We start from the raw sequence: 115,343 nt of genomic DNA, 5'->3' as shown, positions 1-115,343 counted from the left end.
GTCCAGACTTGCCCAGATAAGAGAAATCACCCAACAGGGAATCCGTCGACATGTTGCAGCCGCAATGCATTTTCATGCCCAAGCACGGCGACTACCCGCAGATCATCGAAGTCTGGGAGGAGTCGGTCCGCGCTACCCATGATTTTCTTCCCGATTCCTATATCGAGATTCTCAAGCACCTGCTGCTGACCCAGTATCTGGATGCCGTCAGCCTGTTCTGCGTCCGCAGCCCGAATCAGAAAATCAGCGGTTTCGCCGGAGCCAGTCTGGGGAAGCTGGAAATGCTCTTTCTCGGCCCCGAATATCGCGGCCAGGGCCTGGGCAAGTTACTGCTGGACTATGCACTGGAAAACTTTGACGCCCGGGAACTGGACGTCAACGAACAGAACACCCAGGCCGTGGGGTTTTATCTCAAGCAGGGCTTCAAGGTGATCGGGCGCACCGAACAGGACGGCCTGGGCCAGCCCTTTCCGATCCTGCGCATGCGTCTGGAGGACGATGACGAATGAGCAAAACACACACCGTTGCAACGAGCATGCCCGCAAACCCCGATTGTTATCGTTGATTTCAATGAGTCAGCGATTAACCCGGCCCGCACAGGTACAATGTGCGCCCTCTTATCCAAGCAACGGCTTTTTTTCATGACAGACCCCATTCGCCTATCCAAACGCCTTATCGAACTGGTTGGCTGCTCGCGCCGCGAGGCCGAGCTGTATATCGAAGGCGGCTGGGTCACCGTGGATGGCCAGGTCATCGATGAGCCGCAATTCAAGGTCGACACGCAAATCGTCGAGCTGAACGCGCAAGCCCGGGCCGATGCGCCCGAGCCGGTCACCCTGATCCTGCACAAACCGGCGCAGTTGTCTCTGGACGACGCCTTGGGCTTGATCACGCCGGGTACCCTGTCGGAAGAACACAGTTTCGGCAAACGCCCACTGCGCGGACATTTCCTGCGCCTGGAATCGTCTTCGTCACTGCAGGACAACGCCAGCGGCCTGACGGTGTTCAGCCAGGACTGGAAAATCCTGCGCAAGCTCACCGACGACCGCAGCAAGATCGAACAGGAATACGTGGTCGAAGTTTCCGGGGACATGGTCGATCACGGCCTCAACCGCCTGAACCACGGCCTGACCTACAAGGGCAAGGAACTGCCTGCCGTCAAAGCCAGCTGGCAGAACGAAAATCGCCTGCGCTTTGCCATGAAAAACCCGCAGCCGGGGGTCATCGTGCAGCTGTGCACCGCTGTCGGCCTGAAAGTCGTGTGGATGCGCCGTATCCGCATTGGCGGGGTGTCCATGGGCAAGCTGCCGGAAGGCCAGTGGCGCTATATGACGGCCAAGGAAAAGTTCTAGGCCGCGCTCCCTCTCTTAATTTTCGCGGACGCGGCATTAGCTGCCGCCGCGTCACCCGTACTGATCAGGATTCAAGCACCATGATGAACAACGACGTATTGCGCAGCGTGCGCTACATGCTGGATATCAGCGATGGCAAAATAGCCGAGATCACCGCGCTCGGCGGCCTGGAAATCAGCAAGGCCGACGTGATCGCCTTTATGAAAAAGGACGAAGAGGAAGGCTATCAGGATTGCAGCGATGAGATCATGGCGCACTTCCTCGACGGCCTGGTGTTCTTCAAGCGCGGCAAGGACGAGAGCCGTCCGGCACAGCCCATCGAGTTGCCTATCACTAACAACATCGTCCTGAAAAAGCTGCGGGTCGCTTTCGAACTGAAAGAAGACGACATGCATGCCATCCTCAGTGCTGCGCAATTCCCGGTGTCCAAGCCGGAGCTGAGCGCACTGTTCCGCAAGGTCGGTCACAACAACTACCGCCCGTGCGGCGACCAGTTGCTGCGCAACTTCCTCAAGGGCCTGACCCTGCGCGTACGCGCCTGAGCCCGTCATGAGCTACAACGTCACGCCGGTGGGGTTCGTGCGCTCCTGCTTCAAGGAGAAGTTCGCCATCCCTCGCCAGCCCCAGCTGGCACCGGCAGCGCGGGGCGTGCTGGAACTCGTCGCGCCCTTCGATCAGGGCGAGGCCGTACAGGGCCTGGAGCAGGTCAGCCATGTCTGGCTGCTGTTCCTGTTTCATCAGGCCCTGGAAGACAAGCCGCGGCTCAAAGTGCGCCCGCCGCGTCTGGGCGGCAACCAGTCCATGGGCGTCTTTGCTACCCGGGCCACCCACAGGCCCAACGGCATCGGCCAGTCCGTGGTTCGGCTCGAAAAGGTCGAGCCAGGGCGTCTGTGGCTGTCCGGTATCGACCTGCTCGACGGCACGCCGGTGCTGGATATCAAGCCTTACGTGCCCTACGCCGATTGCATCGATAACGCCAGCAACCTGATGGCCAGTGCGCCGCCATCACTGATCCCGGTGCAGTGGGCAGATGAAGCACTGATCCAGGCCCGGGAGCACGGAGTGCGTCTGGCAGAACCGCTGGTGGAACTGATCGAACAATGCCTGGCCCAGGACCCGCGCCCGGCCTACCAGATACCGCCGCCTGAGCGTCGCTACGGCGCGCAGTTCTGGGATCTGGATGTGCGCTGGCATTACCCGCAGATCGGGCTGATACGGGTGCTGGAGGTTGTGCCAGCGGCACTTTGATCTCTGCCCATGGCACACCATCCATGCAGGAGCCGCCGAAGGCCGCGAATGGACATTATCTGACACAGCACTTTTCGCAGCCTTCGGCAGTTCCTGCAAAAGCGCATTTCAATTCAGACAACTGCTGTGTTGTTGAAAACAAAACACCCCGCTCTCGCGGGGTGTCGGGTGTCGCTGACCAATCGCCGAACCTTACTTCTCGACGAACGCACGCTCGATCAGGTAATCCCCCGGCTCGCGCATACGCGGCGACACGGTCAGGCCGAAGCTGTTGAGCACTTCGCTGGTCTCGTCGAGCATGCTCGGGCTGCCGCACAGCATGGCGCGGTCGTCCTGGGGGTTGATCGGCGGCAGGCCGATATCGGTGAACAGCTTGCCGCTGCGCATCAGATCGGTCAGGCGCCCCTGATTCTCGAAAGGCTCACGGGTCACAGTCGGGTAATAGATCAACTTTTCACGCAGTGCTTCGCCGAAGAACTCGTTCTGCGGCAGATGCTCAGTGATGAACTCGCGGTAGGCGACTTCGTTCACATAACGCACGCCATGGCAGAGGATCACTTTCTCGAAACGCTCGTAGGTTTCCGGATCCTGGATCACACTCATAAATGGTGCAAGGCCGGTACCGGTGCTGAGCAGGTACAGATGTTTGCCCGGCTTGAGATCGTCGAGAACCAGCGTACCCGTAGGCTTCTTGCTGATAATGATCTCGTCGCCTTCCTTGAGATGCTGCAGCTGCGAAGTCAGCGGGCCGTCCGGCACCTTGATGCTGAAGAATTCCAGATGCTCTTCCCAGTTCGGGCTGGCGATCGAGTAGGCACGCATGAGCGGGCGCCCGTTAGGCTGCTGCAGACCGATCATGACGAACTGACCGTTCTCGAAGCGCAGGCCTGGATCACGGGTGCACTTGAAACTGAAGAGGGTGTCGTTCCAGTGGTGGACGCTGAGGACACGCTCGTGGTTCATGTTGCTCATGTAAGTGGAGACTCCTGAAAATATCGCCTGCGCCTGATGTGAAAGCGCTATTGCGCGACATTCTAGTGGCAGACACAATATCTGTTAAATGGATTATCAAGATATAGGTTATCGGTTATATAGATATGCGATTTACTTTACGTCAGCTCCAGGTCTTCGTCGCCGTCGCCCAGCAGGAAAGCGTTTCCCGTGCTGCTGTGCAGCTGGCCCTTTCGCAATCGGCGGCCAGCACCTCCATTACCGAACTGGAGCGCCAATCCAGCTGCCAGTTGTTCGACCGCGCCGGCAAACGCCTGAGCCTCAACGCCACGGGGCGCCAGCTACTGCCCCAGGCCGTCGCCCTGCTCGACCAGGCCAAGGAAATCGAGGACCTGCTCAACGGCAAGTCCGGTTTTGGCTCCCTGGCGGTCGGCGCGACACTGACCATCGGCAATTACCTGGCCACACTGCTGATCGGCAGCTTCATGCAGCGCCACCCGGAAAGCCAGGTGAAACTGCATGTGCAGAACACTGCTCATATCGTGCAACAAGTGGCGCACTACGAAATTGACCTGGGTCTGATTGAGGGCGATTGCAGTCATCCCGACATCGAAGTGCAAACCTGGGTCGAAGACGAACTGGTGGTGTTCTGCGCCCCTCAGCACCCTTTGGCCAAACGCGGCCAGGCCAGCATGGACGAGTTGACCCGGGAGGCATGGATCCTGCGCGAACAAGGTTCCGGTACGCGCCTGACCTTTGATCAGGCCATGCGCCATCATCGCAATGCGCTGAACGTGCGCCTGGAACTGGAACACACGGAAGCGATCAAGCGCGCCGTCGAGTCAGGACTGGGTATCGGCTGCATCTCCCGCCTGGCCCTGCGCGATGCCTTCCGCCGTGGCAGCCTGGTCGCCGTGGAAACACCGGAACTGGACCTGGTGCGGCAGTTTTATTTCATCTGGCACAAGCAGAAATACCAGACCTCGGCCATCCGCGAGTTTCTCGAGCTGTGCCGCTCCTTCACTGAAGGTGTGCAGCGCAGTGATGAGATTGTGTTGCCGACGGTCTATTAGTGCGATTCGCGTTTTTGTGGGACCGGCTTTAGCCGGGAATTGCGCTTTCCCGGCTAAAGCCGGTCCCACAAAACCAGTCCCCCAGGCCGTTTCAGGTTCAGCCCAGCAGAATCAAAGCCCAGACCACGCCAATCATGCTCAGGGCCACGAATTGCGCGGCACTGCCCATGTCCTTGGCATTTTTGGACAGCGGGTGCAGGTCCAGGGAAATCCGGTCGATGGCCGCTTCCACGGCCGAGTTGAGCAGCTCAACGATCAGCGCCAGCAGGCACACTGCAATCAGGATCGCCCGCTCGCCACGACTGACGTGGAACACAAACGACAACGGGATCAGGATCACATTGAGCAACACCAGCTGGCGAAAGGCAGCTTCGCCCTTGAACGCGGCTTTCAGACCATCAACGGAATAACCTGCGGCATTGAGGATACGCTTCAGGCCGGTCTGGCCTTTGAAAGGAGACATAGATGGACGACTGCTTATAAAAAAGAAAGGAAAGCTAATTCAAAGTGAGTCAAAAAAGCGTGAAAGATCAGGAGTTTTGCCCGACTTACCCCGCAGAAATCGATTCCAATTGTTGCAGCAGTAGCGCTGCCTGAGTCCGGGTACGAACACCCAGCTTGCGGAAAATCGCCGTCACATGAGCCTTGATCGTAGCCTCCGAGACGCTCAGTTCGTATGCAATCTGCTTGTTCAACAGCCCTTCACAGACCATGGTCAGGACGCGAAACTGTTGCGGCGTCAGGCTGGCCAGCCCGGCACTCGCGGCCTTGGCGTCAGCCGAAACACTGACCGGCTCGTTGACCTGTGGCGGCCACCAGACATCGCCGTCCAACACGGTGCGTACGGCCTGTTGAATGGTTTCCAGGGAGCTGGACTTGGGAATAAAGCCGCTGGCACCGAATTCGCGGGAGCGCACGACAATGGACGCCTCTTCCTGCGCCGAGACCATGACCACGGGAATCTGCGGATATTGCCCGCGCAGCAACACCAGCCCGGAGAAGCCGTAGGCTCCCGGCATATTCAGATCCAGCAGCACCAGATCCCAGTCAGCCTTGGCAGTAAGATGGGTTTCCAGTTGGGCAATACTGTCTGCTTCAACCAGGCGTGCGCCAGGTCCGAGCCCGATGCTCAAGGCTTGATGCAGGGCACTGCGAAATAAAGGGTGGTCATCGGCTATCAGGATTTCATAGGTCATTTCTTTATCCTGTTTCTATAGGTGAGCATCGATCCGTTCGAACACTCATCAGGGCATCCGTGAATATCGGCAGTTCACTATGCGCCGTGGCCGCCAGCGCAGCGATCCCGACGACCAGCGCCTGAGCGGCGCCAAGCATGCCCAGCGAAGCGGGGGTGGTCAAGCAGCGAAACCTGAAGCCCGTTAGCGATAAGTCTTACAGACAAATGCAGTCGTGGCTCTAGGTACCATTATAGAGCCACTATCGAAGGAGTCGCCCACAGAAGCTTCTACAGAAAAGCCTTGAGCTGCGTATGAGCGGCGTCGTCCGGATCAATCGGATCCTGGAACTTTGCACCCAGGTAATGGGCGCTGAACACGTCCAGATAAGCGTCGAGCACACTGCCGGCCTGACCGTCGTCCGCCAGCTCCAGGCACAATGCCGCCACCTCTGCGGTACAGAAATGATCGTCGCGCCGTGAGCGACGCAAGCGATAGCGGGAAATCTGCTCCGGTTCCAGGCTCAGCACCGGGAAGCGCTCAAGGTAGGGGCTCTTGCGAAACATCTTGCGGGCTTCGGTCCAGGTCGCGTCCAGCAGGATAAACAGCGGGCGCTTGCCATCATCGCGGCGCACCTGGGTAACCACCCGCTCCTTGGTCACGAATTCGCCGGGGAAGACGATATAAGGTTGCCATTGCGGATCGTCGAGCAAGGCCAGCAGCGCTGGATCGACCTCAAGGCGAGACCAGCCAAAGGCGTAGGTGTCCTTGATCACATCGGCAATCAGCCAACCGGTATTGGTCGGTTTCAGTGGCTCGGTGTCGTACATCAGCAGGCACATGGCCGAATTTGCCTCGACACTGGGGCGCCAGGCACACAGGCAATAGCTGAAAATCACCCGACAATCCGGGCATCGAGGCGCACGCGAGCCGCGCGCGACGAAGGGTTTGGTGCTACGGGCCAGGCGCTCATCGCGCAGGCGGGAAACGGCATGGGTCATTACACACGACACCAGCGGCGGGAGAGCATGGACACAGCGAGAACTCGGCAGGATGAAAAGCCGTACAGTTTATCAGAGCCCGCCCCTGTGCCGCCTGTATAGACGCCAGGTCCTGTATACTTCGCCGCCATTGCCCACCGTGCCGACGGTGAACGCAAGCCCGGCTCACCGGTCCAACGGCCAGCCATCGACTCAGGCCCATCGAATCAGGAGATTTTAATGCTGCGCCTCATCGCACCGACCCTCGCCTTGCTGCTCGCCACCCCATTCTGCGCCCAGGCCGCCTCCAAACAGGACTACGAACTGAGCCAGATGCTGGAAAAAGTCGCGAAAGAAAGCAGCGTCGGCACTCCGCGCGCGATCAACGAAGACATTCTCGACCAGGGCTACACCGTCAATGGCAAAGAACTGGTCAACCACCTGAGCGTGCGCGAAAGCCAGGCACAGCAGATGCGTGCCAATCCGGACGCCGTGCGCTATCAGCTCGGCACCAGCGTTTGCCACAACACCGGTTTTCGCCAGCTGATGGACAAGGGCGCGATCCTCAAGTACTCATTCACAGAGTACAAGACCAATCGCGGCGTTATCGTGCAGACCTTCAAAGCCAGTGATTGCCAGGTGAAAAAGTAACAATCTGACATCACTCTCCCTGACTGCTTGCGCCTTTCATTTTGACGTAGGGTCTATACGAAAAGTCGGCGAGCGACGGCCAGGCAAGGCAAAAACAGGCGAGGAAGCGCAGTTTAGGGGCCTAAATGAGCATTCCGAGCCTGTTTTTAACGCCGCATGGCCAAGCGCAGCCACTTTTCGTATAGAGCCTAGGCCAGGGACACGGCAGAATCAGGGGACGATACTGCTCAAGGAGAGTTTGAATGCCGTACAAACCCAGTGATGTCTTGTCTCGCCATTTCCAGGACGAAGGTATCGATGTCATCACCAAGGTCGATGAGCTGTTGCGGCAGGTTTCGGCCGACAGCCCCAACCTGCCGTTATACCGCGACATGATGCTGACCGTCCTGCGCATGGCCCAGGACGATCGCAATCGCTGGAACGCCAAGATTACCCTGCAGACCCTGCGCGAACTGGACAACGCCTTTCGCGTGCTGGAGCGTTTCAAAGGGCGGCGCAAGGTCACGGTGTTCGGCTCGGCGCGTACGCCACAGGAACATCCGCTGTACGCCTTGGCCCGTGAGCTCGGTGGACAACTGGCAAGCGCCGAGCTGATGGTCATCACTGGTGGCGGCGGTGGCATCATGGCCGCGGCCCACGAAGGCGCGGGTCGCGAATACAGCCTGGGCTTCAATATCACCCTGCCTTTCGAACAGCACGCCAACGCTATCATCGACGGCAGCGAACACCTGCTGCCCTTCCACTTCTTCTTCACCCGCAAGCTGTTCTTCGTCAAGGAAGCCGATGCCCTGGTGCTCTGCCCTGGCGGCTTCGGCACTCTGGATGAAGCGCTGGAAGTTCTGACCCTGATCCAGACCGGTAAAAGCCCGTTGGTGCCGGTAGTGCTGCTTGATGTGCCGGGTGGCCGTTTCTGGCAAGGCGCCCTGGATTTTTTCCAGAGCCAACTGCAAGACAATCACTACATTCTGCCCGCCGACATGAAACTGATGCGTCTGGCTTACAGCAGCGAAGAGGCAGTCGAGGAGATCCACCGCTTTTACAGCAACTTTCACTCGACACGCTGGCTGAAGAATCAGTTCGTGATCCGCATGCATCACCCGCTCAATGACAATGCCCTGGCTCATATCCAAGAGGCATTCGCCGACCTGCGCCTGAGCGATGACTTTCATCAGCACGCCTATCAGGGCGAAGAGCACGACGAAGCACAGTTCAGCCACCTGAGCCGACTGGCCTTTGCCTTCAATGGTCGCAGTAACGGACGTCTGCGTGAACTGGTGGACTACATCAACCTGCCAGAGAACTGGGTCGAGGGTTCGCAGCAGACGCAGCCCGAAAGCCGCGAACCTCTTCTTAACGAGTAATAGCTAATCGTCCCCGCCCCGGCCGCTTAACAGGCGGCCGATCATCTCCATGGAAAAACCCCGATAACTCAGGAAGCGTCCTTGCCGGGCCCTTTCCTTCGCATCCACAGGTAATTGCCCGGCGAATTTACGCTGCCAGGTTTCCTGCATCTGCTCGCGCCAATCGATACCGCACTCGCGCAATGCCAATTCGATATCGGCACGCTGCAAGCCCCGCTGGCCCAATTCTTCACGAATACGCATAGGGCCATAGCCGGAACGGGCACGGTAGGAAACAAAACTTTCGAGGTAACGGGATTCAGACAGGAGTCCTTCTTCGGTCAGACGATCGAGGACTGGCGTGATGAGTTCGTCAGAGGCGCCGCGCTGACGCAATTTTCGCGTCAGCTCGACTCGACCGTGCTCGCGTCGCGCGAGCAGGTCCATGGCAGTACGCCGTACGGCGACAGGTGTATCGAGCACGGCGGACATATCGGCTATCAGAAGTCGGAGTCAGCTTCTACTTCAGCCACATCGTCAGCCACGACAGCGGCAGGACGCGAACCTTCGGCCTTGGTATCGACACCAGGGGTCAGCAACTTGTCGCGAATCTGCTTCTCGAGGGCAGCACCGATTTCCGGGTTATCCGCCAGGAACTTGGCCGAGTTGGCCTTGCCCTGACCGATTTTGCTGCCCTGGTAGCTGTACCAGGCACCGGACTTCTCGACGAAACCATGCAGAACGGCCAGGTCGATGATCTCGCCGTTGAGGTAGATACCCTTGCCGTACAGGATCTGGAATTCGGCCTGACGGAATGGCGGTGCCACCTTGTTCTTGACGATCTTGACGCGGGTCTCGCTGCCTACTACTTCGTCGCCTTCCTTCACCGCACCGGTACGACGGATATCCAGACGTACGGAAGCGTAGAACTTGAGGGCGTTACCACCGGTAGTGGTTTCCGGGCTACCGAACATCACACCGATCTTCATGCGAATCTGGTTGATGAAGATCACCAGGCAGTTGGCGTTCTTGATGTTACCGGTGATCTTGCGCAGCGCCTGGGACATCAGGCGAGCCTGCAGGCCCACGTGCATGTCACCCATCTCGCCTTCGATCTCGGCCTTTGGCACCAGGGCCGCCACGGAGTCGACAACGATCACGTCGATGGCGTTGGAGCGCACCAGCATGTCGGTGATTTCCAGGGCCTGCTCACCGGTATCCGGCTGGGAAACCAGCAGGTCGTCGACATTGACGCCCAGCTTGCCAGCGTACTCGGGATCCAGGGCGTGCTCGGCATCGACGAATGCACAAGTAGCACCCATTTTCTGTGCCTGGGCGATGACGGACAGGGTCAGTGTGGTTTTACCGGAAGATTCCGGACCGTAGATTTCCACGATCCGGCCTTTTGGCAGGCCGCCGATCCCCAGGGCGATGTCCAACCCGAGGGAGCCAGTGGAAATAGAAGGGATCGCCTGGCGGTCATGGTCACCCATGCGCATTACGGCACCTTTGCCGAATTGACGCTCGATCTGACCCAAGGCCGCAGCCAAGGCTTTCTTCTTGTTGTCGTCCATTGAAGTCCTCACGTAATCAAATTCATTGAAGGGCCGGAGCGGCCGCAATAACTGTATAAGTAGACAGTATTATTCCACAGCGTCGAGCGCGCGCCTACCCCTGAATCGGGATTTCTCCATTGGAGAGTTGTATCAGCCCCTCTAGCGCGGCCTTTACCGTTTGTCGGCGGACTTCGTCGCGATCACCGCTGAACTGATAACGCCGGGCAATGAGCTGCTCGCCCGCCCCCCAGCACACCCAGACCGTACCGACCGGTTTGTCCGCAGAGCCGCCATCGGGCCCGGCCACACCACTGACGGCCACGGCAAAATGGGCGCCGCTGTTGTGCTGCGCGCCCTCGACCATCGCCTCGACCACCTCCCGACTGACGGCACCGACGCGCCCGAACAGTTCATGGGGCACCTGCAACTGCCGGGTCTTCTGGGCATTGGAATAAGTGACATAACCGGCCTCGAACCAGGCGGAGCTGCCGGGAATACGGGTAATCGCCTCGGCGATACCGCCACCGGTGCAGGACTCGGCGGTGCACACCTGATGCTGCAAGGCCTGCAAGCGCTTGCCGAGGGCAGCGGCAAGCTGAGTCAGTTCATCCACGATGTTCTCCTTTAATAGGCAGAGACTGTTACAAGGATGACGGCCACCCAAGGTGACCGCCAGCTGACGCAAAACTACTTCTCGTCGGTTGGTGTGTCCTGTGTTTTCGTGTCCCTGGTTTTCGGACAGGGCTTCCTGATCGTCACGACAGTGGTTTCCCTGGGTCTGCTCCTGGCCTCTTCAATTGTAATGAAACGGCCGTTGACGGAATCCCTTCCTCGTTTGTTTACCTTGGCCATAAAAGCTCCTTTTTTAATGGCTGACTCGACAATGAACAGCAGTCCAGAGTCTATACAGACACGCAACCAATTGAGCGCCGGTGAAAACTCCCGTCATGAAAAAGCCACTGCACAACCGGACCTGCGTGGGCCAGGCGTGCATGGTAATCTTGCGCCCATCGCAATCGGACCGCCGGGGCTCATCCTGTCGATGGAGTCGCATGGCCTGTCCGAAAAATTTGCCCCTCCTTTCTAACGAAAACTCATAAGCCTCTGATGAATAAAGCTATTTCTGATCTTTCGTCGCACACTCCCATGATGCAGCAATACTGGCGGCTGAAGAATCAGCATCCTGATCAGTTGATGTTCTATCGCATGGGCGACTTCTATGAAATCTTCTACGAAGACGCGAAGAAAGCCGCCAAGTTGCTGGATATCACTCTGACCGCGCGTGGCCAGTCCGCCGGGCAGAGCATCCCCATGTGCGGCATTCCCTACCACGCTGCCGAAGGCTACCTGGCCAAGCTGGTCAAGCTCGGCGAGTCGGTAGTGATCTGCGAGCAGATCGGCGACCCCGCAACCAGCAAGGGCCCGGTGGAGCGCCAGGTAGTGCGGATCATCACGCCCGGCACCGTCAGCGATGAGGCCCTGCTCGATGAACGTCGCGACAATCTGATCGCTGCTGTGCTGGGGGACGAGCGCCTGTTCGGCCTTGCGGTCCTCGACATTAACAGCGGACATTTCAGCGTCCAGGAAATCAAGGGCTGGGAGAACCTGCTGGCCGAGCTGGAACGGACCAACCCGGTCGAGCTGCTGATTCCCGATGACTGGCCTCAGGGGCTGCCCGCCGAAAAGCGTCGCGGCTCACGACGTCGTGCGCCCTGGGACTTCGAGCGCGATTCGGCCCTTAAAAGTCTGTGCCAGCAATTCGCAACTCAGGACCTCAAAGGCTTCGGTTGCGAAAACCTGACACTGGCCATTGGTGCAGCCGGCTGCCTGCTGGGTTACGCCAAGGAAACCCAGCGTACCGCCCTGCCGCACCTGCGCAGCCTGCGCCATGAGCGCATGGACGATACCGTGGTGCTCGATGGTGCCAGCCGTCGCAATCTGGAACTGGACACCAACCTGGCCGGTGGACGCGACAACACCTTGCAGTCGGTGATGGATCGTTGCCAGACCGCCATGGGCACTCGTCTGCTGACCCGCTGGCTGAACCGTCCGTTGCGCGACTTGAGCGTTCTGCTGGCGCGGCAGAGCTCAATCCGCTGCCTGCTGGAAAGCTATCGATTTGAAAAGCTGCAACCGCAACTCAAGGAAATCGGCGATATCGAGCGCATCCTTGCCCGGATCGGACTGCGCAATGCCCGGCCCCGTGACCTGGCGCGCCTGCGCGATGCCTTGGGCGCCCTGCCCGAGCTGCAAGTGGGCATGACCGAACTGGACGCTCCGCATCTGCAACAACTGGCGACCACCACCAGCACCTATCCGGAATTGGCGGACCTGCTGCAACGCGCGATCATCGACAACCCGCCTGCGGTGATTCGCGACGGTGGCGTGTTGAAAACCGGCTACGACGCCGAACTGGACGATCTGCAATCGCTGAGCGAAAACGCCGGGCAGTTTCTGATCGACCTGGAAACCCGGGAAAAGGCCCGTACCGGCCTGGCCAATCTGAAAGTCGGCTACAACCGCATCCATGGCTACTTCATCGAGCTGCCGAGCAAACAGGCCGAACAGGCGCCGGCCGATTACATCCGCCGCCAGACACTCAAGGGCGCCGAACGCTTCATTACTCCGGAACTGAAGGCGTTCGAAGACAAGGCGCTGTCTGCCAAAAGCCGCGCCCTGGCTCGGGAAAAGATGCTTTACGAAGCATTGCTCGAAGACCTGATCGGCCATCTGGCGCCCTTGCAGGACACTGCGGCTGCTCTGGCCGAGCTGGATGTGCTGGCCAACCTGGCCGAGCGAGCCCTGAACCTGGATCTCAATTGCCCACGCTTCGTCGACGAACCCTGCATGCGCATCGAGCAAGGCCGTCATCCGGTGGTCGAACAGGTCCTGACCACACCTTTCGTGGCCAATGACCTGGCCCTGGACGACAGCACCCGCATGCTGGTGATCACAGGTCCTAACATGGGCGGTAAATCCACCTACATGCGTCAGACCGCCTTGATCGTGCTGCTTGCCCATATCGGCAGCTTTGTTCCCGCCGCCAGTTGCGAGCTATCCCTGGTGGATCGCATTTTTACCCGTATCGGCTCCAGTGACGATCTGGCGGGCGGGCGTTCGACCTTCATGGTGGAAATGAGCGAAACCGCCAATATCCTGCACAACGCCACGGACAAGAGCCTGGTACTGATGGACGAAGTAGGCCGCGGCACCAGTACCTTCGACGGTTTGTCCCTGGCCTGGGCTGCGGCGGAATGTCTCGCCCAGTTGCGTGCCTACACCCTGTTCGCGACTCACTATTTCGAGCTGACGGTCTTGCCGGAAAGCGAGCCTCTGGTGGCTAACGTTCATCTCAATGCCACCGAGCACAATGAACGTATTGTTTTCCTGCACCGGGTACTGCCGGGGCCGGCCAGTCAGAGTTATGGCCTGGCCGTGGCCCAACTGGCCGGGGTTCCGGCCCGGGTCATCGGTCGGGCGAAGGAGCATCTACTGCGCCTGGAAACCACCAGCCTGCCCCACGAGCAGCCGAAGGCCAAGCCAGGAAAGCCGGCGATTCCGCAACAGAGCGACCTGTTCGCCAGCCTGCCGCACCCGGTGCTAGAGGACCTGGGCAAGGTCAAACTCGACGACCTCACGCCGCGTCAGGCACTAGAGTTGTTGTACACATTGCAAACACGCCTGTGACGCAAGCGGTTACAAGCTGTTAGAATCCCGCGCGGTTTGGGAAGCTGGCAGCTTTTAGCCTGGCTGAACAGATGATCCGAGCCGCGTGATGATCGGGCGAACCAAGGGTCCGGCGTGATAGCGCCGGCCAAAAGCCTGTTTTTCATACGGTACGGGGACTCCCGAATCTAGCAGCCCCATCCGTAGGGGCCTTGCTGCCGCCGCCTGAGGAGAGAATTAGAAATGACCTTCGTCGTCACCGACAACTGCATCAAGTGCAAGTACACCGACTGCGTAGAAGTCTGTCCGGTGGACTGCTTTTACGAAGGCCCGAACTTCCTGGTGATTCACCCGGACGAGTGCATCGATTGTGCGCTCTGCGAGCCTGAATGCCCTGCCAATGCGATTTTCTCCGAAGATGAGATACCTGCGGGCATGGAGAACTTCATCGAGCTCAACGCAGAGCTGGCTGATATCTGGCCGAACATCACCGAAAAGAAAGACATGCTGCCCGACGCGGCCGAATGGGATGGCAAGCCAGGCAAGATTGCCGACCTGGAACGCTGATTCGCATCGCCATGAAAAAAGGCCCGAAAACGGGCCTTTTTTGTATTCGGGAGATCCTCTGCAAGCGATCTCCCGAACGAGAGAAGGGGCGGAGTGAACCGCCCACATTTTTTCCTTAGTCCCTTTAATCCTTTTTCATCGTCCTGATGAATCGCATCCTGCGATGTCCTTGACTGTCTTCCTTGACGGCCTGTGTCTGTCCCTCGACACAGTTCTGATATTAGTGGTTTCTCAGCCGAGAGCAACTATCCAGACGGCTAAAAACCATACCTTATGTAACGCACATATCATTTTATAATTCTTTTAAATCAATGAGTTAAAATTAATGTACATGCCAGGGTCGCATTAAACCCAGAGCCATCGATCAAAAAACTTACAACTTCCGTAAGCAAAAGCTGACATGGATCATCCAGACCTTCTTAAACAAGACATCGTATTAACATCATCATATGCAGTTAACATTTTTATATGACAGAAATACAAAAACACCTCAGGCGAGGTGTTTTGTATACGTCTACAAACTACAAGGAATGAGCGCTTCTACTGGAAAAGCGATTCACTCGACAAGCCATTCTTCTCGAGAATCTCACGCAGACGCTTGAGGCCCTCGACCTGGATCTGCCGAACCCGTTCGCGAGTCAGGCCGATTTCCAGCCCGACGTCTTCCAGCGTGCTGCTTTCGTGCCCGCGCAGGCCGAAGCGGCGTACGACCACCTCGCGCTGCTTGTCGGTAAGCTCGGAAAGCCACTGGTCGATGCTCTGGGACAGATCATCGTCCTGCAGCAGCTCACAGGGGTCCGTAGGCCGGTCGTCGGTCAGGGTATCGAGCAGGGTCTTGTCCGAGTCCGGCCCAAGGGAGACATCCACCGAGGATACCCGCTCATTGAGGCCCAGCATGCGCTTGACCTCGCAAACCGGTTTCTCGAGCAGGTTGGCGATTTCTTCAGGGGAAGGCTCGTGGTCGAGTTTCTGCGTCAGCTCCCGAGCAGCACGCAGATAGACATTGAGCTCTTTGACCACATGAATCGGCAGACGAATGGTACGGGTCTGATTCATGATGGCGCGTTCGATGGTCTGGCGAATCCACCAGGTGGCATAGGTCGAGAAACGGAACCCACGCTCGGGGTCGAATTTCTCGACAGCCCGGATCAGGCCCAGGTTGCCCTCTTCGATCAGGTCAAGCAATGACAACCCACGATTGACATAGCGTCTGGCGATTTTCACCACCAACCGCAGATTGCTTTCAATCATGCGCTTGCGTCCGGCCGGATCACCACTTTGCGACAACCGCGCAAAATGTACTTCTTCTTCCGGGGAGAGCAAAGGAGAGAAACCGATTTCATTGAGATACAGCTGGGTCGCATCAAGCGCCCGGGTGTAGTCAATATACTTGTGTTGCTTGAGTGCGGTGGAGTTTTTGGTCTTGGACCGAGCCGAGGAGGCAGGTTTCTGCTTTTCCTTCGGTGCAGCTTCCAGAGTGATGCCGGCCTCCATAAGGAGAACCTCATCATCTATGTCAAACTCCGGCGCTTCGTTGATGAGAGCCATTTTTTAGTCCTTTGGTGAGTTCGACCTCAAGCTCCAGCATCGCCTGATTTCCGTGGCAATGCGTGAGCCTGTCCCTCTACGCAAGGAACAGGCTGGCAACAATCAACGACGTGGCAAGAATTGCAGCGGATCGACTGGCTTACCCTGACGGCGAATCTCAAAATGCAACTTCACCCGGTCAGTTCCAGTTGAACCCATCTCGGCAATTGTCTGCCCTGCCTTGACCTGTTGCCCCTCCCGTACCAACAGCCTACGGTTATGACCGTAAGCACTGACGTAGGTATCGCTGTGTTTGATGATTACCAATTCGCCGTAGCCCCGCAAGCCACTCCCGGCGTAAACAACCGAACCATCAGACGCAGCTAAAACAGGCTGTCCCAAATCCCCGGCGATATCAATTCCTTTATTCAAACTACCGTTTGAAGAAAATTTGCCGATCAAAACACCCGCCGAAGGCCAGGTCCAACCGCCCGGGGAACGCCCGCCATCGTCGGCCGGCGCGCCGCCGGAAGGTGGTATTACCACTGGAACGACACCGATCGGCTTGGAGATAACCGTGGTCTTGAGCGAACCCGAAGGGCTGGTGGTCGTGCTGGTGGTCGTGCCCGAACGAGGCGGCACAGTCGGCGTGCCGACAACCGCTACAGGCGTTGACGCGGACGGCTTGCTCGAAACGCCGTCGAAGCGAATCGTGCGTCCCGGATGAATGGTATAGGGCTCCGGAATCTGGTTGCGTGCAGCCAGCGCCTTGTAGTCCCAGCCGTAGCGAAAGGCGATGGAGAACAGGGTATCGCCACGCTTGACCACGTATTGCCCGGTGGTGACCGCAGGACGCTGAGGTGCCGCCGAGCTGCCATTGCGATCGACCACGCGAACGCCGCCGGACGGACTGCTGGAACAGCCTACCAACAGGATACTGAGGGCAATGCCAATCATCAGCCGCTGAAAACTTATTGAAGACATACGCTGCCGAATGACTGTGCGACTCACCCGCCACTCCCTTTACCGGTGACTGAATTTGAAAGGTGCCTATTGTGCCGTATTAACGGCAGGCAGTTATTGCTAAACGATGTCAAAATCCGCGCGCCGCACTGAATAAGCACCTGCCGGGTTCCTGTACCAGAGAAAGACAGGAGATAGACCCGCAGTGCCCGACAGAATTCAGCGGCGGTGCAAAAGCTCAGGCCAGGGGGCCATTGAGCAACGGTACGAAGCGAACAGCACCCAGTACATGTCGGGAAAAACCGTTTTCTTCACGAATGATCAGCATCAGTTGCTGAACCTCGCCGGAGCCAACCGGTATGACCAGTCGCCCACCCGGTGCCAGTTGATCGAGCAGGGCCTGCGGCACATCCGTGGCCACTGCCGTGACGATGATGCCGTTGTAAGGTGCCAGCGCCGGCCAGCCTTCCCAGCCGTCGCCCCAGCGAAAGACCACATTGCGCAGGTTGAGCTCGACCAGACGCTCTTTGGCGCGATCCTGCAGAACCTTGATCCGCTCCACCGAAAAAACCCGCTCGACCAGCTGTGCCAGCACCGCCGTCTGGTAGCCCGAACCGGTGCCGATTTCCAGTACCTTGTCCAACGGACCCGCCGCCAGCAGCAGCTCGCTCATGCGCGCCACCATGTAGGGCTGGGAAATGGTCTGGTTATGGCCGATCGGCAGCGCCGTATCTTCGTACGCCCTATGCGCCAGGGCCTCGTCGACGAACAGATGGCGCGGCGTCTTGCGAATCACCTCGAGTACCTGGGCGTTGGACAGCCCTTCCTCGTACAGGCGCTGGATCAAACGCTCACGGGTGCGCTGCGAGGTCATGCCGATCCCGCGTCTTAACAGATCATCTTGCTCGCGTGACATCAACTCAGCCCCTCCAGCCAACGGTTCAGGCTGCTGAAGCCTCCCTGATAAGTGCGGTCAAGCTGCAAGGGCGTAATCGAAACAAAGCCCTGCATGACTGCGTGAAAATCCGTGCCTGCCCCGCCGTCTTCGGCATCTCCGGCTGCGGCGATCCAGTAACCGGCACGGCCACGGGGATCGACCACCTTGACCGGAGCCGCCGCACGAGCGCGATGGCCCAGACGAGTCAGCTGTATGCCGCGCACGTGCTCGAGCGCAAGATTGGGAATATTGACGTTCAATACTGTGCGCGGCGGCAGGTCCAACTGTTCATGGGCCTCGACCAGCAGACGGGCATAGTGCGCCGCAGTCGCCAGGTTGTCCGGTTGACGCGACAGAAACGAAAAGGCAAATGACGGCCGCTCCAGGAAACGCCCTTCCAGCGCCGCGCCAACGGTACCGGAATACAGCACGTCGTCGCCCAGGTTGGCGCCCAGGTTGATACCCGAAACCACCATGTCCGGCGCCTGCTCCAGCAGGCCGTTGAGGCCCAGGTGCACACAGTCGGTGGGCGAACCATTGACGCTGATATAACCATTGGCCAGCCAATGCGGGTGCAATGGCCGGTCGAGGGTCAACGAGCTGCTGGCGCCGCTTCGGTCCTGATCAGGTGCGACAATCACGCACTCACAGTAATCCGCCAACGCCGAATGCAGCGCAGCAAGACCGGGGGCCATTACCCCATCATCATTTGAAATCAGAATACGCATGGGCTGTCCGTCTGCCCAACCGGCACCAGATCGACGAGTTCACGCACCAGTACGGTGGCGAAGCATCCGGCCGGAAGGACGAATTCCAGTTGCAGAATGTCAGACTCGGGATAATGCCACGTCAACCGGCCAATGGGCAGCCGCAGGATGCGACGTTCGTGTTCCATTCCCGCCCTGATCAGCCAATCACAAAGCACCGACTCACGCAGGGCAACGCTGTTTTCCAGCTCGGCGGTGAGGCCTTGGGCTGGCGAAGGGCCTTTACCCCACTGCGGCCCGGTCGGATGCAGGTCGAGAATGGCCAGGCGCGGGTCGCTGCATTCAGCGTCACCGGCCGGAAAAAAACTACGACTGTCGGTAAATGCCAGCAGATCGCCGACCTGGGCGCGCTGCCAGCTGCCATCGGCAACCCGTGCGGCCAGCACCTGATTGAAGATATAGCTGCGCGCAGTGGACAGCAGCCGCGAACGCACATTGCGCTGCTCTGGCAAGGCCTGGCGGGCCGCGTAATCACGGGCTTCACCGAGATTGCCACCCTCATGCCCGAAGCGCTGGGCACCGAAGTAATTGGGGATACCTTGCGCAGCGATGGCCTGCAGACGCAGATCCAGAGCAGCCGTATCGGCTTGCAGGCCGGTCAGGCGCAGGGTAAAGCCGTTGGCGGCATGGGCGCCGCGCTGCAACTTGCGCTTGTGCCGACCACTCTTGAGGATCTTCAGCGTGTCGTTTTCTGCGCTGCTCATGTCCGGGTCGGCCTTGCCAGGCAACTGGATGCTGAACCACTGGCGGGTCAGTGCCTGACGATCCTTCAGACCGGCATAGCTGACCGTGCGCAGTTGCACACCGGCAGCACGGGCGAGACGCCGGGCGGCTTCTTCGGTATTCAGGCCGCGCTTCTCGACCCATAGCCAGAGGTGCTCACCGTCGCCGGAAAGCGGGATATCCAGCACTTCGTCGACTTGAAAGTCTTCGGCCGTGGCCTTGAGCACGGCGCTGCCCAGGGCTTCACCATAGGCACGCGGGCCCAGCAGTTCGAGTTCAGTCATGGGCGCAGCAACAGGGCAACAGCGTGCACGGCAATGCCTTCTTCGCGGCCGGTAAAGCCGAGCTTTTCCGTGGTGGTGGCTTTTACGTTCACTTGATCGAGCTCAACTTGAAGATCCGCGGCAATCAATGCGCGCATCGAATCGATATGCGGGGCCATTTTCGGCGCCTGGGCGACGATGGTGGTGTCAACATTGCCGACCTTCCAGCCCTTGGCATGGATCAGGCCCAGCACATGGCGCAGCAGGACGCGGCTGTCGGCGCCCTTGAATTGCGGATCGGTATCGGGGAAATGCTTGCCGATATCACCCAGAGCAGCGGCGCCGAGCAAGGCATCACTCAAGGCATGCAACAGCACATCGCCATCGGAATGGGCCAGCAACCCGAACCTGTGTGCAATGCGCACGCCACCCAGGGTAATGAAGTCGCCCTCGGCGAAACGGTGCACATCGTAGCCATGGCCAATACGCATAAAAAAACGCCCTGAAAAAAGTCAGGGCGTGATTCTACCTACTTATTAGGCTTTCAAGGCGAGTGCGTGATGCCGTAGATGATCTTCCATGAAACTGGCGATGAAGAAGTAGCTGTGGTCGTAACCCGGCTGCATTCTCAACGTCAGTGGATGCGCTGCGGCTTTCGCCGCCTGGACCAGCGCTTCAGGCTTGAGCTGATTGGCCAGGAAGTCGTCACGATCGCCCTGATCGACGAGGATCGGCAGTTTTTCCGTCGCTTCGCTGATCAGCACACTGGCATCCCACTCGCGCCAGCGGGCCCGGTCTTCACCCAGGTAACGGGAGAAAGCCTTCTGCCCCCATGGGCAATCCATCGGATTGCTGATCGGCGAAAAAGCCGACACCGACTTGTAACGACCCGGATTACGCAAGGCGCAGACCAGTGCTCCGTGACCGCCCATGGAGTGACCGCTGACACCGCGCACCTCGGACGCCGGAAAATGCGCCTCGACCAGGGCAGGCAGCTCACTGACGACATAGTCGTGCATGCGGTAATGCTTGGCCCAGGGCTGTGCCGTAGCGTTCAGGTAGAAACCGGCACCGAGACCGAAATCCCAGGCGTTGTCCGGGTCACCCGGCACATCAGGTCCGCGCGGACTGGTGTCGGGAGCAACGATGATGATCCCCAGTTCCGCAGCGATGCGTTGTACGCCGGCCTTCTGCATGAAGTTCTCGTCAGTGCAGGTCAGGCCCGACAGCCAATACAGCACCGGCAGCTTCTCGCCCTGCTCTGCCTGCGGCGGCAGATAGACGGCAAATACCATGTCGCAGCCGAGCACGTCGGAGCGATGCTTGTAGCGTTTCTGCCAGCCGCCGAAGCTTTTCTGACAGGAAAGATTTTCCAAAGACATGGGTCGTGGACTCCCAGCTTCGAGCTACGAGCTACGAGCGGCAAGCAGGGTCGTGTGCAGACCCGCGCGCCGCTCGAAGCTCATGGCTCGCAGCTGCTTCTTAGAAATGGATGACGGAGCGAATGCTTTTGCCTTCGTGCATCAGGTCGAATGCCTTGTTGATATCTTCCAGACCCATGGTGTGGGTGATGAAGGTATCCAGGGGTATCTCGCCCTTCTGGGCTTTTTCGACATAGCTAGGCAGTTCGGTACGGCCACGCACGCCGCCGAATGCCGAACCGCGCCAGACGCGACCGGTCACCAGCTGGAATGGACGGGTAGCGATTTCCTGACCCGACGGCGCCACGCCGATGATGACCGACTCGCCCCAGCCTTTATGGCAGCACTCAAGCGCAGCACGCATCAGATTGACGTTGCCGATGCATTCGAAGCTGTAATCCACGCCGCCATCGGTCAATTCGACGATCACGTCCTGGATCGGCTTGTCGTGTTCTTTTGGATTGATGAAATCGGTCGCACCCAACTCACGGGCCACGTCGAATTTCGCCGGGTTGATGTCAATGGCAATGATGCGCGAAGCCTTGGCCATTTTCGCGCCGATGATTGCCGCCAGACCGATGCCGCCCAGGCCGAAGATGGCAACGGTAGCGCCCTCTTCGACTTTGGCGGTGTTGAGCACGGCACCGATACCGGTCGTGACGCCGCAACCGAGCAGGCAGACTTTTTCCAGCGGCGCTTCCTGAGGAATCTTGGCCAGGGAAATTTCCGGCACCACGGTGTACTCGGAGAAGGTCGAGCAGCCCATGTAGTGATACACCGGCTGACCGTTGTAGCTGAAACGGGTGGTACCGTCCGGCATCAGGCCCTTGCCCTGGGTCGCACGGACTTTCTGGCACAGGTTGGTCTTGCCGGACAGGCAGAATTTGCATTCGCGACATTCGGCGGTGTACAGCGGGATGACGTGATCGCCTACTGCCAGGGAGGTGACGCCTTCGCCGATCGCTTCAACGATGCCGCCGCCTTCGTGACCGAGGATGCACGGGAACACGCCTTCGGAGTCGGCACCGGACAGGGTGTAGGCATCGGTATGGCAGACGCCGGAAGCAACGGTGCGAATCAACACCTCACCGGCCTTTGGCGCTTCAACGTCGACTTCGACGATCTGCAGCGGTTGGTTAGGGGCAAAGGCAACAGCAGCGCGTGACTTGATCATCCAGCTTCTCCAGCGAAGTAAAAACAAGGCCTGGAGTGTAAAGCAGTGCCGATTGGTGAATAATCCAGGCAAAAGCAAAACATTATTGCTGCACAGGGATAATCAATGTACACCAATCGCTGGGAAGGTCTGGACGAGTTCGTCGCCGTGGCCGAGTGCGGTCAGTTCACCGCTGCAGCGGAGCGGCTGGGCGTGTCGTCGTCCCACATCAGTCGGCAGATAGTCCGCCTGGAAGAACGCCTGCAGACCCGTCTGCTCTACCGCAGTACCCGGCGCGTCACCCTGACCGAAGCCGGGCAGACCTTCCTGCACCATTGCCAACGCTTGCAGGATGGCCGCGAAGAAGCGCTGCGCGCGGTCGGCGACCTGAACAGCGAGCCCAAGGGGCTGCTGCGCATGACCTGTGCGGTGGCCTATGGTGAACGCTTCATCACCCCATTGGTGACCCGTTTCATGGGCGATTACCCGCAGTTACGCGTGGATATCGAATTGAGCAACCGTACCCTGGACCTGGTGCACGAAGGGCTGGACCTGGCCATTCGCCTTGGCCGCCTGCAGGACTCACGACTGGTGGCCACGCGCCTGGCGCCAAGGCGCATGTACCTCTGTGCATCGCCCTCCTATCTGGAGCGATATGGTCGGCCCCACAGTCTGTCGGAACTCAATCGACATAACTGCCTGATTGGCGGCAGCGACACCTGGTTGCTGCAACACAATGGCCGGGAGTTTTCCCAGCGGATCCAGGGCAACTGGCGCTGCAACAGTGGCCAGGCAGTGCTGGATGCGGCGCTGCAAGGGGTCGGCCTGTGTCAGTTGCCGGATTATTACGTGCTGGAGCATTTGAACAGCGGCGCGCTGATATCCCTGCTCGAAGCCCACCAGCCGCCAAATACCGCGGTCTGGGCGTTGTATCCGCAGCAACGGCATCTATCGCCCAAGGTGCGCAAGCTGGTGGATTATCTTAAGGAAGGGTTGGCGCTGCGGGATGAGTATCGGGTATGACAGCAAACTCAGACCTGTAGGAGCTGCCGAAGGCTGCGAGAGGTTTTACCTGACACACCGACTTCGCAGCCTTCGGCAGCTCCTACAAGCCCTTATTCCAGATCGAGGATTGTTTTTACGCCGAACTCATTTCGCCGCAAACGCAACCACTCAAGATCCTCAGGCCGGGTCACCTTGATATTATCCGAGCGACCTTCGATCAGCCGCGGCGCCTGCCCGGCCCACTCCATGGCCGAGGCTTCGTCGGTAATACTCACATTCGACACCAGACCGTCGGCCAATGCCCGATGCAGGGCGCCGAGGCGGAACATCTGTGGCGTGTAGGCCTGCCAGATCAGGCTGCGATCAACGGTTTCGCTGACCCGCCCCTCGCTGTCGGCCCGCTTGAGGGTGTCACGGGCGGGCACGGCCAGCAGGCCACCCACCGGATCGTTGGCCAGTTCGCTCAGCAGATTGTCCAGGTCGCTGCGGGACAGATTGGGCCGCGCGGCGTCGTGCACCAGTACCCAGTCATTATCGCCAGCGCCCTGGGCATGCAGATGCAACAAGGCGTTGAGCACCGAGTCGGCGCGCTCCCTGCCACCGTCGACACGCTGGATGCGTGAGTCCAGGGCGCATGGCAGGGTCGGCCAGTAAGGATCATCGGGTGCGAGGCTGATCACCATGCCCTTGAGGCGAGGATGATCGAGAAAACACAGCAGGCTGTGTTCCAGAATAGTCAGACTGCCCAGTTGCAGATACTGCTTGGGCCGGTCGGCCGCCATGCGAGCACCAATGCCCGCGGCGGGAATCACTGCCCAGAAGGCCGGAAGGGAATCGTTCACGTCATTGCGCCAGCTGATAGAGGGTTTCGCCATCCTTGACCATGCCCAATTCATGGCGGGCACGTTCTTCGACGGTTTCCAGACCTTTTTTCAGTTCCAGCACTTCGGCGTCGAGAACACGATTGCGCTCCAGCAGGCCTTCATTCTCGGCATGCTGATCAGCAATCTGTTGAGTCAGGCTGGCCACTTGCGCAAGGCTCCCGTTACCGACCCAAAGGCGATACTGCAAGCCGGCGAGGAGCAGAAGCAAGACAAGGAACAACCAGTTCGGACTGCGCATTGAATATCGGGACCCAGTAAAGACAGCAAGCATTCGAACAAACCACTGAGGGCATTGAGCCTGGCACGGGCCAGGCTCAATCACCGCGAACGGCAGAATCAGGCGAAATTATCGACTGTTCCTACAACGAACGCTGTCTTTTTACCATCTCCGACTCAGCCACGGAACTCGTCGCGACCACGATAGATAGCTTTAGCACCCAATTGCTCTTCGATACGCAGCAGTTGGTTGTACTTGGCAATACGGTCGGAACGGCTCAGGGAACCGGTCTTGATCTGACCGGCGGACGTGCCCACGGCCAGATCGGCAATGGTCGAATCCTCGGTTTCACCGGAACGGTGCGAGATCACGGCAGTGTAACCCGCAGCCTTGGCCATCTGGATGGCTTCGAGCGTCTCGGACAGGGTGCCGATCTGGTTGAACTTGATCAGGATCGAGTTACCGATTTTCTTGTCGATGCCTTCTTTGAGAATCTTGGTGTTGGTGACGAACAGGTCGTCGCCCACCAGTTGGATCTTGTCGCCGATCTTGTCGGTGAGGATTTTCCAGCCCGCCCAGTCGGACTCGTCCAGACCATCTTCGATGGAGATGATCGGGTGCTTGCTGACCAGATCGGCCAGGTAGTCGGCGAAACCGGCGGAGTCGTACTCGCCTTCTTCGCTGAGCACGTACTTGCCGTTCTTGTAGAACTCGCTCGCGGCGCAGTCCAGGGCCAGGGTCACGTCGGTGCCCAGCTTGTAACCGGCGTTGGCAACGGCTTCGGCGATGGCGTCCAGCGCGTCGGCGTTGGAGTTCAGGTTCGGTGCGAAACCACCTTCGTCACCGACGGCAGTGTTCAGGCCACGGCCTTTAAGCACGGCTTTGAGGTGGTGGAAAATCTCGGTGCCCCAGCGCAGACCTTCGGAAAAGGTCTTGGCGCCGACCGGCTGGATCATGAATTCCTGGATATCGATGTTGTTATCGGCGTGCTCGCCACCGTTGATGATGTTCATCATCGGGACCGGCATCGAGTAGACGCCAGGGGTGCCGTTGAGGTTGGCGATGTGCGCGTACAACGGCAGGTCCTGGTCCTGAGCAGCAGCCTTGGCAGCGGCCAGGGACACGGCGAGGATGGCGTTGGCGCCCAGGCTGGCTTTGTTTTCGGTGCCGTCGAGGGCGATCATGGCACGGTCCAGCGCCTGCTGGTCGACCGGATCCTTGCCCAGCAACAGGTCACGGATAGGACCGTTGATATTGGCGACTGCCTTCAGTACGCCCTTGCCCATGTAACGGCTCTTGTCGCCATCACGCAGCTCCAGCGCTTCGCGCGAGCCGGTGGAGGCACCGGACGGCGCACAGGCGCTGCCGATGATACCGTTGTCGAGGAGCACATCTGCTTCCACGGTGGGATTGCCACGGGAGTCGAGAACTTCACGACCTTTGATGTCGACGATTTTTGCCATTGTTGTAAGCACTCCAAGATTGACGAAAACGACGCAGCAGAAAAAACCTTTATCGCCTCAGGCACGGAACAGCTGGCAGGCCTGAAACAAAAGCCTCTCCCGGCGCCCTGAGGACCGGGAGAGGACGGCAATGTAACGGAGAAACGCGGCTTATGCGGTTTCTACCGTCGGAAAACTTTTCACCAGTTCGTCCAGAGCCTTGAGCTGGGCCAGGAAGGGTTCCAGCTTGTCCAGACGCAAGGCGCAGGGGCCGTCGCATTTGGCATTGTCCGGATCCGGGTGGGCTTCGAGGAACAATCCGGCCAGGCTCTGGCTCATGCCCGCCTTCGCCAGGTCGGTGACCTGGGCGCGACGACCACCGGCAGAATCCGAGCGACCGCCCGGCATCTGCAGGGAGTGGGTCACGTCGAAGAACACCGGGTATTCGAACTGCTTCATGATGCCGAAGCCGAGCATGTCCACCACCAGGTTGTTGTAACCGAAGCTGGAACCACGCTCGCAGAGGATCAACTGGTCATTGCCCGCTTCTTCGCACTTGCTCAGGATGTGCTTCATCTCCTGGGGCGCGAGGAACTGGGCCTTCTTGATGTTGATCACCGCGTTGGTCCGGGCCATGGCCACCACCAGATCGGTCTGCCGCGACAGAAAGGCCGGCAACTGGATGATGTCGCAGACTTCGGCAACGACCGCCGCCTGCTCAGGCTCATGGACGTCAGTGATCAGCGGGACGTTGAAGGTCTTCTTGATCTCTTCGAAGATCCGCATGCCCTCTTCCAGGCCGGGGCCACGGTAGGAGTGCATCGACGAGCGATTGGCCTTGTCGAAACTGGCCTTGAACACGTACGGGATGCCGAGCTTCTCGGTGACCCGCACGTAGGCTTCACAGACCTGCATCGCCATGTCCCGCGATTCGAGCACGTTCATGCCGCCGAACAAGACCATGGGCTTGTCGTTGGCGATCTCGATCGAACCTACACGGATGATTTTCTGCGTCATGTCGTTGGGATTCCCGAATCAGCCGTTCTTCTGGTGTTGAGCAAGCGCCGCCTTGACGAAACCACTGAACAGCGGATGGCCGTCACGTGGTGTCGAGGTGAACTCCGGGTGGAACTGGCAGGCCACGAACCACGGATGGTCCGGCGACTCGACCACTTCGACCAGCGCGCCATCACCGGAGCGACCGGAGATTTTCAGACCGGCTTCGATCAGGCTGGGCAGCAGCTTGTTGTTCACTTCATAACGATGGCGGTGACGCTCGACGATCACGTCCTTGGTGTAGCAGTCGTGAACCAGCGAACCCGGCTCCAGCAGGCAATCCTGTGCGCCCAGGCGCATGGTGCCGCCCAGATCGGAGGATTCGGTACGGGTCTCGACGGCGCCGGTGGCATCTTCCCACTCGGTGATCAGACCGACGACCGGATGGCCGCTGTTGCGATCGAACTCGGTGGAGTTGGCGTCTTTCCAGCCCAGCACGTTACGGGCGAACTCGATAACCGCCACTTGCATGCCCAGGCAGATACCCAGGTAAGGCACCTTGTTTTCGCGAGCGAACTGCACCGCAGTGATCTTGCCTTCCACGCCGCGCAGGCCGAAACCACCCGGCACGAGGATCGCATCGACACCTTCGAGCAGGGCAGTGCCCTGGTTCTCGATGTCTTCGGAGTCGATATAGCGCAGGTTGACCTTGGTACGGTTGGTGATGCCGGCGTGACTCATCGCTTCGATCAGCGACTTGTAGGCGTCCAGCAGCTCCATGTACTTGCCGACCATGGCGATGGTGACTTCATGCTCAGGATTGAGCTTGGCGTCAACTACCGCTTCCCACTCGGACAGATCAGCGCTGCCGCATTGCAGGCCGAAACGCTCGACGACGAAATCATCCAGACCCTGGGAATGCAGGATGCCCGGGATCTTGTAGATGGTGTCGGCATCTTCCAGCGCGATCACCGCACGTTCTTCAACGTTGGTGAATTGAGCGATCTTGCGACGCGACGAAATGTCGATCGGATGATCGGAGCGGCAGACCAGCACGTCAGGCTGCAGGCCGATGGAGCGCAGCTCCTTGACCGAGTGCTGGGTTGGCTTGGTCTTGGTTTCGCCAGCGGTGGCGATGTAAGGCACCAGTGTCAGGTGCATCAGCATCGCGCGCTTGGCGCCGACTTCGAAGCGCAATTGACGAATGGCTTCGAGGAACGGTTGCGATTCGATATCACCCACCGTACCGCCGATCTCGACCAGAGCGACATCGGCATCGCCTGCGCCCTTGATGATCCGGCGTTTGATTTCGTCGGTGATGTGTGGAATGACCTGGATGGTCGCGCCCAGATAATCACCACGGCGCTCTTTGCGCAGGACGTGTTCGTACACACGGCCGGTGGTGAAGTTGTTGTTCTGGGTCATGGTGGTGCGGATGAACCGCTCGTAGTGGCCCAGGTCCAGGTCGGTTTCGGCGCCGTCGTGGGTGACGAACACTTCACCGTGCTGGAAGGGGCTCATGGTGCCCGGGTCCACGTTGATATAGGGGTCCAGCTTGAGCATGGTGACCTTAAGTCCCCGCGCCTCCAGGATGGCCGCCAATGAAGCCGAGGCAATGCCTTTCCCCAATGAAGAAACAACACCGCCCGTGACGAAGATGTAGCGCGTCATGAAAAACCCTAGAAGTCTGCGTTAAAGCGGTCAGAGCCGCCGGGGAAAGCGAAGGAAGGCCGAAGCCCCCGATAACCGGTACAACTCACAGTGCACTCCCGAAATTGCTGCGTTGAACCTGACAGGCCGATGAAAGCCGTCGATGCGCGCCACATTTTTAGAATCGCCGAGTAAAGCTGGCTGGAAATCGGCAACTGCTGTCGATCCAAAAGAATCCACAGAAGCTGTATCAAGAAGGGAGCGTAGTCTACCGGAAAGGCGCTTTCAGCTCAAACCTTGATCGTTCGTCGGCGGCTGCCAATGAAAACTCCATGCGCCGAGGGCTCTGCCATCGAGTCCGGGCAGGTTCGCCACGGCGATCAAGCGCTCGCCTTCATACAGCAGCGGCAAACGGTCGCGGACGAACAACGGTATGCCCTGTTCGTTGAGCAAGCGCTTGAGATCCCGGTGCCCGCGAGTCGGCAGAGCCATGATTTCACCGCCCTGGCGATAGCGCACCTGCAGCGCCGCAGCGGGCTGGTCACCTTCGATAAAGACCTGGCCGTTACCCGGCAGCATCAGGGCAGTCTGTTGATCTGGCCACTGCAGAGATCCAGCCACTGGCCGCAGCCAGGCACCAGATAGCCACCACAATCGCCCACCGACACGATGCAGCTCACCATCGCCCAGACGCCATACCGGCCTGCCCTCCTGCCCTGCATCGCGCAGGCTTAGCCAGCCGGCCCAATGTTCGCTGTCTGGCATTTGCGTCAGGGGCCGCAGCCAATGACGCAGGAGATTGCGCTGGCGCCGATCAGACAAATCGACCAACGGTTGCATGGCCAGGGAAGGCAGAGGCAACCAGGGCCAGGAAGATTCGCTGCGGGCACGGTCGATATCCAGCTCGGCCAGTTCGTCGAGCAGTTCCTGCGCCTCACTCAGATGCGCAGCAGCCCGGGCCATGCTCGCACTCGCCTGGGGCCAGCGGCCAGTGATGGCGGGCATGACCTGATGACGCAGGTAATTGCGCGCATAGTGGGGGTCGGCATTGCTGGGGTCGTCGATCCAGCTCAACTGGTACCGCCCGGCATAGGCGAGCAACTCGGCCCGGGAAATATCCAGCAAAGGTCGCACCAGGCTGCCCAGGCCCAACGGGCGATGGATCGGCATTGCCGCCAGTCCGCGAACACCCGCGCCGCGCAGCAGGCGAAACAACAGGGTTTCGGCCTGATCGTCACGATGCTGGGCCGTCAGCAGCACCTCGCCAGACGCCAACAGGGACCGGAACGCCCCGTAGCGAGCCTCCCGCGCCGCCCGTTCCACACTCGCTCCGGGCTGCACCTGTACACGAATGATCTGCAAGGGCACGCCCAGAGCATCACAGACCGTCTGACAATGTCCCGGCCAGGCATCAGCCGCCGCTTGCAGGCCATGATGGATATGCACGGCTTTGATCGGGATTTCGCATTGGGTTTTGAGCAAGTGCAGCAGGACGGTGGAATCGAGGCCACCGGAGAAGGCGATGTAGAGCGTCGAAGCGCTTTGCCAGGGAGTCAGTGCATTGAGCAGGCGCAATGCCAAAGGATCAGGTTGCTTGCCCATGACATACCTGCATGCGTGGAAGATGCTTTTGTGGGACCGGCTTCAGCCGGGAAGACAACGGAGCAGACGATAGAAATCTATCGATTGCGCCTGCGCATTCCCGGTTAAAGCCGATCCCACATCAGATCACCTACAGATCAGAGACCGTAGCTCATCAGCCGCTCATAGCGACGGGCCAGCAGCGCGTCGTTGTCGAACTTCTTGAGCATGGCCAACTGGCTGATCAGTTCCTGGCGAATGGTCGCCGAGGCCAGTACCGGGTCACGGTGAGCGCCGCCGACCGGCTCGCCGATCACCTTGTCAACGATGCCCAGGCCTTTCAGGCGATCAGCGGTGATGCCCATGGCTTCGGCAGCATCCGGAGCCTTCTCTGCGGTTTTCCACAGGATCGAGGCGCACCCTTCCGGCGAGATCACCGCGTAGGTGGAATATTGCAGCATGTTCAGCTGGTCACAGACGCCGATGGCCAATGCGCCTCCGGAACCACCCTCACCGATAACGGTGGCGATGATCGGGGTTTTCAGGCGGGCCATGACGCGCAGGTTCCAGGCAATCGCTTCACTCTGGTTGCGCTCTTCGGCGTCGATCCCCGGGTAAGCACCCGGGGTGTCGATGAAGGTCAGGATCGGCATCTTGAAGCGCTCGGCCATTTCCATCAGGCGGCAGGCCTTGCGATAGCCTTCAGGACGCGGCATGCCGAAGTTGCGACGCACTTTCTCGCGGACTTCACGGCCTTTCTGATGGCCGATCACCATGACTGGCTGGTCGTCCAGACGGGCAACGCCGCCGACAATTGCCGCGTCATCGGAGAAGTGACGGTCACCGTGCAGTTCGTCGAACTCGGTGAAGATGTGTTCGATGTAGTCCAGGGTGTAAGGGCGACGCGGATGACGCGCCATGCGCGCGATCTGCCAACTGGTCAGGTTGCCGAAAATGCTTTCGGTGAGCGTATTGCTCTTCTCTTGCAGACGAGAGATTTCATCGCTGATGTTCAGCGAGTTGTCATTACCAACCAGGCGCAGCTCTTCGATCTTGGCTTGCAGGTCAGCGATCGGCTGTTCGAAATCCAGAAAATTCGGGTTCATAGGCATCCGTCTTGGGTCGACGGCCAGGCGGCCGACCGGTTGATCCGTAAGCGCCTTACCTTAAGGAAAAGGCGCATTCAGGTCGAGATTAAAAAATTCAGGGCTGAGGATAAGCGTTCAGCGATACTGGAGGAAGACGTTCTCACGTCCAAACTGGTCACGCAGTGCCTGAATCAGGCTATCTGCGGGATCAATTCGCCACTGTTCACCGAATTGCAGCAACGCTCGGGCATCCGGCCCCGTGTAATCAAGGGTGATCGGGCAAGCGCCGCGATGGCTCTTGCACAAGTCACCCAGCCAGCGCAGGCGATCACCTTTCAAGGCCTCGGCACGCACCGTCAGGCGCAGGCTTTCGGCCAGATTGGTACGGGCATCCTCGATGCTCATCACCCGCTTGGCGCGCAGACGCAGGCCGCCGGAGAAGTCATCGTTACTGACTTCGCCTTCGACCACCACCATGGCGTCGGTCTGCAGCAGCGAGCTGGCAGTATGGAAAGCCTCGGCAAACAATGACGCCTCGATCCTTCCGGAGCGGTCGTCGAGGGTGATGAACCCCATCTTGTCGCCCTTTTTGTTCTTCATCACGCGCAGGGCAATGATCAGGCCCGCCACGGTCTGGGTATCCCGGGCCGGCTTGAGGTCGATGATGCGCTGGCGGGCGAAACGACGAATCTCGCCTTCGTATTCGTCGATGGGGTGACCGGTCAGGTACAGCCCCAGGGTTTCTTTCTCACCGCGCAGACGATCCTTGAGACTGATCTCCCGGGCCTTGCGGTGGTTGGCGTAGACATCAGCATCTTCTTCGACGAACAGGCCGCCAAACAGGTCAGCGTGACCGCTGTCATGGCTACGGGCGGTCTGCTCGGCAGCCTGAATGGCTTCTTCAAGGGCGGCCAGCAGCACACCGCGATTGCGGTCGATATTAGCCTGATAAGCTTTGGGCTCGGTTTCGAAGTACGGCCCCAGCACGTCCAGGGCGCCACTACGGATCAGGCCGTCGAGGGTGCGCTTGTTGACGCGCTTGAGGTCGACACGGGCGCAGAAGTCGAACAGGTCCTTGAACGGCCCGGCCTGACGCGCCTCGCTGATGGCTTCGACCGGGCTCTCGCCTACGCCCTTGATCGCGCCGAGGCCGTAGATGATGCGACCGTCTTCGCTCACCGTGAATTTGAATTCCGAGGCGTTGACGTCCGGCGCGTCGAGACGCAGCTTCATGGTGCGCACTTCCTCGATCAAGGTCACGACCTTGTCGGTGTTGTGCATATCCGCCGAAAGTACCGCCGCCATGAACGGCGCCGGGTAGTGGGTCTTCAACCACGCGGTCTGGTAGGAAACCAGGCCATAGGCAGCCGAGTGCGACTTGTTGAAGCCGTAACCGGCGAATTTCTCTACCAGGTCAAAGATGTTACCTGCCAGATCGGCGTCGATATTATTGGTCGCGCAACCTTCGATGAAACCGCCGCGCTGCTTGGCCATTTCCTCGGGTTTCTTCTTACCCATGGCCCGGCGCAGCATGTCTGCACCGCCAAGGGTGTAACCCGCCATGACCTGGGCAATCTGCATCACCTGTTCCTGATACAGGATGATGCCGTAGGTCGGTGCCAGTACTGGCTTGAGGCCCTCGTACTGGTAATCGCTGTGCGGGTAGGCCAGTTCGGCGCGACCGTGCTTGCGGTTGATGAAGTCGTCCACCATGCCCGATTGCAGCGGACCGGGACGGAACAGCGCCACCAGTGCGATCAAGTCTTCCAGGCAGTCGGGCTTGAGCTTTTTGATCAGCTCCTTCATGCCCCGTGATTCAAGCTGGAATACCGCAGTGGTTTCAGCTTTCTGCAGCAACTGGTAGGTCGGCGCGTCATCCAGGGGGATGAAGGCGATATCCAGCGGCTCCTGATCGACCTTGGCGCGGTCACGGTTGATGGTCTTGAGCGCCCAGTCAATGATGGTCAGGGTGCGCAGGCCGAGGAAGTCGAACTTCACCAGGCCTGCCGCCTCGACGTCATCCTTGTCGAACTGGGTCACCAGGCCGTCACCGGCCTCGTCGCAATAGATCGGTGAGAAGTCGGTGAGCTTGGTCGGCGCAATGACCACACCGCCGGCGTGCTTGCCGACGTTACGCACCACGCCCTCGAGCTTGCGTGCCATCTCCCAGATTTCTGCCGCCTCTTCGTCGACCTTGAGAAAGTCGCGCAGGATCTCTTCCTGCTCGTAGGCCTTCTCCAGGGTCATGCCGACCTCGAAGGGAATCATTTTCGACAGACGGTCAGCCAGGCCATAGGACTTGCCCTGTACCCGCGCCACGTCCCGCACCACCGCCTTGGCCGCCATGGAACCGAAGGTGATGATCTGGCTGACCGCGTTACGCCCGTATTTCTCGGCCACGTAATCGATCACGCGGTCACGACCGTCCATGCAGAAGTCGACGTCGAAGTCGGGCATGGAAACCCGTTCCGGGTTCAGGAAGCGTTCGAACAGCAGGTCATATTCCAGCGGATCGAGGTCGGTGATCTTCTGCACATAGGCCACCAGCGACCCGGCACCCGACCCACGGCCAGGACCGACCGGTACGCCGTTGTTCTTGGCCCACTGGATAAAGTCCATCACGATCAGGAAGTAACCGGGAAAGCCCATCTGGATGATGATATCCAGCTCGAAATTCAACCGGTCGACGTAGACCTGGCGCTTGGCGTCGTAGTCCTCGGTGGTGTCCTTGGGCAACAGCACCGCCAGACGTTCCTCCAGACCGTCGAAGGACACCTTGCGGAAATACTCATCGATGGTCATGCCATCGGGAATCGGGAAGTTGGGCAGGAAGTGGGTGCCCAGCTTGACGTCGATATTGCAGCGCTTGGCGATTTCGACGGTATTTTCCAGCGCCTCGGGCAGGTCACTGAACAGCTCGGCCATTTCCTCGGCGCTCTTGAGGTACTGCTGGTCGCTGTAGTTGTGCGAGCGGCGCGGGTCGTCCAGGGCGCGGCCTTCACCGATGCAGACGCGGGTTTCGTGGGCCTCGAAATCTTCCTGCTTGATGAAGCGCACATCGTTTGTGGCCACCAGCGGCGCACCATGGCGATCGGCCAGAGCTACGGCCGCGTGCAGATGCTCTTCATCGTTGACACGGTTGGTCCGCTGGACTTCCACGTAGAAACGATCAGGAAAGACCGCCATCCATTCTTTGAGCAGCTGGTCGGCGTCGGCCGGATTGGAGCCCAGCAGGGCCATACCGATTTCGCCCTCCTTCGCCGCCGACAGCATGATCAGCCCTTCGTTGGCCTCGGCAACCCATTCGCGCTCGATAATGATCTGGCCGTTACGCTGGCCGTCGATAAAGCCACGGGAAATCAGCTCTGTCAGGTTGCGATAGCCTTGCGGGTTCATCACCAGCAGGCTGATACGCGAGAGGGTTTCCTGATCCTTGCCCAACAGCCACAGGTCGGCGCCACAGATCGGCTTGATCCCGGCGCCCATGGTGGCTTTGTAGAATTTGACCAGCGAACACATGTTGTTCTGATCGGTCACGGCCACCGCAGGCATATTCAGGCCTGTCAGGGCCTTGACCAGGGGCTTGACCCGGACCAGACCGTCGACCAGCGAGTATTCGGTGTGCAGGCGTAGATGAACGAAAGAAGCCGGCATGGTGATCCTATAGCGCTAGAACACAAAAAACGAAGGCAGGGATTGTACCGGGACGAACGGCTTGTGTGCTCGCGTCCGTCAGGTCAGCCCAGGAGCAAATCCGTAGCAAGCACCTGGCCCATGGATTCGCGCGCTTCATAGGCTGCGCGGACAGGGCCGAACGAACGCCGATGGAGGGGCGTCGGCCCCAGGCGCGCCAAGGCTTCCAGGTGCACTGGCGTCGGGTAACCCTTGTGCCCGCCAATGCCGTAGCCCGGATAAATCAGCTCGAAGGCTGCCATTTCCCGGTCGCGGCTGACTTTGGCCAGAATCGATGCCGCAGCAATCGCAGGCACCTTGCCATCACCCTGAATCACCGGGGCGCTGGGCACCGAGAGCTTGGGGCAGCGGTTGCCGTCGATCAGCGCCAGCTTCGGCGTAATGCTCAGGCCTTCCACGGCGCGTTGCATGGCCAGCATGGTTGCATGGAGGATATTCAGACGATCGATTTCCTCGACCTCGGCCCGGGCAATGCACCAGCACAGGGCCTTCTCCATGATCTCGTCGTAGAGCTTGTCGCGCTTGGCTTCGGTGAGCTTCTTCGAGTCGTTGAGACCGAGGATCGGCCGGTTCGGATCGAGGATCACCGCTGCCGTGACCACCGCGCCGCACAATGGGCCGCGACCGACCTCATCGACACCGGCTACAAGCTCTTCGACCAGACTGAAATCCAGGCCCATTTGCATTGATCGTGTACTCATAGTGAAGACGATTGGCCCAGCAGGCCCAGTACGGCATCAGCAGCCTGGTTTGAGGCATCACGACGCAGGGTGTGCTGCAACTCGGCAAAACCGTTGGTCTGCGCCCGGCCGTCATCGAGTAACGGCAGCAAAGTTTGCGCCAATGCATCAGGCGTGGCCGCGTCCTGCAATAACTCAGGAACCAGAAGGCGTTGGGCCAGCAGGTTGGGCAGGGAAACGTAAGGACTTTTGACCAGGCGCTTGAGAATCCAGTAGGTCAACGGCGCCAGGCGATAGGCAACGACCATCGGCCGCTTGTACAGCAGCGCTTCCAGGGTCGCAGTGCCCGAGGCGATCAGCACCGCATCGCAGGCCGCCAGGGCCACGTGGGAGCGGCCATCGAGCAACATCACCGGCAGATCCCGGCCTTGCAGCTGCTGTTCGATCTGCGCACGGCGGTGGTTATTGGCGCAGGGCAGAACAAAACGGATGCCGGGCCGCTGCGCCAGCATGCGCTGGGCGGCGTCGAAAAACAGCGTACCCAGGCGACCGACTTCACCACCGCGACTGCCCGGCATCAGCGCCACGACAGTCCCGTTGCCCAGGCCCAGCTCGGCACGGGCGGCCTCACGATCGGCCTCAAGGGGAATAGTGTCGGCCAATGGGTGACCGACAAAACGCACCGGCACGCCCTTCTCTTCGTAGAAACGTGCCTCGAACGGCAGCAGGGTCAGCATGAGATCGCAGCCTTCGCGAATCTTCAGCACCCGCTTCTGCCGCCAGGCCCAGACCGACGGGCTGACGTAGTGCACGGTCTTGATTCCGGCCTGACGCAGCTTGAGTTCGACGTTGAGAGTGAAATCGGGGGCATCGATGCCGATGAAGACATCCGGCTTTTCAGCTATCAGGGTCTCGATCAGCAGCTTGCGCCGACCCAGCAGCTCGCGCAGGCGGCCAAGCACCTCGACCAACCCCATGACAGACAGACGCTCCATGGGAAAATAAGAGGCCAGGCCTTCGGCTTCCATCAACGGACCGCCGACGCCAATAAATTCGATAGCAGGATGACGGGCCTTGAGCGCCCGCATCAGACCGGAACCGAGGATATCCCCCGACGCCTCACCGGCAACCAGGGCGACACGCAGTACGTTCGTCATGGTCAGCGGGTGATGCCGCGGGTCGAACACTGGATGGACTGGAGAAACACAGCGACTTCGGGGTACTGCGCAGCAGGTTCGGCAAGTTCGGCAATCGCCTGATCGACCGTAAGGCCCTGGCGATAGACCACTTTATAGGCTCGACGCAGTGCATGAATGGCTTCTTCGCTGAAACCACGGCGACGCATGCCTTCGAAGTTCATGCTACGCGCTTCCGCCGGGTTGCCGAATACGGTAACGAACGCCGGAACATCCTTGCCGATGGCCGTGCCCATGCCGGAAAAACTATGGGCGCCGATGTGGCAGAACTGGTGAACCAGGGTAAAACCGGAAAGAATCGCCCAATCATCGACGTGCACGTGGCCGGCCAGCGCGGTGTTGTTGACCAGGATGCAATGGTTGCCGATGACGCTGTCATGACCGATATGGGCATAGGCCATGATCAGATTGTGGTCACCCAGGGTGGTTTCAGCACGGTCCTGAATGGTGCCACGGTGGATGGTCACACCTTCGCGGATGATGTTGTGATCGCCGATCACCAGGCGCGTTGCTTCGCCCTTGTACTTGAGGTCCGGGGTATCTTCACCCACGGACGAAAACTGGTAGATACGGTTGTGCCTGCCAATTTTCGTCGGGCCACGAAGAATAACGTGCGGCCCGATGACCGTACCCTCGCCAATTTCCACATCGGCTCCGATGATCGACCACGGGCCGACCTCGACATCGTCAGCCAGGATGGCTGTCGGATCGATGATTGCGCGAGGGTCAATCAAACTCATAGTTTACGTTCCGCACAGATGATTTCTGCGGAGCATACAGGTTTGCCGTCGACCGAGGCCTGGCATTCGAACTTCCAGATCTGGCGCTTGCAGCTGATGAACCTGGCTTCCAGGATCAACTGGTCGCCCGGCGTTACAGGCTGGCGGAAGCGCAGCTTGTCGGAACCGACGAAGTAGTAAAGGGTGCCGTCAGCCGGTTTCACGTCCAGCATTTTGAAACCGAGAATACCGGCAGCCTGGGCCATCGCTTCGATGATCAGTACGCCCGGCATGATCGGGTGCTGAGGGAAGTGGCCGTTGAAGAAAGGCTCGTTGATGCTGACATTCTTGTAGGCACGAATGCTTTTGCTCTCGACATCCAGCTCCACCACGCGATCCACAAGCAGGAACGGGTAGCGATGAGGCAGGTATTCGCGAATTTCTGTGATGTCCATCATTTCGAGGGGAAGCCTGTAGTAAAGATTGGGAGTGCGCGACGCACGCGCAGCATTCCTCTGCATATCAAGGGCGCCGCTTATCGACTGATCGCACCTGATATGAAAAAAGTATCAGCCATCTGATGAAACCTGAGCGCCTGAGGTCACTGTCTCGACAATCTTTTCCAGTTTCTGCAGTCGTCGCGCTGTTTCATCAAGTTTACGGATGCGTGCAGCACTTTTACGCCACTCGGCCGCCGGTTGCATCGCCGTACCCGAGGAGTAAGACCCTGGTTCGGTAATCGAATGGGTGACCATGGTCATGCCGGTGATAAACACGTTGTCGCAGATCTCGATATGCCCGACCAGACCGACACCGCCTGCGAGCATGCAATGCTTGCCGATTTTGCTGCTGCCGGAGATACCGACACAGGCCGCCATGGCCGTGTGGTCACCAATCTGCACGTTGTGGGCAATCTGGATCTGGTTGTCGAGCTTCACGCCATTACCGATGCGGGTATCGGCCAGCGCGCCGCGGTCGATGGCGGTATTGACGCCAATTTCGACGTCATCGCCAATCAACACACCGCCGATCTGGGCGATTTTCTGCCAGACACCTTTCTCGTTGGCGAAACCGAAGCCCTCGCCGCCCAGCACCGCTCCGGACTGGATCACCACACGTTCACCGATGCGCACATCGTGGTAGAGGGTCACGCGCGGGGCCAACCAGCCACCGGCGCCGATTTCACAGCGGGCACCGATAAAGCAGTGGGCACCGATGGTCACCCCTGCGCCAATCCGGGCGCCGCTTTCGATCACGGCAAAGGCACCGATACTGGCTGCAGGATCAACCTGGGCATCCGCCGCGATCACCGCCGTCGGATGCACACCGGGTGCAGCCTTGGGCTTGGGATCGAACAGATGGGAAATCCGCGCATAGGCCAGATAGGGATCAGGCACAAGCAAAGCATCCCCGGCAAAACCTTCAGCATCGGCAGGCTTGAGCAAGACAGCTGCGGCATGGGTTTCGGCGAGGAATTTGCGGTACTGCGGATTGGCCAGGAAGCTGACCTGATCCGGGCCGGCCTCTTGCAGAGTCGCCAGCCCGGTGATGTCCCTGTCCGCCGCGCCACGGAGAGTGGCGCCGAGGAACTCGGCCAATTGGCCGAGCTTGATGGTTGCGCTCATGATTACTTCAGCTGGTTCATGCGCTCGATGACCTGGCGGGTCACGTCATACTGAGGCTTGACGTCGATCACCGCACCGCGCTCGAACACCAGGTCATAGGCGCCTTTCTTGATGACTTCTTCTACGGCCTGGTCCAGCTTCGGCTTGAGTTGCTTGAGCATTTCACGGTCAGCAACGGCTTTGGCTTCGTTCAGTTCCTTGGACTGGAACTGGAAGTCGCGGGCCTTTTGCTTGAATTCAAGCTCCAGGCGCTCACGCTCAGGCTGGGCCATCTTGTCGCCACCGGCAACCAGACGGTCCTGAATGCCCTTGGCGCTGCTTTCCAGGGTTTTCAGCTTGTTCAGTTGCGGGCCGAATTTTTTCTCGGCGTCCACGGCGTAGGCCTTGGCTGCGTCGGATTCAAGCAAAGCCATCTGGTAGTTCAGTACCGCGATTTTCATGTCGGCAAAAGCCGGGGTCGCTGCCAGAACAGTTGCCAGCAGTACCAATTGAGTCAACTTACGCACAATACAACTCCTACGGAATTCGTTGTCATTATCAGGTCAGACACTTAGAAGGTCTGGCCCAGGGAAAATTGGAACACTTGGGTTTCGGCTTCGTTGTCCGGCTTCTTCACCGGCATGGCCAGGGCGAAGCTCAACGGACCAAGCGCAGTGATCCAGGTCACACCTACACCCACGGAACTGGCCAGGCCGGAGAGGTCAACGTTGCTGCACTTGACCTTTTGGTTCTCTGCGGTAGTGGAGGACTTGCAGTTGCTGTCAAAGACGTTACCCACATCCCAGAACAACGAAGTGCGCAGGGAACGCTGATCCTTGATAAATGGCAGCGGGAACATGACTTCCACACCACCCTGCACCAGAACGTTGCCACCGAACGGCAGTGGATCCTGGTCCGGGTCAGCCAGAGTACCTGGCTTACCGCCATTAGCCGCGCCACGACTCGGCGTACTGCGCGGCCCCAGGGTGCTGTCCTTGAAACCACGAACCGAGTTGAAACCACCGGCATAGTAGTTTTCATAGAACGGCAGGCCCGAGGTGGAACCGTAACCGTCGCCATAACCCAACTCGGTATGCAGACGCAGGGTGTAGTCCGAGGTGATCGGATGGAAGTACTGGGCGCGGTAGTCGAGCTTGTAGAACGACAGGTCGCTGCCCGGAATCGTGGTTTCCAGCACCAGGCTCTGCGAGTGACCACGGGTCGGCAGGGTACCCTTGTTCAGGGTCGACTCGGACCAGCCGGCCGACGCCTTGAAGTTGGTGTACGAATTGCCTTCCTTGTCGACGAAATCGAAAATTTCGTCGACGGTGTAGGTACCGGTCTTGATCTGGTCGTGCTGCACGGTCAGGCCGAAGTTCAGGCGCGAGGTCTCGTTGATCGGGTAGCCCAGGCTGACACCGGCACCGTAGCTGTCGACCGCATAGCTCGCGACGTCAACGTCGAGGTCTTTATAGTCAGTGGTGCGATAGAAGGCGTTGTAGCCCAGGCTCACACCGTCCGGCGTGAAGTACGGGTCCACGTAGCTGAAGTTGTAACGACTCTGGTATTCGCTGCGGGTCAGGCCGATGCTGACCTTGTTACCGGTACCCAGGAAGTTGTTCTGGCTGATCGAACCACCAAGGATCAGGCCCGCGCTCTGGGCGAAACCGACGCTGGCAGTGATAGAACCGGACGCCTGCTCTTCAACCGCGTAGTTCACGTCAACCTGGTCGTCAGTACCCGGAACCGCCGGTGTTTCCACCTTCACTTCCTTGAAGAAGCCCAGGCGATCAAGACGGGTCTTGGACTGGTCGATCAGGTAGGTCGAAGCCCAGCCACCTTCCATCTGGCGCATTTCACGACGCAGCACGTCGTCCGCCGTCTTGGTGTTGCCACGGAAGTTGATGCGGTTGACATAGGCACGCTTGCCCGGATCGACACCGAAGGTGATATCGACCGTGTGGTCTTCGTCGTGCGGAGTCGGCACGCCGTTGACGTTGGCGAAGGTATAGCCTTCGTTACCCAGACGACGGGTGATCAGTTCCGAGGTGGTGGTCATCAGCTTGCGCGAGAACACCTGGCCCGGCTTGACCAGCAGCAGGGACTTGACCTGATCTTCCGGCACTTTCAGGTCACCGCTCAGGGCAACCGACTTGACGGTGTATTTCTCGCCTTCGTTGACGTTGACCGTGATGAACACGCTCTTCTTGTCCGGCGAAATCGAAACCTGGGTCGAGGCAATATCCATATTGATATAGCCGCGATCGAGGTAGTAGGAACGCAGACGTTCCAGGTCACCAGAGAGTTTTTCCCGGGCGTACTTGTCGTCGTTCTTGAAGAAGGAAAGCCAGTTGGTGGTCTTGAGCTCGAACAGACCGATCAGGTCTTCGTCCGGGAACACCGAGTTGCCCACCACGTTGATGTGCTGGATAGCGGCCACGGTGCCTTCGTTGATGTCGATCTTCAGGCCCACGCGGTTACGCGGCTGCGGTACGACTTCGGCTTTTACCTCGGCCGAATAACGACCTTGCGCCACGTACTGGCGTTGCAGTTCGTTACGTACGCCTTCGAGGGTCGCGCGCTGGAAGATCTCGCCTTCGGCGAGACCCGACGACTTCAGACCTTTCATCAGGTCTTCTGTGGAGATTGCCTTGTTACCGTCGATTTCAATGCTCGAAACCGAAGGTCGTTCGACCACGGTGATGACGAGAACATTGCCATCGCGGCCGAGCTGGATATCTTGAAAGAACCCGGTTTTAAACAGCGCACGAGTGGCCTCGACCAGACGACTATCATCCGCTTGCTCACCCACGTTCAGCGGCAATGCGCCAAAGACACTGCCGGCGGAAACCCGCTGGAGGCCATTGACCCGGATATCGGAGATAGTGAAGGACTCGGCGTGAACTTCAGCGATCATCAGTACGGCGAGAACCGCAGTTAGCAGCAGACGTTTCATGAAGTCCTTTCTTATTCCAACTGGCAATAAACAAACTGCCGCAAAATGCGGCAGGTTCGCAACACAGCGAAGCTTTATAGTCGGCCCAGATCGTTGACCAGTGCGAGCAACATCACGCCCACCACCAGACTGATACCAATCTGAACCCCCCAACCCTGTACTCTTTCCGAGAGCGGGCGACCACGCGCCCATTCAATCAGATAGAACAAAAGATGCCCCCCATCCAACACAGGAATGGGCAGCAGATTCAGAACCCCCAGGCTTATGCTCAGGTAAGCAAGGAAATTCAGGAAATCACCAATGCCTGACTGGGCCGAAGCGCCCGCCACTTTAGCAATGGTTATCGGTCCACTCAAGTTTTTTACCGAGAGCTCGCCGAACAACATTTTGCGCAATGAATCGAGGGTCAGCACACTCATGGTCCATGTGCGCCTGGCTCCCTCTGCCACGGCGGCCACAGGGCCATAACTGACCTCGCGAAGCATCTGCGGCGGCCAGTCAACCGGCTTGACGCCAGCGCCCATATAACCGGTTGCGGCCTTGCCCTCGCCGTGTACGGCCAGGGTCAGAGGCACATCGAACTGTGCACCGTCACGCTCGACTCGCAGCGTGACCTTGGTATTGGGACGCTGACGTACCCAATCGACAATCTGTTGCCACTCATCGACCCCATGGCCATCGAGCATCACCAGGCGATCACCGGCTTTCAGGCCGGCAGCCTGGGCCGGGCCTTGCGGATCGAGTTCGGCCAGCACCGGTGCCAGCGCCGGACGCCATGGGCGAATGCCCAGGGACTTGATCGGATCCGGCTCGTCAGCCCCCTTGAGCCAGTCATTCAACTGCAGGGTGTGGGGCGTAGCCACCGTCGAACCCTGATCCTGCGTCATGACCGCTATCGAACCGCTTTCACCGAGCCGCCTGACCAGTTGCAGATTCACCGCCGCCCAACCGCTGGTCGCTTCACCGTCGATCGAGACGATTTCCTGACCACTGCTCAACCCGGCCTGCTGGGCGATACTGCCCGGCTCGACCGCACCGATCACCGGACGCACCTGTTGGCTGCCCAGCATCGCCAGCACCCAGAAGAAGGCAATGGCAAGCAGGAAGTTGGCAACCGGCCCGGCGATCACGATGGCAATACGCTGATACACCGTCTTGCGGTTGAAGGTCTGGTCGAGCAGTTCGACAGGCACTTCGCCCTCGCGCTCGTCGAGCATCTTGACGTAGCCACCCAGAGGAATGGCCGCCACTACATATTCGGTGCCCTGGCGATCATGCCAGCGCACCAGCGGCGTACCGAAGCCGACAGAGAAACGCAACACCTTGACGCCACAACGCCGGGCCACCCAGAAGTGACCAAATTCGTGAAAGGTCACCAGCACACCCAAAGCCACCAGGGTGCCGACAATCATATAGAGCGCGCTCATCAACTTTCTCCGGGGCACTGATTCATGGGGGTCAGCAAGGTGGAAGGCAATGGAGGCTACCCTGCCCCCCCTGACCTTGCACAACAACCAGCCCAGTCACCGTCTGTTTACTTACCGCCCGTTACGACCAAGCCACTGCTCGGCCAGCACGCGCGCTTTTGAGTCCACTTCGAATACCGTCTCCAGCTCATCCAGTGCAATGACCGGCTGCCGATCCAGAACGTCCTCGATCATACTCGCGATCTCGAGATAACGGATGCGTCGATCGAGAAACGCTGCCACTGCCACTTCGTTTACCGCATTCAAAATCGCCGGAGCGCTGTTACCGGCCTCGGCGGCCTGACGGGCCAGACGCAGGCAGGGAAAACGCCGTTCGTCGGGAGCGTGAAAATCCAGCCGGGCAATGCCGAACAAATCCAGAGGCGCAACCCCCGAATCGATGCGCACCGGCCATGCCAGAGCGTTGGCGATTGGCGTACGCATGTCCGGGTTACCCAACTGGGCCAACACCGAACCATCGACATAATCGACCAGGGAATGAATCACGCTCTGCGGATGGATCACCACTTCGACCTGGGCCGGTCGCGCATCGAACAGCCAGCAGGCCTCGATCAGCTCCAGCCCCTTGTTCATCATGCTCGCCGAGTCCACGGATATCTTGCGTCCCATGGACCATACCGGATGGGCGCAGGCCTGCTCGGGCGTAACGTCATGCAATTCGGCCAGCGCTGTCTCACGAAACGGCCCGCCTGAAGCAGTCAGCAGGATTCGCCGAACACCCACGGCATTCAGGCCGCGGGAATAGTCAGCGGGCATGCACTGAAAGATTGCATTGTGCTCGCTGTCAATGGGCAGCAGTACTGCGCCATGCTGTCGCACGGCCTGCATGAACAGGCTGCCAGACATCACCAGCGACTCTTTATTGGCCAGCAACACCTTCTTGCCCGCCTCGACCGCCGCCAGCGTCGGCCGCAGCCCGGCCGCGCCGACAATGGCCGCCAGCACGGTATCGACCTGGGCATGCCGGGCGACTTCGCAAAGGCCTTCTTCACCGACCAGAACCCGTGTGTCCAGACCGGCAGCCACCAGATCATCCTGGAGCTTGCGCGCCACATCCTGGGTTGGCACCACGGCATAGCGCGGCACATGGCGCACACACAAGGCCAGCAGCTCTTTCAGGCGAGTGAAACCGGTGAGGGCAAAGACCTGATAGAGACTCGGGTGACGGGCAATGACATCCAGAGTGCTAAGGCCTACCGAACCAGTGGCCCCCAGAACGGTAATCTGCTGGGCACGACTCACAGAGCACCCCAGTTGGCAGCCCAGAGCAGTACGGCAAACACCGGAATGGCGGCCGTCAGGCTGTCGATGCGATCCAGCACACCGCCATGGCCCGGCAACAGATTACTGCTGTCCTTGATACCGGACTGACGCTTGAACATGCTTTCGGTCAGGTCGCCGACGACGGAAATAAACACCACCACCGCTGCACCCAGCAGGCCGAACAACAGCTCCGATGCCGACCAGTGGCGAAGCAGACCCACCACCAGGGTAATCATCAGGCTGGCGACCAGACCGCCATAAACACCTTCCCAGCTCTTGCCAGGACTGACCTTGGGCGCCAGCTTGCGCTTGCCAAAGGCCTTGCCGGAAAAGTAGGCACCGATGTCAGCACCCCAGACCAGCACCATGACAGCTAGGATCAGCCAGTTGCCCAGCGGCCACTGCTTGATCAAAACCAGCCCCTGCCAGGCCGGCAGGAGGATCAGCAGGCCGATCACCAGTTTGCTGGCAACACTGGCCCAGCGCTCACTGGAGGCCGGATAGGTCAATACCAGGTAGGTCGCCGCGACCCACCAGATCATCGCCCCCCCCAGCACCCATGGCGCCATCCCTGGCAGCAGGTTCAGCACAAACAGCAGCACCGCCACCAGTGCGGCATAGCCCAGGCGAGCCGGCTGAGCATTGAAACCGGCCAGACGTGCCCATTCCCAGGCACCCAGCGTGACTACCAGGCCGATAAACAAGGCAAAACCTGCGCCGGAGAGCAGGAAAAATCCACACAGCGCAATCGGCAGCAGAATAAGTGCCGTAATGATTCGTTGTTTCAGCATTAAGCCCGGGCTCCAGCTTCGACCTGCTCGCTCGTTTTACCGAAGCGGCGCTGACGCGAAGCGAAATCTGCCAGCGCGGCGCGCATGGCATCGTGTTTGAAGTCCGGCCAGAACAGGTCGGAGAAATACAGCTCGGCATAGGCCAGCTGCCATAGCAGGAAATTACTGATGCGGTGTTCCCCGCCCGTACGGATGCACAGATCCGGCAGCGGCAGATCGCCCGTCGCCAGACAGGTCTGCAGCAGTTCCGGGGAGATATCCTCAGGGCGCAAATGGCCCGCCTGAACTTCCCGGGCAAGTCGCTGGGCTGCCTGAGCAATATCCCACTGCCCACCATAATTGGCGGCGATTTGCAGGACAAAGCGGTTATTCCCCACTGTGGCCTGCTCCGCCTCACGCATCGCGGCCTGAAGCTCGGGGTGAAAACGCGAACGATCGCCAATGATGCGCAAGCTGATGTTGTTTTCATTCAGACGCCGTGTTTCACGGCGCAAGGCCGTGAAAAACAGCTCCATCAGCGCACCGACTTCTTCAGCCGGACGCTGCCAGTTCTCACTGGAGAAAGCGAACAAGGTCAGCACCTCGACCTTGGCCTCGGCACACACCTCGATGACCGCACGGACAGCGTCAACGCCCGCCTTGTGCCCGGCGACACCGGGCAGCAGGCGTTTTTTCGCCCAGCGGTTATTGCCATCCATGATGATCGCTACATGACGCGGCACTGATGTAAGTGCTGTCAGCTTTGTCTTTTCCATGAAAGCTTCCCGGCCCTTATACGGCCATCAGGTCCGCTTCTTTCACCTTGGTAGCCGCGTCGATATCTGCCTCAGCCTTGTCGGTCAGCTTCTGGATGTCGGCGGCTGCACGACGCTCTTCGTCTTCGCTGATTTCCTTGTCCTTGACCAGCTTCTTGATGTCGCCCAGTGCATCGCGGCGAATGTTGCGCACGGCAACACGGGCATCTTCAGCGGCACTGCGCGCCTGCTTGGTGAAGCCCTTGCGGGTTTCTTCAGTCAGGGCCGGCATGGAGATCAACAGCATCTCGCCGAGGTTGGTCGGGTTGAGGTTCAGGCCTGCGCTCTGGATCGCCTTGTCGACTGCGGCAAGCATGTTGCGCTCGAAAGCCACGACCTGCAGGGTCCGGGAGTCTTTCACGGTGACGTTGGCAACACCGCTCAAGGGCGTATCAGCGCCGTAGTAAGGCACCATCACGCTACCCAGAATGCTCGGGTGGGCCTTGCCGGTACGAATCTGACCAAATGCATGGTTCAGCGACTCGAGGGACTTCTGCATGCGCTCCTGAGCGTCTTTCTTGATTTCGTTGATCATTGTTGAGCTTCCTCGATCAGTGTTCCTTCAGCGCCACCATGCACGATATTCAGCAGGGCGCCGGGCTTGTTCATGTTGAAGACCCGCAGGGGCATATTATGGTCGCGGCACAGGCAGATAGCCGTGAGATCCATGACACCCAGTTTGCGATCCAGCACTTCATCGTAAGTCAGATGATCGAACTTCTCTGCATGAGGGTCTTTGAACGGGTCTGCGGTGTACACGCCATCGACCTTGGTTGCCTTGAGTACGACATCGGCGTCGATTTCAATGGCTCGCAGGCATGCTGCGGAGTCGGTGGTAAAGAACGGGTTACCGGTACCGGCGGCGAAAATCACCACCTCCTTGGAGTTGAGGTGACGCATGGCCTTGCGACGATCGTAGTGGTCGGTCACACCCACCATGGAAATCGCCGACATCACGATAGCCGAGATATTGGCACGCTCCAGCGCATCGCGCATCGCCAGGGCATTCATCACCGTAGCCAGCATACCCATGTGGTCACCGGTAACGCGATCCATACCAGCGGCACTCAGAGCGGCACCACGGAACAGGTTGCCACCGCCAATGACCAGGCCGACCTGGACGCCAATCCCCACCAACTGGCCGACTTCGAGCGCCATGCGATCCAGGACCTTGGGATCGATGCCGAACTCTTCAGACCCCATCAGGGCCTCGCCGCTAAGTTTGAGTAGAATGCGTTTATAGCGAGCCTGATGACCACTGCCCTGCTGAGCCATTGCGAATCTCTCCTGCGGCGTTTACTTGAAAAAAATCTTACAGGCTCTTTCAACCTGCGCTAACTCTAGCCTGACGCTGCTACAGCGTCACAAAGATGTCGCCTTGTAAGCTACATCTTCAGGGAAAACAAACACTTTTCCCTTTTGAAAAAGAGGCCGCGCGCGTGAGCGGGCAGCCTCTTCGGGTCGACAGTCGTAAAACCGTCTTACTGCTTGCTGGCAGCTACTTGAGCAGCGACTTCTTCAGCGAAGTTGTCAACTGGCTTCTCGATGCCTTCACCAACCTTGAAGTAGGTGAACGAAACGATTTCAGCGCCGGCTTTCTTGGCCAGATCACCAACCTTGATTTCAGGGTTCTTGACGAACGCCTGCTCAACCAGGCTCGCTTCGGCCAGGAACTTGGTGATGCGACCGCCCACCATTTTCTCGACGATTTCAGCAGGCTTGCCTTTGATCTTGTCTTCGTTCAACTGCAGGAAGACGCCTTTTTCGCGTTCGATGGCTTCGGCCGAAACTTCCGAAGGCAGCAGGAACTCAGGGTTGCTTGCCGCTACGTGCATCGCGATGTCTTTGGCCAGCTCAGCGTCACCGCCTTTGAGGACCACAACCACGCCGATCTTGTTACCGTGCAGGTAAGCATTGACCACATCGCCTTCGATGTTGGCCAGGCGACGGATGTTGACGTTTTCGCCGACCTTGGCAACCAGGGCGGTACGTGCGGACTCTTGCGCTTCGATCAGCGGAGCGACGTCGGTGACGTTGTCAGCGAAGGCTTTTTCCAGGCTGGCGGTCACGAAGTTCTTGAAATCGTCCTGCAGGGCCAGGAAGTCAGTCTGAGAGTTGACTTCGATGATGATGGCACGCTTGCCATCTTCGCTGACCTTGACGCCGATAGCGCCTTCAGCAGCAATGTTGCCTGCCTTCTTGGCGGCCTTGATTGCGCCCGAAGCACGCATGTCGTCGATGGCTTTTTCGATGTCGCCGCCGGCCTTGGTCAAGGCCTTTTTGCAATCCATCATGCCTTCGCCGGTACGCTCGCGCAGTTCTTTGACCAACGCTGCAGTAATCTCTGCCATTTTAAAATCCTCTTTGGATAGGTCTTAAACCATTCCACCCGCAATGCGGGCGTTCAAAATTCTTGAAAGCACAGGCTGACAGCCAAACATGACAACAGGGCCACGTTAACGTCAGCAACTGGTTTTCCAGGAGGCAAAAAGGGGGCCTAGCCCCCTTTTTGCGCACTGAGTAAGCGTCAGGCGCTAGCCTCTCAGCCTTCTACAGCAGCTGTTGGAGCTTCTTCGACGTAAACGTCGGTGCCGCCAGCAGTGTTGTTGCGACCACGGATAACAGCGTCAGCCATCGAACCCATGTACAGCTGGATAGCGCGGATTGCGTCATCGTTGCCCGGGATGATGTAGTCAACGCCTTCCGGGCTGCTGTTGGTGTCAACGACGCCAATGACCGGGATACCCAGTTTGTTGGCTTCGGTGATCGCGATGCGCTCGTGATCAACGTCGATGACGAACAGTGCGTCAGGCAGACCGCCCATGTCCTTGATACCACCCAGGCTACGATCCAGCTTTTCCAGATCGCGAGTACGCATCAGCGCCTCTTTCTTGGTCAGCTTGGCGAAAGTACCGTCTTCGGCCTGGATTTCCAGGTCGCGCAGGCGCTTGATCGAGGCACGGATGGTTTTGAAGTTGGTCAGCATGCCGCCCAACCAGCGGTGATCGACGTACGGCGAACCGCAACGTGCTGCTTCTTCAGCAACGATCTTGCCAGCGGAACGCTTGGTGCCGACGAACAGAATCTTGTTTTTGCCCTGAGCCAGGCGCTCAACGAAAGTCAGCGCTTCGTTGAACATAGGCAGGGTTTTTTCAAGGTTGATGATGTGGATCTTGTTACGCGCGCCGAAAATGTATTTACCCATTTTCGGGTTCCAGTAACGGGTTTGGTGACCGAAGTGCACACCGGCCTTCAGCATATCGCGCATGTTGACTTGGGACATGATAGTTCCTTGATAAGTCGGGTTAGGCCTCCACGTATCCCAATGACCAACCAGCGGCTCGAGCCGAAGGCACCCAGGTCATCGTGTCGACACGTGTGTGGGTTTGTGCTTTCACGGGCATACCCGGAAAGCGGCGCATTTTATACCACAAAAGGTTGGATAACGGAACACACAACGCAGACCTTGTGACCGCCAGATTACTCCTTATATAGAAGACACGATAATCACCCGTCGCCGACGGTCTGATAGAATCAGCGTTTTCCGTATTTGCCGCGTGCACGCCGCGCCCGAGAGAGTTTGTATGACCGTCACCCTCAAAACCCCTGAAGACATCGAAAAGATGCGTATCGCCGGTCGCCTGGCCGCCGATGTTCTGGAAATGATCGGTGCCTACGTCAAGCCTGGAGTCACCACCGACGAACTGGACCGCATCTGCCATGACTACATCGTCAACGAGCAGAAGGCCATTCCTGCGCCGCTGAACTACAAGGGCTTCCCCAAATCCATCTGCACCTCGATCAACCATGTGGTCTGCCACGGCATTCCCAACGAAAAGCCGCTTAAAGACGGCGACGTGCTGAACATCGACGTGACCGTCATCAAGGACGGCTATCACGGTGACACCAGCAAGATGTTCCACGTCGGCAAGGTCCCGGAGTGGGCCGAGCGCCTGTCGAAGATCACCCAGGAATGCATGTACAAGGGTATCGAGATGGTCCGTCCGGGCGCGCGCCTGGGGGATATCGGCGAAGTCATCCAGAAACACGCTGAAAAGAACGGCTTCTCGGTGGTCCGCGAATACTGCGGTCATGGCATCGGCAAGGTGTTCCACGAAGAGCCGCAAGTGCTGCACTACGGCAAGGCGGGTACCGGCATGGAACTGCAGGAAGGCATGACCTTCACCATCGAGCCGATGATCAACCAGGGCCGCGCCGAAACCCGCCTGCTGGGCGACGGCTGGACTGCGATCACCAAGGACCGCAAGCTGTCGGCCCAGTGGGAGCACACCATCCTCGTTACTGCCGACGGCTACGAGATTTTTACCCTGCGCAGCGACGACACCATTGCCCGCACCTCAGCGGCCTGATCGAGCGCAACGCCGGACGGCTGGCAGTCAACTGTCCGCCGCCCGCAACGCCGCCAGAGCGATATAAAGGAAAGCAGTTCCATGCCCCAGGTGGATCCCGATTTGTTCGACCGCGGCCAGTTCCAGGCTGAACTGGCCTTGAAAGCCAGCCCCATCGCGGCCTTCAAGAAAGCCATTCGCCATGCTCGCGACGTCCTTGATGAACGTTTCCGCTCGGGCCGTGAGATTCGGCGCCTGATCGAGGACCGCGCCTGGTTCGTCGATAACATCCTGCAACAGGCGTGGGACCAGTTCGACTGGAGTGAAGAAGCCGATATCGCCCTGCTCGCCGTGGGCGGCTACGGGCGCGGCGAATTGCACCCGTATTCCGATATCGACCTGCTGATCCTCCTCGACAGTGCCGATCACGAAGTCTTCCGCGATTCCATTGAGCGTTTTTTAACCCTGCTGTGGGACATCGGCCTGGAAGTCGGCCAGAGCGTACGCTCGGTCGACGAATGCGCCCAGGAAGGCCGGGCGGACCTCACCGTCATCACCAACCTCATGGAAAGCCGCACCATTGCCGGTCCCGAGCGCCTGCGCCAGCGCATGCTCGATGTCACCAGCACGGCGAACATGTGGCCGAGCAAGGAATTCTTCCTGGCCAAACGCGCCGAGCAGAAGACCCGCCACCACAAGTACAACGACACCGAGTACAACCTGGAGCCCAATGTAAAAGGCTCCCCCGGCGGCCTGCGCGATATTCAGACCATCCTCTGGGTAGCCCGTCGCCAGTACGGCACCCTGAATCTGCATGCCCTGGCCGGCCAGGGCTTTTTGCTTGAAAGCGAAAACAACCTGCTGGCCTCCTCCCAGGAATTCCTGTGGAAGGTGCGCTATGCGCTGCACATGCTTGCCGGACGCTCGGAAGACCGCCTGCTGTTCGACTACCAGAGCACCATCGCCGGGCTGCTGGGCTATCAGGACAGCGACGCCAAGCTGGCCATCGAACGCTTCATGCAGAAGTATTACCGCGTGGTGATGAGCATCGCCGAGCTCAGCGACCTGATCATCCAGCACTTCGAGGAAGTGATCCTGTCCGAGGACGGGAACGGCAATACCCAGCCGATCAACTCGCGCTTCCAGTTGCATGATGGCTATATCGAAGCGACCAACGTCAACGTGTTCAAGCGCACGCCATTTGCCATGATCGAGATCTTCGTACTCATGGCCCAGAACCCGGAAATCAAGGGTGTGCGTGCCGACACCATTCGCCTGCTGCGCGAACACCGCCACCTGATCAACGACGACTTCCGCAACGATATTCGCAATACCAGCCTGTTCATCGAGCTGTTCAAGTGCGAGATCGGCATTCACCGCAACCTGCGGCGGATGAACCGTTACGGCATCCTCGGCCTCTACCTGCCCGAGTTTGGCCATATCGTCGGGCAGATGCAGCACGACCTGTTCCATATCTATACCGTAGACGCCCACACCCTGAACCTGATCAAGCATCTGCGTAAGCTTCAGTACACCCAGGTGTCGGAGAAATTCCCGCTGGCCAGCAAAATCATGGCCCGACTGCCCAAGCCGGAGCTGATCTACCTCGCCGGGCTGTACCACGATATCGGCAAGGGCCGCGGCGGTGATCACTCGGAATTGGGCGCGGTGGACGCCGAAGCCTTCGGTATCCGCCATCACCTGCCGACCTGGGACACGCGCCTGATCGTCTGGCTGGTCAGCCATCACCTGGTGATGTCCACTACCGCCCAGCGCAAGGACTTGTCCGACCCGCAGGTGATCCATGATTTCGCCCAGTTCGTCGGCGACGAAACCCACCTGGATTACCTCTACGTGCTGACCGTCGCCGATATCAACGCGACCAACCCGACGCTGTGGAACTCCTGGCGCGCCAGCCTTCTGCGCCAACTCTATACCGAGACCAAGCGTGCTCTGCGCCGCGGCCTGGAAAACCCGGTCGATCGCGAAGAACAGATTCGCCGCACGCAGATCGCCGCCCTGGATATCCTCGTGCGCAACGGCACCGATCCGGACGATGTCGAGCAATTGTGGTCCGGCCTGGGCGACGACTACTTCCTGCGCCACACCGCCGGAGATGTCGCCTGGCACAGTGACGCGATCCTGCAGCAGCCCGTTGATGGCGGTCCCCTGGTGCTGATCAAGGAAACCACCCAGCGCGAATTCGAGGGCGCGACGCAGATCTTCATCTACGCCCCCGACCAGCACGACTTCTTCGCCGTGACCGTGGCGGCCATGGACCAGTTGAACCTGAACATCCATGACGCACGCATTATCACCTCCAGCAGCGCCTTTACCCTCGACACCTATATCGTTCTGGACAGCGATAACGGCTCGATCGGCAAGGACCCGGAGCGTATCGAACGGATCCGCAAAGGCCTGAGTGAAGCCCTGCACAACCCGGACGATTACCCGACGATCATCAAGCGCCGGGTGCCACGTCAACTCAAGCATTTCGCCTTCGCACCCCAGGTGACCATCCTCAACGATGCCCAGCGTCCGGTGACCATCCTCGAACTTTCGGCACCGGATCGCCCCGGCCTGCTGGCACGGATCGGCAAGATCTTCGTCGAGTTCGACCTGTCCCTGCAGAACGCCAAGATCGCCACTCTGGGTGAGCGCGTGGAAGACGTGTTCTTTATTACCGATGCCAACGGCCAGCCGTTGTCCGACCCGCAACTGTGCAGCCGCCTGCAGGACGCCATCGTTGAACAACTGAGTGTCAGCCAGGACCCCAGTGGCGAGATGCGCCTGAGTATTTGATTCGACTTGAGAGCGCCCCTTTACAAGGGCGCCGGCTATTGAGAACACACACCCATGAATGATGCCCTGCAAAACCTGCAACCCTACCCGTTCGAGAAACTGCGCGCCCTGCTCGGCAGCGTGACAGCCAATCCCGACAAGCGTCCGGTCGCCCTGTCGATTGGCGAACCCAAGCACCGCTCGCCGGATTTCGTCGCCAAGGCCCTGGCCGACAATCTCGATCAAATGGCGGTCTACCCGACCACGCTGGGCATTCCCGCCCTGCGCGAAGCTATCGCCAGCTGGTGTGAACGCCGTTTTGACGTGCCGACAGGCTGGATCGATCCGGCGCGCAACGTGCTGCCAGTGAACGGCACCCGGGAAGCACTGTTCGCCTTCACCCAGACCGTGGTCCAGCGCAGCGACGACGGTCTGGTAGTCAGCCCTAACCCGTTCTACCAGATCTACGAAGGTGCAGCCCTGCTCGCTGGCGCCAAGCCGCATTACCTGCCCTGCCTGGCCGAACACGGCTTTAATCCTGACTTCGATGCCGTTTCGCCGGATATCTGGAAGCGCTGCCAGATCCTTTTCCTGTGCTCGCCGGGCAACCCGACCGGGGCGCTGATTCCGCTGGAAACCCTGAAGAAGCTCATCGGCCTGGCCGACCAGTACGACTTCGTGATCGCCGCCGACGAGTGCTATAGCGAGCTGTACTTCGACGAAGACACTCCGCCGCCGGGCCTGTTGAGCGCCTGCGCCGCCCTCGGTCGCCAGGACTTCAAGCGCTGCGTGGTGTTCCACAGCCTGTCCAAGCGCTCCAACCTGCCGGGCCTGCGTTCGGGTTTCGTCGCCGGCGATGCCGAGATCCTCAAGGCCTTCCTGCTCTACCGCACCTACCACGGCTGTGCCATGCCGGTACAAACCCAGCTGGCCAGTATTGCGGCGTGGAACGATGAAGAGCACGTACGCGCCAACCGTACCCTGTACCGGGAAAAGTTCGACGCCGTATTGGATATACTCGCCCCGGTGATGGACGTGCAGCGCCCGGATGGCGGCTTCTACCTGTGGCCGAATGTCGGCACCGATGACGCCGCGTTCTGCCGCGACCTGTTCGTCGACCAGAATGTCACCGTGGTGCCGGGCTCCTATCTGTCACGGGAAGTCGACGGTTTCAACCCCGGCGCTGGCCGTGTGCGCATGGCACTGGTTGCGCCGCTGGCCGAATGCATCGAAGCGGCGGAAAGGATTCGCGATTTCGTCAGCAAGTAAGCGCGTGCCCTGCCGCAGCACGCAAGGTGCTGCGGCGCGGCGATAACTTTTGTATCAAGTCCGATACGAATCAGCCGATATCCCCTGAACTCATAAAAATCAGGGAAGGCCTTATGAATCCGCTTTCGAATCTACTCAACACTTTCACCTCAGCCTACAAAAGCGTCGATGCCGCCAGTCGCACCAGCGCCAGCAGCACCCAAACGGCCTCCACCGCAGCAACCGGGCAGGATGAGAAAACGCCGGGCGCCGACAGCCTGACGTTGTCCAGCACTGCGGTCGAACTAAGCCAGAAGACCTCCTACGCGGCGCCCTACTTTCCAACTCGCTCGAATATGAGCGCCAGCGCCCTGATGATGGCCGTGGCCAATCCAGGCCTGGTCTCAAGTTCCAAAGGCCTGTCATTCGCCGATGTCGCCACCGCTGCCCGCAAAAGCCTGGATGACAAATACGCGCAGATGAAAGCCAGCGGCAGTCCTTACGACGCCAAGAGCCCGGAAGGTCGCGACACCAACTCTCTGCTCGGCGACCTCGACCGCCGCTCGCTGTATGCGATCAGCAGCAACCAGGGTGGCCTGTTTACCAAGGACGAGCAGGACGCCGCCAGCAATGCCATGAGCCAGCAGATCTCCCTGGCCATCGGCATCTACAAAGGCCCAAGCAGCCAGGCTGGCAACTTTGTCGACCCGTACGCCGGCAATGACGCCGCTCGCCTGAATGCCGCGCTGAGCTTCCTCACAAGCGTCAGCCCGGAAGAGCGCAATTCGACGACCTGGCTGCAACAGCGCCTGGCCGTGGAGAATGGCATCGCCAGTATCAAAAATCCGACCGACGACAACAAAATCCCGCCGACCCTGTTCGAAGTGCTGGCCCAGACGAGCGACGAGCCAGGGGCTGAGGACGAAGATCCCACCCAGATCAAAGCAGGGATTGCCAACAACACAACGCCAGCGACGGCACCGACCATCAACCCGACGAAGACTTCGGCGAGCTGATTGGGATTAGCCTCCCCCGTTGGAGCGAGGCTTGCCCGCGAAAGCAGTTTTTCAGCCGCAATAATGTGCCAGAAGTACCAACCGGGTCGCGGGCAAGCCTCGCTCCAACGGAGCCGCCCTTTCGACTCCGACTGCCAGACCCTCTCTCCAAAATGCCCCGTCAGGCAGCCAACGGCTGTCCTGTGAGAGCAATGTCCACGCCCGGTGAGCCGATGGAGTTGGCATCGCCAACCTGAGCATAGGCGCCCAAAGTACCGGACTTCGCATAGGTGTAATGCGGATCACTGGAGGACGTCTGGTCCCACACCGCCGTATAACTGTCCTTCGAGCCGCCGAACGCCGTCCCGGTATGGCTGCCAGCCTTGAATGTGCCGCTGGTAATGGCCGAGGTAGCGATGGACGTGCCGTCCGCGTCAAACGCCGAAGCACCGTAGTTGAAGGCCGTGGCCACGTTACCGTTCTGGTCGTAGATCACCACACCATCGCCTTTGCCAAGGCCCGGTCCGTCAACGCTGATGACGTTGCTGGCATTGGTAAGGTTCCACGCCGACTTGAATGTGCTCAAGGCTGAATCCTTCACCGACGCAATGACCAGGGTCTTGCCGGCGGCGAGCTGCAGGTTGCTGCCCAGGGAAACACCCGAGACGAAGGTTTTGCCGTCAGAGTCGGTGAACTTCCAGTTGGACAGGTCAATGGTGGTGGTGCCGTAGTTATACAGCTCGACGAAGTCGCCACCGGTGGAGTTGGAGGCCACCTCACTGATCAGCAGGTTGTAGTGCGGCGCTTCTGTGGTCTTGAAGGTGATGTTCTGGCTGGCGATGGCGTTGTCGTAATGATCGGCTACGGCTTTGGCCTGCAGTTCCACAGTGTACTGGGTATTGGCGGCGAGCTTGGCCGTCGGGGTCAGAATGACCTTGTTGTAATCCACCTTCACGCCAGCGCTGGCGCTGTCGAAGGTCTGCACGACATTGCCGTTGCCATCCTTGAGCACGATCTTGCCGCTGCCCAGCGCCACGCCTTCGTCGAAAGTCAGGGTGATGCTGGCGGTGTTCTTCGAAACCCCGGTCGCCGCGTTGGCTGGCGTACTGCCGACCAGCTTGGGCGCGGTGGTGTCGGTCACCGGGTTGCCCACGGTGACCAGATTGCCTTTGAACTGCTGATCGGCAGCGTTGAGGTCTTTGGATGCCTTGGTCTGGCCAGCCCATACCGTGTCGCCATTGTCCTGCAGCAACAGGATCTGGGTCCCAGCCTTGATGCTGGTGGGCGAGGCAATGGATTCAAAGCTGCCGCCGGTGGCCTTGAGCAGGGTATCGAGGTTGTTATCCAGCTCGGTGGGTTGGTGGGCCTTGTCACCATCCCAGGTGAACAGACGAAAATCGTTCGGCACATCGGCGCTGGCGCCGCCCGAAGGACCGGCAATGATCAGGTAGCCACTGCCGTCAGTGGCCTTGTCGATGGAGCGAATACCGCGACCGCCCAGGTTCAGCTCGATGGCTTCAAAGTTCGGTGCCTTGGTGCTATCGGCCAGCACGTCCTTGTAATTGGTCACGGCGATGATCAAGGCTTTGTCGCGAACGACGTTGTCCATCTGCGGCGCACGAAAGCCCAGCCACAGAGCACCGTCGTTACTGGAGGTGGTCATGCCTTCGATGGAGAAACCATTGGTATTCTCCGGGGCAATGCCCGGGCCGGCTGACGTGGCAAAGCCGTAGTAGCCTGCTGCCTTACCGTTCGCGCCCGCAGCGTCCCAGGCCGTCAGCGCGGCCACCAGGCCGGTGTATTTGTCGGCAGTCACCGAGAAGGTCGGTTTGCCGTCGACGGCGGTGATTTTCAGGCTGGTAATCACTTCACGACCGGGGGCCTCTACACCTTTCTTGTCGTTACTGTGGGAGCCGGTCAGGTACAGGTTGTTGCCGACCAGAGCCATGGCTTCGAAGTCCATCTCACCGGTGAGCCCCAGTGCCGTGCCGTAGTCGAACTCGCTGATGGCCGCGCCACCGCTTTTGTCATAGACCCGCACCACGTTGGCTTCGTCATCGCCGACAATGATGTAGTTGCCCCAAGTGACCACGCCGGAAGCATCGGACGAACCGAAGGTGCTGCCGACCTTGGGTTTGAACGTGAACTCGGTGGGCTGCGGGGCTGGCGGATCGACCGGCGTCACCGGATTGACCGGCGTGGTGGGTGCTGTTGGCGCAGTCGCCGGGGCGCCGTTGGTGATCAGGTTAGTGGCCAGCTTATTGACCAGGTCCGTGGTGCTCTGGGCGCCTTTGGACTGCAGCGCGGTGTTGAGTTCGGTATTGCTGGGTGAACGGCCGACAATCGCCTGGTAGGTCAGGACGACCTGAGCCTTGTCACTGGTAATGCTCTGCCCTTCGGTCGATGTCGTGAAGGAAAACAGTATTTTCGAAACACTACCGCCATTGCTCAACTGCGCGGTCCAGTAACCCAGGCCCGCAGCATCCGGAGCCCGGCCCAGGGTGTTTTGATAGAGGGCAGACACCAACTGTGAGACCGAGCCGCCCGATACGCTGGCGAACTCGGTGGACTGGGCGAACGACTGGGTGACGTCGTCCAGTGAGGCGCCACTGCGCACCTGTTGGGTCCAGTACTGCAGACCCGCAGTGTCCGGGGTACGGCCGAAAGCGGCCTGATACAGCGCGATAATCGGCTGCACCATGGTCACCGACTCGGTTGAGGTCGTGAAACTGGTCACGACATCCGCGAGTTTTGCGCCACCGGATTCTACCTGCGCGGTCCAGTAGGCAAGACCGGCGGCATCGGGCTCACGACCGAGAATATTCTTGTAATAGGAAGTGATCGATTCGCTGGTAGTGGCCATGAAATCCGGGCTCTGTATCAAAATGGATACTCGACCCTAACAACGGATTTTGACGAAACGGTTTCAGGACTGAAGAAATGACTGACAGCGCGCCATACCCGTGAGAGCCGTCTTGGTGGCGATCGAGTGCGAAGCGCTCGCAATATCATCAGTGACTGATCCGGCGCTATCGCCAGCAAGCCGGTTCCTACGCAATATCATTGCAACTCAGGCAATTGAGTTACCTCGCCGAAAACCGCGCCTCGATCAGGTCCAGCTCACTCAATACCTGGCGCAAGGCATCATCGCCGATCTTGTGATGACGCCGTAGCGCATACAACTCCAGACGCTGCGCACGCAAAGCGGACACTCGCAGGCGACGCTCCAGCTGATCCATGCGCCAGGCCAGCGCCTGAGCTTCCGAGGTGTCATTGAACACCTCCAGTTGATGGCGATATTCCGACATGATCCGCGCCTTGACCTCCGTGGCCATCGCTGCCTGTGCCGCATCCATGACGCCATCGCCTGCGGCCGGCGCCTCGACTTCCAGTGCGCGAATGGCCGCTTCGGCTGTGCTTTTCCAGGCCTGCTGCACCTCTTGTCTGGTCACCTGATCGGGCGTCAGGGCTATGCCGCGCAGCAACAACGGCAAGGCCACGCATGCAGAGATCAGCGATAACAGAATCACCCCGGCAGCTATGAATACCATCATGTCCCGTACCGGGAACGCCACACCGGCCCCCATCAACATCGGCACCGACAACACTCCCGCCAGCGTCACCGTGCCGCGCACTCCGCCAACTGTCAGCAACCAACAGGCCCTGGCCGTCAATACGCCAGTGGCGCTGTCCCGGCCGAGCTTGTTATCGATCAGCACCCGCAGTCGCCAGAACATTTGTACCCAGACAAAGCGCAGGGCCAGCAGGACCAGGAAAATCGCCAGTACATCCAGGCAACGCCAGAGCAGCACCGGCCACAGGGTCGGCTGGTCATGCACCACGGCGCCGATAATGTCCGGCAGTTGCAGGCCCAAGAGCAGAAAGATCAGGCCATTGAAAGCGAACTCCAACAGCGCCCAGACGCTGCGATTGAGCAGACGGGTACTGGTCTGGCGCGGCAGCAGGTCAACCCAGCTCTGCATCATCCCTGCCGCCACAGCGCTAAGAATGCCCGAGGCCCCCAGGCGCTCGGCCAATACGTAGGCCGCGAAAGGCAACAGCAGCATGAACACGACATGGGCCGCCGGATCATCCCATCCGCGATCAATCATCCAGCTGCGCATACGGCCGAGCAGCCAGCTCAACGCCACGCCGATCGCCAGGCCGCCACAGGCCACCAGGACGAAAGTCAGGCTGGCGTCGGCCAGGGAAAACAACCCGGTCAGGGCTGCAGCGAGGGCAAACTTGAACGTCACCAGGCCCGAGGCATCGTTCATCAAGGCCTCGCCCTGCAACATATACATCAGAGGGCCCGGCATCCGGTCACGGGCAATGGCCGATACCGCCACAGCATCTGTGGGTGACAGCACCGCCGCCAGGGCAAAAGCCAGGGGCAATGAGATATCCGGCAACAACCAGTGAATGAAGTAGCCCGCGCTGACCACGGTGAACAGCACCAGGCCCACCGCCAGGGTCAGGATGGGTCCCCGGTAGCGCCACAATTCACGCTTGGGCATGCGCCAGCCGTCGGAGAACAGCAAAGGCGGAAGGAACAGGAACAGGAACAGCTCCGGGTCCAGGGCCACGTGCAACCCCAGGCTCGGCCAGGCCAGCAAAGCGCCGGCCCCGATCTGCACCAGTGGCAACGGGATGGGCAGCAACCGTCCGAGGGGTCTGGACACTGCGACCACGGTCAGCAGAATAAGGACGGTGTAGGCAGTTTGCATGCAGATATTCCTGACAGGCGCTGAACGCTGCGAATGACTGAGCCCCATCCTAGCCGCTCGGGCACGCGCTGTGCCTTACACCTAGGTATGAGCTCGACTGGATTGCGCGAGTTCCTGTCGGAGCCGGCTTGCTGGCGATGGCGTCAGATCAGTCACGATGCTATTACGAGCGCTTCGCACTCGATCGCCACCAAGGCGGCTCCTACAGGTCTTCATTCCGATACTGAAAAATAAACCCCTGTCGTACAGCATCCTGTCATCCCTCATGCTGTATAGAGCTTGCAGCCATTCACGGGCAGCCGCGATATCGAGACAGACCGGGCGCCGGATGCAATGGCATGGCATAATCCCCGGCTGTTTTTTTCGGATTCCATGGGGACATTCTGGCGATGGGCAATTCCACCAGTGGTCACGGCGCTATCAGCCTGTACGGCATCAAGGCCTGCGACACCATGAAAAAGGCCCGCACCTGGCTCGATGAAAAAGGTGTGAGTTACCAGTTCCACGACTACAAGGCGGTCGGTATCGATCGTGAGCACCTGACCCAATGGTGCAACGAACACGGCTGGCAAGTGGTGCTCAACCGCGCCGGCACGACCTTTCGCAAGCTCGACGATGCGCAGAAAGCCGATCTCGATCAGGCCAAGGCCATCGAGCTGATGCTTGCGCAGCCTTCGATGATCAAGCGCCCGGTGCTGGATCTCGGCGACAAGACCCTGATTGGCTTTAAACCTGAACTGTACGCAGCGGCCATCGCCTGATTGAGATGGCCTTTTAATCTAGAGGTATTTACATGTCCACTTCCCTGTTCAGCCTGGCCTTCGGCGTTGGCACTCAAAACCGTCAAGGCACCTGGCTGGAAGTTTTCTACGCCCAGCCCCTGCTCAACCCGTCTGCCGAACTGGTCGCTGCCATCGCGCCGATCCTGGGTTACACCGACGGCAACCAGGCCATCACGTTCACCACTGATGTGGCCTCGAAACTGGCCGACGCGGTCAAGTCCGTCGATGCCACTCAGGCTGCCCTGTTGACCCGTCTGGCCGAGAGCCACAAGCCGTTGGTCGCCACGCTGCTGGCCGAAGACGCCGCTCTGACCTCGACACCAGAGGCTTATCTGAAGCTGCACCTGCTGTCCCATCGCCTGGCCAAGCCGCACGGCCTGAGCCTGGCCGGGATCTTCCCGCTGCTGCCGAACGTTGCCTGGACCAGCCAGGGCGCCGTCGACCTCGGCGAACTGGCCGAGCGCCAACTGGAAGCGCGCCTCAAGGGCGAGCTGCTGGAAGTGTTCTCCGTCGACAAGTTCCCGAAAATGACCGATTACGTCGTGCCAAGCGGCGTGCGTATTGCTGACAGCGCTCGCGTGCGCCTGGGTGCCTACATCGGCGAAGGCACCACCGTGATGCACGAGGGCTTCGTCAACTTCAACGGCGGCACCGAAGGTCCGGGCATGATCGAAGGCCGCGTTTCTGCGGGCGTCTTCGTCGGCAAGGGTTCGGACCTGGGCGGCGGTTGCTCGACCATGGGTACCCTGTCCGGCGGCGGCAATATCGTGATCAAGGTCGGTGAAGGCTGCCTGATCGGCGCCAACGCCGGTATCGGCTTCCCGCTGGGCGATCGCAACACCGTCGAGTCCGGCCTGTACGTCACTGCCGGCACCAAAGTCGCCCTGCTGGACGACCAAGGCAAGCTGGTCAAGGTCGTCAAGGCACGGGAGCTGGCCAACCAGCCTGACCTGTTGTTCGTGCGCAACTCGCAGACCGGTGCGGTAGAGTGCAAGACCCGCAAGTCTGCGGTCGAGCTGAACGAAGCGCTGCACGCTCACAACTGATCGATGCTGCCTCCGGGTTCGGGCCCTCACGGTTCGAACCCGCTTCACCGGGTTATATCGATGACCATGTTCCTGCCCTCCCCCTGGCGTGCTGACTTTCCAGCCATCGCCGAACTGCAACGGCAAGGCCAGACCTATCTGGACAGTGCCGCGACTGCACAAAAACCCCAGGCCCTGATCGACGCTCTGACGCGCTACTACGTCAATGGCGCGGCCAACGTCCATCGCGCCCAGCACATGCCGGGCATGCTGGCGACCCAGGCCTTCGAAGACAGCCGCAGCCATGTCAGTCAATGGCTCAATGCCGGTGAATCCGGACAGATTATTTTTACCCATGGAGCCACCTCGGCCTTCAACCTGCTGGCCTATGGCCTGGAGCATGAGTTCGTGGCCGATGACGAGATCGTCGTCAGCGCCCTGGAGCACCACGCCAACCTGTTGCCCTGGCAGCAACTGGCGCAACGTCGCGGCCTCAAACTGGTGGTGTTGCCGCTGGACGCCAATGGCCTGATCGACCTGGCCGCCGCCAGCCAGTTGATCGGCCCGAAAACCCGCCTGCTCGCCGTCAGCCAGCTGTCCAACGTGCTTGGCACCTGGCAGCCGCTGCCCGCCCTGCTAAAACTGGCGCAAGCCCATAACGCCCTGACCTTGGTCGATGGCGCCCAGGGCGTGGTTCACGGTCGCCATGACGTGCAGGCACTGGGCTGCGACTTCTATGTATTTTCCAGCCACAAGCTCTACGGCCCCGATGGCGTCGGTGTGCTGTATGGCCGACATGACGCCCTGTCACGCCTGCGCCACTGGCAGTTTGGTGGCGAAATGGTCCTGACCACTGACTTCCATCAGGCCAGCTTCCGACCCGCGCCTTTGGGCTTTGAAGCCGGAACGCCGCCGATTGCCGGGGTGATAGGCCTCGGCGCCACCCTCGACTACCTGGGCGAACTGGATCAGGACGCCGTATTCGAGCATGAAGCCGCCCTGCATCAGTTGCTGCGCGATGGCCTGCGCGAACGCGAAGGTGTGCATCTGCTGGGCACACCGCAACTGGCCCTGGCAAGCTTTGTCGTCGATGGCGTACACAACGCCGATCTCGCCCATTTACTGACCGAACAGGGTATCGCCGTGCGCGCCGGGCATCATTGCGCCATGCCGTTGCTGCAAAGCCTCGATCTGCCCGGCGCGTTGCGCGTGTCTCTGGGGTTGTACAACGATTCAGAGGATATCCAGCACTTCTTTAACGGCCTCGATCAGGCCCTGGACGTGTTGCGATGAGCCTGCCGACGCAGGCCCGGGAGGCTCTGGATAGCTTCAGCCAACCGCAAGGCTGGGAGCAGCGCGCGCGCCTGCTGATGCAATGGGGCGAACGGCTGCCAGCCCTGAGTGATGAGGAAAAGAGCGACGAATATAGGGTGCATGGCTGCGAGAGCAAGGTCTGGCTGCTGGGCAGCGTCGAGGATGGTCACTGGCAGTTTCGTGCGGCCAGCGATGCGCGACTGATCCGCGGACTGGTGGCATTGCTGCTGGCACGGGTCAATGGCTTGTCCGCCGCCGAGTTGCAGCACATCGACCTGCCCGGCTGGTTCGAGCAACTGGGCCTGAGCCGCCAGCTCTCGCCCTCACGCAGCAACGGCCTCAATGCCGTGCTGCAACGCATGCGCGAGATGGCGCTTTTGTAGGAGCTGCCGAAGGCTGCGAAAGCGGTGCATCAGGGAGACCCATTCGCAGCCTGAGGCAGCTCCTACAGGGCAGCGCCGCGTCAGGGATTAAGCCTTGACCCGCTCCGAAGGCCGACGCGCACCCGCCACAATCTTGTCCACTGCCTTGGTCGCCGCCACCATGCCAAAGGTCGCGGTAACCATCATCACCGCGCCGAACCCACCGGCGCAGTCAAGCTTGACGCCATCGCCGACAAAACTTTTCTGCAGACAGATGCTGCCGTCCGGCTTGGGATAGCGCAGTTGTTCGGTGGAGAACACGCAGGGCACGCTGTAATGGCGATTGGGTGTGCGCGAGAAGTTATAGTCGCGGCGCAGGGTCGAGCGCACTTTCGAGGCCAGCGGGTCATTGTAGGTGCGGTTGAGATCGCAGACCTGGATCTGGGTCGGGTCGATCTGCCCGCCCGCGCCACCGGTGGTGATGATCTGAATCTTGCGCCGCTTGCACCAGGCGATCAGCGCGGCCTTGGCGTTGACGCTGTCAATGCAGTCAAGCACACAGTCGATCTCTGACGTGATGTAATCGGCCATGGTCTCGCGGGTGACAAAATCGGCCACGGCGTGCACCACCACATCCGGGTTGATCGCCCGCAGGCGTTCGGCCATCACTTCGACCTTGGGCCGACCTACGGTGCCTTCCAGCGCATGCAACTGGCGATTGCTGTTGCTGACACAGACATCGTCCATATCGAACAGGGAAATCTCGCCGACACCGGTGCGGGCCATGGCCTCGGCCGCCCACGAGCCGACGCCGCCAATACCGACCACAGCGACGTGGGCGGCGCGCAAACGCTCCAGGCCTTCAATGCCGTACAAACGGGCGATACCGGCAAAACGCGGATCTTCAGTGCTCATGGGCCTTACCTCAAAAAACCGGCGCGCAGTATAGAGCGCCTTTTGGCGCCGTTACACATGGTTTTGCTTTAAGATAGCCGCCTTTTCAAGCCTTGAATCCTGCCACCGGAGTCCTGTTCATGACGGCCCCAGCCGATCTCTCGCCTACCCTGCAGCTGGCCTGCGACCTGATTCGCCGTCCGTCGGTCACTCCACTGGATGCCGACTGTCAGGCCGTGATGATGAAGCGCCTGGGCGCTGTCGGCTTCAAGCTTGAGCCAATGCGTATCGAAGACGTGGACAACTTCTGGGCCACCCACGGCGAAGGCGACGGCCCGGTGCTGTGCTTTGCCGGACACACAGACGTGGTCCCGACCGGCCCGGTACAGGCCTGGCAGAACGACCCGTTCAATGCCCTGATCGACGAACACGGCATGCTCTGCGGCCGCGGCGCCGCTGATATGAAAGGCAGCCTGGCATCGATGATCATTGCAACTGAACGTTTCGTCAGCGAATACCCCAATCACCGGGGCAAGGTCGCCTACCTGATCACCAGCGACGAAGAAGGCCCGGCCCACCATGGCACCAAGGCTGTGGTCGAGCGTCTGGCGGCACGCAAGGAGCGTCTGGACTGGTGCATCGTCGGCGAACCGTCGAGCACTACCCTGGTCGGTGACGTGGTCAAGAACGGCCGTCGCGGTTCCCTCGGCGCAACCTTGACCGTTCGCGGCGTACAGGGTCATGTGGCCTACCCGCACCTGGCGAAGAACCCCATCCATCTGGTCGCACCGGCCCTGGCGGAACTTGCCGCCGAGCACTGGGACAACGGTAACGATTTCTTCCCGCCGACCAGCTTCCAGATTTCCAACCTCAACTCCGGTACCGGCGCGACCAACGTCATCCCGGGTGAGCTGACGGCGGTGTTCAACTTCCGCTTCTCCACCGAGTCCACCGTCGAAGGCCTGCAACAGCGCGTCGCCGCCATCCTCGACAAGCATGGCCTCGACTGGCACGTGGACTGGGCCCTGTCCGGCCTGCCGTTCCTCACCGAGCCGGGCGACCTGCTCGACGCCGTGTCGGCCAGCATCAAAGCCGTTACCGGCCGCGATACCCAGGCTTCCACCAGTGGCGGCACCTCCGATGGCCGTTTCATCGCCACCCTGGGCACCCAGGTCGTGGAACTGGGCCCGGTCAACGCCACCATTCACCAGGTCAACGAGCGCATCCTGGCCAGCGACCTCGACGTCCTGACCGAGATCTACTACCAGACCCTGGTCAAGTTGCTCGCCTGATGCTGACTTGCCCGATCTGCTCAGCGCCCCTGGCGAACGTCGATAACGGTGTGGTCTGCCCGGCCAACCACCGTTTCGACCGCGCCCGCCAGGGCTATCTGAACCTGCTGCCGGTGCAGCACAAGAACAGCCGCGACCCTGGCGACAACCAGGCCATGGTCGAAGCCCGCCGTGACTTCCTCAATGCCGGGCACTATGCCCCGGTGGCGCGGCGCCTGGCCGAACTGGCCGCGGAACGCAATCCGGCACGCTGGCTCGACATCGGTTGCGGCGAGGGTTACTACACCGCGCAGATCGCCGAAGCCCTGCCCCATGCCGACGGCTATGCCCTGGATATTTCCCGGGAAGCGGTCAAACGCGCCTGCAAGCGCAACCCGCAGCTGACCTGGTTGATTGCCAGCATGGCCCGGGTACCACTGCCCGACGCCAGCTGCCAGTTCCTCGCCAGCGTGTTCAGCCCCCTGGACTGGAACGAGGCCAAGCGCCTGCTCAGCCCCGGAGGCGGCCTGATGCGTGTCGGCCCGACCAACGATCACCTGATGGAACTGCGCCAGCGCCTGTACGACGAAGTCCGCGACTACGCTGATGACAAACACCTGGCCCTGGTACCTGAGGGCATGCAGCTGCAACACAGCGAAACCCTGCGCTACAGCCTGAAACTGATCGACGGCCAGTCCCGCGCCGATCTGCTGGCCATGACGCCACACGGCTGGCGGGCCAGCGCCGAGCGTCGCGCCCAGGTCATCGATCAGCCAGGACCGTTCAAGGTCACCGTATCCATGCGTTACGATTATTTCGTACTGCAATAGCATTCAATTGAGGCCCTTATGCGCCAGCCCGACATCGAGATTTACCTGAAAGACGCCGACGTTGATCACAAGGCTATTACCGCCTGGCTGACCGACGCCATTGGCCCGTGCAGCGACTGGGCACAGAAAGGCCAGACCTGGAAGTGCACGGCCGACGGTATCCCGGTGGTATGGATCCCCAAGGCGGTAGGCAAATGGAACAGCCTGTGCCTGGAAAGCGATCAGACCCCGTGGGACGACGACATCGCCTGCGCTCGCGCAGCCTTCGCCGCGCTGAACGTCGAAGTGCGTTGCGCGCCAGGCACCTGGGTCGAAGACGAGAGCGACGAAGCGGCCGACCGCTGGATCCGCATCAGTGCCGATGGTGAAGAAGAAATTACCTGGCATACCTCGTAATAAAGCTCTTCAAGGTAGGAGCGAATCTGTGGGAGCGAATTCATTCGCGAAAGCAGTTTGGAACACGACACAAATGCGTCGGCTGTGCTGGCCTCTTCGTGAATGAATTCGCTCCCACATTAGTCCTTACAAATGTTCGATCTGTGTAAGCCGAACTATCCACCAAAAATCCGGCCAAACCCTTGCCCGTCCCCTCCAATACAGCAGAAGCCGTATGACCCGATCCCCGTTTCGCCGTCTCGTGTTCGGCACCCTGCGCCGCCTGCTGTATCTGTGGGTGCGCTCGGAAACCATCAATCAGTCGTCCTTCACCCTCAATCTGGATCGCAGCCGGCCGGTGTTCTACGCCTTGCAGTCGCCATCCCTGAGTGATCTGGCGGTGATTGATACGGAATGTCGCAAGGCCGGTCTGCCTCGGCCGATCCTGCCGGTCTCGGTGGGCGGCATGATGGAGCCGGCGGCGTTCTTTTACCTGACCCCGGAGCCGGACTGGCTCGGCCGTCATGACAAGCGAGGCGCGCCGCCGACCCTGGAACGACTGGTTGGCGCGGTCAGCCAGAACCCTGGTGAAGACGCGCAGATCATTCCGGTCAGCGTGTTCTGGGGCCAGTCTCCGGATCGTGAGTCGAGCCCGTGGAAGCTGTTGTTCGCCGACAGTTGGGCGGTCACCGGACGCCTGCGCAAACTGGTCAGCATCCTGATCCTCGGGCGCAAGACCCGCGTACAGTTCTCCGCGCCGATCCACCTGCGTGAACTGGTCAATGAAAACAAGGGTCATGAACTGACCCTGCGCATGAGCCAGCGCCTGCTACGCGTGCATTTTCGCAATCTCAAGACCGCAGTGATCGGCCCCGACCTGTCGCACCGCCGCAACCTGGTCAAGGCGCTGGTGGACGAACCGCTGGTCAGGCAGGCCATCCTCGAAGAATCCGAGCGCGAAAAGATCCCCGAATCCAAGGCCCGGGAACAGGCCTTGCGCTATGGCAATGAAATCGCCTCTGACTACACCTACTCGGCGATCCGCTTTCTCGAAGTGGTACTGAGCTGGTTCTGGAACAAGATCTACGACGGCATCAAGGTCAGCCATATCGACGGTGTGAAGGACGTCGCGCCGGGCCACGAGATCATCTACGTGCCCTGCCACCGCAGCCATATCGATTATTTGCTGTTGTCCTACCTGCTGTTCCGCAACGGTCTGACGCCACCCCATATCGCTGCGGGCATCAACCTCAATATGCCAGTGATCGGCGGCCTGCTGCGCCGTGGCGGCGCGTTCTTCATGCGCCGCACTTTCAAGGGCAACCCGCTTTACACCGCCGTCTTCAACGAATACCTGCACACCCTGTTCACCAAGGGTTTCCCGGTGGAGTACTTCGTCGAAGGCGGTCGCTCGCGCACCGGGCGCATGCTGCAACCCAAGACCGGCATGCTCGCCATCACGATGCGCAGCTTCCTGCGCAACTCGCGTACGCCTATCGTTTTCGTGCCGGTGTATATCGGCTACGAGCGGGTTCTGGAAGGTCGCACCTACCTCGGTGAACTGCGCGGCGCGGCCAAGAAGAAAGAATCGATCTTCGATATCTTCAAGGTCATCGGTGCTCTCAAGCAGCGCTTTGGCCAGGTCTCGGTCAACTTCGGCGCGCCGATCAAACTGGCCGAGTTCCTCGATCACGAGCAACCGGACTGGCGCCAACAGGAGCTGGGCCCACAGTTCAAGCCAGCCTGGCTCAACGAAACCACCAATCGCCTCGGTGAGCGCGTCGCCCGGCACCTCAACGAAGCAGCGGCGGTCAACCCGGTCAACCTGGTGGCCCTGGCCCTGCTGTCGACCCAGCGCATGGCCCTGGACGATCAGGCCATGGAGCGGGTGCTGGAGTTGTACCTGACCCTGCTGCGCCGCGTGCCCTATTCGCCCCATACCACCTTGCCGGAAGGCGATGGCCGGGCACTGATCGAGCACGTCAAGGCCATGGACCTGGTGTCCGAACAGAAGGACGCCCTGGGCCGGATTCTGTATCTCGACGAACAGAACGCCGTGCTCATGACCTACTACCGCAACAATGTGTTGCATATCTTTGCCCTGCCCGCGCTGTTGGCGAGCTTCTTCCAGAGCTCTTCGCGCATGAGCCGTGAACAGCTGCTGCGCTACACCCGGGCGTTATATCCGTACCTGCAATCGGAGCTGTTTATCCGTTGGTCCCTGGAAGAGCTGGACGGGGTGGTCGATCAGTGGCTTGAAGCCTTTGTCGAACAAGGCCTGCTGCGCTTCGAGAACAACGTTTATCTGCGCCCGGCGCCGAGCTCTCGCGAGTTTGTGCTGCTGACGCTGCTGTCCCGGGCCATCGCCCAGACCCTGCAACGCTTCTACATGGCCATCGCCTTGCTGCTCAACAGCGGCAAGAACACCCTCAACGCCGAAGAACTGGAAGACCTGTGCACGATCATGGCTCAGCGCCTGTCGATCCTGCATGGCCTCAACGCGCCGGAATTCTTCGACAAGAGCCTGTTCCGCCACTTTATCCAGACCCTGCTCGACCTCGACGTATTGCGCCGGGACAGCAATGGCAAACTGGGTTATCACGAGCTGCTTGGCGAACTGGCCGAAGGGGCGGCCAAGCGCGTGTTGCCGGCAGAGATTCGTCTGTCGATTCGCCAGGTGGCACTGCATCGCAGCGAAGCAGCCACTGAAAGCCCGGAAAAGCCGGAGTAATGCGGGGGAACATGTAAGAGTTTTCTGAGAAAAAGTGTCGATTAGTGGACGAAGCTTTATTTAGCGCCATGAACATTTTGTACGCTGCTAATTTTTCGTTCGTGCCCGTTTCGGCACTTCTTTCAATAAGGAAATTGAAATGTCCAGCGAACAAGTGACCCGCCTTCAGGGCGAAGTTTATTACCTGCCACGAATCGCCTTACCCGATGGCTGCACCCTGACAGTCAGACTGAACGATGTCACCGTGCAGGACGCGGCATCGACGGTCATTGCCGTCAGCCAAACCGACGTAGCCCGACAAGTGCCGCTGCCTTTCGAACTTGGCTATAACGCCAGGCTGCTGCCCCAAGGCCGTGACTACGAACTGGAGGCCCGCATCGAGTTGCAAGGCCGCCTGCTGTGGATCAACGACAGAGTCCACTACGTGCAACTGACCGACGCTGATCAGACCGGCCTGAAAATTCAGGTCGTTCAAGTCAACGGCTGATCGAACCCGGGCGGCATATCCACTTGATGTGCCGCCCCTGCTCCCCTACCGCAAGCGCCCGCCCTGCAACTTGCCTAGACTATGTAACAGGACATCTCAGGTGCTGATCCGCGCGGGCAAATCCTATAAATTCCGGCCCCTCGCGCAAGCTCCCCGCCAGCGCAACCGAAATATGGATAGGCCCATGAAAAAACTTACCTTACTGCTGATAACCGCCCTGCTCAGTGCGTGCAGCTCATTGCAACCTTCCGGTCAGGCAACGCTCGACGGCGAAGTCTTCTACCTGCAACGCATGGCCCTGCCGGCGTCAGCCACTTTGAGCGTCAGCCTGCAGGACGTTTCCATGGCCGATGCTCCTGCTTTGGTCCTGGCCCAGCAAAGTGGCCCGGTCAAAGGCCAGGTGCCGTTGCCCTTTCATTTGCACTACGATCCGACGCAAATCCATCCCGGCCATCAGTACGCAATCAGCGCTCGAATCGAATCGGATGGCCAACTTCTATTCGTCACCACCGAACGGCATGGCGTACAGTTGAACGGCAAGGATCCACAGCCGCTGCGTATTCGCCTGAATCCGGCCCGCTGACGCCTGGATCTTCCGTGCAGAGCAGCGCCATCCTGTAATGACGCTGCCTCGAATTTTCAAGAAAGCTTTTAAAAAAGGATGCCCACATGTTCCGCTCCTCCCTTGGTTTCGCCGCCCTGTGCACCGGTCTGCTGCTGTCGGCCAATGCCTTTGCCCTGTCCCTCGGCGACCTGTCGCAGTCCGACGCCACCGGCGGCCTGAAAGACGCCCTCAGCCAGGGCGCGCAGATTGCGGTCAAACAACTGGGCGTGCCCGGCGGTTTCAGTAACAACAAGGATGTGCGCATCGAGCTTCCCGGCAACCTCGGCAAGGCCGCCAAGAAAATGAAACAGTTCGGCATGGGTGAGCAGGTCGATCAACTGGAAACCAGCATGAACCAGGCTGCCGAAGCGGCAGTGCCACAGGCTCAGGCCCTGCTGGTCGATGCCGTGAAGAAAATGAGCGTGTCCGACGCCAAGGGCATCCTGGCCGGTGGCAAGGATTCGGCCACCCAGTACCTGGACAAGACCAGCCGCGAACAGATCCGCGCCAAGTTTCTGCCTATCGTCAAGCAAGCCACCGACAAGGTCGGAGTCGCCCAAAAGTACAACGCCTTCGCCAGCCAGGCCGCCTCGTTCGGCGTGATCGACAGCAAGTCGGCCAATGTCGAAAGCTACGTGACCGAACAGGCGCTCAATGGCCTGTTTGAAATGATCGCCAAACAGGAAGAAAGCATCCGCGCCAACCCGGCCGCTGCCGCCACCAGTCTGGCGAAGAAGGTGTTTGGGGCGTTGTAACGTCGGATTGAAATGCATTCTTGATGTGGGACCGGCTTTAGTCGGGAAAGCGCCTTCCTGGCTAAAGCCGGTCCCACAGAATGTTGTTAATTCAGGTAGTCATGTACCACCCGCTGCTGTTTTGAGCACATCAAATGAGACGATTCCGAAGGACCGCTCTCTATCCTTTGAGTGAAACTTCCTAAACAATCTTTCCCCGCTTGTGCCGGTCAAATTCAGGAATTAGCCTGCGTTCCGCCGCTGAAAATCAGTGGCCGGGTGTGGAAACCTGTCTCTTACCAAGCGTATAAGCGTCACAAAATTACTTGCCAATGAGCAGTAAATTATGGCGGCTATGTTCGGGCAGACTTCGGTCTGGCCGGGGTGCTTGTGACTCGGTTTTCCACCCCGTTCATAGCTGCCACCCTCTCGCCGCGTGGAAACGGCAAGAGAATGGCTCCAAGCCATACACAAGAGTTTTAACCATGAAAAAGCTCGTCCCCGATCCACCCCACACCTTTGAAGAACTCCTGACTCGCCTGTTCGACCTGCTGCGATGCGCGGCTGCGGTGATCTATGAAGCGGGCGACCAACACACGGGTTCCGATCGCAATCTGGCATTTGCCGGGCTGTACCTGATCGATATGGCCAAGGCCCTGGCCGATGAGTTGCTGAACCTGATCAGCGAGCATCGCTCAACCTGACCGAAATCTGTGACCCAAATTGTGGGACCGGCTTTAGCCGGTCCCATAGTTTTCAACCAACCGCACACTCGCTTATTTCTTCACCCTGAACCACGCCGCGTACAGCGCCGGCAGAAACAACAGCGTCAGCGCCGTCGCGACGATCAGCCCGCCCATGATCGCCACCGCCATCGGCCCGTAGAACACGCTGCGCGACAGCGGAATCATGGCCAGCACCGCCGCCAGAGCAGTCAGCACGATAGGCCGGAAGCGCCTTACCGTAGCTTCGACGGTGGCGTTCCAGGGGGTCAGCCCTGCCGCGATGTCCTGCTCGATCTGATCCACCAGAATCACCGAGTTGCGCATGATCATCCCCGACAGGGCGATGGTACCCAGCATGGCAACGAAGCCGAACGGCTGGTTAAATACCAGCAGAAACAGGGTCACGCCGATCAGCCCCAAGGGCGCAGTGAGGAAGACCATGAACATCCGCGAGAAGCTGCGCAGTTGCACCATCAGCAGGGTCAGCACGACCACGATGAACAGCGGCACCCCGGCGTTCACCGATTTCTGCCCGCGCTCGGAATCCTCCACCGTACCGCCCACTTCCAGCAGATAGCCGTCCGGCAACTGCGCGCGCACGTCATCCAGGGTCGGCAGGATCTGCTTGACCAGGGTTACCGGCTGTTCCTTGCCATAGATATCACCGCGCACCGTCACTGTTGGCAGGCGATTGCGATGCCAGATAACGCCCTCCTCGAAGCCATATTCCAGAGTTGCTACCTGGGACAGTGAGACACTCGCGCCATTGGCTGTAGGAATTGCCAGACTGGCCAGGGAGCCCAGTTGCTGGCGCTCTTGCGGCGTGCCCCGCAGGAGGATCTCGATCAGTTCGTCATCTTCACGGTACTGGCTGACGCTGGAGCCGGTCAGGGAACTTTGCAGGAAGCGCGACAGGTCCGCCGTGGTCACGCCCAAAGCCCGGGCGCGGTCCTGATCGACGTTGAGGTACACCACTTTGCTCGGCTCTTCCCAGTCCAGATGGACATTGGCCACATGGGGGTTCTGCTGCACCTTGAGGGCAACCTTGCGTGCCAGGGCACGGACTTCCTCAATGTGCTCGCCAGAGACGCGGAACTGCACCGGATAGCCCACAGGCGGGCCGTTCTCCAGGCGTGTGACTCGTGAACGCAGGGTCGGGAACTGCTCGTTCAGGGCATCGATCAACCAGGTACGCAGGGCCTCGCGATCCTCGATGGTCTTGGCCAGCACAACGAACTGGGCAAAGCTCACAGCGGGCAGTTGCTGATCCAGCGGCAGGTAGAAACGCGGCGAGCCGGTGCCGATATAGGCCACATAGTTATCGATGCCGACCTTGTCCTTGAGCATCACTTCCAGGCGCTTGACCTGATCGGCGGTGTTATTGAGCGAGGCGCCTTCGGCCAGCTTCAGGTCGACCATCAACTCAAGCCGCCCCGAGGCCGGGAAAAACTGTTGCGGCACGAACTTGAACATCAGGATCGACAGCACGAACAGGCCGACGGTCAGCACGATTACCGTCTTGCGCCAGCGTACGCACCACTCGATGGCCCCGCGCACACGACGATAGAACCTGGTGTCGTAGGGATCAGACGAACCTCTGCCATGCTTGGCCGCGTGAATCTTCGCCAGGTCCGGCAGCAGCCGATCGCCCAAATAGGGCACGAACACCACCGCCGCCACCCAGGAAGCCAGCAGGGCAATGGTCACTACCTGGAAGATCGAACGGGTGTATTCGCCGGTACTGGACTGCGCCGTAGCAATGGGCAGGAAGCCTGCGGCGGTGATCAGGGTCCCGGTGAGCATGGGGAAAGCCGTGCTGGTCCAGGCGAAACTGGCGGCCTTGAGACGATCGAAACCCTGCTCCATTTTGATCGCCATCATCTCTACGGCGATGATCGCATCGTCCACCAGCAGGCCTAGAGCCAGCACCAATGCGCCCAGGGAAATCTTGTGCAGACCGATGCCGAAGAACAACATGCAGGCGAAGGTCATGGCCAGTACCAGTGGAATGACCAGTGCCACCACCAAACCGGTACGCATGCCGAGGGAAAAAAAACTTACCAACAGGACGATGCCCAGGGCTTCGGCCAAGACCTGCACGAACTCGCCGACGCCGGTTTTCACCGCCGCCGGCTGATCGGAGACCTTACGCAGTTGCATACCCACCGGCAGGTTGCGCTGGATCTTCTCGAACTCGCCTTCAAGCGCATGACCCAATTGGAGAATATCCCCGCCATTCTTCATCGACACCCCGACGCCGATGGCGTCATCACCCATGAAACGCATGCGCGGCGACGGCGGATCGGTGAAACCGCGATGCACTTCGGCCAGGTCGCTGATACGCAAGGTTCGGTCGCCGACGCGCAGGGGGAAGTTGCGAATCTCATCCACCGACAGGAAACGCCCGCTCACTCGCAACTGCACACGCTCGGTGGGGGTTTCGAAGAAGCTGGTGGCCTGCACCGCGTTCTGCGCTTCCAGAGCCTGCTGCACGGCTTGCAGGGACAGGCCGAGGGTGGCCAGCTTGACGTTCGACAGCTCGATCCAGACCTTCTCGTCCTGCAGGCCGATCAACTCGATCTTGCCGACGTCCTTGACCCGTTGCAGCTGGATCTGGATGCGGTCGGCGTAGTCCTTGAGCACGGCATAGTCGAAACCGTCGCCGGTCAGGGCGTAGATATTGCCGAAGGTGGTGCCGAACTCATCGTTGAAGAACGGACCCTGAATACCCTGGGGCAGGGTCTGACGGATATCGCCGGTCTTCTTGCGCAGTTGATAGAACAGGTCCGGCAGCGCCGAGGACAGCATCGAATCCCGGGCCGCGAAAATGATCTGCGATTCGCCGGGCCGGGAGAACGAACTGATGCGCTCGTATTCGCCGGTTTCCATCAGTTTCTTTTCAATACGGTCGGTAACCTGGCGTGCCACTTCCTCGGCGCTGGCGCCGGGCCACAGGGTACGTACGACCATGGCCTTGAAGGTGAACGGAGGGTCTTCGCTCTGCCCCAGCTTGGTGTAGGACATAGCCCCAACCAGAGCCAGGACTATCATCAGGTACAACACGATCTGGCGGTTACTCAGCGCCCATTCTGAAAGATTGAAACGCATCCGTGCCTACTCCTTCGCCGCCAGCTTGATCGTGCGATTATTACGATCCACCGGACGGACCTTCTCCCCTTCGTGCAATACATGCACGCCCGCCGCAACCACCCAGTCGCTGGCGGCCAGGCCCTTGAGCACCGGCACGGTTTCCTGGCCGTAAGGGCCAACCTGTACGGGGATACGCTTGAGGGTGTCGTCGGCCTGCAACTGCCAGACATAGGTATTGCCGTTTTCTGCGGTCAGCGCCGACAGTGGCACCGCCAGGGGCACCGCCTGTTCGGCCTGGATAAACACCTGGGCGCTCTGGCCCAGTTCGGCGGGGATCTTGCCGCTACTGAAGGCAATGCGTGCGGCGAACGTGCGTGAACGCGGATCGGCGGCCGGCGACAGTTCGCGGATGCGCCCCTGGAAGCGTTGGTTGCGCTGATTCCACAGTTCCACCGACACCGCCTGGCCGACCTTGAAACGGTTGAAGCTCTGTTCCGGCAGGCCGATCAACACTTCCCGCTCGCCATCGGCTGCCAGGGTAAATACGGTTTGCCCGGCGGCCACCACCTGGCCGACCTCCACCAGGCGCTTGGTAACCACACCATCCTGTTGGGCACGCAATACGGTGTAGCTGGTCTGATTGTCGGCAACGGTCAGCTCGGCCTTGAGCTGCTTGAGCCGGGCTTCACCTGCGCGATAGAGATTCTCGGCGTTATCGAACTGCGAATGGCTGACCATCTGTTTGTCCACCAACGCCTTATAGCGGTCACGCTCGGAACGTACCGTCTGCAGGTTGGCCTCGGCAGCCGCAACCTGGGCGCGGGTGGCGTCCAGTTGCAGGCGCACGTCCTGGGCATCCAGCTCGGCCAGGGGTTGATTGGCCTTGACCCGTTGGCCTTCCTCGACCAGGCGCTTGCTGACCTTGCCGCCGATGCGGAAGGCCAGATCCGGCTCGAAACGGGCGCGGACTTCACCGGGATAACTGTCTGCCGACTGTGAGGATGGCAGCGGCTGCACTACCATGGCGGGACGAATGCTGGCAGGAGGCGCAGCTTGCTGACCACAGGCGGCCAGCAACGACACCAGGCTTATTGGCAGGATGAGAGACAAGGCATCGCGCAACATAGTGAAGACCTTTGCAGTCTGAGCTTGGAATAATTGTACTTGCCAGTATAGTAAGAATTACCGAACTCAAGAGTCCACTATTAAAACGTTTATGTCCGACAATTCTGCAGGTGCATCCGGCCCCGGCCGTCCCAAGGACCTGGCCAAACGCCAGGCCATACTCGAGGCCGCGAAAAATCTGTTCGTGCGTAACGGCTATGCCAATACCAGCATGGATGCCGTGGCGACCGAAGCCAGGGTGTCAAAGCTCACGGTGTACAACCATTTCACCGATAAGGAGACGCTGTTCTCTGCCGCCGTGGTGGCCCGTTGTGAAGAGCAAATTCCGGAATTGTTTTTCAACCTCAACGGCGGCCAGTCGGTCGAGACCGTACTGCTGAGTATCGGTCGTGGCTTCAATACCCTGGCCAACAGCGCCGAGTCGATTGAGCTGCACCGCCTGATGGTGACACTGGGCAGCCAGGACCCCAAGCTGTCGAAAATTTTCTTCGAGGCCGGGCCGCAACGCCTTTTGACGGAAATGGAACGGGTACTGGTGCAGATCCAGGAATGCGGCGCCCTGCACTTCCCTTCGGCGAAAACTGCGGCCGAGCACTTTTTCAGCCTGCTCAAGGGCGCGTGCAATTTCCGCCTGATGATCGGCCTGTGCGACGAACTCGATCCGGCCACCGAAGAGCAGCATGTGCAGGATGTGGTGGGGTTGTTTATGCGGGCGTATCAGGCCTGACATCACGGTTCAGGCTGTGAACTCGGGTCTGTAGGAGCTGCCGAAGGCTGCGATTGGGTCTACCTGATACATCGCTTTCGCAGCCTTCGGCAGCTCCTACAGAAACCGTATTCCAATTCAAATGGTTGCGTCGCTCAGGTTTTCAGAGCCTTCTTCGGATAAACATCGTAACGACTGGATTTGCCATCCAGCGCATACCCGGGCTTGGGCCCGTCGATGCACGGCGCCTTGCGCGGGCGCTTGACCACCACCCGGTGGCTGGCCAGGGCCAGTGCGGCCTCCAGTAGAGCCGGGGCATCCATGTCATCACCTACTAACGGGCGAAACAGGCGCATTTCCTTCTTCACCAGCGCGGTTTTTTCCCGGTGGGGGAACATGGGATCAAGGTAGATCACCTGGGGCGGCGTACCTTCCCAGGCGCGGATCAGTTCGATGGAGTTACCGGTCAGCAGGCGCATGCGGCCGATAATCGGGCCTGCGTCGACATCATTGGCCCCCCTGGCCAGGCCGTCCTCCAGCAGCGCGGCAATGATCGGCTGACGCTCGATCAGGCTCATTTCGCAGCCCAGGCTGGCCAGAACGAAAGCATCCTTGCCCAACCCCGCCGTGGCGTCGAGCACGCTGGGCCGCACGCCAGGCTGAATACCGACAGCCTTGGCGATCATCTGCCCGCTGCCGCCACCGAACAGACGCCTGTGTGCCACCGCGCCTTCGGCGAAGTCCACCCGTACCGGGCCGGGCACATCGTCGCCCAGTTGCTGTAGCTGCAAGCCATCATTGCCGACCTGCAAGGCGAAGTCGGCGTTGTCATCCTCCAGCGGCAAACCCAGGCGTGCAGCCCACTTGGCGGCCTGCTCCTGGCCCTGACCGGCCAGGGCTTCGACCCGGATTCGACTGCCCGCTTGTTGCTCACTCATTGTGTGTCCACACGCTCAAAAAAGTATTAATGATTGGCAAAAACTGCCGATAAACAAAGTATCCGGCATTTTGCCAGAACCCACGGTATGTACTGAGCGCTATGTCAGACATTCAGACCTCATCCTCAATCGGTTACTTGGCCTACGCTGGCGATTACAGCGTACCCAATACCCGTGTGCTCGGCGGCGTTACGCAGCTGTGGCAGGATGCGTTCAGCCGGGCGATGGCCCAGGGTGTCGACGATAACGCCAACGAACCCGCTGCCCCGACCTTCAGCGTCAGCGTCGACAGCAGCACCGGCGAGCCGGTTGCCGGTGCGCAAGTGCTGGGCAAGATTGTCGAGCAGCGCGCCTGCCCGGTCGTGGATGCCGAGCGCAAGCCGCCGGAGCCGCTGTTTCTGCCGATCGCCGAATTCGAAATGAACCTGCTGCCACCGGCTCCCGAGCCTTTCAGCATCAGCGACATGATTGCCCAGCAGCGTCATCTGGATATCGAGAACAATTGGGTCCGCCCGAATGTACTCAACCCGTACGACGACAGCGTCAACCCAGGCCCAGGCCCGCAGCCAAAACCTCTGCACCTGCCGATTGCCGAATTCGAATGGGACCTGCTGCCACCGCCTGCCGAGCCGTTCAGCGAGCACGAAATGACCGAACAACAGCGCGCGCTCAACTTCGATAGCGGTTGGGCACGTCCGATCATTCTGCAGAATCTGCGGATGGCTGCCTAAGGTCTACACCCGTTGGAGCGAGGCTTGCCCGCGAAGATGACGACCCGGTCTTTTTCAGACACACCGCAGCGAATGATTCGCGGGCAAGCCTCGCTCCAACGGCTTAATCTTTAAATAACCCATTCAACCTGGCAAATGGCATCGCCTGTTCGGCATAGGTGAAAGTGCCGTGGTCGCGCATTTCTTCGGCCGCTCTCAGCAGACCGCCAAACGCCGCCCGAGCCAGGGATGAGCCGACGCTGATGCGCTTGACGCCCAGCTCGCTCAGATCGCGCACCGACAACGCCACCCCGTCCAGGCCCATCAGCACGTTGACCGGCTTGGGCGACACCGCCTTGACCACGGCAGCGATCTGATCCCGTGTCTGCAAGCCCGGCGCATACAGCACATCCGCCCCGGCCTCGGCGTAGGCTTCCAGGCGCCGCAGGGTGTCGGCGAAATCCATGCGGCCATGCAGCAGGTTTTCCGCACGGGCGGTGAGCATAAAGGGGAACGGCATGCTGCGGGCGACCGCCACGGCGGCCTTGACCCGCTCCACGGCGTGCTCGAACTCATAGATTGGCGCCTCGGCCAGACCGCTGGCATCTTCGATGGAGGCGCCGACGATGCCGCAGGCAATGGCCTGGCGTAGATTCTCGGCACAGCCCTCGGGGCTATCGGCAAAGCCGTTTTCAAGGTCGGCGGTGATGGGCAAGGCGGTGGCGGCCACGATCTGCCTGATGTTTTCCAGGGTTTCATCACGACTGAGGCCGCCGTCACCATCGGTACGCCCCAGGCTGAAGGCCAGGCCCGCACTGCTGGTCGCCAGCGCTTCAAACCCCATCGCGGCCAACAGCTTGGCGGAACCTGCATCCCAGGGATTGGCAACGATAAAAGCGCTTTTGCGCTCATGCAGCGCTTTGAATGTGTGGGCACGAAGCCGTTGCAGCGAATCCATGTGCATACTCCCAGGGAAATGTTCTACACAGGGTAGCCACATGTACAGGTTTTGTCAGAGTAGACCCAGTTGCTCGACCTCAGGCTTGAGCTCTGGCAGGTGTGCCAGGCCAGGCAATCGCGTCATCAACTGTTGATGAAAGCGCCGTGCCAGTTCCGGCGCCTGGATATTGTCCGGGGTATGCAGGAACACGTAAGGCGTGCGCCCTTCTTCGATCCACTCGGCGACTTTGCTGACCCAGGGGGCGAGAAACGGGTCGTTCGCCTCCAGCAAGGGATGGCCGATAAAGCGCACTTGCGGAAACTGCGTCATGGCGGCAGGACGCGTTGGCACCTTGGGCTTTTTCGATTGTGCGTGGAGCACCGCTGGATCTCTGGAAACACAGCTGAACAGAGGCCGCGAGTCCAGGCAAATGCGCTCCACGCCTCGATCGAGCAACAGCCGGTTGAGCATGCGCTCGTCATCGCCCCTGTCGAAGAAAGCCATGTTGCGCACTTCTATCGCAAGCGGGCAGTCCAGTGCATCGATAAAGGCTGCCAGTTCTCCCAGGCGATTGGGCGTGAAGCTGGCGGACAGTTGCAGCCAGAATGGACTGACCCGGGCTCCCAGGGGCGCCAGCAACTGCATGAACTCCTCGGCGGCCGGCAGCCGATCGCGCAGATCACCGCCGTGGCTGATATCACCATGGAACTTGGCGGTGAAACGAAAATGTTCCGGCCACACTTGCGCCCAGCGCTGCACCGTGGAGGCGGCGGGACGGGCATAAAATGTGGTGTTGCCTTCGACGGCATTGAAGACCTGAGCATACAGGTCGGGCATTTCATTGTTGCGGGTGTGTGGCGGATACAACGAGCCGCGCCAGGCGTTATCACCCCAGGACGGACAACCGATGTAATAAGGCAGACTGTTCAAACGTGCAGATCGAGCCCCGACACTTCCAGATCCCAATCGACGAAACTGGCCGTATTAAGGTAACTGGCCAGGGCGGTTGCGACGCGGCGGCTCATGGAGCGGGGAAAGATAATGTCTTGCTGACGAGCAGGCACGTTGGGAGTAGGCGCTGACTGGGCGCCGCCGGCACTTTGCCGGCGAGAAGTGTTGGCAGGTTGCGCAGGAACCTCGATATCACTGTCTACTACTTCTTCGAAGGTGCCTTCGACCGTCGCAGAGCCTTTACGCGGCTTGCGCTTTATCGGGTAGGAGCGTGCTGAGGGTCCGTCTATACGCATAACGGCGTTCTCTACTTTATTAGATAGTGGCAATTTAACGTCACGGAGTGCCCCCTGGCAATTCTCCGAACGATAACTAGACCACACATCTTGAAAAAGAGTTCAGGCAGGGGCTCTGAATCGCGGGTTTGGCGATGAAAGGTCGCTTATCGACGAAGTTAGGCCGATAAGTGCTATTGCATCGCCATTACCATGCTATCGGCCTGATATCACCGCGCTTTAGGCGTCGCGACCTGATCGCGCAGATAAACCGGCTGAGCCTGATCGGCGACGATCGCTTCACCACGCCGCCAGGCGAAGGTCGCCAGGGTCAGCAGATCCTCAGCGTGGGGCAGCAGGCTGGCGTCCATGGCAGTGGGTTTGACGGCGATGCGCTCGGCATAGCCCCAGCCGGTGCCGGAACCGAACCACTCACCGCTGGCGTCCACCGGCAATGCGGCGCGCTCTGGCGGCAGGACGGCTTCGCTGCCCAGCAGGTGCATCTCCCCACTGACTTCGTGATAGCAGCCCCAATACACCTCATCCATACGTGCATCGATGGCTGCGGCCACCTGGCGAACGCCGTGCTCGCGATAAGCGCGCTGGGCCAGTACCGCCAGGTTGGACACCGGCAATACCGGGCGCTCCAGACCAAAGGCCAGGCCCTGAACCACACCAATGGCGATGCGCACGCCGGTAAAGGCACCCGGACCGCGGCCAAAGGCAATCGCATCCAGAGCATTCAGGCCAATACCGGCTTCGGCCAGCAGGGTCTTGATCATCGGCAGCAGGCGCTGGGCGTGCAGGCGTGGAATCACCTCATAGTGGCTCAGCACCTTGCCGTCATGCAGTAAGGCAACCGAACAGGCTTCAGTGGCGGTATCCAGGGCCAGCAGGGTGGTCATCGGGGGTATCCATGGTCGATAAAAAAGTGCGCCATTGTAAACGCAAAACGGCCCGCAAGCGGGCCGTTGTTCACTACTGGCGTTTCTCTCAGCGAGGCTGGAGGGCTTCGAGAACCTTGGCAGTTATCGACTCAACCGAACCGACGCCTTCAATGTGGCTGCACTTGGGTGTGCCGTCCTGGGCTTCGAGCTTCTCGTAGAAATCCACCAGTGGCTTGGTCTGGGAGTGGTAGACCGACAACCGGTGACGAACAGTCTCTTCGACGTCGTCCTTGCGCTGTACCAGCGCCTCGCCCGTCACATCGTCCACGTCTTCGACTTTCGGCGGATTGAACGTGGTGTGGTAGACACGGCCGGAACCTTCATGCACACGACGACCGGAAATACGCTGGACGATTTCTTCGTCATCAACCTTGATCTCGACCACGAAATCGATGGCCAGGCCAGCGGCTTTCAGGGCTTCAGCCTGTGGAATGGTGCGCGGGAAGCCGTCGAACAGGCAGCCACCAGCACAGTCAGGCTGGCTCAGGCGGTCCTTGATCAGGCCGATGATCAGGTCATCGGATACCAGGCCGCCGGCGTCCATCACGCTCTTGGCTTTCAGGCCCAGCTCGGTGCCAGCCTTGACCGCTGCGCGCAGCATGTCGCCAGTGGAGATTTGCGGAATGCCGAACTTCTCGGTGATGAACTTCGCCTGAGTACCTTTACCGGCCCCCGGAGCTCCCAACAGGATTACGCGCATCGATGTGCTCCTCAATTTTTATATAAAAACGCAGGATTCGCCTCTTGGGGCCAATCGCTAAAAACAGGTCTCGGCCAAACGGCCAAAGGCTGATCAAGATACACAGCAGACACAGGTGGCACAAGCCGCCTAAGGTCGCACTAACCGAAGGTACAATAGCCGCTATATGGTAGTGGATTAACCTGCGACGCCCTGACCCGCCATTTTTTTGGCGATCCACCACCCCTTGCCAGACAAGGCCTTGGCGTACCTTGTCTGACAATAGTCGGAAAAACGACTCAGCCGGTGTTGCGCAACCCAGCGGCAATCCCCGCAACAGACACCAGTAAAGCCTGTTCCAACGGGCTGTCCAGACGCGCTTCGCGAGTTCGTGAACGGGCCAGCAGTTCGGCCTGAAGCAAGTGCAGCGGATCCAGGTAAATATTGCGCAGGCCAATGAAATTCAGAGTAGCCGGGCTGTGGGCCAGCAGTTGCGTCTGCCCGGTCAGGCCCAGCACAACCTGGCACGCCTGCGACAATAGGTCGCGCAAATGCGAGCCCAAATGGCGCAGTCCAGGCTCCACCAGACGTTCGTCATACATCTGCGCAATATCGCTGTCGGCCTTGGCCAGCACCATCTCCAACATATCGATACGCGTGCGGAAGAACGGCCAGTGCTCACGCATCTGCCCCAGCAGCTTGCCCTCGCCCCGCTCCAGAGCCTTGCTCAATGCGGACTCCCAACCGAGCCAGGCGGGCAGCATCAGGCGAGTCTGGGTCCAGGCGAAGATCCACGGAATCGCCCGCAGACTTTCAACCCCGCCTTCACGACGCTTGGCCGGACGGCTGCCCAAGGGCAGGCGGCCGAGTTCCTGTTCGGGCGTGGCCTGGCGGAAATACTCGACGAATTCGGGGTTTTCCCGCACCACCGCGCGGTAGGCGCTGACCCCATCGGCGGCCAGTTGGTCCATCATCTGGCGCCACGCCGGCTCCGGCAGCGGTGGAGGTTGCAAGGTCGCTTCCAATACCGCAGCCAGGTACAGGTTCAGGTTCTGCTCGGCGATGTCCGGCAGGCCGAACTTGAAGCGAATCATCTCGCCCTGTTCAGTGGTGCGGAAACGCCCCGCCACCGAACCCGGCGGCTGCGACAGGATCGCCGCATGGGCAGGGCCGCCGCCACGTCCAACGGTGCCGCCGCGACCATGGAACAGCAGCAGTTCGACCTGTTGCGCACGGCAGATTTCCACCAGTTTTTCCTGGGCCCGGTACTGCGCCCAGGCCGCCGCCGTCGTACCGGCATCCTTGGCCGAGTCGGAATAACCGATCATCACTTCCTGAGGGCCATGCAGGCGTGCGCGATAGCCCGGCAGGCCCAGTAGCTGCTCGATGACCGGCCCGGCGTTATCCAGGTCGGCCAGGGTCTCGAACAGTGGCACCACACGCATCGGACGCAGCAGCCCGGCTTCCTTGAGCAGCAGTTGCACCGCCAGCACGTCCGAGGCGGCCCCGGCCATGGAAATGACGTAGGAACCAAGGGACGCCTCGGGGGCCATCGCCACTTCACGGCAGGTCGCCAGTACTTCGGCCGTATCCGCTGCCGGTTTGAAATGGCTGGGCAGCAAGGGTCGCCGGTTATTCAGTTCGCGCAGGAGAAAATCGATACGCGCCTGCTCGTCCCAGTCTTCGTAGCGACCCAGGCCGAGGTAGTCGGTGATTTCGGTCAGTGCCGAGCGATGACGGGTCGAATCCTGACGCACATCCAGGCGCACCAGAAACAGGCCAAAAGTGACGGCCCGACGCAGACAGTCGAGCAACGGACCATCGGCAATCACGCCCATACCGCACTCATGCAGCGAGCGATAGCACAGTTGCAATGGCTCCAGCAGCTCGCGATTGCTGTGCAGGACCGCTTCCGGCGCCACTTGCGTGCTGCTCAGGGAGCTATGCGCCCAGTTGCGGGTGGCGCGCAGGCGCTCGCGCAGTTGCTTGAGTACGGCGCGATAAGGCTCGGCGCTGTCGTCACCCACCGCCGAACGTAATTCGTCGCTGGCCTGTTGCATGGACAGTTCGGCAGCCAGTTGATCAACATCGCGCAGGTAGAGGTCGGCTGCCATCCAGCGTGCCAGCAGCAAGACTTCCCGGGTCACAGCGGCGGTGACATTGGGGTTGCCATCACGGTCGCCGCCCATCCACGAGGCGAAACGGATCGGGGCGGCTTCCAGGGGCAGGTGCAGGCCGGTTGCGGCATGCAGAGCCAGGTCAGCCTTGCGCAGGTAATTGGGCACGGCCTGCCAGAGGGAATGCTCGATCACTGCAAAGCCCCACTTGGCTTCATCCACCGGGGTTGGCCGGGTGCGGCGAATCTCTTCGGTGTGCCAGGCCTCGGCGATCAACCGCTGCAGACGCTGGGTGATCTGTTCGCGCTCGGCACCGCTCAGGTCACGGTGGTCGAGGGCCGCAAGTTGCGCGGCAATGGCGTCGTATTTCTGGATCAGCGTGCGGCGCGCCACTTCAGTGGGATGCGCAGTCAGCACCAGTTCGATTTCCAGTTTGCCCAGTTGCCGGGCCAGGGCTTGCGGCGCCTGGCCGGCGGCTTTAAGGCGCTCCAGCAACTGCGGCAGGATCACCGATTCGAACGGTTGTTCCTGGGACTCTTCGCGGCGGCGAATCAACTGATATTGCTCGGCGATATTGGCCAGGTTGAGGAACTGGTTGAACGCCCGCGCCACCGGCAGCAACTCATCCTCGCTCAGACCGTCGAGGCTGGCACTCAGTTGCTCAGTGCCGGCCGCCGAGCCACGTCGACCGGCCTTGGCGCCCTTGCGGATGCGCTCGATGGTCTCCAGAAAATCCGCGCCACGCTGCTCGCGGATGGTGTTGCCCAGCAGTTCGCCGAGCAGGTGGACGTCTTCACGTAAACGCACATCGATATCGGCCATGGTCCCTTTTTCCTTGTTGTCGATGGACGAACAGATCAGCAAATCGCCTTCCAGAATGACCACAGCGCCTGGCAGATACAAGTACATCAAGGCAATCAGGGTCGATGAAAAACGCGTCAAAAGATCAACGTCAAAAGTATGAAAGGGAATAAAAGCTGACTGTTTAGTGGGAAATAACTCTGAACTATTCAAAAACCCGGCAGGTCCCAGCCAATAACCATGACAGGGAACCTTTTTACCCCGGTCATGGAAAATCGAGATTTCTGGAGCAACACAATGGAGTTGACCACCATGACTACCAGCACAGCCAAATCCACGTACTCACGCCTTCGCGGGCTCAAGTTGGCCGCGTTGGCGGTGGGCGCCAGCTTCGTTCTCGCCGGTTGCGCAGGCAACCCACCGACCGAACAGTACGCCGTGACTCAGTCCGCCGTGAACAGCGCCGTGAGCGCCGGTGGCCCTGAATACGCCGCCGTGGAAATGAAATCCGCCCAGGACAAATTCAAGCAGGCCGAAGTGGCCATGCACGATCAGAAATATGACGAGGCCCGTCGCCTGTCCGAACAAGCCGAATGGGATGCCCGGGTAGCCGAGCGCAAGTCCCAGGCGGCCAAGGCGCAGAAAGCGCTGGATGACGCGCGCCAGGGAGTCAATGAACTGCGTGAAGAAAGCATGCGCCAGGTGCAACCGGCGCAATAAGCCGCCGTGTTCCGCGACGCTTTCATGCATTCACTATCGATTTGAAGGACGAATATTATGCGTAAGCAATTGATGATCCCTGCCCTGCTGGCCCTGAGTGTTGGTCTGGCTGCCTGTGCGACGCCGCCCAACCAGAATCTGGAACAGGCCCGCGCCAACTTCACCGCGCTGCAAAGCAATCCTCAGGCGACCAAAGTGGCCGCTCTGGAAACCAAAGACGCCAGCGACTGGCTGGACAAGACCGATATGGCCTACCGCAATCATGAGAATGAAGCCAAGGTCAATCAAATGGCCTACCTGACCAATCAACGGGTAGAACTGGCCAAGCAGACCATTACCCTGCGCTCCGCTGAAGAAGAGCTGAAAAACGCCGCTGCCCAGCGCGCCCAGGCGCGCCTGGATGCCCGCGACGCGCAGATCGCCGCGCTGAAAAACAGCCTTAACGCCAAACAGACCGAACGCGGCACCCTGGTGACCTTCGGCGACGTGCTGTTCGACTACAATCGCGCCGAACTCAAGCCCAACGGCCTGACCAACGTCAACTCGCTGGCCCAGTTCCTTCAGCAGAACCCGGACCGCAAGGTGATTGTCGAGGGCTACACCGACAGCACCGGTTCCGCCAGCTATAACCAGTCACTGTCCGAGCGTCGCGCCGACTCCGTGCGCATGGCGCTGATACGCATGGGTGTCGACCCGGCCCGTATCGTGGCCCAGGGTTATGGCAAGGAATACCCGGTTGCCGACAACACCAGCAACTCGGGGCGCGCACAGAATCGTCGGGTGGAAGTGACTATTTCCAACGATAACCAGCCAGTGGCGCCACGCTCTTCGATGCACTGACAAAACGCCCCCCATCCCTGTATGGGGGCGCCTTGAATGAGAGTAATTACGTGGGAGCGAATTCATTCGCGAAGACGGACTTTCAGGCGATAGATGTTTATCGGATGTAATGGCCCCTTCGCGAATGAATTCGCTCCCACAGTATTCGCTCTTGCGCCCTGCCAAGTGTTTGCTGCGCGGCAGCATGGCGTTGAAGACGGAGCAGGATCTCCTACAGGAATTCGCTTCCACAGAATTCCATCCTGCCGTTGATTCCCGCGCTCTAAGGCAACACCTTCTTCGGCGTCTCCTCTCCCGCGCAACGAACCGCCTGCTTCTTCTCGTTGATCAGCACCCCCGACAAGCCTTTCTTCTCTGTATTGAACAGCACCAGCACGCCGTCAATACACTGTGCCACTTCCACGGCAGGTTCAATGGCGATCTTGTATTCCTCCCCCGGCGCGGCCATGAGCATGGTGAACTGGTTGAGCAGCAGGGCATCCTCCGGCTTGGCGAAGTGCAGGTAACCGTAGTACCACAGGGCACCCACGGTGCCGATGATGGTGCAGATGCCGGTGATAACCATCGGGATGGCGTTACGTTCTTCAGTCATTAGGGGTCTCAGGCTTGCTCGTTTGCGAATTCGATTCGGGGTAGTTGGGTATCTCGCCCAGGCGGCGCAGACCGTTGAAGTGCTGCGGGTCATCGAGATACCGCAGCATGACCTGGCGCCAGGTGGGGTCGGCAAACGTCTGCACATGGCCGCCACGCGTCAGTTGCAGCACCCGTGGCAGCGGCGCCGCCTTGTACAGGGTGATGCCGTTGTCCATCGGTACCAGGGTGTCGTCCATGCTCTGGAACAGCAACAGGGGCGTCCCTTGCAACTGCGCCATGCCATTGATTGCGCTGTCAGCGTCAGGAATCAGCCAGGACAGCGGCGTCTGCAGGGTCCAGGTCAGCCAGGATGTACCCAGTGTGTAACGCGCTACGTCGCGGTAGCTGGCTGGCGTGCCATCCAGCACCAACGCTTTGAGGCGCTGACGCTGACGAGGATGCTCGGCCAGGTAATGCACCGCCAGCGCGCCGCCGATGCTCTGCCCCAGCACCACCAGCGGTTTGCCCTGGGTTTCGGGGGCACTGTCGAGCCAGTTGAACGCGGCATCGATATCCTGATAGATCGCTGGCAGGCCTGGCTCGCCCTCGGACAAACCGTAGCCGCGATAGTCCAGCAGCAAGACCTGATAGCCCTGCTCCGGCAACCACCAACTGCCACCCAGGTGCCAGGCCAGGTTGCCGCCATTGCCATGCAGGTGCAGCACCGTGCCCTTGACCGCCACACCCTCCTTGGCGGGTAGCCACCAGGCATGCAGATGGGTGCCGTCAGCGGCAGTCAGGGTGATATCGCGGTATTGCAGGTGAGCCTTTTGCGGCGTGAACGGCAAGCCCGGTTCCGGGTAGAACAGCATCGAACTGCAACCACTCAGGGCCAGCAGTATCAGCAGGATGAATGGCTTCAACGGCAGGCCCCTCGATAACGATTACCTGTGGGACCGGCTTTGACCGGAAAGAGGTATTCCCGGCTGAGGTCGGTCCCACAGAAAAAACCCAACAGGCCATCACAGGATATTGGAATAATCCGCCTCGATCCGATCCAGGCTCAGGTGATTGAGGAAGTTGGAGAAACACATCCAGGCCGACAGGGCATTCATGTCGCGGAACTGGTCAGGGAGGTATTTGGGCGGCACTACCAGGCCTTCATCGACCAGTTGGCGCAGGGTCCGCATGTCCTCCAGGGTGGTCTTGCCGCAGAACAGCAGCGGCACCTGTTCCAGCTTGCCCTTGCGCACGGCGAGCTGAATATAGTTGTAAACCATGATGAAACCCTTGAGGTAGGACAAGTCTTTGGTAAATGGCATCCCGTCCGGCACCGATCCACGGAAGACCCGGCTGGCATTGCCATAGCTTTCCGGCATGCCAAAGCCCTGTTCACGATAGAACTCGAAGACCTGCAGGAAATCCGCGCCCTCCTCGGCCATGTGAATGGCGCGGGTGCGGTTGGTCAGTTTGCGCAGGCGACTGGGATAGGAGGCGAAGCCGATGACTTCCATGAGAATCGCCAACCCTTCCTGAGTCACAGTGGACGAAGGCGGCCCCTTGGCGAGGAAGGTACAGATTGGCTGGTTCTGACCATTGAGCGTGGTGCCCACGTGGACCAAGCCTTCATGTACCTCCAGTGCGCGGACGTCGCGTTCGTTGAACATGGCATCGGAACGGATCTTGATGTAATCCGCGCCCGCCGCAGCATCAGCGACGATACCGTCGGACTCGAACACCCGGATGGTTTCCTCGGCCTCGCCGAACACCTTGTTCAGGCGGCTTTGCAGCATGGCCACGGCATCCTTGGCGGTGAGGGTCTTGGCTTCGTCCTTGAGATCGCCGCGCCCGGCAATATTGTTCAGATAATCGGAGAGCATCATGCCCAGGTCGGCCAGGGTCGGATCCCCTGCATGGAAAGCATCGGACGCAGCCCCGTAGAGTTCCTGGGAGATCAGGCCGAAATCCGCGGTGCCCCGGGCTTCAAGCATGCGGATGACCATGCGGTATTCCTTGCACATGCGCCGCATGATCTGCCCTACCGGGCTGAACTGGCCCAGGCGCCGGGTGATGTCACGCTCGATGTTCTGAAACTCCAGTTTCACCGCACTGGAATCGAACGCCAGCGGGCGGCCCTCGTAGTAGGCCCGGTCGACCTTGGGCATGGCCTTGCCCTTGGCGGCGAGGAAGTCCTTGCGAATGCTGTCATCCCACTTCACCGCATCCAGTACACGGATCGGCGTCTGGGCCTGCACGATGCGGTCTGACAATGCTCGAATAGTCTGTTGGTAATCGTCCACCCGCTACTCCTTGGTTGGTCAGCTGTATTGCCCTACTTGGGCACGCGCTGGTAATGCGCGGCATCGAGGAAAACATCGGAATTGGCCGGGTCGTCGAGATAGCCGAAAACCTGCTCCAGGGGGCTGTCGATCAACAATACCTCACCCTTGTCGGTTTCCAGCTTCTGGCCGCTGAGGGCCTTCTGTTCGACCCATTGTTTGAAGCGCTGCGGGTCGAGGCTATAGACCACCATCTGGTCATCCCCGATCAGCTCGAAGCCACCCATGACGAAATGCCCGCCGTATTTGTCCGGCAGTTCGGTCGACAGATACCAGCGCCCGTGATGCTCAGCCACAGTCATGCTGTATTCGTCGCGATTCTTGCGGTCGCCCTTGCGATAGCTCACGGCCCTGTAGCGCCCTTCGCCAACGCGGCTGATCTCCAGCTCCAGGGGTTCGCCCCAGGCGTTCTTGCTGGTCCAGGTGCCCAGCAGCGCCGGGGGTGCGATGTCGTGGGCGGGGATAGTGCCGGTGAAGGTGACGAGGCAGCCGCTTAATGTCACAAGTATCAGGACCACCGCTACTCGCCATATATGCTTGAGACACCCCATCGCCATATCAATCAATGGCATCAGTGGGACCGGCTTTAGCCGGGAAGGCGCATTCCCGGCTAAAGCCGGTCCCACAGTGTGTGCTGTGTGATGGTGCAGTGTCAGCGACACAGCGCGATCTCCTAGGCGGCAGTCCCCAGAACCAGACGCATCTGGCGAGTGAGAATAGCGAGTATTTCGGCATCCGCTTCCGGCTGCGGGCCATGCAACAGGCCTTGATACTCCATCCGCCGGATAATCGCCGTCAACACTTGCGCGTCCTGAAGCGGCTGAGTAGAGCCGATCACCTGTAAAAACTGGCAGGTGCCCTGCAACAGGATCTGTTGATGGGCCGTCACCAGTTCGGCCAGATTGGGGTTGATCAGGGCTTCGTGATGGAAGGCATGTTCGGCGATCAACTGATCGCGGCGGATCAACGACTGGTGGCGAATGTAATCATGGGCCATCACGGCAATCTGGTCAGCCAGCAACGCACGGGCTGCGGCAGTACCGTCACTGCGGGCGACCATTTGGCGCAGGATGACTTCGGTATTGCTCCACAACCGGGCCATATAGGCTGCGCTGCGCTCGACGTAGCGGGAAAAGGCATCGGTGAGCAACGCATCGATGTCCTTGAAGTAATAGGTGGTCGCGGACAGCGGCACATTGGCCTCGGCGGCCACGGCGCGATGGCGTACGGCACGCACGCCATCGCGGATGACGATGCGCATGGTGGCGTCGAGAATGTCCTGGCGACGCTGTTCGCTGCCTTGCCGACTGGCCTTGCGGCCCTGGTAACGGACGCTGTTGGCGACTGCGGTGGCGATACCGGCTGCGCCATTCTGAGCGATCGTGGGGGTCACGACGGGGGTTCCTTTTTTTCTTGTAAATCAAACACAGCTATCTGAATTGGAATGAAGCCTCTGTAGGAGCTGCAAGGCTGCAAATGCGTTGTATCAGGCAAAACCCACTCGCAGCCTTCGGCAGCTCCTCCAGATGATGCGGCGTCATACGATTCATTCCTGCAGGCAAAAAAAAGCCGCCCTGCGCGGGCGGCTTTCTTGTCTTACGCCTGTGGCCGCATGTGCGGGAACAGGATGACGTCGCGAATCGACGGCGAGTTGGTCAGCAACATGACCAGGCGGTCGATACCGATACCTTCACCCGCCGTTGGCGGCATGCCGTATTCCAGGGCGCGGACGAAGTCGGCGTCGTAGTGCATGGCTTCGTCGTCACCGGCGTCCTTGTCGGCCACCTGGGCCATGAAGCGCTCGGCCTGGTCTTCCGCGTCATTCAGCTCGGAGTAGGCGTTGGCGATTTCACGGCCACCGATGAACAATTCGAAACGGTCGGTGACGTTCGGGTTTTCATCGTTGCGACGGGCCAGCGGCGAGACTTCGAACGGGTACTGGGTAATGAAGTGCGGCTGCTCCAGCTTGTGCTCGACCAGCTCTTCGAAAATCATCACCTGCAGCTTGCCCAGACCTTCAAAGCCAAGGACCTTGGCGCCGGCTTTCTTGGCGATCGCACGGGCCTTGTCGATGTCGTTCAGGTCATCAGCAGTCAACTCGGGGTTGTACTTGAGGATCGAGTCAAACACCGACAGACGCACGAAGGGTTCGCCGAAGTGGAACACCTTGTCGCCGTACGGCACGTCGGTTGTCCCCAGAACCAGCTGGGCCAGCTCGCGGAACAATTCCTCGGTCAGATCCATGTTGTCTTCGTAGTCCGCATACGCCTGATAGAACTCAAGCATGGTGAACTCCGGGTTGTGCCGGGTCGAAACGCCTTCGTTACGGAAGTTGCGGTTGATTTCGAAGACCTTCTCGAAACCGCCGACAACCAGACGCTTGAGGTACAGCTCAGGCGCGATGCGCAGGAACATTTCCATGTCCAGGGCATTGTGGTGGGTCTCGAACGGCTTGGCCGCAGCGCCGCCAGGAATGGTCTGCAGCATCGGCGTTTCCACTTCCAGGAAGTCACGCTTCATCAGGAAGCTGCGGATATGGGCGATGACTTGCGAACGCACCCGGAAGGTCTCGCGCACTTCTTCGTTGACGATCAGGTCAACGTAGCGCTGACGATAGCGTTGTTCAGTGTCGGTCAGACCATGATGCTTGTCGGGCAACGGGCGCAGCGACTTGGTCAGCAGGCGCACGCTGGTCATCTCGACGTACAGGTCGCCCTTGCCGGAACGGGCCAGGGTGCCTTCGGCAGCAATGATATCGCCCAGGTCCCAGGTCTTGACGGCGGCCAGGGTTTCTTCGGACAGGGTCTTGCGGTTGACGTAGACCTGGATACGCCCCGTCATGTCCTGAATCACCATGAACGAGCCACGGTTGAGCATGATGCGACCTGCAACCTTGACCGGGATCGCTGCCTCAGCCAGTTCTTCCTTGGTCTTGTCCACGTACTGTTTCTGCAGGTCATTGCAGTAGCTGTCGCGGCGGAAGTCGTTGGGGAAGGCCTGACCCTTGGTGCGCTCGGCAGCAAGCTTTTCCTTGCGCAGGGCGATCAGGGTGTTTTCTTCCTGTTGCAGGGCTTGCGGGTCGAGTTGTTGGTCGCTCATGTCTTTAGATTTTCCATCACAGGTTCGTTGCCCCCGCGTGTGCACGGGGGTCTTGAAGAACGGGGCTGACGGGTTACAGCCCTTGTTTGAGGCTCGCGATCAGGTATTCGTCGATATCGCCGTCCAGCACCTTGTCGCAGTCGCTGCGTTCGATGTTGGTCCGAAGGTCCTTGATCCGCGAAGCATCCAGTACATACGAACGGATCTGGTGACCCCAGCCGATATCGGACTTGGTGTCTTCCAGAGCCTGGGAGGCAGCGTTGCGTTTCTGCACTTCCTGCTCGTACAAGCGCGCCCGCAGCATCTTCATGGCGGTGTCTTTGTTGGCGTGCTGGGAACGTTCGTTCTGGCAGCTGACCACGGTGTTGGTCGGCACGTGGGTAATACGTACCGCCGAGTCGGTGGTGTTTACGTGCTGACCACCGGCACCGGACGAACGATAGGTATCGATACGCAGGTCCGCAGGGTTGATGTCGATTTCGATGTTGTCGTCGATTTCCGGAGAAACGAACACGGCCGAGAACGAGGTGTGACGACGGTTGCCGGAGTCGAACGGGCTCTTGCGCACCAGACGGTGCACGCCGATTTCGGTGCGCAGCCAGCCGAAGGCGTATTCGCCCTTGATATGCACGGTAGCGCCCTTGATCCCGGCGACTTCACCGGCGGACAGCTCCATGATGGTTGCGTCGAAGCCACGCTTGTCGGCCCAGCGCAGGTACATGCGCAGCAGAATGTTGGCCCAGTCCTGGGCTTCCGTGCCGCCGGAACCGGCCTGGATGTCCAGGTAAGCGTTGCTCGGGTCCATATCGCCGCTGAACATGCGGCGGAACTCCAGCTTTTCCAACGCCTCGCGCAGACGCTCGACTTCAGCCGCGACGTCATCGACGGCAGCCTGGTCTTCCTCTTCGGCGGACATCAGCAGCAGGTCCTTGGCATCGACCAGCCCGGTGGACATTTCGTCCAGGGTCTCGACGATCTGCGCCAGCAAGGCGCGCTCGCGGCCCAGGTTCTGTGCGTACTCGGGGTTGTTCCAGACGCTTGGATCTTCGAGCTCGCGGTTTACTTCGGTCAGACGATCATGTTTGTGATCGTAGTCAAAGATACCCCCGAATGGTTTCGGAGCGCTCGGACAGGTCCTTGATGCTGTTTAGGATCGGGTTGATTTCCATGGTGGGCAGCACTCGCAGGCGAAAATTACAAAGCCGACGAGTATACCCTACCGTGCTGATCCATGGCAGCCCGTCGGGACAGAAGCTGGCCCCGTCCTTTAGCCCACCGCCACCCGGTTACGCCCGTTGTGCTTGGCCTGATACAGGCCCTTGTCGGCCTCCTGGATCAGTTGGCGGCTGTTGCTGCCCACACCCGGCGTCAAGGTTGCCACGCCAATGCTCACGGTCAGGTGCGAACCCGGTGCCGGAGCGATATGCGGGATATTCATGGCGGCCACGGTCTGGCGCAGCTTTTCCGCCAGCAGGCGAGCGCCGCCCGGGGTGGTGCTGGGCAGCACCAGGGCAAATTCTTCGCCACCATAACGCGCCGGTAGATCCGACGGACGGGCACAGCTGCCGCGGATGGCCTTCGCCACCTGACGCAGGGCTTCGTCGCCTTCCAGATGGCCGAAGCTGTCGTTATAGGCCTTGAAGAAGTCCACATCGATCATCAGCAGCGACATTTCACTCTGCTCGCGCGTTGCACGGCGCCATTCCAGCTCCAGGTATTCGTCGAAGTGGCGACGGTTGGACAGGCCGGTCAGACCATCGGAATTCATCAGACGTTGCAATACCAGGTTGGTGTCGAGCAACTGTTGCTGGCTGACCCGCAGCGCCCGATAGGCTTCGTCACGTTGCAGCAGGGTCATGTAGGAGCGCGAGTGATAGCGGATACGCGCGACCAGTTCGATGTTGTCCGGCAGCTTGACCAGATAATCGTTGGCCCCGGCAGCAAAGGCAGCGCTCTTGATCAGCGGATCTTCCTTGGTTGACAGGACGATGATGGGGATATCCCGGGTCATCGGGTTGTTACGGTATTCGCGCACCAGGGTCAGGCCGTCCAGACCGGGCATCACCAGATCCTGAAGAATCACCGTGGGCTTGATCTCGATGGCCTGGGCAATGGCTTGATGCGGGTCGGCGCAGAAGTGAAAGTCGATATTATCTTCGTTGGCCAACCCGCGACGCACGGCTTCTCCGATCATGGCCTGATCATCGACCAGCAATACCATGGCGGCATTTTCATCCGAGGCCTTCAGGTCGGCCATTTGCAAGTCATGCATGGGGGTGCTCCTGGTCACTGGCTGGCAGTGAATTCACCTGGAAAATCATTGCGCAAATACCTCGGTCAAACGAGGTGCGATTGTGGAAAGCGGGCGAATTTCGACCGCCGCGTCGATGGCGGCAGCGGCCTTGGGCATGCCATAGACCGCACTGCTGTGTTGATCCTGAGCGATGGTCAGAAAACCCTGTCGACGCATCAGCTTCAGGCCTTCGGCACCGTCTCGACCCATTCCGGTCAACAGAACACCCACTGCATCACCACTCCAGTAACGGGCGACGCTCTCGAAAAACACATCGATAGAGGGCCGATAGATTTCATTTACCGGTTCTGCGGTGTAGGCCAGATTGCCGTTCTGCAATAGCCGAATATGGTGATTGGTTCCCGCCAGCAACACTGTTCCCGGCTGCGGCGGCTCACCCTCACGGGCCAGGCGCACCGGCAGGCCCGAAGCACTGCTCAGCCACTCAGCCATGCCGGCGGCAAACACCTGGTCCACATGTTGTACCAACACGATAGCTGCCGGAAAACTGGCGGGTAGCGACTTGAGAAGCAATTCCAGTGCCGCCGGGCCGCCAGCCGAAGAGCCGATAGCCACCAGCCCCCGGCGCTTGACCGCCGCGCGTATCGGCACGGCAACCATTGGCTCGCGGACATGGCGCTTGCCGATCAGCCAGCCGATATTGAGAATCTTGCGCAGCAGTGGCGCAGCGGCCTCCTTGGGGTTAGCGCCGCCAATGGCAGGTGTGTCGACCACATCCAGCGCGCCATGCCCCATGGCTTCGAACACCCGGTGGGCATTCTGCTGTCGATCAACGGTAACTACAACGATCGCGCAGGGTGTTGCTGCCATGATCCGACGAGTTGCCTCGACGCCGTCCATGACCGGCATGATCAGGTCCATCAGGATCAGGTCAGGGGTCTGCTCGGCACAACGGGCGACCGCGTCGGCACCGTTGCAGGCGACCCAGATCACTTCATGCTGCGGTTCGAAAGCGATGGCCCGGCGCAAGGCCTCAATTGCCATGGGCATATCGTTGACGATGGCAATCTTCATCCTTGTGCGTCTCCTATCAGCTCGGCAACCACATCGAGCAAGGCGTCATCGTGAAAACTGGCCTTGGCCAGATAATAGTCTGCACCGGCATCCAGCCCACGGCGCCGGTCCTCTTCGCGATCCTTGTAAGACACCACCATCACCGGCAACGATTGCAGGCGACTGTCGCGACGCAACAGGGTGACCAGCTCGATACCGTCCATGCGCGGCATGTCGATATCGGTAATCAACAGATCGAAATCCTCATTGCGCAAGGCGTTCCAGCCATCCATACCATCTACGGCCACCGCGACTTCATAACCACGACTGAGCAGCAACTTGCGCTCCAGCTCGCGCACCGTCAACGAGTCGTCGACCACCAGTACGCGCTTGCGGGGCACGCTGTCGGCCTGGTGACTGCGCCGGTCGATACGCTCCAGGCGGCCGGTGTTGAGCAATTTCTCCACTGAACGCAGCATGTCCTCGACATCAACGATCAACACTGCCGAACCATCATCGAGCAAGGCTCCGGCGGAAATATCCTGAATCTTGCCCAGACGTGGATCCAGGGGCAACACCACCAGGGTGCGCTCGCCGACGAAACGCTCAACCGCCACGCCATAAGCGCTGTCGCGCTCGCGAATGACCACGACCTTGAGCACTTCCTGCGGGTCCGGGTTGTGCGGACGCTGCAACAGTTGAGTGGCGGCAACCAGGCCGATATGCCGCCCTTCATGCCAGAAATGCTGACGCCCTTCCAACTGGACAATGTCTTCGGTGGCCAGGTCGCGCATGCATTCGATATGCGCCAGGGGAAAGGCATAGGCTTCGCCGCCCACTTGCACCACCAGACTGCGCACCACCGACAGGGTCAAGGGCACTTCGAGCAGGAAGCGACTGCCCTGGCCCGCCGCCTGATGCAGCTCCACGCCACCGCGCAGCTGGCGAATCATGTGCTGCACGGCATCCAGACCGACGCCGCGCCCGGAGATTTCCGTGACTTTGTCGCGCATGCTGAAACCCGGCAGGAACAGGAAGCTGAGCAATTCTTCCTCGCTCATCTGCGCGGCGGTTTCCGCCGGTGACAGCTGACGCTGGACAATGCGGTTGCGCAGGCGCTCCAGATCAACGCCGTTGCCGTCATCGCTCAACTCCACCACCAGCATGCCGGCCTGATGCATGGCTTTGAGACGGATCACGCCTTCGGCTGGCTTGCCGGCAGCTGCGCGCACGTCCGGCATCTCAATGCCATGGTCGACGGCATTGCGCAGCAGGTGGGTCAGCGGTGCTTCGAGCTTTTCCAGCACATCACGGTCGACCTGGGTTTTCTCACCTTCGATGTCCAGGCGAACCTGCTTGCCCAACTCGCGTCCCAGGTCCCGGACCATGCGCGCCAGGCCTTTGAGCACGTCAGCGAAGGGGCGCATGCGGCAGACCAGTGCGGTGTCATAGAGCAACTGGGCGCGCTGGTTGGATTGCCAGCCGAACTCGTCCAGCTCGGCAGTCTGCTGGATCAGCATCTGCTGAGCTTCGCTGTTCAGGCGCCGGGCATCAGCGAGGGCCTGACGCACGTCCTGGGGCATGTTGGCGCCGCCGAGGGTGGTTTCCAGCGTTGCCAGGGCCCGGTCGCTGCCATTCTGCAAGCGTTTCAGGCGCTGCATATTATTAAGGATCGGCTTGACCCGCTGGGTTTCCACCAGGGACTTGCTGGCCAGATCAAGCAGGTTGTTCAGGCGATCAGCGCTGACCCGCAGAATTCGCTCGCCGGTGTCGGTTACCCGGCGGCTACGCTGGGCATCACCGTCGGCGGACGCGGCCGGCGCATTGGCAACCGGCTCGGGTTCTGCAGGCACATCAGCCTCGACCTCAGCCGCTGCGGCTGACTGGGCCAGGGTCAGGCTGGAAATATCGTCAGCCAGCAATGGGTTGATTCCAGCTGGCATGGCACTGCCCAGCAACAACGCGTTGGCCAGGAGCATTTCATCCGCGCCCATGGGCGGCGACACCGGCACGCTGACCCCGGCGCGGCTGCCTTTGCCCTGGCTGGACAAGGTGTTCATCCGTTCAACGAAGGCGTCAATATCGGCCTGCCCCAGGCTGCTGTCTCCCGGCGTGGCGATGCGCATCAGCAGATCGGTGCCGAACAGCAAGGCGTCGATATGCTCCGGTTGCAGGTAGATGCGACCTTCCTGGGCACTGACCAGACAGTCTTCCATGACATGGGAAACGCTGACGCCGAAGTCCACACCGACGATACGCGCCGCGCCCTTGAGCGAATGAGCGGCACGCATACAGGCTTCAAGCTGGTCGGCCTGGGTCGGATCGCGCTCCAGAGCCAGCAGACCGAGGCTCAACACATGGGTCTGCGCCTCGGCCTCCAGGGTGAACAGCTCGAACAGTGAAGCGTCGCGCATTTGATCGGGGGTCATGTCAGGCTCCGAGTGATTGCGGACAGCAGTTGTTCATGATCGAGCAGGCGCAGGCTACGGGATTTCCATTGCAACACGCCGAGGGTAAAGCGGGCATTGGCCTGGTTCCCGGAAGCGGAGGCAGACTCCAGCTCGCGCTCGTCCATGGCATGAATGCCGTCGACTTCATCCACCGGCACCACAACCGGGCCGCCCACGGCCGCGACGATCAACATGCGCGGGGTGATACGTCCGGTCGGATCGGCGACTACAGCCGGATCCAGGCCGAGCAATTCGACCATCGACAGGCACGGCACCAGCACTCCACGGACGTTGGCCACTCCCATCAGAGCCCGGGAGCGCTGGTGCGGCAACGAATGCACGGTCTGGGTCGGCGCGATCTCAGACAGGCAACGGGTCGGCAGTCCAAGCCATTCTTCGCCGAGGCGGAATACTGCGATCGAACGGGTCTTGATCTCGCCCTGTACGTATTGGGCAGAGCGCTCGTCGCGGGTTTCCTGAGTCAGCGAATAGCGGTCCAGCAGGCGTGTGGCCGCCGACGAATAGACTGAACAGTTGCGGCAATGAATATGCTCTGCCAGCAACGGGCAGGAGCGGTCGCCGTGAATACCGATACGGTTCCAGCAGTCATCGATAGGCTGGGCGCCCTCGCCAAGCAGGCTTGGATGGCTATGAGAGTCAGTCACCGACGGCTTCCTTCTTTGTTATTGTTGCGTGCCGCGCGATCCTGCAGACGCCGGGCTCCGACAACGTCACCCTGGGCGGCCAGCAAGGCAGCCAGTTGCGCCAGGGCTTCGGGGTGCTGCGGCTGAAGGTACAATGCCTTGCGATAAAAACTCTGAGCCTCGCTGGTGCTGCCATCCACTTCGCTGAGCAGCCCCAGCCAGTAGAACACCTGGGCCACCGGCTCATGCCGTTGCAGATAACGCTCACATGCCGCCCGGGCCTCGCCGCTTTTACCCTGATTCGCCAGGCTGGCGATGGTCGCGAGCAGGGTCGCCACATCATCGCCACCAGAGGTTGCCGGAACCGGGGCTGGCCGTACGCTGCGACCGGCGAACGACGCGGTGCTGGCGCCAAAGGGCCGCGACGAAGCGGTCGGAGTTGGCAGCGGCAGGTCAACGATCTTGCGCGGGCTGGTCCGGGCAATAGGCGACAGCACCGACGGCAATGCTGGCTCAGCGATTTCAGCGTCTGCACCGGCATGGCGGAAGGCAAACGACTGGGGAATACCCGTGGAGCGCATACCCATGCGACTGAGCAGCGAACCTTCAGCCGGGCCGATAAACAGCACGCCGTCGATATGGGTCAGGCGCTTGAGGGCTTCGAACACGTGTCTTTGCGTGGCCTGGTCGAAATAGATCAGCAGGTTGCGGCAGAACACAAAGTCATAATCCAGCCGTTTGGCGGGTAACATCGGATCGAGGATGTTGCCGGGCTGGAAATCGACCTGATCCCTGACCCGCTGTTCGATCTGGTAGCCCTCACTGATCGGGGTGAAATAGCGCTCGCGAAAATCGATGCGCTCGCCGCGAAAGGAGTTCTTGCCGTAGACGCCACGCTTGGCACGCTGGATCGACAACGGGCTGATATCGATAGCGTTGATCTTGAATTGCTGGGCGGTAAACCCTGCATCGAACAGGGCCATGGCAATGGAGTAAGGCTCTTCGCCCGTCGAACACGGCACGCTGAGAATGCGCAGCGGACGTACGCCATTCAGCGTATGAAGTCGTTCGAAGGCCAGTTTGCCCAAGGCGACAAAAGACTCGGTGTAACGAAAAAACCAGGTCTCGGGCACGATCACCGCTTCGATCAACGCCTGTTGCTCGGAGCCCGAACCTTGCAGTAACAGCCAGTAGGCATCGCTGTCGATGCCGCCGCAAGCGGCAAAGCGCTGACGCAGAGCACGCTCGATAATCGACTCGCCCACGGAAGTCACATCCAGGCCGATACGCTCTTTTAGAAAACTGAAAAAGCGCGCGTCATCACTCATGGGGCTTCCTCAAGCGAGGCAAGGTCCCAGGGTTGCTGCGGATAGAGGAGTTCACGCACCGGATCGCTGAGCAGTTCCTGTACACGGATCCATTGCAGTAATCCCGTCTCGCTTTCCCGCACCGGTCCCAGGTATGGCGCCTGGCGATTGTCCAGGCCATAGGCCTTGAACTCGCTGCGCGGACAGCGCAGGGTGTCGGTCGCCTGCTCCAGGATCAGCCCCAGCAGTTGTTCTGGACGCCCGGCATCGGCCCGATAGTGGACCATCACCAGACGCGTGCTGGTACGGGTGCTGGCAGAACGTCCGAAAGTCAATGCACTGACATCAATCACCGGCACCACCTGGCCACGATGGGCCAGGACGCCGGCTACCCAGTGCGGCGCCTGGGCGATGGCCCGTAGCGGCAGGCGCGGCAGCACTTCAGCGATCTCCACCGCTTCCAGGGCATAGTGCTCATCACCGATGCGGAACAGCAGGAACAAGGTGTTCGACGCTGTCCGGGCGGTATTGCGCTCAGCCGTACGATCGCTCATCGACAGGCCTCAAACCTTGAATCGCGAGACGCCGCTGCGCAGGCCGACAGCGACCTGGCTCAGCTCGTCGATGGCAAAACTGGCCTGGCGTAATGACTCCACGGTCTGACTGCTGGCATCGCCCAGTTGCACCAGCGCCTGATTGATCTGTTCGGCCCCGGTGGCCTGGGCCTGCATGCCTTCGTTGACCATCAGCACTCGCGGTGCCAGGGCCTGGACCTGATGAATGATCTGGGTCAGTTGCTCGCCGACCTGGGTCACTTCATACATGCCCCGGCGCACTTCTTCGGAGAACTTGTCCATACCCATGACCCCGGCCGACACCGCCGACTGGATCTCCCGAACCATCTGTTCGATGTCATAGGTGGCCACAGCGGTCTGGTCAGCCAGACGACGCACTTCGGTGGCAACCACCGAGAAGCCGCGGCCGTACTCGCCAGCCTTTTCCGCCTCGATGGCGGCGTTGAGCGACAACAGGTTGGTCTGGTCGGCAACCTTGACGATGGTCACCACCACCTGATTGATGTTGCTGGCCTTCTCATTGAGGATCGCCAGCTTGTTATTGACAAGGTCAGCAGCCCCCATGACCTGATGCATGGTTTCCTCCATGCGCGCCAACCCTTGCTGGCCGGAGCCCGCAAGTACCGATGCCTGGTCCGCAGCCGATGTCACCTCGATCATGGTGCGTACCAGATCGCGGGAAGTCGCTGCAATTTCACGGGAGGTCGCGCCAATTTCCGTAGTGGTGGCGGCGGTCTCGGTGGCGGTGGCCTGCTGCTGTTTGGAGGTGGCGGCGATCTCGGTGACCGAAGTGGTCACCTGCACCGATGAACGCTGAGCCTGGGAAACCAGCGCAGTCAGTTCGGTCATCATGTCGTTGAAGCCGGTTTCCACCGTATTGAACTCGTCGCGACGGTCAAGGGCCAGGCGCTTGCTCAAGTCACCGGTACGCATGACTTCGAGAATGCTGACGATTCGGTTCATCGGTGCCAGAATCGAGCGCATCAGCAGCAGACCACAGCCGCCAGCCGCGATAATCGCGATGAATAGCGAAAGCCCCATGCTCAACTTGGCGGATTGCACCGATGCGGCGATGTGGGTAGTAGCCGTATCGGCGACCTGCTTATTGGCGGTAATCAGGTCATTGAGCTGCTTGCGACCAGCCACCCATGCCGGATTGGCCTGATCATAGAAAATCGAACGGGCCAGGGTGTAATCGTTGCGTTGATAAGCCGTGAGCGTGTCTTTGAGCAACTTGCTGTAGACCTCGCGCTGCTTCTCGAACTGGGCGAAGTTGGTACGGTCCGTGTCATCGAAGATGGTTTTCTTGTAACCATCGATCTGGGCCTGCAGTCGCACTTCGATATCCTGATAAAGATCCTGCTCGGTGCGCGTCAGCTCGCGGCCTTTGCCTTCACTCATCAGTTCCAGGGTACGGATATAGCTTTCGCCCCAACCGCTGCGCACCATAGTGCTGTAGTAAACCCCAGGCAGTGCGTCGGCGCTGACCTCCTCTGCATTGGACTCAATCGATAACAAGCGCGAGTAAGACACGACAACCATCAACGACATGATGGCGATAATCACGGCGAAACTCGCCAGGATCCGTTGGCGCAGAGTCCAGTTCTTCACAGTCAGACCTCAGGAAGTCAACACGGCATCAAGCGGTGTTCGAGAAGCGGACCGACGAACGGTCCAGGCCGGCGAAGTATAGCCCAGCCGGTGGTTCAAAAGCGTTCACTGATGTCAATGCAATGACACTGTTCGATACAAAGAGGGTGCGCAATGCGTAACTGTCAGAGAGCGCACGCCAAAAAGATACGGCCCCTGGCTATTGCAGCGAAGGGCCACCCCATCATGCTGCCTGCCTGACCTGCGCCTCCAGTTCACTTTTGAAGGACGGTTCGAGTTTCAACTGGCGCGCCAGTTCATCAAGGTAAGCGCGTTCCATGAAGTGCTCTTCGTCCACCATCATCACACTGGCCAGGTACATTTCTGCGGCCATTTCCGGGGTGCGCGCGGCACGAGCGACCTCTACCGGGTCCAGCGGTTTATTCAGTTGCGTGTGCAGCCAGCCGCGCAAAGCAGAGTCGTCACTCAACTGAGCAAACTGCCCTTCAATCAGTTCCCGCTCGCGCTCATCGACATGACCGTCAGCCTTGGCCGCAGCGACCAGAGCCTGAAGAATCGCCTGACTGTGGGCCTCGACCTCGGGTGCGGGCAGGCGATCAATCGTCTGCGGCTCGCGTTGCGGCGCCGTACCCTGACTGGCCTGCCAGTTGCCATAGGCCTTGTAGGCCAGTACGCCGAGGGCGGCCAGACCGCCGTAAGTCAGGGCCTTGCCGCCCAGCTTGCGCACCTTTTTATTGCCCATCAGCAGGCCCATGGCCCCCGCCGCCAAAGCGCCGCCGCCGGCACCGGAGAGCAGGCTGCCCAACTGGCCCTTGGCCGAGGACTGACTGCCCGCCTTGTTCTGCAGCAGATCCTGGCCGGACTTGAGCAATTGATCGAGCAAACCGCGCGTAATCATGGATACCTCCTGGAGCCACCGGCTCATGTCAGATGTGCAGCAGGTTAAATCCAGTTACCTCGTCGCTGGGCGCGGGTGTTTTGCCGGATGTTGCCGGACATCGCCTGCGCAACGAAAGGCCTGGATGGACGGACCATCTGAAAAAGCGATATACATCTGATCTATTCGATAAAACTCACACGAGTCGCACCCGCCATGATGACGCTGCGCCAGATCCGCCACTTCATTGCCGTTGCCGAGACCGGCTCGATTTCCGCTGCGGCGCAGGCGGTATTTATTTCCCAGTCGACCCTCACCCTGGCGATCCAGCAACTGGAGCAGGAGATCGGCGTCAGCCTGTTTAACCGCCATGCCAAGGGCATGACCCTGACCCATCAGGGGCATCAGTTTTTGCGTCAGGCGCATTTGATCCTGGCAACCGTGGACAACGCCAAGCGCAGCCTGCAACAAAGCACCGATCAGGTCGCGGGCCAGTTGATCATTGGCGTGACCAGTCTGGTCGCCGGTTACTACCTGGCCGACCTGCTCACCCGCTTCCAGCGCGCCTGCCCCAATGTCGATATCCGCGTCATGGAAGATGAACGCCCTTATATCGAGCACTTGCTGATCAGTGGTGAAATCGACGTTGGCGTGCTGATCCTGTCCAATCTCGAAGACCGTCATGCCTTGCAGACCGAAGTCCTTACCCATTCCCCCCACCGCCTGTGGCTGCCCGCCCAGCATCCGCTGCTCGAACACGACAGCATCAGCCTGGCCGACGTGGCCAGTGAGCCGCTGATCCAGCTCAACGTCGATGAAATGGATCTCAACGCCCAGCGCATCTGGTCCGGCGCCGGCCTGCAACCGCGCGTGACCCTGCGCACCGCTTCAACCGAAGCGGTGCGCAGCCTGGTAGCGGCGGGCCTGGGGCTGTCGATTCAGGCGGACATGACCTACCGACCCTGGTCACTGGAGGGCGACATTATCGAGGCACGCCCCCTGGTCGACCTGACCCGCACCCTGGACGTCGGCCTGGCCTGGCGCAGGGGCACTGCGCGACCGTCATTGGTCGACCCTTTCCTGACTATTGCCAGAGAGCAACATCACACCCAGCGCAGGCTATCGATTTAATCGAACGCTGCTTTCAGTATTTGGTATTTGTTGTCTGCCGGGGCGGGCACTAGTCTCAAGTTCTGTGATTTTCCGTAGGAGCCCGCTTGCTGGCGATGGGATCACGTCAGTCAATGAAGATTTCGCCCATGACGACGCCATCGCCAGCAGGCCGGCTCCTACAAAGGCTCATCAAATAACAAGGCCCCCGGACCATGACGGATTTGCGCACCGCGTTACTGATCGATGGTGAACTGGTCACAGGCCAGGGATTTGTCGAGCCGATCCTCAACCCGGCCACCGGGGAGGTGCTGGTATCCGTCGCCGAAGCCAGCACCGAGCAGGTCGAAAGTGCGATTCTTGCCGCCCATCGTGCCCTCTCCGGCTGGTCCCGGACTACGCCACAACAGCGCGCCAATACCTTGCTGGCCATCGCTAACGCCATCGAACAGCGCGCCGATACGCTCGCCCACCTCGAAGCGCTGAACTGCGGCAAGCCATTGCACCTGGCCCGTCAGGATGATCTGGGCGCCACGGTCGATGTTTTCCGTTTCTTCGCCGGTGCCGTGCGCTGCCAGACCGGCCAGTTGTCCGGTGAATACCTGCCCGGCTATACCAGCATGGTGCGGCGCGACCCGATTGGCGTGGTCGCCTCCATTGCGCCGTGGAACTACCCGATCATGATGGCGGCGTGGAAGATCGCCCCGGCCCTGGCGGCGGGCAACACCCTGGTGTTCAAACCGTCGGAGCACACGCCGCTGTCGATCCTGGCCCTCGCGCCGGTCCTGGCCGAGCTGTTGCCACGGGGCGTGATCAATATCGTTTGCGGCGGTGGCGAGGGTGTAGGCAGTCATCTGGTCAGCCACCCGAAAGTGCGCATGGTGTCCCTGACCGGCGATATCGTCACCGGCCAGAAGATCCTCCAGGCCGCCTCCAGAACCCTCAAGCGCACCCATCTGGAACTCGGCGGCAAGGCGCCGGTCATCGTCTGCGACGATGCCGACCTGCAAGCCGTCGTCGAAGGCATTCGCACCTACGGCTATTACAACGCCGGGCAAGACTGCACCGCCGCCTGCCGCATCTACGCCCAGGCCGGGATCCACGATCGCCTGGTGGCCGAACTCGGTGCCGCCGTGAGCAGCCTGCGCTTCGCTGGCAAGCGCGACGCCGACAACGAGATCGGCCCGTTGATCAGCACTCGTCAGCGCGATCGCGTCGCCAGCTTTGTCGAGCGCGCTCTGAGCCAGCCACATATTGAACGCATCACTGGCGCAGCCGTGCATTCGGGAGCGGGGTTCTTCTATCAGCCAACCTTGCTTGCCGGCTGCAGACAAAGCGATGAAATCGTCCAGCGCGAAGTGTTTGGCCCGGTAGTGACCGTGACCCGGTTCGAAGAACTGGAACAGGCAGTGGACTGGGCCAACGACTCGGAATACGGCCTGGCCTCGTCGATCTGGACCGGGAATCTGGACAAGGCCCTGCAAGTAGCGGCGCGCCTGCAATACGGCTGCACCTGGATCAACAGCCATTTCATGCTGGTGAGCGAAATGCCCCATGGCGGCCTCAAGCGCTCAGGGTATGGCAAGGATCTATCGAGCGACTCGCTGCAGGACTACAGCGTGGTGCGGCACATTATGGCTCGGCATGCCGGGCAGCTATGAAGCAGCTTTGAGCTACAAACAAAAGCAAAAGCAAAATGAGACATCTATAAAAACAGTTACACCGCGACTTCAGATTGAACGCGAAAGCATGAGCAACCACTGGCTCGCAGCTCGTAGCTCGCAACTGCTCTCCCCCCTGCCCCGAACGACAATTAAAGAAGAGGGAAAATCATGTCAGCACCCAAGATCGCACTGCTCGGCGCCGTGGTCACGACGCTGTTCGCCAGTGTCAGTTTGCAGGCCGCCGAAGCACTCAAGAGTGTCGGCGCCGGTGAAGGCCAGCTCGATATCGTTGCCTGGCCGGGTTATATCGAGCGTGGTGAGAGTGACAAGGCCTATGACTGGGTGACGGGCTTCGAGCAGGAGACTGGCTGCAAGGTCAACGTCAAGACCGCCGCCACCTCCGACGAGATGGTCAGCCTCATGACCAAGGGCGGTTATGATCTGGTGACTGCCTCCGGCGACGCCTCGTTGCGCCTGATTGCGGGCAAGCGTGTGCAGCCGATCGACACCAGCCTGATCCCCAACTGGAAGAACCTCGACCCGCGCCTGAAAGACGGTCCATGGTACGTGGTCAACAAGCAGACCTACGGCACACCCTATCAGTGGGGGCCCAACGTGCTGATGTACAACACCAATGTCTTCAAGACCCCGCCAGTCAGCTGGAGCGTGGTATTTGAGCCGCAGGATCTGCCGGACGGCAAGCCGAACAAGGGTCGCGTCCAGGCCTATGACGGCCCGATCTATATCGCTGATGCCGCGCTCTACCTCAAGTCGGCCAAGCCGGAACTGGGCATCGTCGATCCCTACCAGTTGACTGAAACCCAGTACAAGGCCGTGCTCGACCTGTTGCGCAAGCAACATCCGCTGGTGCATCGCTACTGGCATGACGCAACGGTGCAGATGAGCGATGTGAAGAATGAAGGCGTAGCCGCCAGCAGCTCGTGGGGTTACATGGTCAACGGCCTGCAAGCCGACAAACAACCCGTGGCTTCGACCATTCCACAGGAGGGCGCAACCGGCTGGGCCGACACCACCATGCTGCACGCCGAAGCCAGGCACCCGAACTGTGCCTACAAGTGGATGGATTGGTCGATGAAGCCCAAAGTCCAGGGTGACGTCGCTGCCTGGTTCGGCTCGCTGCCCGCCGTACCGGCCGCCTGCAAGGGCAATGAACTGCTCGGCGAGCAAGGCTGTACCACTAACGGCTTCGATCTGTTCGACAAGATCGCCTTCTGGAAAACCCCGCAGGCCGAAGGCGGCAAGTACGTGCCTTACAGCCGCTGGACCCAGGACTACATTGCGATCATGGGCGGGCGCTGAGGCCTGACACAGAAGCGGTTTATTCGCGACTGACGCCTTCCCGGCTAAAGCCGGTCCCACAGGCCAAGCACATCTGTGGGACCCGCTTTAGCCGGGAAGACGGTCTATCGGTGAGCACATAACTCTGGTGCTCGCTTCCATCTTGAGGTTTCACCATGACCCTTGCAGTCCAGTTCACCCAGGTTTCCCGCCAGTTCGGCGAGGTGAAGGCCGTTGACCGGGTCTCCATCGATATTCAGGACGGCGAGTTCTTTTCCATGCTCGGCCCGTCCGGCTCGGGCAAAACCACCTGCCTGCGCCTGATCGCCGGTTTCGAGCAACCCAGCGCCGGTTCCATTCGTATTCATGGTGCCGAAGCCGCAGGACTGCCGCCCTACCAGCGCGACGTCAATACCGTGTTTCAGGATTACGCCCTGTTCCCCCATATGAACGTGCAGGACAACGTCGCCTATGGCCTGAAGGTCAAGGGCGTGGGCAAGAGCGAGCGTCTGGCCCGGGCCGAAGAAGCGCTGGCCATGGTCGCACTCGATGGCTATGGCACGCGCAAGCCGGTGCAACTGTCCGGCGGCCAGCGCCAGCGCGTGGCCCTGGCCCGTGCCCTGGTCAATCGGCCACGGGTCCTGCTCCTCGATGAACCCCTCGGCGCCCTTGACTTGAAACTGCGCGAGCAGATGCAGAGCGAGTTGAAGAAGCTGCAGCGCCAGTTGGGCATCACCTTTATCTTCGTCACCCACGACCAGACCGAAGCCCTGTCCATGTCGGACCGGGTTGCCGTATTCAACAAGGGCCGTATCGAACAGGTCGACACGCCGCGCAACCTGTACATGAATCCGGCCACGCGCTTTGTGGCCGAGTTCGTCGGTACTTCCAACGTGATTGATGGCCAGCTGGCGCATTACCTCAACGGTACATCACGGCCCTTTTCCATTCGCCCGGAACATATCCGTTTCAGTAGCGGCCCGGTCGCCGCAGACGAGCTTCAGATCAGTGGCGTGCTGCACGATATCCAGTATCAGGGCAGCGCCACCCGCTACGAGCTGACCCTGGACAACGGCCAAACCTTGAGTGTCAGCCAGGCCAACAATCAATGGCGAGACAACAGCGCCCGGCATGAGATCGGCCAACGCCTGCAGGTCAGTTGGCCGCGTCAGGCCATGACCCTGCTGCAGGATCCCATCACTACGGGCGAGGGCCTGTAGGCATGATCCAGACTCTCCCCTATCCGGCGCAGATATCGCCAGCGCAGTCACCGTTGCGGCGCTTTGCCAATCTGCTGTACCGCCGCCCGAATCTGTATCTGTCGCTGCTGCTGATTCCGCCGCTGCTGTGGTTCGGCGCCATTTACCTTGGCTCGTTGCTGGGTCTGCTGTGGCAAGGTTTCTACACCTTCGACGATTTCAGCATGACGGTCACCCCGGACCTGACCGCCGCCAACTTCGCCGCCCTGTTCAACCCGGCCAACTTCGACGTCATCCAGCGTACCCTGCTGATGGCGATCAGCGTGTCCATTGCCAGCGCCGTCGTAGCGTTTCCGATCGCCTACTACATGGCGCGCTACACCAGCGGCAAGACCAAGGCGTTTTTCTATATCGCGGTGATGATGCCGATGTGGGCCAGCTATATCGTCAAGGCCTATGCCTGGACGCTGCTGCTGGCCAAGGGCGGCGTAGCGCAATGGTTTGTTCAGCACCTGGGTCTGGAGCCCGCCCTGCAATGGCTGCTCGGTATACCGGGAATTGGCGGCAGCACGCTGTCGACTTCGTCTCTGGGGCGCTTCCTGGTGTTCGTCTATATCTGGCTGCCATTCATGATTCTGCCGATCCAGGCCTCCCTGGAGCGCCTGCCGCCATCGCTGCTGCAAGCCTCGGCCGACCTCGGCGCCAAACCGCGCCAGACCTTCATGCAGGTGATCCTGCCGCTGTCGATACCCGGTATCGCTGCAGGTTCGATCTTCACTTTCTCCCTGACCCTGGGCGACTTCATCGTGCCGCAATTGATTGGTCCGCCCGGCTATTTCATCGGCAGCATGGTCTACGCCCAGCAAGGTGCTATCGGCAACATGCCCATGGCCGCAGCTTTCACATTGGTACCCATCGTGCTGATCGCGATCTACCTGTCCATTGTCAAACGTCTGGGGGCCTTCGATGCACTCTGAAAAAGCATCCGTGGGCCTGAAGATCGCCGCCTGGGGCGGGTTGGTGTTCCTGCACTTCCCGATCCTGATCATCTTTATCTACGCCTTCAACACCCAGGACGCGGCATTCAGCTTTCCGCCCCAGGGCTTCACCCTGAAATGGTTCAGCGTGGCCTTCTCCCGCGCCGACGTGCTGGAGTCAATCAAGCTGTCCCTGGAAATCGCCTGCGTGGCGACCCTGATTGCCCTGTTCCTTGGCACCCTGGCTTCGGCAGCGCTATACCGCCGGGACTTTTTCGGCAAGGACGGCATATCGCTGATGCTGATCCTGCCCATCGCCCTGCCCGGCATCATCACCGGCCTGGCCCTGCTGGCGGCGTTCAAGGCCCTGGGCATAGAACCGGGGATGTTCACCATCATCGTCGGCCACGCCACCTTCTGTGTGGTGATCGTCTACAACAACGTTATCGCCCGCCTGCGCCGCACCTCCCACAGCCTGATAGAGGCCTCCATGGACCTGGGCGCCGACGGCTGGCAGACCTTTCGCTACATCATCCTGCCCAACCTGGGCTCCGCGTTGCTGGCGGGAGGCATGCTGGCCTTTGCCCTGTCGTTCGACGAAATCATCGTCACCACCTTTACCGCCGGGCATGAACGCACGTTGCCGATCTGGTTGCTCAACCAGCTCAGCCGTCCGCGGGATGTGCCGGTGACCAACGTGGTGGCCATGTTGGTGATGCTGGTGACCATGTTGCCGATCCTCGGCGCCTATTACCTGACCCGGGGTGGCGAGAGTGTGGCGGGGAGTGGTGGCAAATAAGGACGTCAGACACACCCAATCCAGTAGGAGCCGGCTTGCTGGCGATAGCGGTGGATCAGTCAATGAAGATATTGCCTGTCACACCGCAATCGCCAGCAAGCCGGCTCCCACTAAGACCTCATAACGGCTTGAAAGGGAGACAACCATGCAAACCAAACTGCTGATCAACGGTCATCTGGTCGCCGGTGAAGGTCCGGCCCAGGCGGTATTCAATCCGGCTACCGGCCGTGTGCTGGTGGAAATCAACGAAGCCAGCGAAGCCCAGGTCGACGCGGCCGTGCGCGCGGCCGATGCAGCCTTCGACAGCTGGTCGCAAACCGCACCAAAAGACCGTTCGCGGTTACTGCTCAAGCTCGCCGACGCCATCGAGGCACACGGCGAAGAACTGGCCAAACTGGAATCGGACAACTGCGGCAAGCCCTATAGCGCCGCCCTCAACGACGAAATCCCGGCCATCGCCGACGTATTCCGCTTCTTCGCCGGCGCCAGCCGGGTGCTCAGTGGTTCGGCGGCGGGCGAATATCTGCCGGGGCATACTTCGATGATCCGCCGTGATCCAGTGGGCGTTATCGCCTCCATTGCCCCATGGAACTACCCGCTGATGATGGTCGCCTGGAAAATCGCCCCGGCCCTGGCAGCTGGCAATACCGTGGTACTCAAGCCGTCGGAACAGACGCCGTTGACCGCTCTGCGTCTGGTCGAGCTGTGTCAGGAAATATTCCCGGCCGGTGTGCTCAACCTGGTATTCGGCCGCGGCCAGACCGTGGGCAACCCGCTGGTTACCCATGCCAAGGTGCGCATGGTGTCCCTGACCGGCTCCATCGCCACTGGCTCGCACATCATTGCCGGCACCAGCGACAGCGTCAAACGCATGCATATGGAGCTGGGCGGCAAGGCCCCGGTGATCATTTTCAACGATGCCGATATCGACGCGGCTGTCGCAGGCATCCGTACCTTTGGCTTCTACAACGCTGGCCAGGACTGCACTGCCGCCTGCCGGATCTACGCCCAGGAGGGTATCTATGAGCAGTTCGTCAGCAAACTTGGTGAAGCGGTGAGCACCATCAAGGTCGGCCTGCAGGACGATCCGGACACCGAACTTGGGCCGCTGATCACTGCCCAGCACCGCGACCGGGTCACCGGCTTCGTCGAACGCGCTCTGGCGCAGTCCCATATGCGCCTGATTACTGGCGGCAAGGCTATCGAAGGCAACGGCTATTTCTTCGAACCAACAGTCATCGCCGATGCCCAGCAGGATGACGAAATTGTCCGCCGCGAAGTGTTCGGCCCGGTGGTATCGGTCACCCGCTTCCAGGACGAAGCCCAGGTGCTGGGCTGGGCCAACGATTCGGACTACGGCCTGGCGTCGTCGGTCTGGACCCAGGACGTCGGCCGCGCCCATCGTCTGGCCGCGCGCTTGCAATACGGCTGCACCTGGGTCAACACTCACTTCATGCTGGTCAGCGAAATGCCCCATGGCGGTCAGAAACTGTCAGGCTATGGCAAGGACATGTCCATGTACGGGCTGGAGGACTACACCACGGTGCGCCATGTGATGTTCAAGCACTGACTCAACGAAAAATGCAGGGGATTCACCAGGACCGTCGTTCGCCGGGAGCGCGCCCTCCCGATTAAAGGCAGTCCTGGGGATCTATAACTCTGCTGATAAAAAATTAGCTCATTGGCGTTATTTATTTAGAGACACCCTTCCTTCCATACGGTCACACCCATAGCGCCACGAAAACATGGAGAATGGTCGTTATCCGGATCACGCCGGGTTTTGCTCCTGCCAGCGGGTCGACAGAGACACCCAATCATGCGCAATTCAGCCTGACTGACTTGCCACCTCAGGAGCCTGCCACTGTGACTACCCACCTTGATTTCCCCGCTGGCAACAGTGAGACCGCCCGGGCGATCAAGGCCATTGACTGGCAAGGCTTCCCACTTGGCCCACCTGCACAATGGCCCTCAGCGCTGAGAGTCGGACTGAACCTGATCCTCAATTCTCCGGAATCGATGTACCTGCTCTGGGGCCCGCAACTGCTGTTTTTCCATAACGATGCCTATGCGCCACTTCTCGGACCTCGCAAAGCCAACGCCCTCGGCGCCGTCATGCAGGAGTTGTGGGGGGACGTCTGGGACCAGGTGTCGGGCATGATCGAGCAGGCCCTGAGCGGCCAGGCCTATCAGTGTCAGGACCTGCCATTGACCATGGCCCGTTTCGGCGAGATCGAACAGACCTGGTGGTCGTTCTCTTTCTCTGCGCTGTTCGATGAAAACAGCCATATCGTCGGCATGTTTTGCACCACCCGCGAGACCACCGAGCGCGTACTCAACGAGCAGGCCCTGCGGGTCAGCGAAGCCAAACGCCTGGAGCTGATCGCCGATCTGGTCAGCCTGGAAAAAAAGCAGACCGCGCGACTGGCCCAGCGTACCGCAGAGCTGGATTGCCTGTGGGAAATGTCGCCGGATCTGCTGGCGATGGTCGACCTGGACGGACGATTCCTACGGGTCAACCCGGCCTGGACCACCGTGTTGGGCTGGTTGCCCGAAGCACTGGTCGGCACCCACGTCAACGAGTTGGCCCACCCTGACGATATCGAAGCCACCCGGACGGCACTGGCCATGAGCCTGGAACATCCCCTGCCACTGTTCGAAAATCGCTACCGGCATCAGGATGGCAGTTACCGTTGGATGGCCTGGACCGCCGCGCCGGGCAACGGCATGGTCGTCGCTTTAGGCAAGCATATGACCGCTGAGAAAGAGCGTTCCAAAGCGCTGCAGGTGATCGAGGAAGCCTTGCGTCAGTCGCAGAAGATGGAAGCCGTCGGACAACTGACCGGGGGCCTGGCCCATGACTTCAACAATCTGCTGATGGGCATTACTGGCAATATCGAACTACTGCAGATCCGCGTCGCCCAAGGTCGGACCGGCGAGCTGGGACGTTACCTCGCCGCCTCTCTGGAAGCCTCGCGCCGGGCTGCCGCTCTGACTCACCGTCTGCTGGCGTTCTCCCGGCGCCAGACCCTGGATCCCAAGGCCACTCACATCAATCAGTTGGTCGAAGGCATGGAGGAGCTGATTCGCCGCACTGTAGGCCCTTCGATTGTCATGCAGGTCAACGGCGCCGCCGATTTGTGGCCGACTCTGGTCGATCCACACCAGTTGGAAAATGCCTTGCTCAACCTCTGCATCAATGCCCGCGACGCGATGCCCGACGGTGGCACGCTGCTAATCGAGACCCATAACCGGGTGTTCGACACGCGATGCGCCATTCAGGGTGAACTGGCCCCGGGGCAGTATGTCGAGTTATGTGTCAGCGATACCGGCACCGGCATGACCGCCGAAGTGCTCGAGCGAGCGTTCGATCCCTTTTTCACCACTAAACCCATTGGCATGGGCACCGGCCTCGGGTTGTCGATGATCTACGGTTTTGCCCGCCAGTCGGGGGGCGATGTGCGAATTTTTTCGACACTCGGCCAAGGCTCGAAGATCTGCCTGTTCCTGCCCAGGCAGCATGGTGAAAGTATCCCGCTCGAAAGCAGCGCGGGGCCCCAACAACATGCCGCTGCAGCCACGGGGGGTAGCGGCACGGTACTGGTGGTGGACGACGAGCCGGCTGTACGCTTGCTGATCACCGAAGTGCTCAAAGATCTCGGCTACGACGTGTTACAGGCACAGGACGGGGCGACAGCGTTGACCCTCCTGCAATCGAAAGCCTCGATCGACCTGCTGATCACCGATGTCGGCCTGCCAGGTGCCATCAACGGCCGCCAGGTCGCCGACGCCGCCCGTAGCCTGCGTCCGACCTTGAACGTATTGTTCGTGACCGGGTATGCGGAGAATGCCGTACTCGGCGAAGGCGCCCTGGAGCCGGGCATGCATGTGCTGACCAAGCCCTTTTCCATACCGGCGCTGACGGACTGGATCGGCAAGTTGTTGGAGGGGGATGCGCAGAAAAATAATGCGCCTGGTCTGTAGGAGCTGCCGAAGGCTGCGAACCGACAACATGCCGCTGCAGCCACGGGGGGTAGCGGCACGGTACTGGTGGTGGACGACGAGCCGGCTGTACGCTTGCTGA

Annotated in this window: 104 protein-coding genes; 39 read left to right on the top strand and 65 right to left on the bottom strand. The window is 60.1% G+C overall.

The features are described 5' to 3' along the window. Positions 1-50 precede the first annotated feature (50 nt). The 4 genes from ACCD02_RS11810 to tsaA all read left to right on the top strand — a co-directional run bounded on the left by ACCD02_RS11810 (position 51) and on the right by tsaA (position 2,600). Positions 51-509, top strand: a complete 459-nt coding sequence (locus ACCD02_RS11810; protein ID WP_413301558.1) for a GNAT family N-acetyltransferase — start codon at positions 51-53, stop codon at positions 507-509. A gap of 132 nt (positions 510-641) precedes the next feature. After that, positions 642-1,352 (top strand): rRNA pseudouridine synthase, encoded by a 711-nt coding sequence (locus tag ACCD02_RS11805; RefSeq protein WP_413301556.1) that lies wholly within the window; start codon positions 642-644, stop codon positions 1,350-1,352. Positions 1,353-1,432: 80 nt separating this feature from the next. Then, positions 1,433-1,894 (top strand): DUF1456 family protein, encoded by a 462-nt coding sequence (locus ACCD02_RS11800; protein WP_413301554.1) that lies wholly within the window; start codon positions 1,433-1,435, stop codon positions 1,892-1,894. A 7-nt stretch (positions 1,895-1,901) separates the two neighbouring features. Next, positions 1,902-2,600, top strand: coding sequence for a tRNA (N6-threonylcarbamoyladenosine(37)-N6)-methyltransferase TrmO (tsaA, locus tag ACCD02_RS11795; protein ID WP_413301552.1), 699 nt, complete (start codon positions 1,902-1,904; stop codon positions 2,598-2,600). Positions 2,601-2,792: 192 nt separating this feature from the next. Here tsaA and fpr read toward each other — a convergent pair whose 3' ends face one another. Next, positions 2,793-3,572 (bottom strand): ferredoxin-NADP reductase, encoded by a 780-nt coding sequence (fpr, locus tag ACCD02_RS11790; protein ID WP_413301550.1) that lies wholly within the window; start codon positions 3,570-3,572, stop codon positions 2,793-2,795. Between the two features lie 125 nt (positions 3,573-3,697). Here fpr and ACCD02_RS11785 point away from each other — a divergent pair, with 125 nt between their 5' ends. Further along, positions 3,698-4,624, top strand: coding sequence for a LysR family transcriptional regulator (locus tag ACCD02_RS11785; RefSeq protein WP_413301548.1), 927 nt, complete (start codon positions 3,698-3,700; stop codon positions 4,622-4,624). A gap of 97 nt (positions 4,625-4,721) precedes the next feature. Here the strand turns inward: ACCD02_RS11785 and ACCD02_RS11780 are convergent, their stop codons facing one another. From ACCD02_RS11780 to ACCD02_RS11770, 3 genes are all read right to left on the bottom strand, one after another. Beyond that, a complete protein-coding gene (locus ACCD02_RS11780) occupies positions 4,722-5,087 on the bottom strand; it encodes a diacylglycerol kinase (RefSeq protein WP_413301546.1) in 366 nt (121 codons plus the stop codon). 85 nt (positions 5,088-5,172) lie between these two features. After that, a complete protein-coding gene (gene erdR, locus ACCD02_RS11775) occupies positions 5,173-5,820 on the bottom strand; it encodes a response regulator transcription factor ErdR (protein WP_259109851.1) in 648 nt (215 codons plus the stop codon). 269 nt (positions 5,821-6,089) lie between these two features. After that, positions 6,090-6,800, bottom strand: a complete 711-nt coding sequence (locus ACCD02_RS11770; RefSeq protein ID WP_413301544.1) for a tRNA-uridine aminocarboxypropyltransferase — start codon at positions 6,798-6,800, stop codon at positions 6,090-6,092. A 219-nt stretch (positions 6,801-7,019) separates the two neighbouring features. On the opposite strand from ACCD02_RS11770, the gene ACCD02_RS11765 reads away from it, so the two are divergent. Next, the gene (locus ACCD02_RS11765; protein WP_413301542.1) at positions 7,020-7,430 is read left to right on the top strand and encodes a quorum-sensing-regulated virulence factor family protein; all 411 of its coding nucleotides are present in this window, start codon (positions 7,020-7,022) and stop codon (positions 7,428-7,430) included. Between the two features lie 242 nt (positions 7,431-7,672). Beyond that, complete coding sequence (locus tag ACCD02_RS11760; protein ID WP_413301540.1) at positions 7,673-8,791, top strand: LOG family protein; 1,119 nt, start codon at positions 7,673-7,675, stop codon at positions 8,789-8,791. Positions 8,792-8,794: 3 nt separating this feature from the next. Here the strand turns inward: ACCD02_RS11760 and recX are convergent, their stop codons facing one another. The 3 genes from recX to ACCD02_RS11745 all read right to left on the bottom strand — a co-directional run bounded on the left by recX (position 8,795) and on the right by ACCD02_RS11745 (position 10,990). Continuing rightward, positions 8,795-9,262: a recombination regulator RecX gene (gene recX, locus ACCD02_RS11755; protein WP_413301538.1), complete on the bottom strand. Its 468-nt coding sequence runs from the start codon at positions 9,260-9,262 to the stop codon at positions 8,795-8,797. A gap of 8 nt (positions 9,263-9,270) precedes the next feature. Beyond that, the gene (recA, locus tag ACCD02_RS11750) at positions 9,271-10,344 is read right to left on the bottom strand and encodes a recombinase RecA (RefSeq protein ID WP_413301536.1); all 1,074 of its coding nucleotides are present in this window, start codon (positions 10,342-10,344) and stop codon (positions 9,271-9,273) included. Between the two features lie 94 nt (positions 10,345-10,438). Next, positions 10,439-10,990, bottom strand: coding sequence for a CinA family protein (locus ACCD02_RS11745; RefSeq protein ID WP_413301534.1), 552 nt, complete (start codon positions 10,988-10,990; stop codon positions 10,439-10,441). Between ACCD02_RS11745 and ACCD02_RS11740 the strand changes: the two genes are divergently transcribed. The 3 genes from ACCD02_RS11740 to fdxA all read left to right on the top strand — a co-directional run bounded on the left by ACCD02_RS11740 (position 10,976) and on the right by fdxA (position 14,559). After that, positions 10,976-11,413 carry a hypothetical protein gene (locus ACCD02_RS11740; RefSeq protein WP_413301532.1) on the top strand — a complete coding sequence of 146 codons (438 nt, stop codon included), beginning with the start codon at positions 10,976-10,978 and terminating at the stop codon, positions 11,411-11,413. The genes ACCD02_RS11745 and ACCD02_RS11740 overlap by 15 nt on opposite strands. Positions 11,414-11,445: 32 nt before the next feature. Further along, entirely contained in the window at positions 11,446-14,013 is a 2,568-nt protein-coding gene (gene mutS, locus ACCD02_RS11735; RefSeq protein ID WP_413301851.1) for a DNA mismatch repair protein MutS, read from the top strand. A gap of 222 nt (positions 14,014-14,235) precedes the next feature. After that, positions 14,236-14,559 carry a ferredoxin FdxA gene (gene fdxA, locus ACCD02_RS11730; RefSeq protein ID WP_413301530.1) on the top strand — a complete coding sequence of 108 codons (324 nt, stop codon included), beginning with the start codon at positions 14,236-14,238 and terminating at the stop codon, positions 14,557-14,559. Between the two features lie 540 nt (positions 14,560-15,099). Here fdxA and rpoS read toward each other — a convergent pair. From rpoS to ACCD02_RS11690, 8 genes are all read right to left on the bottom strand, one after another. After that, positions 15,100-16,107: an RNA polymerase sigma factor RpoS gene (gene rpoS / locus ACCD02_RS11725; RefSeq protein WP_413301528.1), complete on the bottom strand. Its 1,008-nt coding sequence runs from the start codon at positions 16,105-16,107 to the stop codon at positions 15,100-15,102. A gap of 102 nt (positions 16,108-16,209) precedes the next feature. Next, a complete protein-coding gene (locus tag ACCD02_RS11720; protein ID WP_413301526.1) occupies positions 16,210-17,097 on the bottom strand; it encodes a peptidoglycan DD-metalloendopeptidase family protein in 888 nt (295 codons plus the stop codon). A 190-nt stretch (positions 17,098-17,287) separates the two neighbouring features. Beyond that, on the bottom strand, positions 17,288-17,923 hold the full coding sequence (locus ACCD02_RS11715) for a protein-L-isoaspartate(D-aspartate) O-methyltransferase (protein WP_259109962.1): 636 nt from the start codon (positions 17,921-17,923) through the stop codon (positions 17,288-17,290). Between the two features lie 41 nt (positions 17,924-17,964). After that, a complete protein-coding gene (surE, locus tag ACCD02_RS11710; RefSeq protein ID WP_413301524.1) occupies positions 17,965-18,714 on the bottom strand; it encodes a 5'/3'-nucleotidase SurE in 750 nt (249 codons plus the stop codon). Then, the gene (gene truD, locus ACCD02_RS11705) at positions 18,702-19,760 is read right to left on the bottom strand and encodes a tRNA pseudouridine(13) synthase TruD (RefSeq protein WP_413301522.1); all 1,059 of its coding nucleotides are present in this window, start codon (positions 19,758-19,760) and stop codon (positions 18,702-18,704) included. The genes surE and truD overlap by 13 nt, the downstream gene beginning before the upstream one ends. After that, positions 19,757-20,230, bottom strand: a complete 474-nt coding sequence (gene ispF / locus ACCD02_RS11700; RefSeq protein ID WP_413301520.1) for a 2-C-methyl-D-erythritol 2,4-cyclodiphosphate synthase — start codon at positions 20,228-20,230, stop codon at positions 19,757-19,759. The genes truD and ispF overlap by 4 nt, the downstream gene beginning before the upstream one ends. A gap of 45 nt (positions 20,231-20,275) precedes the next feature. Beyond that, on the bottom strand, positions 20,276-21,121 hold the full coding sequence (gene fghA, locus ACCD02_RS11695) for an S-formylglutathione hydrolase (RefSeq protein ID WP_413301518.1): 846 nt from the start codon (positions 21,119-21,121) through the stop codon (positions 20,276-20,278). Positions 21,122-21,221: 100 nt separating this feature from the next. Continuing rightward, positions 21,222-22,334 (bottom strand): S-(hydroxymethyl)glutathione dehydrogenase/class III alcohol dehydrogenase, encoded by a 1,113-nt coding sequence (locus ACCD02_RS11690; RefSeq protein ID WP_413301516.1) that lies wholly within the window; start codon positions 22,332-22,334, stop codon positions 21,222-21,224. A gap of 105 nt (positions 22,335-22,439) precedes the next feature. On the opposite strand from ACCD02_RS11690, the gene ACCD02_RS11685 reads away from it, so the two are divergent. After that, positions 22,440-23,336, top strand: a complete 897-nt coding sequence (locus tag ACCD02_RS11685) for a LysR substrate-binding domain-containing protein (protein ID WP_413301514.1) — start codon at positions 22,440-22,442, stop codon at positions 23,334-23,336. Between the two features lie 92 nt (positions 23,337-23,428). Here ACCD02_RS11685 and ispD read toward each other — a convergent pair whose 3' ends face one another. From ispD to rpsB, 23 genes are all read right to left on the bottom strand, one after another. Further along, on the bottom strand, positions 23,429-24,160 hold the full coding sequence (ispD, locus tag ACCD02_RS11680; RefSeq protein ID WP_413301512.1) for a 2-C-methyl-D-erythritol 4-phosphate cytidylyltransferase: 732 nt from the start codon (positions 24,158-24,160) through the stop codon (positions 23,429-23,431). Between the two features lies 1 nt (position 24,161). After that, positions 24,162-24,440, bottom strand: coding sequence for a cell division protein FtsB (ftsB, locus tag ACCD02_RS11675; protein ID WP_259109888.1), 279 nt, complete (start codon positions 24,438-24,440; stop codon positions 24,162-24,164). 155 nt (positions 24,441-24,595) lie between these two features. Beyond that, on the bottom strand, positions 24,596-25,882 hold the full coding sequence (eno, locus tag ACCD02_RS11670; RefSeq protein ID WP_413301510.1) for a phosphopyruvate hydratase: 1,287 nt from the start codon (positions 25,880-25,882) through the stop codon (positions 24,596-24,598). Positions 25,883-26,032: 150 nt separating this feature from the next. Beyond that, complete coding sequence (kdsA, locus tag ACCD02_RS11665; protein WP_413301508.1) at positions 26,033-26,878, bottom strand: 3-deoxy-8-phosphooctulonate synthase; 846 nt, start codon at positions 26,876-26,878, stop codon at positions 26,033-26,035. 18 nt (positions 26,879-26,896) lie between these two features. Next, the gene (locus ACCD02_RS11660; RefSeq protein ID WP_259109894.1) at positions 26,897-28,528 is read right to left on the bottom strand and encodes a CTP synthase; all 1,632 of its coding nucleotides are present in this window, start codon (positions 28,526-28,528) and stop codon (positions 26,897-26,899) included. 264 nt (positions 28,529-28,792) lie between these two features. Then, positions 28,793-30,109: a tRNA lysidine(34) synthetase TilS gene (gene tilS / locus ACCD02_RS11655; RefSeq protein WP_413301506.1), complete on the bottom strand. Its 1,317-nt coding sequence runs from the start codon at positions 30,107-30,109 to the stop codon at positions 28,793-28,795. Positions 30,110-30,246: 137 nt separating this feature from the next. Further along, positions 30,247-31,194, bottom strand: coding sequence for an acetyl-CoA carboxylase carboxyltransferase subunit alpha (locus tag ACCD02_RS11650; RefSeq protein ID WP_413301503.1), 948 nt, complete (start codon positions 31,192-31,194; stop codon positions 30,247-30,249). Between the two features lie 117 nt (positions 31,195-31,311). Then, positions 31,312-34,830 (bottom strand): DNA polymerase III subunit alpha, encoded by a 3,519-nt coding sequence (dnaE, locus tag ACCD02_RS11645; RefSeq protein WP_413301501.1) that lies wholly within the window; start codon positions 34,828-34,830, stop codon positions 31,312-31,314. An 83-nt stretch (positions 34,831-34,913) separates the two neighbouring features. Further along, on the bottom strand, positions 34,914-35,555 hold the full coding sequence (gene rnhB / locus ACCD02_RS11640) for a ribonuclease HII (RefSeq protein ID WP_413301847.1): 642 nt from the start codon (positions 35,553-35,555) through the stop codon (positions 34,914-34,916). A gap of 11 nt (positions 35,556-35,566) precedes the next feature. Then, positions 35,567-36,706: a lipid-A-disaccharide synthase gene (gene lpxB, locus ACCD02_RS11635; RefSeq protein ID WP_413301499.1), complete on the bottom strand. Its 1,140-nt coding sequence runs from the start codon at positions 36,704-36,706 to the stop codon at positions 35,567-35,569. A 2-nt stretch (positions 36,707-36,708) separates the two neighbouring features. Further along, a complete protein-coding gene (lpxA, locus tag ACCD02_RS11630) occupies positions 36,709-37,485 on the bottom strand; it encodes an acyl-ACP--UDP-N-acetylglucosamine O-acyltransferase (RefSeq protein WP_413301497.1) in 777 nt (258 codons plus the stop codon). Further along, the gene (gene fabZ / locus ACCD02_RS11625) at positions 37,482-37,922 is read right to left on the bottom strand and encodes a 3-hydroxyacyl-ACP dehydratase FabZ (RefSeq protein WP_413301495.1); all 441 of its coding nucleotides are present in this window, start codon (positions 37,920-37,922) and stop codon (positions 37,482-37,484) included. The genes lpxA and fabZ overlap by 4 nt, the downstream gene beginning before the upstream one ends. 111 nt (positions 37,923-38,033) lie before the next feature. Continuing rightward, complete coding sequence (gene lpxD, locus ACCD02_RS11620; RefSeq protein WP_413301493.1) at positions 38,034-39,089, bottom strand: UDP-3-O-(3-hydroxymyristoyl)glucosamine N-acyltransferase; 1,056 nt, start codon at positions 39,087-39,089, stop codon at positions 38,034-38,036. Positions 39,090-39,091: 2 nt separating this feature from the next. Next, entirely contained in the window at positions 39,092-39,595 is a 504-nt protein-coding gene (locus tag ACCD02_RS11615; RefSeq protein ID WP_259109912.1) for an OmpH family outer membrane protein, read from the bottom strand. A gap of 44 nt (positions 39,596-39,639) precedes the next feature. Continuing rightward, a complete protein-coding gene (gene bamA / locus ACCD02_RS11610; protein ID WP_413301490.1) occupies positions 39,640-42,024 on the bottom strand; it encodes an outer membrane protein assembly factor BamA in 2,385 nt (794 codons plus the stop codon). Between the two features lie 74 nt (positions 42,025-42,098). Continuing rightward, entirely contained in the window at positions 42,099-43,451 is a 1,353-nt protein-coding gene (gene rseP / locus ACCD02_RS11605) for a sigma E protease regulator RseP (protein ID WP_413301488.1), read from the bottom strand. A 111-nt stretch (positions 43,452-43,562) separates the two neighbouring features. After that, entirely contained in the window at positions 43,563-44,753 is a 1,191-nt protein-coding gene (ispC, locus tag ACCD02_RS11600) for a 1-deoxy-D-xylulose-5-phosphate reductoisomerase (RefSeq protein WP_413301486.1), read from the bottom strand. Continuing rightward, positions 44,750-45,565 carry a phosphatidate cytidylyltransferase gene (locus ACCD02_RS11595; RefSeq protein ID WP_413301484.1) on the bottom strand — a complete coding sequence of 272 codons (816 nt, stop codon included), beginning with the start codon at positions 45,563-45,565 and terminating at the stop codon, positions 44,750-44,752. Before ACCD02_RS11595 ends, ispC begins: the two co-directional genes overlap by 4 nt. Next, entirely contained in the window at positions 45,565-46,320 is a 756-nt protein-coding gene (uppS, locus tag ACCD02_RS11590) for a polyprenyl diphosphate synthase (RefSeq protein WP_413301482.1), read from the bottom strand. Before uppS ends, ACCD02_RS11595 begins: the two co-directional genes overlap by 1 nt. Before the next feature lie 16 nt (positions 46,321-46,336). Continuing rightward, positions 46,337-46,894 (bottom strand): ribosome recycling factor, encoded by a 558-nt coding sequence (gene frr, locus ACCD02_RS11585; RefSeq protein ID WP_413301480.1) that lies wholly within the window; start codon positions 46,892-46,894, stop codon positions 46,337-46,339. Next, on the bottom strand, positions 46,891-47,634 hold the full coding sequence (gene pyrH, locus ACCD02_RS11580; protein WP_259109926.1) for a UMP kinase: 744 nt from the start codon (positions 47,632-47,634) through the stop codon (positions 46,891-46,893). Before pyrH ends, frr begins: the two co-directional genes overlap by 4 nt. Before the next feature lie 206 nt (positions 47,635-47,840). Continuing rightward, entirely contained in the window at positions 47,841-48,710 is an 870-nt protein-coding gene (tsf, locus tag ACCD02_RS11575) for a translation elongation factor Ts (RefSeq protein WP_413301478.1), read from the bottom strand. A 191-nt stretch (positions 48,711-48,901) separates the two neighbouring features. After that, the gene (gene rpsB, locus ACCD02_RS11570; protein WP_413301476.1) at positions 48,902-49,642 is read right to left on the bottom strand and encodes a 30S ribosomal protein S2; all 741 of its coding nucleotides are present in this window, start codon (positions 49,640-49,642) and stop codon (positions 48,902-48,904) included. 301 nt (positions 49,643-49,943) lie between these two features. On the opposite strand from rpsB, the gene map reads away from it, so the two are divergent. From map to ACCD02_RS11550, 4 genes are all read left to right on the top strand, one after another. Beyond that, positions 49,944-50,729, top strand: a complete 786-nt coding sequence (gene map, locus ACCD02_RS11565) for a type I methionyl aminopeptidase (RefSeq protein WP_413301474.1) — start codon at positions 49,944-49,946, stop codon at positions 50,727-50,729. Positions 50,730-50,810: 81 nt separating this feature from the next. Continuing rightward, the gene (locus tag ACCD02_RS11560; protein ID WP_413301472.1) at positions 50,811-53,510 is read left to right on the top strand and encodes a [protein-PII] uridylyltransferase; all 2,700 of its coding nucleotides are present in this window, start codon (positions 50,811-50,813) and stop codon (positions 53,508-53,510) included. A 54-nt stretch (positions 53,511-53,564) separates the two neighbouring features. After that, positions 53,565-54,758: a succinyldiaminopimelate transaminase gene (gene dapC / locus ACCD02_RS11555; protein ID WP_413301470.1), complete on the top strand. Its 1,194-nt coding sequence runs from the start codon at positions 53,565-53,567 to the stop codon at positions 54,756-54,758. Between the two features lie 113 nt (positions 54,759-54,871). Then, positions 54,872-55,753 carry a hypothetical protein gene (locus ACCD02_RS11550; protein WP_413301469.1) on the top strand — a complete coding sequence of 294 codons (882 nt, stop codon included), beginning with the start codon at positions 54,872-54,874 and terminating at the stop codon, positions 55,751-55,753. Positions 55,754-55,913: 160 nt separating this feature from the next. On the opposite strand, the gene ACCD02_RS11545 is transcribed toward ACCD02_RS11550, so the two are convergent. After that, positions 55,914-58,616, bottom strand: a complete 2,703-nt coding sequence (locus ACCD02_RS11545; RefSeq protein ID WP_413301467.1) for a DUF3616 domain-containing protein — start codon at positions 58,614-58,616, stop codon at positions 55,914-55,916. A gap of 199 nt (positions 58,617-58,815) precedes the next feature. After that, positions 58,816-60,459: a Na+/H+ antiporter gene (locus ACCD02_RS11540; RefSeq protein WP_413301465.1), complete on the bottom strand. Its 1,644-nt coding sequence runs from the start codon at positions 60,457-60,459 to the stop codon at positions 58,816-58,818. Positions 60,460-60,848: 389 nt separating this feature from the next. On the opposite strand from ACCD02_RS11540, the gene ACCD02_RS11535 reads away from it, so the two are divergent. The 4 genes from ACCD02_RS11535 to ACCD02_RS11520 all read left to right on the top strand — a co-directional run bounded on the left by ACCD02_RS11535 (position 60,849) and on the right by ACCD02_RS11520 (position 63,963). Continuing rightward, positions 60,849-61,220, top strand: coding sequence for an ArsC family reductase (locus ACCD02_RS11535; RefSeq protein WP_413301463.1), 372 nt, complete (start codon positions 60,849-60,851; stop codon positions 61,218-61,220). Between the two features lie 32 nt (positions 61,221-61,252). Continuing rightward, a complete protein-coding gene (dapD, locus tag ACCD02_RS11530; protein ID WP_413301461.1) occupies positions 61,253-62,287 on the top strand; it encodes a 2,3,4,5-tetrahydropyridine-2,6-dicarboxylate N-succinyltransferase in 1,035 nt (344 codons plus the stop codon). Between the two features lie 66 nt (positions 62,288-62,353). After that, the gene (locus ACCD02_RS11525) at positions 62,354-63,559 is read left to right on the top strand and encodes an aminotransferase class V-fold PLP-dependent enzyme (RefSeq protein ID WP_413301844.1); all 1,206 of its coding nucleotides are present in this window, start codon (positions 62,354-62,356) and stop codon (positions 63,557-63,559) included. Beyond that, positions 63,556-63,963, top strand: coding sequence for a SufE family protein (locus ACCD02_RS11520; protein WP_413301459.1), 408 nt, complete (start codon positions 63,556-63,558; stop codon positions 63,961-63,963). Before ACCD02_RS11525 ends, ACCD02_RS11520 begins: the two co-directional genes overlap by 4 nt. Before the next feature lie 87 nt (positions 63,964-64,050). Here ACCD02_RS11520 and tcdA read toward each other — a convergent pair whose 3' ends face one another. Continuing rightward, on the bottom strand, positions 64,051-64,857 hold the full coding sequence (tcdA, locus tag ACCD02_RS11515) for a tRNA cyclic N6-threonylcarbamoyladenosine(37) synthase TcdA (RefSeq protein ID WP_413301457.1): 807 nt from the start codon (positions 64,855-64,857) through the stop codon (positions 64,051-64,053). Between the two features lie 119 nt (positions 64,858-64,976). Here tcdA and dapE point away from each other — a divergent pair, with 119 nt between their 5' ends. The 8 genes from dapE to ACCD02_RS11475 all read left to right on the top strand — a co-directional run bounded on the left by dapE (position 64,977) and on the right by ACCD02_RS11475 (position 72,572). Continuing rightward, positions 64,977-66,128, top strand: a complete 1,152-nt coding sequence (gene dapE, locus ACCD02_RS11510; RefSeq protein ID WP_413301455.1) for a succinyl-diaminopimelate desuccinylase — start codon at positions 64,977-64,979, stop codon at positions 66,126-66,128. Further along, the gene (locus ACCD02_RS11505) at positions 66,128-66,937 is read left to right on the top strand and encodes a putative RNA methyltransferase (protein WP_413301453.1); all 810 of its coding nucleotides are present in this window, start codon (positions 66,128-66,130) and stop codon (positions 66,935-66,937) included. Before dapE ends, ACCD02_RS11505 begins: the two co-directional genes overlap by 1 nt. Positions 66,938-66,955: 18 nt before the next feature. Next, entirely contained in the window at positions 66,956-67,333 is a 378-nt protein-coding gene (locus ACCD02_RS11500; protein ID WP_413301451.1) for a hypothetical protein, read from the top strand. Positions 67,334-67,547: 214 nt separating this feature from the next. Further along, entirely contained in the window at positions 67,548-70,043 is a 2,496-nt protein-coding gene (gene plsB / locus ACCD02_RS11495) for a glycerol-3-phosphate 1-O-acyltransferase PlsB (protein ID WP_413301449.1), read from the top strand. 139 nt (positions 70,044-70,182) lie between these two features. After that, the gene (locus ACCD02_RS11490) at positions 70,183-70,530 is read left to right on the top strand and encodes a YbaY family lipoprotein (RefSeq protein WP_413301447.1); all 348 of its coding nucleotides are present in this window, start codon (positions 70,183-70,185) and stop codon (positions 70,528-70,530) included. Positions 70,531-70,714: 184 nt separating this feature from the next. After that, on the top strand, positions 70,715-71,113 hold the full coding sequence (locus ACCD02_RS11485) for a YbaY family lipoprotein (protein WP_413301445.1): 399 nt from the start codon (positions 70,715-70,717) through the stop codon (positions 71,111-71,113). 86 nt (positions 71,114-71,199) lie between these two features. Beyond that, a complete protein-coding gene (locus ACCD02_RS11480; RefSeq protein ID WP_413301443.1) occupies positions 71,200-71,889 on the top strand; it encodes a DUF4197 domain-containing protein in 690 nt (229 codons plus the stop codon). 464 nt (positions 71,890-72,353) lie between these two features. Next, positions 72,354-72,572, top strand: coding sequence for a DUF6124 family protein (locus tag ACCD02_RS11475; protein ID WP_413301441.1), 219 nt, complete (start codon positions 72,354-72,356; stop codon positions 72,570-72,572). 72 nt (positions 72,573-72,644) lie between these two features. Here ACCD02_RS11475 and ACCD02_RS11470 read toward each other — a convergent pair whose 3' ends face one another. Then, positions 72,645-75,701, bottom strand: a complete 3,057-nt coding sequence (locus ACCD02_RS11470; RefSeq protein ID WP_413301439.1) for an efflux RND transporter permease subunit — start codon at positions 75,699-75,701, stop codon at positions 72,645-72,647. A 6-nt stretch (positions 75,702-75,707) separates the two neighbouring features. Beyond that, positions 75,708-76,808, bottom strand: a complete 1,101-nt coding sequence (locus ACCD02_RS11465; RefSeq protein WP_413301437.1) for an efflux RND transporter periplasmic adaptor subunit — start codon at positions 76,806-76,808, stop codon at positions 75,708-75,710. 91 nt (positions 76,809-76,899) lie between these two features. Between ACCD02_RS11465 and ACCD02_RS11460 the strand changes: the two genes are divergently transcribed. Beyond that, complete coding sequence (locus ACCD02_RS11460) at positions 76,900-77,535, top strand: TetR/AcrR family transcriptional regulator (RefSeq protein WP_413301435.1); 636 nt, start codon at positions 76,900-76,902, stop codon at positions 77,533-77,535. 134 nt (positions 77,536-77,669) lie between these two features. Here ACCD02_RS11460 and ACCD02_RS11455 read toward each other — a convergent pair whose 3' ends face one another. Next, complete coding sequence (locus tag ACCD02_RS11455; RefSeq protein WP_413301433.1) at positions 77,670-78,452, bottom strand: class I SAM-dependent methyltransferase; 783 nt, start codon at positions 78,450-78,452, stop codon at positions 77,670-77,672. A gap of 101 nt (positions 78,453-78,553) precedes the next feature. Here ACCD02_RS11455 and ACCD02_RS11450 point away from each other — a divergent pair, with 101 nt between their 5' ends. Then, on the top strand, positions 78,554-79,183 hold the full coding sequence (locus tag ACCD02_RS11450; RefSeq protein ID WP_413301431.1) for an energy transducer TonB: 630 nt from the start codon (positions 78,554-78,556) through the stop codon (positions 79,181-79,183). Between the two features lie 103 nt (positions 79,184-79,286). Here ACCD02_RS11450 and ACCD02_RS11445 read toward each other — a convergent pair whose 3' ends face one another. From ACCD02_RS11445 to ppc, 6 genes are all read right to left on the bottom strand, one after another. Then, a complete protein-coding gene (locus ACCD02_RS11445) occupies positions 79,287-80,120 on the bottom strand; it encodes an isocitrate lyase/PEP mutase family protein (protein WP_413301429.1) in 834 nt (277 codons plus the stop codon). Positions 80,121-80,174: 54 nt separating this feature from the next. Next, positions 80,175-81,032: a DUF72 domain-containing protein gene (locus ACCD02_RS11440; RefSeq protein ID WP_413301427.1), complete on the bottom strand. Its 858-nt coding sequence runs from the start codon at positions 81,030-81,032 to the stop codon at positions 80,175-80,177. Continuing rightward, a complete protein-coding gene (locus tag ACCD02_RS11435; protein WP_413301425.1) occupies positions 81,029-81,349 on the bottom strand; it encodes a hypothetical protein in 321 nt (106 codons plus the stop codon). Before ACCD02_RS11435 ends, ACCD02_RS11440 begins: the two co-directional genes overlap by 4 nt. A gap of 209 nt (positions 81,350-81,558) precedes the next feature. Continuing rightward, positions 81,559-82,233: a tRNA (adenosine(37)-N6)-threonylcarbamoyltransferase complex dimerization subunit type 1 TsaB gene (gene tsaB / locus ACCD02_RS11430; protein ID WP_413301423.1), complete on the bottom strand. Its 675-nt coding sequence runs from the start codon at positions 82,231-82,233 to the stop codon at positions 81,559-81,561. Positions 82,234-82,321: 88 nt separating this feature from the next. Next, entirely contained in the window at positions 82,322-82,975 is a 654-nt protein-coding gene (adk, locus tag ACCD02_RS11425) for an adenylate kinase (RefSeq protein ID WP_413301421.1), read from the bottom strand. A gap of 278 nt (positions 82,976-83,253) precedes the next feature. Further along, positions 83,254-85,893, bottom strand: a complete 2,640-nt coding sequence (gene ppc, locus ACCD02_RS11420) for a phosphoenolpyruvate carboxylase (protein WP_413301841.1) — start codon at positions 85,891-85,893, stop codon at positions 83,254-83,256. A gap of 276 nt (positions 85,894-86,169) precedes the next feature. Here ppc and ACCD02_RS11415 point away from each other — a divergent pair, with 276 nt between their 5' ends. Next, positions 86,170-86,592 (top strand): DUF4398 domain-containing protein, encoded by a 423-nt coding sequence (locus tag ACCD02_RS11415; protein WP_259105800.1) that lies wholly within the window; start codon positions 86,170-86,172, stop codon positions 86,590-86,592. Between the two features lie 57 nt (positions 86,593-86,649). Continuing rightward, positions 86,650-87,432 (top strand): OmpA family protein, encoded by a 783-nt coding sequence (locus ACCD02_RS11410; RefSeq protein ID WP_413301419.1) that lies wholly within the window; start codon positions 86,650-86,652, stop codon positions 87,430-87,432. 262 nt (positions 87,433-87,694) lie between these two features. Here ACCD02_RS11410 and ACCD02_RS11405 read toward each other — a convergent pair whose 3' ends face one another. The 15 genes from ACCD02_RS11405 to ACCD02_RS11335 form a co-directional block, all read right to left on the bottom strand. Beyond that, positions 87,695-88,024 (bottom strand): hypothetical protein, encoded by a 330-nt coding sequence (locus tag ACCD02_RS11405; RefSeq protein ID WP_413301417.1) that lies wholly within the window; start codon positions 88,022-88,024, stop codon positions 87,695-87,697. Further along, on the bottom strand, positions 88,017-88,877 hold the full coding sequence (locus ACCD02_RS11400; RefSeq protein WP_413301838.1) for an alpha/beta hydrolase: 861 nt from the start codon (positions 88,875-88,877) through the stop codon (positions 88,017-88,019). The genes ACCD02_RS11405 and ACCD02_RS11400 overlap by 8 nt, the downstream gene beginning before the upstream one ends. Before the next feature lie 150 nt (positions 88,878-89,027). Then, positions 89,028-90,305 (bottom strand): flavohemoglobin expression-modulating QEGLA motif protein, encoded by a 1,278-nt coding sequence (locus tag ACCD02_RS11395; protein ID WP_413301415.1) that lies wholly within the window; start codon positions 90,303-90,305, stop codon positions 89,028-89,030. A gap of 32 nt (positions 90,306-90,337) precedes the next feature. Continuing rightward, complete coding sequence (locus ACCD02_RS11390; RefSeq protein WP_413301836.1) at positions 90,338-90,895, bottom strand: hypothetical protein; 558 nt, start codon at positions 90,893-90,895, stop codon at positions 90,338-90,340. A gap of 122 nt (positions 90,896-91,017) precedes the next feature. Next, the gene (locus ACCD02_RS11385; RefSeq protein ID WP_413301413.1) at positions 91,018-91,737 is read right to left on the bottom strand and encodes a TetR/AcrR family transcriptional regulator; all 720 of its coding nucleotides are present in this window, start codon (positions 91,735-91,737) and stop codon (positions 91,018-91,020) included. Between the two features lie 203 nt (positions 91,738-91,940). After that, complete coding sequence (lysS, locus tag ACCD02_RS11380) at positions 91,941-93,443, bottom strand: lysine--tRNA ligase (RefSeq protein ID WP_413301411.1); 1,503 nt, start codon at positions 93,441-93,443, stop codon at positions 91,941-91,943. Between the two features lie 73 nt (positions 93,444-93,516). Next, positions 93,517-94,612, bottom strand: a protein-coding gene (gene prfB / locus ACCD02_RS11375) for a peptide chain release factor 2 (RefSeq protein WP_413301409.1) whose coding sequence is annotated in 2 segments (ribosomal slippage) — positions 93,517-94,539 and positions 94,541-94,612 — 1,095 coding nt in all. Because the reading frame shifts where the segments join, the coding sequence is not laid out codon by codon here. A gap of 98 nt (positions 94,613-94,710) precedes the next feature. Further along, on the bottom strand, positions 94,711-95,715 hold the full coding sequence (locus ACCD02_RS11370; RefSeq protein WP_413301407.1) for a diguanylate cyclase: 1,005 nt from the start codon (positions 95,713-95,715) through the stop codon (positions 94,711-94,713). Between the two features lie 45 nt (positions 95,716-95,760). After that, positions 95,761-96,771, bottom strand: coding sequence for a chemotaxis response regulator protein-glutamate methylesterase (locus ACCD02_RS11365; RefSeq protein WP_413301405.1), 1,011 nt, complete (start codon positions 96,769-96,771; stop codon positions 95,761-95,763). Then, positions 96,768-99,179 (bottom strand): hybrid sensor histidine kinase/response regulator, encoded by a 2,412-nt coding sequence (locus ACCD02_RS11360; protein WP_413301403.1) that lies wholly within the window; start codon positions 99,177-99,179, stop codon positions 96,768-96,770. The genes ACCD02_RS11365 and ACCD02_RS11360 overlap by 4 nt, the downstream gene beginning before the upstream one ends. Next, positions 99,176-99,865, bottom strand: a complete 690-nt coding sequence (locus ACCD02_RS11355) for a chemotaxis protein CheW (RefSeq protein ID WP_413301401.1) — start codon at positions 99,863-99,865, stop codon at positions 99,176-99,178. The genes ACCD02_RS11360 and ACCD02_RS11355 overlap by 4 nt, the downstream gene beginning before the upstream one ends. Beyond that, the gene (locus ACCD02_RS11350; RefSeq protein ID WP_413301399.1) at positions 99,862-101,172 is read right to left on the bottom strand and encodes a CheR family methyltransferase; all 1,311 of its coding nucleotides are present in this window, start codon (positions 101,170-101,172) and stop codon (positions 99,862-99,864) included. The genes ACCD02_RS11355 and ACCD02_RS11350 overlap by 4 nt, the downstream gene beginning before the upstream one ends. Continuing rightward, complete coding sequence (locus ACCD02_RS11345; RefSeq protein ID WP_413301397.1) at positions 101,169-101,705, bottom strand: chemotaxis protein CheW; 537 nt, start codon at positions 101,703-101,705, stop codon at positions 101,169-101,171. The genes ACCD02_RS11350 and ACCD02_RS11345 overlap by 4 nt, the downstream gene beginning before the upstream one ends. 9 nt (positions 101,706-101,714) lie before the next feature. After that, the gene (locus ACCD02_RS11340; protein WP_413301834.1) at positions 101,715-103,277 is read right to left on the bottom strand and encodes a methyl-accepting chemotaxis protein; all 1,563 of its coding nucleotides are present in this window, start codon (positions 103,275-103,277) and stop codon (positions 101,715-101,717) included. Between the two features lie 283 nt (positions 103,278-103,560). Next, on the bottom strand, positions 103,561-104,235 hold the full coding sequence (locus ACCD02_RS11335) for a tellurite resistance TerB family protein (protein ID WP_413301395.1): 675 nt from the start codon (positions 104,233-104,235) through the stop codon (positions 103,561-103,563). A gap of 195 nt (positions 104,236-104,430) precedes the next feature. Between ACCD02_RS11335 and ACCD02_RS11330 the strand changes: the two genes are divergently transcribed. The 8 genes from ACCD02_RS11330 to ACCD02_RS11295 all read left to right on the top strand — a co-directional run bounded on the left by ACCD02_RS11330 (position 104,431) and on the right by ACCD02_RS11295 (position 115,243). Further along, complete coding sequence (locus tag ACCD02_RS11330; protein ID WP_413301393.1) at positions 104,431-105,345, top strand: LysR family transcriptional regulator; 915 nt, start codon at positions 104,431-104,433, stop codon at positions 105,343-105,345. Between the two features lie 194 nt (positions 105,346-105,539). After that, the gene (locus tag ACCD02_RS11325) at positions 105,540-106,985 is read left to right on the top strand and encodes a gamma-aminobutyraldehyde dehydrogenase (protein ID WP_413301391.1); all 1,446 of its coding nucleotides are present in this window, start codon (positions 105,540-105,542) and stop codon (positions 106,983-106,985) included. Between the two features lie 171 nt (positions 106,986-107,156). Next, on the top strand, positions 107,157-108,308 hold the full coding sequence (ydcS, locus tag ACCD02_RS11320; RefSeq protein WP_413301389.1) for a putative ABC transporter substrate-binding protein YdcS: 1,152 nt from the start codon (positions 107,157-107,159) through the stop codon (positions 108,306-108,308). Between the two features lie 155 nt (positions 108,309-108,463). Beyond that, positions 108,464-109,507, top strand: a complete 1,044-nt coding sequence (locus tag ACCD02_RS11315; protein ID WP_413301387.1) for an ABC transporter ATP-binding protein — start codon at positions 108,464-108,466, stop codon at positions 109,505-109,507. 2 nt (positions 109,508-109,509) lie between these two features. Next, entirely contained in the window at positions 109,510-110,463 is a 954-nt protein-coding gene (locus ACCD02_RS11310) for an ABC transporter permease (protein ID WP_413301385.1), read from the top strand. Further along, a complete protein-coding gene (locus tag ACCD02_RS11305) occupies positions 110,453-111,262 on the top strand; it encodes an ABC transporter permease (protein WP_413301383.1) in 810 nt (269 codons plus the stop codon). The genes ACCD02_RS11310 and ACCD02_RS11305 overlap by 11 nt, the downstream gene beginning before the upstream one ends. 145 nt (positions 111,263-111,407) lie before the next feature. Further along, positions 111,408-112,832, top strand: a complete 1,425-nt coding sequence (locus ACCD02_RS11300) for a gamma-aminobutyraldehyde dehydrogenase (RefSeq protein WP_413301381.1) — start codon at positions 111,408-111,410, stop codon at positions 112,830-112,832. A 293-nt stretch (positions 112,833-113,125) separates the two neighbouring features. Then, a complete protein-coding gene (locus tag ACCD02_RS11295; protein ID WP_413301379.1) occupies positions 113,126-115,243 on the top strand; it encodes a PAS domain S-box protein in 2,118 nt (705 codons plus the stop codon). The last annotated feature ends 100 nt before the right edge of the window (positions 115,244-115,343 follow it).

Source organism: Pseudomonas sp. Pseusp88 (assembly GCF_047303955.1).
Classification (GTDB): Bacteria; Pseudomonadota; Gammaproteobacteria; order Pseudomonadales; family Pseudomonadaceae; genus Aquipseudomonas.
Note: the sequence above shows the minus strand (reverse complement) of the source record. Positions and strands in the feature narration are given on the sequence as shown.

Excerpts from the sequence above, each read along its gene's own strand:
- ACCD02_RS11805 (WP_413301556.1), top strand. The coding sequence starts at position 642 with ATGACAGACCCCATTCGCCTATCCAAACGCCTTATCGAACTGGTTGGC.
- adk (WP_413301421.1), bottom strand. The coding sequence starts at position 82,975 with ATGCGCGTAATCCTGTTGGGAGCTCCGGGGGCCGGTAAAGGTACTCAG.
- tsaA (WP_413301552.1), top strand. The coding sequence starts at position 1,902 with ATGAGCTACAACGTCACGCCGGTGGGGTTCGTGCGCTCCTGCTTCAAG.
- frr (WP_413301480.1), bottom strand. The coding sequence starts at position 46,894 with ATGATCAACGAAATCAAGAAAGACGCTCAGGAGCGCATGCAGAAGTCC.
- map (WP_413301474.1), top strand. The coding sequence starts at position 49,944 with ATGACCGTCACCCTCAAAACCCCTGAAGACATCGAAAAGATGCGTATC.
- ACCD02_RS11405 (WP_413301417.1), bottom strand. The coding sequence starts at position 88,024 with ATGACTGAAGAACGTAACGCCATCCCGATGGTTATCACCGGCATCTGC.
- ACCD02_RS11740 (WP_413301532.1), top strand. The coding sequence starts at position 10,976 with ATGACGGCCACCCAAGGTGACCGCCAGCTGACGCAAAACTACTTCTCG.
- ACCD02_RS11715 (WP_259109962.1), bottom strand. The coding sequence starts at position 17,923 with ATGACCTCGCAGCGCACCCGTGAGCGTTTGATCCAGCGCCTGTACGAG.
- ACCD02_RS11480 (WP_413301443.1), top strand. The coding sequence starts at position 71,200 with ATGTTCCGCTCCTCCCTTGGTTTCGCCGCCCTGTGCACCGGTCTGCTG.
- ACCD02_RS11765 (WP_413301542.1), top strand. The coding sequence starts at position 7,020 with ATGCTGCGCCTCATCGCACCGACCCTCGCCTTGCTGCTCGCCACCCCA.
- ACCD02_RS11540 (WP_413301465.1), bottom strand. The coding sequence starts at position 60,459 with ATGCAAACTGCCTACACCGTCCTTATTCTGCTGACCGTGGTCGCAGTG.
- dapC (WP_413301470.1), top strand. The coding sequence starts at position 53,565 with ATGAATGATGCCCTGCAAAACCTGCAACCCTACCCGTTCGAGAAACTG.
- eno (WP_413301510.1), bottom strand. The coding sequence starts at position 25,882 with ATGGCAAAAATCGTCGACATCAAAGGTCGTGAAGTTCTCGACTCCCGT.
- lpxA (WP_413301497.1), bottom strand. The coding sequence starts at position 37,485 with ATGAGTTTGATTGACCCTCGCGCAATCATCGATCCGACAGCCATCCTG.
- ACCD02_RS11305 (WP_413301383.1), top strand. The coding sequence starts at position 110,453 with ATGCACTCTGAAAAAGCATCCGTGGGCCTGAAGATCGCCGCCTGGGGC.
- ppc (WP_413301841.1), bottom strand. The coding sequence starts at position 85,893 with ATGGCCGATATCGATGTGCGTTTACGTGAAGACGTCCACCTGCTCGGC.
- ACCD02_RS11300 (WP_413301381.1), top strand. The coding sequence starts at position 111,408 with ATGCAAACCAAACTGCTGATCAACGGTCATCTGGTCGCCGGTGAAGGT.
- ACCD02_RS11325 (WP_413301391.1), top strand. The coding sequence starts at position 105,540 with ATGACGGATTTGCGCACCGCGTTACTGATCGATGGTGAACTGGTCACA.
- ACCD02_RS11460 (WP_413301435.1), top strand. The coding sequence starts at position 76,900 with ATGTCCGACAATTCTGCAGGTGCATCCGGCCCCGGCCGTCCCAAGGAC.
- dapE (WP_413301455.1), top strand. The coding sequence starts at position 64,977 with ATGACGGCCCCAGCCGATCTCTCGCCTACCCTGCAGCTGGCCTGCGAC.
- ACCD02_RS11415 (WP_259105800.1), top strand. The coding sequence starts at position 86,170 with ATGGAGTTGACCACCATGACTACCAGCACAGCCAAATCCACGTACTCA.
- pyrH (WP_259109926.1), bottom strand. The coding sequence starts at position 47,634 with ATGGCTCAGCAGGGCAGTGGTCATCAGGCTCGCTATAAACGCATTCTA.
- rseP (WP_413301488.1), bottom strand. The coding sequence starts at position 43,451 with ATGAGCGCGCTCTATATGATTGTCGGCACCCTGGTGGCTTTGGGTGTG.
- ACCD02_RS11595 (WP_413301484.1), bottom strand. The coding sequence starts at position 45,565 with ATGCTGAAACAACGAATCATTACGGCACTTATTCTGCTGCCGATTGCG.
- rpsB (WP_413301476.1), bottom strand. The coding sequence starts at position 49,642 with ATGTCCCAAGTCAACATGCGCGATATGCTGAAGGCCGGTGTGCACTTC.
- ACCD02_RS11475 (WP_413301441.1), top strand. The coding sequence starts at position 72,354 with ATGAAAAAGCTCGTCCCCGATCCACCCCACACCTTTGAAGAACTCCTG.
- tilS (WP_413301506.1), bottom strand. The coding sequence starts at position 30,109 with ATGGGCAAGCAACCTGATCCTTTGGCATTGCGCCTGCTCAATGCACTG.
- ACCD02_RS11525 (WP_413301844.1), top strand. The coding sequence starts at position 62,354 with ATGTTCCTGCCCTCCCCCTGGCGTGCTGACTTTCCAGCCATCGCCGAA.
- ACCD02_RS11550 (WP_413301469.1), top strand. The coding sequence starts at position 54,872 with ATGAATCCGCTTTCGAATCTACTCAACACTTTCACCTCAGCCTACAAA.
- ACCD02_RS11770 (WP_413301544.1), bottom strand. The coding sequence starts at position 6,800 with ATGACCCATGCCGTTTCCCGCCTGCGCGATGAGCGCCTGGCCCGTAGC.
- ACCD02_RS11360 (WP_413301403.1), bottom strand. The coding sequence starts at position 99,179 with ATGACCCCCGATCAAATGCGCGACGCTTCACTGTTCGAGCTGTTCACC.
- lysS (WP_413301411.1), bottom strand. The coding sequence starts at position 93,443 with ATGAGCGACCAACAACTCGACCCGCAAGCCCTGCAACAGGAAGAAAAC.
- ACCD02_RS11400 (WP_413301838.1), bottom strand. The coding sequence starts at position 88,877 with ATGCTGTTCTACCCGGAACCGGGCTTGCCGTTCACGCCGCAAAAGGCT.
- dapD (WP_413301461.1), top strand. The coding sequence starts at position 61,253 with ATGTCCACTTCCCTGTTCAGCCTGGCCTTCGGCGTTGGCACTCAAAAC.
- fabZ (WP_413301495.1), bottom strand. The coding sequence starts at position 37,922 with ATGATGGACATCACAGAAATTCGCGAATACCTGCCTCATCGCTACCCG.
- bamA (WP_413301490.1), bottom strand. The coding sequence starts at position 42,024 with ATGAAACGTCTGCTGCTAACTGCGGTTCTCGCCGTACTGATGATCGCT.
- ACCD02_RS11505 (WP_413301453.1), top strand. The coding sequence starts at position 66,128 with ATGCTGACTTGCCCGATCTGCTCAGCGCCCCTGGCGAACGTCGATAAC.
- ACCD02_RS11410 (WP_413301419.1), top strand. The coding sequence starts at position 86,650 with ATGCGTAAGCAATTGATGATCCCTGCCCTGCTGGCCCTGAGTGTTGGT.
- ACCD02_RS11365 (WP_413301405.1), bottom strand. The coding sequence starts at position 96,771 with ATGAAGATTGCCATCGTCAACGATATGCCCATGGCAATTGAGGCCTTG.
- lpxB (WP_413301499.1), bottom strand. The coding sequence starts at position 36,706 with ATGACGAACGTACTGCGTGTCGCCCTGGTTGCCGGTGAGGCGTCGGGG.
- ACCD02_RS11660 (WP_259109894.1), bottom strand. The coding sequence starts at position 28,528 with ATGACGCGCTACATCTTCGTCACGGGCGGTGTTGTTTCTTCATTGGGG.
- ACCD02_RS11470 (WP_413301439.1), bottom strand. The coding sequence starts at position 75,701 with ATGCGTTTCAATCTTTCAGAATGGGCGCTGAGTAACCGCCAGATCGTG.
- ACCD02_RS11690 (WP_413301516.1), bottom strand. The coding sequence starts at position 22,334 with ATGATCAAGTCACGCGCTGCTGTTGCCTTTGCCCCTAACCAACCGCTG.
- fpr (WP_413301550.1), bottom strand. The coding sequence starts at position 3,572 with ATGAGCAACATGAACCACGAGCGTGTCCTCAGCGTCCACCACTGGAAC.
- ACCD02_RS11560 (WP_413301472.1), top strand. The coding sequence starts at position 50,811 with ATGCCCCAGGTGGATCCCGATTTGTTCGACCGCGGCCAGTTCCAGGCT.
- ACCD02_RS11485 (WP_413301445.1), top strand. The coding sequence starts at position 70,715 with ATGAAAAAACTTACCTTACTGCTGATAACCGCCCTGCTCAGTGCGTGC.
- ACCD02_RS11335 (WP_413301395.1), bottom strand. The coding sequence starts at position 104,235 with ATGATTACGCGCGGTTTGCTCGATCAATTGCTCAAGTCCGGCCAGGAT.
- ACCD02_RS11500 (WP_413301451.1), top strand. The coding sequence starts at position 66,956 with ATGCGCCAGCCCGACATCGAGATTTACCTGAAAGACGCCGACGTTGAT.
- ACCD02_RS11345 (WP_413301397.1), bottom strand. The coding sequence starts at position 101,705 with ATGAGCGATCGTACGGCTGAGCGCAATACCGCCCGGACAGCGTCGAAC.
- ACCD02_RS11450 (WP_413301431.1), top strand. The coding sequence starts at position 78,554 with ATGTCAGACATTCAGACCTCATCCTCAATCGGTTACTTGGCCTACGCT.
- ACCD02_RS11520 (WP_413301459.1), top strand. The coding sequence starts at position 63,556 with ATGAGCCTGCCGACGCAGGCCCGGGAGGCTCTGGATAGCTTCAGCCAA.
- ydcS (WP_413301389.1), top strand. The coding sequence starts at position 107,157 with ATGTCAGCACCCAAGATCGCACTGCTCGGCGCCGTGGTCACGACGCTG.
- ACCD02_RS11350 (WP_413301399.1), bottom strand. The coding sequence starts at position 101,172 with ATGAGTGATGACGCGCGCTTTTTCAGTTTTCTAAAAGAGCGTATCGGC.
- ispF (WP_413301520.1), bottom strand. The coding sequence starts at position 20,230 with ATGCGTATTGGCCATGGCTACGATGTGCACCGTTTCGCCGAGGGCGAC.
- ACCD02_RS11800 (WP_413301554.1), top strand. The coding sequence starts at position 1,433 with ATGATGAACAACGACGTATTGCGCAGCGTGCGCTACATGCTGGATATC.
- ACCD02_RS11465 (WP_413301437.1), bottom strand. The coding sequence starts at position 76,808 with ATGTTGCGCGATGCCTTGTCTCTCATCCTGCCAATAAGCCTGGTGTCG.
- surE (WP_413301524.1), bottom strand. The coding sequence starts at position 18,714 with ATGCGTATTCTGATTTCAAATGATGATGGGGTAATGGCCCCCGGTCTT.
- ACCD02_RS11535 (WP_413301463.1), top strand. The coding sequence starts at position 60,849 with ATGGGCAATTCCACCAGTGGTCACGGCGCTATCAGCCTGTACGGCATC.
- ACCD02_RS11810 (WP_413301558.1), top strand. The coding sequence starts at position 51 with ATGTTGCAGCCGCAATGCATTTTCATGCCCAAGCACGGCGACTACCCG.
- ACCD02_RS11445 (WP_413301429.1), bottom strand. The coding sequence starts at position 80,120 with ATGGATTCGCTGCAACGGCTTCGTGCCCACACATTCAAAGCGCTGCAT.
- ACCD02_RS11685 (WP_413301514.1), top strand. The coding sequence starts at position 22,440 with ATGTACACCAATCGCTGGGAAGGTCTGGACGAGTTCGTCGCCGTGGCC.
- ACCD02_RS11760 (WP_413301540.1), top strand. The coding sequence starts at position 7,673 with ATGCCGTACAAACCCAGTGATGTCTTGTCTCGCCATTTCCAGGACGAA.
- rpoS (WP_413301528.1), bottom strand. The coding sequence starts at position 16,107 with ATGGCTCTCATCAACGAAGCGCCGGAGTTTGACATAGATGATGAGGTT.
- ACCD02_RS11435 (WP_413301425.1), bottom strand. The coding sequence starts at position 81,349 with ATGCGTATAGACGGACCCTCAGCACGCTCCTACCCGATAAAGCGCAAG.
- ACCD02_RS11490 (WP_413301447.1), top strand. The coding sequence starts at position 70,183 with ATGTCCAGCGAACAAGTGACCCGCCTTCAGGGCGAAGTTTATTACCTG.
- ACCD02_RS11780 (WP_413301546.1), bottom strand. The coding sequence starts at position 5,087 with ATGTCTCCTTTCAAAGGCCAGACCGGCCTGAAGCGTATCCTCAATGCC.
- tsf (WP_413301478.1), bottom strand. The coding sequence starts at position 48,710 with ATGGCAGAGATTACTGCAGCGTTGGTCAAAGAACTGCGCGAGCGTACC.
- ACCD02_RS11785 (WP_413301548.1), top strand. The coding sequence starts at position 3,698 with ATGCGATTTACTTTACGTCAGCTCCAGGTCTTCGTCGCCGTCGCCCAG.
- fghA (WP_413301518.1), bottom strand. The coding sequence starts at position 21,121 with ATGTCTTTGGAAAATCTTTCCTGTCAGAAAAGCTTCGGCGGCTGGCAG.
- truD (WP_413301522.1), bottom strand. The coding sequence starts at position 19,760 with ATGACTGAACTCGAACTGCTGGGCCCGCGTGCCTATGGTGAAGCCCTG.
- ACCD02_RS11330 (WP_413301393.1), top strand. The coding sequence starts at position 104,431 with ATGATGACGCTGCGCCAGATCCGCCACTTCATTGCCGTTGCCGAGACC.
- dnaE (WP_413301501.1), bottom strand. The coding sequence starts at position 34,830 with ATGCCGGCTTCTTTCGTTCATCTACGCCTGCACACCGAATACTCGCTG.
- ACCD02_RS11370 (WP_413301407.1), bottom strand. The coding sequence starts at position 95,715 with ATGCATGACTTGCAAATGGCCGACCTGAAGGCCTCGGATGAAAATGCC.
- lpxD (WP_413301493.1), bottom strand. The coding sequence starts at position 39,089 with ATGAGCGCAACCATCAAGCTCGGCCAATTGGCCGAGTTCCTCGGCGCC.
- tcdA (WP_413301457.1), bottom strand. The coding sequence starts at position 64,857 with ATGAGCACTGAAGATCCGCGTTTTGCCGGTATCGCCCGTTTGTACGGC.
- erdR (WP_259109851.1), bottom strand. The coding sequence starts at position 5,820 with ATGACCTATGAAATCCTGATAGCCGATGACCACCCTTTATTTCGCAGT.
- tsaB (WP_413301423.1), bottom strand. The coding sequence starts at position 82,233 with ATGACCACCCTGCTGGCCCTGGATACCGCCACTGAAGCCTGTTCGGTT.
- ACCD02_RS11390 (WP_413301836.1), bottom strand. The coding sequence starts at position 90,895 with ATGGGGTGTCTCAAGCATATATGGCGAGTAGCGGTGGTCCTGATACTT.
- kdsA (WP_413301508.1), bottom strand. The coding sequence starts at position 26,878 with ATGACGCAGAAAATCATCCGTGTAGGTTCGATCGAGATCGCCAACGAC.
- rnhB (WP_413301847.1), bottom strand. The coding sequence starts at position 35,555 with ATGCAAATGGGCCTGGATTTCAGTCTGGTCGAAGAGCTTGTAGCCGGT.
- plsB (WP_413301449.1), top strand. The coding sequence starts at position 67,548 with ATGACCCGATCCCCGTTTCGCCGTCTCGTGTTCGGCACCCTGCGCCGC.
- ACCD02_RS11310 (WP_413301385.1), top strand. The coding sequence starts at position 109,510 with ATGATCCAGACTCTCCCCTATCCGGCGCAGATATCGCCAGCGCAGTCA.
- uppS (WP_413301482.1), bottom strand. The coding sequence starts at position 46,320 with ATGGAAAAGACAAAGCTGACAGCACTTACATCAGTGCCGCGTCATGTA.
- ACCD02_RS11650 (WP_413301503.1), bottom strand. The coding sequence starts at position 31,194 with ATGAACCCGAATTTTCTGGATTTCGAACAGCCGATCGCTGACCTGCAA.
- fdxA (WP_413301530.1), top strand. The coding sequence starts at position 14,236 with ATGACCTTCGTCGTCACCGACAACTGCATCAAGTGCAAGTACACCGAC.
- ACCD02_RS11340 (WP_413301834.1), bottom strand. The coding sequence starts at position 103,277 with ATGTCGTTGATGGTTGTCGTGTCTTACTCGCGCTTGTTATCGATTGAG.
- ftsB (WP_259109888.1), bottom strand. The coding sequence starts at position 24,440 with ATGCGCAGTCCGAACTGGTTGTTCCTTGTCTTGCTTCTGCTCCTCGCC.
- ACCD02_RS11315 (WP_413301387.1), top strand. The coding sequence starts at position 108,464 with ATGACCCTTGCAGTCCAGTTCACCCAGGTTTCCCGCCAGTTCGGCGAG.
- recX (WP_413301538.1), bottom strand. The coding sequence starts at position 9,262 with ATGTCCGCCGTGCTCGATACACCTGTCGCCGTACGGCGTACTGCCATG.
- recA (WP_413301536.1), bottom strand. The coding sequence starts at position 10,344 with ATGGACGACAACAAGAAGAAAGCCTTGGCTGCGGCCTTGGGTCAGATC.
- ACCD02_RS11455 (WP_413301433.1), bottom strand. The coding sequence starts at position 78,452 with ATGAGTGAGCAACAAGCGGGCAGTCGAATCCGGGTCGAAGCCCTGGCC.